Origin of the sequence: Actinoplanes italicus, assembly GCF_003001815.1 — a bacterium.
GTDB classification, from domain to species: Bacteria; Actinomycetota; Actinomycetes; order Mycobacteriales; family Micromonosporaceae; genus Actinoplanes; species Actinoplanes italicus.
On record NZ_PVMZ01000006.1, the window covers coordinates 115343 to 229792 of the forward strand.

A 114450-nucleotide genomic window follows, 5' to 3' on the forward strand; every position below is an offset into this window, starting at 1 on the left:
GGCCGGGCACGCCCTCGACCAGGATGTGCCCGCGGGCCAGCAGCGCCACGATGAGGCGTTCGAGCAGGTTGTCCTGGCCGACGATGGTCTTCTTGACCTCGTACAGCACCTTCTCGATCGGGCCGGCGGAGGCGGGCGGGGCGTCGGTCCAGCTCATTCGTCCATCCTTGCTGTCAGGGAACGCGTTGTCACAGCGGTGGCGCCTGTCCTTCACCCTCGCCGCCGCCGAGGGCCGCACCGATCGGGACGGCGAAACCGATGCCGATGAAGGTGCCCGCACCGCTCGGGTTGGCCAGCGCGATGACGATGCCGACCACCTGCCCGCGGTCGTTGATGAGCGGTCCGCCGGAGTTGCCCGGGTTGACCGCCGCGTCGAACTGGATGAGGCCCTCGATGGCGGCCTCTCCCCCGTCCCGGTTCATCCTGCGCTCGAGCCCGGAGACGACGCCGCTGCTGGTGCTGAACGTGAGGCCGAGCGGGTTGCCGATCGCCACCACGTCGTCGCCCACCTGCGTGCCGCCGCCGAGCACGGCCGGGACCAGGGTCTCCGGCAGCTTGTCGGGGGTGAGGGTGGCGATGTCCCGCGACGGGTCCTCGCTCGCCATCCGCGCGGTCGCCTTGGTGCCGTCGGCGTAGGTCAGCCGGATCTCCTCGGCACCGTCGATGACGTGCAGCGCGGTGAGAACGGTGCCGTCGGCGTTGGCGATCACGCCGGTGCCGGTGCCGGCTTCCAGACGGGCGCGCGAGTCGTGCCCGGTGGTCTCGATCAGCACCACGGACGGGGTGAGCGCCTGATAGACCTCGGCGACGGTGAACGGCGTCTCGGAAGCGGACGGGGAGACCGACGGTCGCGCCGCGATGGACGCCGGATCGTCTCCACCGCCGCGGACGACAACGATCGCGGTAATCGCCACGGCCCAGGTTACGATCGCGCCGATGAGCACCCTGCGGCGCAGCTCAGCGGTGTTCCACCGGGGCTTCGGCTCCGCCGGGACGGGCTCCGGCTCGGCCGGGCCGTCCGGGCGGAGCACCGTCATCACGGCACGACCGCCAGACTCTGCATCCATCGACCCTAGAAGCGTTTCCTAGGAATCCGCCATGAGAGTTCTGATGGTTTCCGGGACGCAAAATCCGCCACAGGTTCATGAAACATGGCATACCCCCGCAGACCCTGCGGTCTTGCCGCATCGCTACCGGAGTGCTTAGGTATCGATGAAGTCCGATGTATACGGGGAGCAATCGGAGGTAATGATGAAGTCCGCACGCACTCTGGCGACCGCCGCCGTGGCCGGCACGATCCTCTCGGCCGGGCTGTTCTCGAGCCCCGCACAGGCCGCCAGCGAGTCCTTCACCCTGTGTGTGACCCCGCTGACGTGCGCGTCGGCGTCGGTCAGCGGCACGGTGAACTGGACCACGAACACCCTGACCGCCACGGGCGTCAACAACGCCTACCCCACCGCCACCGTGACGGTGTCCACGACCAGCCGGATCACCCAGGTCAGCCTGGTCCGTGGCGTCCGGCGCACCTTCACCCAGACGTTCGCGGCCACCGACCAGACCCTGACCGTGCGACTGTGCGCACCGGTCAACACCTGCAACTCGGTGACGCTGACCCGGTCCTGAAACACGAACAGGGGCGGCACCATGACGGTGCCGCCCCTGTTCGTGTGCTGTCAGGCGATGACGGTGACCTTGCCGGTGTCCAGGTCGTAACGGGCGCCGACGACCTTCATGTGCCCGGCGCCGACCTTCTCCCGGATGACGGCGCTCTGCGCCAGTACGGCCGCGACCTGCGCCCTGACGTTCGCCTGGACGCCCTGCTCGACGGCGTCGGCGCCATTGGCGTACGGGCCCACGATCGGGGTCAGCGCCTCGACGATCGACTGGATGTGGCCGGGTGCCTTCCCGCCGGTCCGCACACAGCCCTGGGTGGCGGCGACGGCACCGCACCGTTCGTGGCCCAGCACCATGACCAGCGGCGGCACGAATTCCTCGGCCGCGTACTCCATGCTGCCCAGCAGCAGGTCGCTCACCACGTTGCCGGCCACCCGGTTCGTGAACAGGTCACCGATGCCCTGGTCGAAGAGCAGTTCGGGGGCGACCCGCGAGTCGGCGCAGCCCAGGATGATCGCGATCGGGTGCTGACCGGCGGCGACGGCGTGGATCCGCTCCCGGCTCTGGTGCGGGTGCTTGGGCGTGCAGGAGACGAAACGCTTGTTGCCGGCGAGGAGGTTCGCGAGCACCTCGTCCGGGGTCAGGCCCGAGTCGGCGGCGAACGCGGCCGAGGAGGAACCGATCGCACCGAGGGCGACCGAACCGGCAACGGCACCGCCGGCACCGAGGAAGAGGCGGCGGTTGAGCTTCGTCTGCAGCATGTGATCTCCGAACGTTCGTCTTGGCTGGCGCCAGGACTGTTCGACCCGCCCGGGCCGCAGCGAAGGACCGGCAACCGAATGCCTACCGACGGCTACCGTTCGGTAACGGAGGTGGGTAGCGTGCCTTTATGAGCACCACACAGCGCAGCAACGCCCATGTCTCCGAGAAGCAGGCGCGGCAGACCGCTGAGGCCGCTCGCGAGTCCGAGTGGAGCCGGCCCAGCTTCGGCAAGGAACTGTTCCTCGGGAGATTCCGGCTCGACCTCATCCATCCACGGCCGGCCGCCGAGCCACGGCCCGAGTTCCTGGACTCTCTGGAGAGCTATCTGCGCTCCGACGTGGACGGGGCCCTCATCGAGCGCGAGGCACGCATCCCCGACGAGGTCTTCCGCGGCCTCGCCGAGCTCGGCGCGTTCGGCATGAAGATCGATCCGGAGTACGGCGGTCTCGGCCTGTCCAATCTGCACTACTGCCAGGCGCTGACGATGACCGGCTCGGTCAACGCCGCGGTGGGTGCGCTGCTCTCCGCGCACCAGTCGATCGGTGTGCCCCAGCCGCTGAAGACGTTCGGCACGCCGGAGCAGAAGAAGGCGTTCCTGCCACGGCTGGCTGCCGGCGAGGTGTCGGCGTTCCTGCTCACCGAACCGGACGTCGGCTCCGACCCGGCCCGCCTGGGCACCGTAGCCGAGCCGGTCGAGGGTGGCTACAAGCTCAACGGCGTGAAGCTGTGGGCCACCAACGGCACGGTCGCCACCCTGCTCGTGGTGATGGCCCGCGTCCCGGACAAGGGCATCACCGCCTTCGTGGTCGAGGGCGACTCGCAGGGCATCACGGTGGAGCGGCGCAACGCATTCCTCGGCCTGCGTGGCCTGGAGAACAGCGTGACCCGCTTCCACGACGTGTTCGTGCCGGAGGCGAACGTCATCGGCGGGCTCGGCAAGGGCCTGCGGATCGCACTGACCACGTTGAACACCGGTCGCCTGTCGCTGCCGGCGATGTGTGTCGCCGCCGGCAAGCGGGCGCTGGGGATCGCCCGCGAGTGGTCGGCCGACCGGGTGCAGTGGGGACGGCCGCTCGGCGAGCACGAGGCGGTGGCCAAGAAGATCGCGTTCATCGCGGCCTCGACGTACGCCATGGAGTCCATGCTGGACCTCTGCTGCCTGATCGCCGACGACCAGCGCAACGACATCCGGATCGAGGCGGCGCTGGTCAAACTGTTCGCCAGCGAGATCGCCTGGCAGGTGGCCGACGAGCTGATCCAGATCCGCGGCGGCCGGGGCTACGAGACGGCCGACTCGCTGACCGCGCGGGGCGAGCGCGGGGCCGAGTCCGAGCAGATCCTGCGCGACCTGCGGATCAACCGGATCTTCGAGGGCTCGACCGAGATCATGCACCTGCTCATCGCCCGCGAGGCGGTGGACGCGCACCTCTCGGTGGCCGGCGACATCATCGACCCGGAGGCGGATCTGCGTCGCAAGGCCCGGGCCGGGGCCAGGGCTGGCGCGTTCTACGCCAGGTGGCTGCCCACGCTCGCGGTCGGTCAGGGTCAGAATCCGGGGGCGTACGCCGAGTTCGGTCCCCTGGCGGCGCATCTGCGGTACGTGGAGCGGGCTTCGCGCAAACTGGCCCGGTCCACGTTCCTCGGGATGTCGCGCTGGCAGGGCCGGCTGGAACGCAAGCAGGCCTTCCTCGGCCGCCTGGTCGACATCGGCGCGGAGCTGTTCGCGATGACGTCGGTGTGCGTGCGCGCCAACGCCGACCTGCCGGACCGCCCGGAGGGGCGCGAGCTGGCCGACCTGTTCTGCAGGCAGGCCAGGCTGCGGATCGAGGCGGGGTTCGGCGCGCTGTGGGACAACACCGACAGCCTGGACGTGAAGGCCGCGAAGCGGGTCGTCGGCGGCCGCTACCGGTTCCTGGAGGACGGCGTGATCACCCCGGACTCCGACGCGCCCTGGGTGTCCCCCTGGACGGCCGGGCCGAGCACCGCCGAGGACGTGCGCAGACGCCTGAAATGAGGAAAGTCCCCGGGCCGACGGCCCGGGGACTTCTCTCAGCTGACGACGAGGCTCAGCTGGTGACGGGTTCACCCGGCACGATGAACAGCGGCTTCCACGGGTCGTCGGGACTGATCGGGTACTCCGTCGAGGGCGCGTCGCCGGTGCTGGTCCACCGGGCCTCGTACGGCAGATCGTTGAACAGCACCTTCTGCCCGCGGGAGTAGATCGCCTCCGGCTTCCACTCGTCGGTCACACCGGTGACCGTCGGACTCGGTGACGGCGCCACGTCGGTCGAGGTCACCGGGCCGATCACCGACCACGGGGTGGGCGTGGTCGAGTCGCCGCCGGCGGACGGGTCGATGCCCTGGTTGGCCCACTTGGCCTCGTACACGACACCGTGCCAGACGACCTTGTAGCCGCGCACGTACTGGGCGGTGAGACGCCACACCGGGTAGGGGCTCTTCGCCGGGTCGTCGGTGACCGACGACTGCGCCGGGATGGTCACCGCCTCCCGGCCGGAGTCGCCCACGATCGCGCCCGGCAGGTCGGCGAAGACCTTGGAGAACGCCAGCTTCTCCTGGGAGACGCCACTGCACGTGTTGGAGTGCACGACCACGTTGGTGAAGGTGCCGGTGCACTGCGAGTCCCGGTTCAGCGACCACATCGACACCCGGCCGAGGCCGTTGTCGACGGCGAAGGCGGCCAGCCCCTGCGCGTCGGCCACGGTGAACCGCTCGGCGTCGATGTCGTTCTGCCCGATCATCGGGGTGGCACCGATCCGCGACCACACCTCGGGCCCGGTCAGCTGCACACCGAGCCGCAGGTAGAGGTCGGACAGCTGCTTGTGCGTGGCCTCCAGCGCGCTCTCGCCGAGCTCCAGCATGTCCGGGCTGGAACCGGCGGTGCCGTAGTCCATGATCATGACGTTGACGCCGCGCAGGGCGACTCCGCCCTCCAGGGTGGTCCGGACCGCGGCGATGCCGTCGTTCGTGAGTCCGGTCGGCGCGACCGGCAGGGTCAGCCACACGTCCAGGTTCTCGCCGGCCGCCTTCCGCTCGGCCTGCAACGTCTTCAGCGCGAGGGCGCGGCGCTGCAGGGACGCCGTGTCGGCGACGGCCGTGCCCTCGACGTCGAGGTCGAGGGTGTCGAGCTGGTACCGGCTCACCAGCTGCCGGTAGGCGTCGGTCAGCCGCGTCTGGTCGGTGCAGGCCACCGCCAGCTCGGTGTTGGTCAGGCCGCCGACACTGAGCATGATGTCGCCGCCGGCCGCCCGCAGCTGTTCGATCCGGCGGTCCAGTTCCAGCGACGCCGCCGCCTCGTCGGGCGTGTAGAAGCCGCCCCAGCTGGGCGCGCACCCGTCCTCCGGGTCGGCGACCACGAACGCGAGAGCCACGTCGTTGGCCGGGTTCACCGCCGGGTCCTGGAACTCGAACGTCGGGGTGAGCGTGACGTCGACGTACGGCACGGCCCACGATTTGACGGCCGGGCCGGCGTTGTCCCGGTAGTGGATCACCGCCGCCGTGCCGCCGGCTCCGAGCCCGGCGACCACCAGGATCAGGAAACTCAGCCGCAGCCAGGACAGTTTCTGGACCGGGCCCTCGGGCTCCTGCCAGTCCGGGTCGGCGAGCGGGTCGTCCGGTTCCGGCCGCACCAACTGCGGGGTGGCGGTCTGCATGGCTGCCCTCTCGTTCACGGATCGTCGTCGGTTTCTCGAATCGGCAGCCCGGCCGCCCGCTGAAGGCAACCGCGCCGAAACCTTCATGCGACCCGGCGCACCGGCCGATGGTTCCGGTCGACGGACACCGGCGGAACGCGCCGGGGACCGGCGTCCCATCCCCAGTGAGAGGCCATCCCACATGCAGCGCAAACCGGTGGACCAGCACCGGACCGACACCCCACGGCAGTGGGGCTCGGACCGGCGGTCGGCTCCCCACCCGCTGATTCCGCCACCCGTGTCCGAAGGCCGGATCGCCCGGGGCCGGCTAGCGATCGTCCTGACCATCGCGGTCTGGGCCTGCTACATCGCCTACACCGTGTTCGAGCAGTTCGTCGTCGGCAAGGCCAGCAGCGCGAAGCTGGTCGTCGAGGCCATCGTCTACATGCTGGTGGTCACCGCGCTGATGGGTTCGGCGATGGCCTACCTGATCACGCGGATCGGGTTCTTCTACCGCAGCCGGGCACACCACCGGGCGCCGCGGATCGCGCTGGACCCGTTCCTGGCCGGGCCGACCCCGACGGTGACCGTGCTGGTGCCCTCGTACCAGGAGGACGAACGGGTCATCAGGACCACGCTGCTGTCGGCGGCGCTGCAGGAGTACCCGGGACTGCGGGTCACGCTGCTCATCGACGACCCGCAGCAGCCCAAGACCCGGGCCGCGCGTGACCTGCTGCTCTCGGCCCGCGCCCTGCCCGGCGCGATCGAGTCCGAACTGGCCGTGCCGTTCGGTCGCGCGCAGGCGGCGTACGACCGGTTCGAGACCGCCCTCGACAGCCGCCCCACCCGGGTCGCGACCGTCGACGACATGCGTGACCTCGCGGCCGAGTTCCAGTCCGCGGTGGGCTGGCTGTACGGCCTGGGTCACCGGCAGGAGATGGTCGACCACACCGACACCTTCTTCGTCGAGCACATCGTCAACCGGCTCGGCGCCGACCTCGGCACGATCGCCGAGGCCTTGGAGCGCGGTGCCGCCGAGGAGGCGGTCCTCCCCGTCGAGCGGATGGTCCAGCTCTACAAGCGGCTGATGGCGATCTTCGACGCGACGGTGACCAGCTTCGAGCGCAAGCGGTACGTCTCGCTCTCCGGCGAGCCGAACAAGGCGATGAACCTGAACAGCTACATCGGCCTGATGGGCGGCAGCTACCAGGAGGTGAGCACCCCGATGGGGATCGCCCTGGTCTCCGCCGGGGCCGGCCGGGCCGAGGTGACCATCCCGAACCCGGACTACGTGCTCACCCTGGACGCCGACAGCGTGCTGCTGCCCGAGTACGCGCTGCGGCTGGTGCACCTGATGGAGCAGGGCGCCTACGCCCAGTGCGCGGTGGCGCAGACCCCCTACAGCGCGTTCCCGGGCGCGGCGACCCGCCTCGAGCGGATCTCCGGCGCCACCACCGACATCCAGCACATCGTGCACCAGGGCATGACCCACTACGGTGCGACATTCTGGGTCGGCGCGAACGCGGTGCTGCGCAAGAAGGCGCTCGACGACATCTGCGAGGCCGCCTATGAGGGCGACTGGGAGATCAAGCGCTACATCCAGGACCGTACGGTCATCGAGGACACCGAGTCGACGATCGACCTCGGGGTGCGCGGCTGGACGCTCTACAACTACCCCGAGCGGATGGCCTACAGCGCCACCCCGCCGGACTTCGGCTCGCTCGCCATCCAGCGCCAGCGCTGGGCCAACGGCGGCCTGCTCATCCTGTCCCGGCTCAAGGACCAGTTCCGGGCGAAGGCGGCACGCGGGCAGAAGAACCGCTTCGGCGAGCTGTTCCTCCGGGTCAACTACATGGCCTCCATCTTCTGGAGCTCCATCTGCCTGGTGATCATGCTGGCGTACCCGTTCAACGCCGACCTGCTCAACCCGGTGCTGCTGCTGGTGTCGGTGCCGTACTTCATGATGATGGCGGCCGACCTGAAGTACGTCGGCTACAAGCGCATGGACATCTTCCGGATCTACGGTTTCAACCTGATCCTGCTGCCGGTCAACCTCTCCGGCAGTTTCGCCTCGATCCTGCAACTGCTCACGGGCGAGAAGAGCCAGTTCAAACGTACGCCCAAGGTCCGTAACCGGACGACGGCGGCGACCACCTACCTGCTCGCGCCGCTCGCCCTGATCGCGCTCTGTGCCTACACCGCGGTCCGCGACGTGCAGCTCGCCCAGTGGGAGAACCTGGTCTTCGCGGTGATCAACCTGGTGCTCGCCTCGTACGCGATGATCGCCTTCGTCGGTCTCGGCAACACCGTGGTCGACCTGCTCACGCACCTCAAGGGCTGGCTGTACCGCCCGGTGCAGCCGAAGAGGAAGACCCGTGGCGCCGCCGCAGCCGCGAAGACCGCCCCGGCCACCGGCCACGCCGAGAACCGGGCGATGGCCGGCGCGATCGGCGACTGGGCGTCGGTGCTGCACTACGGCGCCGAGGGCAACTCCCCCGGCATGGTCGCGGTCCGGTCCTCGCAGGCGGCGGCGGCCAGCCGTCGCGGCCCGCGTGGTCCGCAGACATCCAGCTCGTTCGAGGAGTACACGTTCTTCACCGTCTTCCAGCCGATCTTCGAGCTGAAGTCCGGTGAGGTGGCCGGCTACGAGGCGCTGACCCGGTTCGCCGACGGCAGCAGCCCCGACCAGGGCCTGGCCGACGCGCAGGCACAGGGCCGGCACATCGACCTGGACGCCGCGCTGGTGCGGGCCGCGATGGCCTCGGCCGAGTCACTGCCGGAGGGCGCGTGGCTGTCGGTGAACGTCTCGGCCGGGCTGCTGCGACGCCCGCGGGAGATGGAACAGCTGCTGGCCGAGAGCACCCGGCCGATCGTGCTGGAGATCAGCGACGCCGATCCCGACGATCTGGCCGCGCTGCCGGCCGGTGTGCGGATCGCCGTCGACGACGCCGGCGCCGGGTACGACAGCCTGGCCCGGATGGAGTCGCTCAAGCCCGCGTTCCTGAAACTGGGACGGGCCGCGCTGGCCGGGGTCGAGACCGAGGGGGCACGGCGCGCGTCGATCCGTTCGATGGTCGAATTCGCAGCCGAGAACGGGTGCACGGTGATCGCCGAGGGCATCGAGTCGGCGCCGCAACGGGATGCGCTCGAGGCGTGTGGCGTACCGCTGGGTCAGGGTTTCTATCTCGGGAAACCGGTGCCGGTGGAGCGTGCGCTGGCCGACGCGGCCAGTCGCTGACGTGCGAAAAAGGGGGCCTCTCACCCGAGGGGCCCCCTTTTCGTCGTGTAGATCAGCCGCGCGAGATGGCGGTCATCTCGTCACGGTCGACGACCTTGATCCGCTTGCGGCCGTGCGGCTCGCCGAGCGCGATCTCGTGGGCGTCCAGCAGCTGCCAGCCGGCCCAGGTGGTGATCGGCAGGCCACGCTGCTCCAGGTAGACGATCGGGGCCTCCGGGTCGCCCTCCGGCGCGATCGGCAGCCGGCCCTCGGTCTGGTCCTCCATCAGGCTCGCGACCGTTTCGCCGGAGCATCCCTTGGTGTGGCCGATGAGGCCGACCGGGCCGCGCTTGATCCAGCCGGCCACGTACGTGCCGGGCACGTGCTCGCCGTCCAGGTCGATGACCCGGCCGGCGGCGTGCGGAACCGTGCCGGTGCGGGTGTCGAACGGCAGGTCCGGCAACGCGCTGCTCAGGTAACCCACGGCGCGGTAGACGGCCTGCACGTTCCAGTCGGTGAACTCGCCGGTGCCGCGGACCCAGCCGTCGCCGGTCAGCTCCTGCGTCTCGGTGCGCAGGCCGACGACCTTGCCGTTCTCGCCGAGCACCTCGACCGGCGCCTGCAGGAAGTACAGGTGCAGGCGGCGCGGCCGGTCCCGCGGGTCGCGGACGGCCCAGTTCTGCAGGATGTCGACGCACATCTTGATGTGCCGGGTCTGTCGCATCGCCTCGAGGCTGGCCTCGTCGAACTCGATGCCCTCGGGGTGGACGATCACCTCGACGTTCTCCGAGTGGTCCAGCTCGCGCAGCTCCTGCGGGGTGAACTTGACCTGGCCCGGGCCACGGCGCGAGAACAGGTGCACGTCGGTGACCGGGCTGTTCTTCAGCGCCTGGTAGACGTTGTCCGGGATCTCGGTGACCAGCAGCTCGTCGGCGGTCTTGGCGAGGATCCGGGCCACGTCGATCGCCACGTTGCCGGCGCCGATGACGGCGACCTCTCTGGCCTCCAGCGGCCAGTCGCGCGGCACGTCCGGGTGGCCGTTGAACCAGGAGGCGAAGTCCGCGCCGCCGAAGCTGCCCTGCAGATCGATGCCGGGGATGTCGAGGGCACGGTCCTTCTCGGCGCCGGTCGAGATGATCGTGGCGTCGTAGAATCGGTTCAGTTCCTCGGGCTTGACGTCGACGCCGTAGGCGACGTTGCCGATGAACCGGATCCTGGGGTTGTCCAGGACCCGGAAGAGCGCGTTGACGATCTCCTTGATCCGGGGGTGGTCGGGCGCCACGCCGTACCGGATCAGTCCGTAGGGGGTCGGCAGCTTGTCGAAGATGTCGACGGTGACCGTCTCCGATGCCTTGATCAGATGGTCGGCGGCGTAGATACCGGCCGGGCCGGCTCCGATGACGGCAACTCGCAGGGGGCGGTTCATGGTCGCTTCCTAACTCGCGCTTCGATTCCGTCAGCCAAGATCGACGGCAGGCCGAGGCGACCATAAAACCTCAACCTAGGTTCAGATCAAAGCGACCCGGGTCACCAAATCCCCCAAACCGGACTTAGGTCACCCTTACAAAAGACGCTGAGCTGGGAAAACAGCAATTTCTGTGTAACGGGTCTCTCCGGTTATCCACATCCCGGAGTTCAGGACCGTGGGCATCGATGAATCTTGCTAGCTTCGATGTCCATGGATGAGCTGCTGGACCCTGATGCGTCCCGTTCCCACCTGCGTGACTGGCAGGACCGCATCGCACGGACCGCCGCGAACACCCGCGAGGCCGGCGACCGCATCGCCGCGATCCGGGCCACCGCCCGCGACGGCAACGGCCTCACCGAGGTGACCGTCGACTCCTCCGGCGCCCTCCTGGACATCCGCTTCACCGACCGCATCCAGCGGACCCCACCCGACGCCGTCACCCGCGCCGTGATGGACGCCGCCCAGGGCGCCCGCGTCCGCGCCGCCGAGGAGTCCCGCCGGATCATCGACGACATCCTCGGCCCGGACTCGGTCGCCGGCCGAGCCATCGCCGATCGCATCGCCAACCCGCCGTCCTCCCACCCGGCCTCCCGACCGCCTTCGCACCCCGCGTCCCCACCGCCTTCGCACCCGGCGTCCCCACCGCCTTCGCACCCGGCCTCCCGCCGGCCGGAGCACCTGTGGGACCTTCCGTGAGCGACGGCTTCATCGCGGACCCCGCACAGATTCGCGCCCACGCCGCGAGGGTCGCCGCCATCCGCGAACGGTTCGGCGCGATCACCGCCGCAAGCGCGGCCATCACCCGGGACGACGCCGCCTACGGCCTGCTCTGCGGCTGGATGGCAGGCATCCTCGGCGAACGGCTCGATTCCCAGAGGACCATCCATGCGTACGTGGAGGAGAACCTCCACCTGGCCGAGGAGTCCCTCCTCCGCACCGGCCGTGACTACGACGACGTCGACATGGCCGCCGCGGACCGCATCCGTGGAGCGGGGAACGGCCGATGACCCTCGTCGCCGCTGCGTCGCCCACCGCCACCGCGACCACCGGGCTGTCTCTCGCCGAGAGCTTCCAAGGCACCCTCCGGGCCGTGGAGAGCGGCGGCTGGGCCGATCGTGCCCTGGCCGGCGGCGCCTTCGCGGCCGAGACGGCGGCCACCGTCCTCGACCCGTTCAGCGCGTTGCTGGCCAACGGTCTCGGGTGGGCGATGGAACACTTCGAACCACTCCGCGAGATCCTCGACAAGCTCGCCGGACTGCCCGACGTGGTAGCCGCCCACGCCGCGACCTGGCGGAACATCGCGGCTGAACTCGACTCGATGTCCGCCGACCTCAAGGACTGCCTGAACGCCGACCTGCCGGACTGGCAGGGGACCGCAGCGGACACCTACCGGAACCTGATGGGCAACAACGTCAACGCGCTCGGCGGTCTCGGCGTCCTGGCCCAGACCATGTCGGCGGCCACCGAGGCCGCCGGCAACCTGGTCACCTTCACCCGGGACCTCGTACGCGACCTCATCTGCGACCTGATCGCCCGAGTCATCGTCTGGGCCGCCGAGGCGTTGCTGGTCGTCACGATCCCGGTGGTGGCCGCACAGATCGCGGTGGCAGTGACGAAGTGGGCGATGCGGATCGCGAGTTACGTCGGCGCCCTGATCACCAGCCTCAGCAACCTGACCCGGCTCCTCAACGGCTGACCACGCGATGACCCCGAGACCCCGAGGCCACGACGGCGACCCCGACGGACCCGGCCAGACCCGCCCGCACGGCGCGGCCGGCGTCGGAGGCGGAGGCGGGGGCGTCCGCTCCGACGAGGCGATGGCGAGCGCGTTCTCCCAGGCCGGCCGCGCCGGCAACGGCCCTGCCAGCACACCGTCCGACATCGCCAACGGCCAGCCCCAGCACCTGACCACCCACCCCACCGGCCCTTTGGGCGGCACCCCGACCGGCAAACCGAAAGAGATCACGTTCAGCAACGATCGCACCAATCAGCGTTCCGATGAGATGGAAAACTCAGGAGCCACGGCCCTGGCGGCTTCCGGCTACCGCGTCAAGCAGAATCCGTCGACCGAAGAGGTGGCACAGGCGCGCACAAACACCGGCGACACCGGCAGGTCGGTGAAGAACCCCGACTACCTGATCGAAGGGCGCGTTTTCGACTGCTACTCCCCGACTGAGCCAGAGAAGTCAACGCGAGGCATCTGGACCGAATCGAGGAACAAGGTCATTAAGGGGCAAACGCAGCGTGTCGTGGTAAACCTCGAGGATTGGCGAGGAGATTTCGGCGCTCTCCAGCAGCAATTCGACAAATGGCCCGTGGCCGGTCTCAAGGAGCTCAAAGTGATTACTCCAGAAGGCGAAATAGTTCAAATCGACCTACCCCGCTCCAGCGATCGGGAGTGAGACATGTCGGTTGACTACAGCCTCACAATCGCGACCGACGCAACCGCTGTCCAGGTCGCAGCCCGCGGACTGCCCCATCAAACCGAGTGGATGCCTGGTACCGGCACTGCGCTGTCGGTAAATCTGTATGAGACCTTGGGCATCGATCTCTCGATCTTGAGTGACCGCCACGGTTATGTCGACGCGATAACGGACGAGGGCCGGTTCGAATGGGAACCAGATCCGTTGGTTACGGTGATCTTCGATCTGGATGGGCAGATCGGCCACGAGCAAGCGGCCGCAAACATGATCAATATCGTGCGACGGCTGCTGGATACAGGCACCGAAGACATGGCGCTCGTCATCAACGGCGACCTTCTACTGCTCGCACGCTTCGGCGGCAAGCTGGTCAAACACAACCGTGAACGGTGGTGGCGGCACTATCCCGGGGCTGAACAGGTGATCTTTGGGTAGCGCCCGTTTGCGCGGGGATCGACAAACGGCAATCTTGTGCTGGGCTTGCGTCCAGTCCGGGGCTCCAGACTTAGTGATCGTTCGGGTTACCTACCGGTAGCCCGGGCGCCCACCGGCAGCCCGTTCCAGCGGGACGGGCCGTTCGAAGGAGCCCCGATGTCCGCGACACCACCGGTTGCGACGACCGCCGCTCATCACTCCCCCGCCCTGCCCCGACTGTTCCGCGCTCTGTCGGCCGCGCTTCTCGCTCTCGCCATGCTCCTCGGCGTGAGCGGCCCCGCGAACGCCGCGACCGCCGCACAGAAGCTGGCCGTCCTGCAGTCCTTCACCCAGACCTCCGCCGCCTCCTACAACAGCTGGAACGCCGCCCGCAGGAATCAGGCCGCCTGGGCGGCGTACGGCTTCGCATGGGGTACCGATTTCTGCTCGGCGAGCCCGGACCGGCCGCTCGGGTTCGACTTCACCCTGTCCTGCCACCGGCACGATTTCGGATACCGGAACTACAAAGCGGTCGGCGCTTTCACGGGTGCCGCCAAGAGCCTGGTCGACTCGGCCTTCTACGCCGATCTGAAACGGACGTGCGCCACCTACTCGGTGGCCGTGCGCCCGGCCTGTTACAGCCTCGCGTGGACGTACTATCAAGCGGTTTCGCTCTTCGGTTCGCTCGCCTCGGTGGACTCCGCCGATGTGGAAGCGGCCGCCGCCCTCATGTGACGTGAAAAGCTCACCGCTGTCCCCGGTCTTCCGGAGACAGCGGTGAGCGACAGCCGTACAGAATCAGCAGTAAAGGTTTGCCCCTGGGGTGACGCCGAGGATCCCGGCGAACCGCTGGTAGGCGGTGACCCGGCTCTGGACCTGGGCGGGGTTGCCGCCGTTGCACTCGAGCGAGCCGTTGATGCTGCGGATCGTCTCGCCGAATCCGCGGCTGTTGACCATGGCGTCGTGCGGGGTCATGGTGCCCGGGCCGCGCTGGGTCATCCAGTACCAGACGGCGGTCTGGTACGCGACGGACGCCTCGTTCTTGACCCGGTCGGGGTTGTTGAGCAGGTCGATGCCGAGCGCGTCACCGGCCGCCTTGTAGTTGAAGTTCCAGCTCAGCTGGATCGGCCCGCGACCGTGGTAGGCGCTCTGACCGGCGGGGCACCCGTACGGCTGGCTGCGGTCGCAGTAGAGCGGCCAGTTCGCCTGGTTGATCTCCTCGACGTAGACCAGACCGCCGGACTCGTGGTTGATGTTCGCGAGGAAGGCCGCGGCCTCCTGCTTGCGGATCGTGTCGCTGCCGGCGCCGGTGAACGCCGGGTACTTCTTGACCGCGTCGATCAGGCCGGAGTACGAGTAGAACGCGATCCGGTTCGGGAACATCTGGTTGAACTGCGCCTCGCTGACCGGGAAGCTGCCCGGGTTGGTCGGCGGGTTGGTCGTGCCGCCACCGGTGCAGGTGTACGGCGACCAGTACCAGGTGCTGATGACCGGGTCGTAGCCCGGGTTCTCGTGGGTGGCCCGGTAGTACTGGCCGTTGGTGTACCGCACGATCGAGCCGGCCGCGTAGAACTGTCCGGCGACCCAGTTGGGGTGATTGCAGCCGGTAGCGGGCGGCGGGTTGGTCGTGCCGCCGCCACAGGCGCCGTTGTCGGCCCACACGCCGGAACCGCCGGTGCTCGGCGTCTCGCCCTGGGTCCACCACTTGGCGGTCCAGTTCTTGCCGTTGTAGGAGGCGCGCTGGCCGCCGGTGTAGACGGCGGAGTTGTTGTACGCGGCGACGCAGGCCTCGGCGGCGTTGGATGCCGTCATGGGCAGGATCGCGGCTGCGGCGCCGGCCACGGCGACACCGACAGCGGCCATAAGGGATAGAAGCCGTCTCTTGGGCATGGTTCACCTTCCGTACGCCGGGGGACGCACTGGAGCGAGAGGGATGAGAGGTATATCGACTCAACTAGATCCCGGCGCTCGGCGTCAAGGCATCTGTTAAGAAAGTTCAAAAAAGGTGAACCGCTTAGAGTGTCGATCGTGGACGTGTTCGGATCGGTTGCGGAGTTGTACGAGACGGCGCGCCCCGGGTATCCACCGGAAATCGCGGCCGCGATCGTCGACCACCACGGCGGCCGCCCTGCCTCGGTGGCCGAGATCGGCGCGGGCACGGGTAAGGGAACCGAGGTGCTGGCCGCCATCGGCGCACCCCTGACCTGCATCGAGCCGGATCCGCGCATGGCGGCGCTGCTGGCCCGGCGGTTCCCGTCCGCCACCGTGCACGCCGGCACCTTCGAACAGTGGCCACCGCCTGCGGGCGGCGTCGACGTGCTGGCCTGCGCGATGGCGTGGCACTGGCTCGACCCCGCCACCCGCAACACGCGCGCCCGGCGAGCACTCGCACCTGACGGCACACTTGCGATCTTCGGGCATCGGTACGACTACGCGGACGCCGCCCAGCGCGAGGCCGTCACAGCCGTTCTGCACGCCGTCGACCCCGACGTCCGGGAACGTCCGGTCGACTGGTTCGAGCAGGACGTGTTCGACAGCGGCGAGTTCACCGACGTACGCAAGGAAGTGATCCGCCGCGACCTGCCCCTGAGCGGGGATCAGTATCTGGCCCTGGTGGGCACCTTCGGCCCGTTCCTGTCCCGCACGCCGCAACAGCAGCGTGCGGGGCTGGAAGCACTCGGCCGCCTGGTCGACGACTTCGGCGGCACCATCGTCCTGAACCTGCGGACCACCCTGGTCCTGGGCCGGGCCGGTCAGTCCTGAGCCTGAGCGGCCGGGATGTCGATCCGCTCGGTGTGACTCGCCCCGATCACCTCGACACCCTTGGTGCCGAGCAGACCGGTCAGGTCGAGTTCGACGACGTACGGGACGATCGCCGGCTGACCGATTTCGGGCATCGTGCCGATGACCTCGATGCCCCAGTACTCCGGCTGCTGCACGTAACGCCGGGGATTGAGCGTCACCTCCATGTTCGCCCACGGCTTCTGGCCGGAGACGACCAGCATCGGCGGCGGAGGAGGATAGATCATCAGGGATACGGCATCGGCTCGCTCGAAGTCGATGAGCCGGGCCACCTCGGCGGCCTCCACCGGCCCCTCCAGGCCCACCGGTTCTTCCCGACCCACCGGTTCTTGCGGGCTCACCGGCTGTTCGGGGCCGGGACCGGCGTCAGGCGCTTGCGACATGCTGCAGACCTACGACGAACTCGAGTGCCAGCGGCTGCGCGGTCCAGGTCTGCTGCCCGACGACGCCGTCCACCGGGATGCCGGCCCACTTCTGGAAAGCGCGCACCGACGCCTCGGTGTTCGCCCCGAAGTGCCCGTCGGTGCCCTGCGGTGTCGTCTCCCACAGACCCGCAGCGCCCAGCGTCAGCACCTGCTGCAGGCTGCGGACCGCGTCTCCCTGCGTGCCCTGCCGCAACGTCGGCATCGGGCTGCCGTCCGGAAGCGCGTTCCACGTCGCCGCGTCGACCGTACCGGTGACCGGCAGTCCCTCCGCCTTCTGGAAGGCCTTCGTGGCGTCCTCGGTCTTGGGCCCGAAAGTGCCGTCCACGACCAGTGCGGTGTTCGGGGTCCGGCGGAGCGCGCGTTGCGCCTGCTTCACGGCGTCACCGGTGGCGCCGGGGCCGACTGTGGGCATTCCTTTGTTGGCCATCATGCTCCCTGTTCAGCAGCTCATCACCCGGAGCCCCTGCGCCGGGGAAGCGAAGTGTATCGACGAACATCTCTTTGAACCTTGATGGAGACGCTTATCCGACCGATGTACGAGCCTTCGCTGCGGGCCGGGCTCGCCCGGGTTGCCACCTTGGCCCTGGCAGGCCCGCGAGCCGCACGCGGGGGCGTCTTCGGGCTACCCGATCGCACGGCTGCCCCGTTTGCATTCCGCGTCTCGCTCTTGTGTGCGGTTCTCGCACCTCTGCGCGATTTCGCTCCTATGCGCGATCTCGCTCCTGTACGACTTCGCCGAACTTGTGCACGCTTCGCCGCTCGGCCGAACTTGTGCACGCTTCGCCGCTCGGCCGATCTTGTGCACGCTTCGCCGCTCGGCCGATCTTGCGGACTTTCTCGTATGCCGATCTTGTGCGACTTGCCGCCTGGTCGATCTGGTGCCGGTTCACCCGACCTGGCGGCAACGCTCGCACCACGTCACCCGACCGCTGTCGATCTTGGGCAAGGTAGCCGCCAGGGCAACGAAATGCGTGCAAGGTCGCGGCGGGCGACGACCAGCGCCCCAGATCCCCAGGGTGTGGATGCGCTGGGCGGCAGCCTCCTGGCTGCAGATGCACGGGCGCTACTCAGCTGAGGCGGCCGGCGCCAAACGAGGAGGCGGCACGGATTGGCGGCTCAGGGGCTTGGCGGCGCTCACGGCGGCTACGGGACGGTCGCTCGGCCGGAGCAGCGGGGGGAACAGACAGGACAGAGCGGACATAGGGCCGAACGCCGCAGAGGTAGATCTAGCGCGTTTTCGCCCCGTCTGCCGCCCAAAACGCCCAAGATCGCGCAAGATCCCGCGACGCGACGCGACGCGACGCGACGCGAGGCGACGCGACGCGAGGCGACGCGACGCGAGGCGACGCGAGGCCACTGAGTGAGGTGAAGCAGAGTGACGAGGAACGCCAGAGACGGTCATGAGGCTCTGGCGGATACGGAAACGGCCGACCGCCCTGGAAGGGCTGCCGACCGGATCGAGCAAGTGGGCGATACTGGGATCGAACCAGTGACCTCTTCCGTGTCAGGGAAGCGCGCTCCCGCTGCGCCAATCGCCCTTGCACCCAGCTTGTAACACCCAGCTTCCGAAGAAGCGAGCGAGGTGGAGACGGGATTTGAACCCGTGTACACGGCTTTGCAGGCCGTTGCCTCGCCTCTCGGCCACTCCACCGAGGCGGCCGATGCAAGGATCAGCAACAGCCTTCTCCGAGCGGAAGACGGGATTCGAACCCGCGACCCTCACCTTGGCAAGGTGATGCGCTACCACTGCGCCACTTCCGCTTGCTCCGCCCGGTTTCCCTGGCGACGGAAGAAACCTTAGCCGAGCCCCCGGCCCGATGCCAAAGCACCCCCCGCCCTAAGCGTTTCACCGCTGGTCAGAGCACCGGCAAGACCGCAGGCCGCACACCCGGCACGACCGCAGGCCCGACGGGGCCGCGGGCGGAGCACGGGTCAGCGCGTCTCGTCCAGGAGACGCCGTACCTCGGCGACCAGCTCGGCCTGGAATGCGGCGACGCTGCCGTCGACGACGCCGATCCGGTAGTCCTGGCCGGTCTCGGGGTCGTTCGCGCGGGATCCGTCGCGAACTCCGGCGGCGCCGTCGGTGTGACCGGCGTTGTACGCCACGAATGCTTCTTCCATGGGGGCCTCCTCGAACACGCGCGACAATCTCGCACGTCAGCCGGTTGCCGCAATACCGGCCGATCCGGCAGGCCGGCGTCAGCCGGTTGCCAGTGGCCGGACAGACGTGCGCGTAAGTCTTCACGCAAAACCACCGCCTGAGGTTCAGGCGGAGGTGTCGAGGAGAAGATGACATGCGTGGAACGGCCGAGCGGGACGGAATACGGCTCGCGTACGAGGTGAACGGCGACGGCGATCGGACCATCGTGCTGTTGCCGGCCTGGATGGTGACGAACCGGCGGATGTGGGCGGCCCAGGTCACGGCGTTGTCCGGACGGTTCCGGGTGGTGACCTACGACGCACGGGGAAGCGGCGGGTCGGACCGCCCGCTCGATCCGGCGGCGTACGCCCCGAAGGAGCTGGTGGCCGACCTGCTGACGGTGCTGGAGACGACGGGGACCGATGAGGCCGTGCTGGTCGGCAACTCGCTGGGCGGCCTGATCGCGCTGCTGGCCGCCGCACGATTTCCGGACCGGGTGTCCGGTCTGGCGCTGATCGGCCCGACGGTCGACGTGATCGGAACGACGCCGAGCGCGTTGCAGCTGGCCATGGCACGGTTCGACACCGAGGTGGAACCGGGTGACGGCTGGGCGCGATACAACCGGCACGCCTGGGTGCGGGACTACCGCGGTTTCGTGGAGTGGTTCGTCGACACGGCGCTGGGGCCGGAGGGCACGGCCGAACAGCGGGCGGCCGGCGTCGCCGCGGGCCTCGACAACACGCCGGAGGTGCTGGCCGCGACCGTCACGAGCCGCGCCGAGCAGCCTGTCCACCTGCGGGCGGTGCGATGCCCTGCGCTCGTGATGAACGGGGACCGGGACGCGATCTGCCCGCCGGAGTGGGGCCGGGCGCTGGCGGACCGGCTCGGAGCCAGGCACGTCGGCCTGCCGGGGGCGGGCCACTGCCCGCACGTGACCCGCGCCGCGACCACGGCGGCCCTGATCGCGGAGTTCGCGGCGGAGAGGGGGCTGCCGTGACGGGCAATCCGGTACGCGGCCGCCTCAACGCCGGCGTGCTGCGGGCCCTGGACGGCTACGCCCACCGCGTGCTCGGGGAACACAAGCGGCGAATGTTCGCGGACCTGCCGCAGACGGTGGTCGAGATCGGACCGGGCACCGGCGCGAATCTGCGGTACTACCGGCCGGGCACCCGGCTGGTGGCGGTGGAGCCCAACCCGTACATGCACAAGGTTTTGAAGAGCACCGCGGAGCGGGACCGGATCGCCCTGGATCTCCTGCCGGGAGCGGGGGGTGCGGAGTCGATCGATCTGCCGGACGCCTCGGTGGACGCGGTGGTCAGCACGCTGGTGCTGTGCACGGTCCCGGATCCGGCGGCGGTGCTGCGCGAGGTCCGCCGGGTACTGCGGCCGGGCGGGCGGCTGCTCCTGCTGGAGCACGTCCGGGCCGAGGAGCGCAGCGGCCACGCGGTCGTCCAGCGGCTGGTGGCCCGCCCGTGGCGATGGTTCTTCGAGGGCTGCGACGTGGGCCGGGACATCGAGGGCATGCTGCGGGATGCCGGTTTCGCGACGGTACGGGTGGACCGCCACCGGGCACGGTCGGTGCTGGTGCCGATCAATCCGCAGATCGTAGGAGTGGCGGTGCGATAGTCGTCGTGTGAGGTTCCGGGTTCTCGGCGCCGTCCGGGCGTACGACGAGCAGGGTGCGCCGGTCGCGCTGGGCGACCGGCGCCGCGCTCTGCTCGCCGTGTTCCTGGCCCGGGCCGGACGGATCGTGCCTGCCGACCGGCTGGCTGACCTGCTGTGGGGCGACGACGCGCCGGCGGATCCGGCGGGCGCTCTGCACAGCCAGATCTCGCGGCTGCGCCGGACCCTGCCGGGCATCACGATCGACACGGTGCCGCCCGGTTACGTACTGCGGATCGACCCGGACGAGATCGACGCCGGACGGTTCGACCGGCTGGTGGCGCTGGCCCGGGAGGGTGATGCCGCGGATCTGCTCGGTGAGGCGCTGGGTCTGTGGGCCGGTCCCGCCTACGCCGGGTTCGCCGACTCCGAGGTGGCCCGGCTGGAGGCGATCCGGCTGGAGGAGGCCCGGCTGCACGCGACCGAGGCCTGGCACCGGGCGCTGCTGGCGGCGGACCGGCCGCGCTTGGCGGAACTCGAGGCCTTCGTCGCCGGTCACCCTCTGCGGGAACAGGCGAGAGACATATTCATGCGTACGTTGTACGCGCTCGGCCGCCAGGCCGACGCCCTCGAGACCTACCGGGAGTACGCCGACCGCCTCGCCGACGAGCTGGGTCTCGAACCGTCCGCGGCGATCCGGGACACCCGCCTGCTCATCCTGCGGCACGACCTGCCGGGGCCGCCGCCGGCCGTCACGCCGGCACCGCTGTCGGCGCTCGCGGCCCGCTATCTGACCGCTCCGGGCGGCCGCACGATCGCGACGGCGACGCTGGGCGAGGGCCCGCCGCTGGTGGCGCTGCCCGGCTGGGTGTCGAGCATCGACGTGATCGCCTCCGGCCGCGATCCCCGTTCGTCGCTGCTGCAACGCCTGGTCGCGCACGTCCGCCTGACCGTCTATGACCGGTACGGCACGGGCCTGTCCCGTGGCCCGGTCGACGACTTCGGCCTGGAGGCCGCGGTCGGCGAGCTGCGGGCGGTGGTGGACCGGATCGGTGGCCCGGTGCACCTGCTGGCCATGTCGGAGGCGGGCCCGATCGCGGTGGCGCTGGCCGCCGCGCACCCGGAGCTGGTTTGTGGGCTGGTGTTCTTCGGCACGTTCGCCGACGGCCCGGGCACCTTTCTGCGGCCGGATCTGAACGCGGCGCTGGTCACGATGGTGCGCACGCACTGGGGCATGGGCGCGAAGCTGTTCGCCGACCTGTACCGGCCGGACGCCACCGACGACGCGGCCCGGCACCTGGCCGAGGTGCTGCGCGACTCGGCGGACCGGGACGTGGCCGCCGAGTACCTGGCGGAGACGTACGTGGCGGACGTGTCGGCGTTGCTGGCCGAGGTCCGGGCACCGGCGCTGATCCTGCACTACCGGGGGGACCGCGTGATCCCGTTCGCGGGCGGGCGGCAGCTGGCGGCCGGGCTGAAGGACGCCCGCCTGGTTCCGCTGGACGGTCGCTACCACCTCCCGGACGCCGCCGACCTGGACCGGCTGACCGACGTGATCGTCGGTTTCCTGCGGGAGAACGGGTCGCCGGACGGTTCGTGACCGGGTTGCAACGACGCGGCACCCCATTTTGCAGCGCCGCAACCGTCATGCCCGGCCGGACCACGCCGATGGAAGGACATGACCCACGTCCAGGCCACCGGCCCCGCGCCCGCTTCCCGGGCGCTTCTCGAGTTCCGTGTGCACCTGGGCCTCAGCGCGGCCCTGCTCGGGTTCCTGCTGCTCGGCCCGGAGCAGGCGGCCGCCCCGATGATGGTTCTGCTGCTGGCGCTCAGCCTGGTGGCGATCCATCGCGGTCCGCGGCTGAACCGGCCGGCCGACGAGACGCCGTGGCGGTACATCCGTTACGCCTCGTACTTCTTCGTCGTCTGCAGTCTGCTACGGGTGGTACGCGCCGAGGGCGGGCTGCCGGACTGGCTGACTCTGCTGCCGGACCTGCTCACCATTCCGGCGTACCTGCTGGTGGCACTCTGTTTCGTGGTGATGCTGCGGATGCGGCGGGCCAGCGACGACGACTCGGCCCGGATCGACGCGCTGCTGATGGGTCTCGGCACGGCGTTCCTGACCTGGACGTTCCTGATCGGGCCGCGGACCGCGGTGCACCTGACCGGTTCGCAGCTGGTCAACGTGCTCTTCCCGGTCTTCGACGTGGTGATCCTGGTGCAGGCCGCACGACTCATGCTGTCTCGCGGCACCCGGCAGCCGGCGCTGTGGACGATGATCCTCGCGTGCGGGGCGCTGTTCACCGGTGACCTGCTGTACTGCCTGCGGGAGGCACTCGGGGTCGGCGTTCCGGAGCAGTTCGTCGACACGTTCCTGCTGCTGATGTTCGCGCTGCTGACCGCTTCCTCGCTGCACCCGTCGATGCGGGAGCTCACCGAGCCGCAGCAGGCCGTGGCCCGCGACCTGAGCCGGGGCCGGACCGCGCTGATCGGCGCGATGGTGATCTTCCCGGTGGCGCTGACCGCGATCATGCCGCAGGGCACCACGACCAACAACGCGATGCGCGCCGTGCTCTGCGTGGCGCTGATCCTGACCGTGCTGCTGCGGGTGATCCGCTCGAACAACTCCCGGGCGCGGGCCGAGCGGCTCAGCCGGCGCCGGGTCACCCACGACACGCTGACCGACCTGCCGAACCGGGAGCTGCTCACCGAGACGGTGACCGGGTGGGCCGGCCGGGCCGCCGCGGAGCGGCACGAGATCAGCCTGCTCTTCCTGGACCTCGACCGGTTCAAGATGATCAACGACAACTGGGGTCACCCGGTCGGTGACGAGCTGCTCCGGGCCGTCGCGGAACGGCTCACCCAGGTGGTACGGGCCGAGGACGTGGTGAGCCGGATCGGCGGCGACGAGTTCGTGGTCGCCCTGTCCGGGCCGCCCCACGAGCGGCTGGGCGAGCAACTCGCCGAGCGGCTGATCGCCGAGTTCAACCGGCCGTTCTCGCTCTCCATCGGCGACGTGGTCACCTCGGTGTCGATCGGCGTGGCCAAGTCCGCCGGTGACGTGCACGCGCTGGACCTGATCCGGGACGCGGACACCGCGATGTACAAGGCCAAGAGCAACGGCCGCAACGTCTACACGCTCTTCGACGCCTCGATGCGGGTCCAGGTCCAGGACCGGGTCCGGCTGGAGCAGGCGCTGCGCGGCGCCCTGGAACGCGGCGAACTGGCGGCGCACTTCCAGCCGATCATCGACCTGGCCTCCGGCGAGCTGGACGGCTTCGAGGCGCTGATGCGCTGGCACTCGCCCGAGCTGGGTTTCGTGTCGCCGGTGGAGTTCATCCCGATCGCCGAGGAGACCGGCATGATCGAGGAGATGGGCGCGTGGCTGCTGCGCGAGTCGGTACGCCAGCTGGGCGAGTGGACCGCCCGGCGCGGACCGGACGCCCGGCCGCTGCACGTGTCGGTGAACGTCGCGGTACGCCAGCTGCGCGACGGCTCCCTGGTCCGGATCGTCGACGAGGCGCTCCGGGAGAACGACCTGCCGCCGGCCGCCCTGTGGCTGGAGATCACCGAGTCGGGCGTGATGGAGGACCTGGAAGCGGCCCTGCTCACCCTCAACGCGCTGCGGACCATGGGCGTGACCCTGGCCGTCGACGACTTCGGCACGGGTTACTCGTCGCTGAGCTACCTGCACCGGCTCCCGGTCGGCATCGTCAAGATCGACCGGTCGTTCGTCTCGGGTGTCGGTGAGAACGGCGCCAAGGAGCCGATCGTACGGGCGGTCCTCGCGATGGCTCTGGCGATGGGTCACCGGGTGGTGGCCGAGGGTGTGGAGACCGAGATCCAGCGCGACTGGCTGCGCGAGCAGGGCTGTGACCTGGTGCAGGGCTGGCTCTACAGCAAGGCCGACCTGCCCGCGAACCTCACCGCGTGGATCGACCGGACGCCCGCCCTCACGGAGGCGTAGGCGGCGGTCAGAGTGCCAGCCAGGACGGGTCGGTTGCGAGGGTGCGCAGCCGGCCGGCCGGGTCGTCGACGAGGCGGCGGGTGGACCGGTCCAGCAGGCCGGCCACCCCGGTGACGGCGGCGACCGGAACCCCGTCGGCACGTGTGTAGTCCTGCTCGACCCGGAACGTCTTGCCCTCGCCCCAGAGGAACCGGCAGGTCACGTCGACCTCGTCGCCGGCCCGCAGCTCCTTCAGGTAGCGGATCGTGGTCTCCAGCACCACGGGGCCCACCCCTGCCGTGACCAGCGTGTCCGGCCCCAGTCCGGCGGCGAGGAACGCCTGCCAGCGGGCATGCTCGCCGTACTGCAGATAGACGGCTTGATTGACGTGCCCCTGAAGGTCCAGCTCGTATCCGCGGACCGCGATGCGTACCTGGAACAGGTCTGCCATCCGCCCATCCTGGCACAACCCGAACGCCGGACACGTTCCCCGAGCCTGCCGTATAAAACCTTTATAAGGTCATACGGAAGGGTCGGGATGACACGGAGCAGCTCACCGCCCACGGTGTTGCGCCCGGTGCTCAGGATCACCGATCGGATCCGCACCGCCACCCGGCTGAGCGTGGTCGTGCTGGCACTGTTCGTTCCGGGCGCCCTGGCCACCGGCATGTACACCGCTGTGACCACCTCCGACATCGGCTTCAGCAGCCGCGAGGAGGAGGGCGCCGACGCCCTGCGTCCGGTGCTGACCGCGCTGACCGACACGGCCGCCGGCCGTACCCCCGATCTCGGCGCCGTCCGTGCCGCCGCCGGGGAGCACCCCGACCTGAAGATCACCGACGCCGCGACGGCCGTCCCGGAGACCGGGGACGGCTCGATCGAGGCACGCGTCGCCACCGCGTCCGCGCTGGCCGCCCTGATCACCGAGATCGGCAACACGTCGAACCTCATCCTCGACCCCGACCTGGACTCGTTCTATGTGATGGACGCCCAGGTGGTGCAGCTGCCGCAGGCGATGCTGACCGCGCTGCAGTCGTCGGCGCCGGTACCGGCGGGCACCAGCGCCCGGGACGCGGTGGCGGCCCAGGCGGTGATCGCCGGGCGCCTCACCGGCGTGGCGGAGGCGCTGCGCAACGACATCGCCACGGCCATCGGCAACACCGGCGACGAAGGGCTGTCCGGCCTGATCAGCGGGCCGGTGCAGGCGCTCGCCGACCGGATCGAGGAGCTCGGCCGGCAGCTCACCGAAACCCTCGACAGGCCCGGCCCCGCCGACCCGGTCGCGGTGGCGGACGCCGCGGACGCCGCGGTGCAACCGCTGCACGACGCGCTGAGCCGTCTGCTGGACGACCGGATCGCGACGTATTCGCTGGAGCGGGCCCTGGTGCTCGGATTCTCGATCGGCGGCTTCCTGCTGGCGCTCTGGTTCGCGGGTGCGGTGCTCTGGCGGACCAGCCACGACGTACGCCAGACCGTATCCGCGGTGACCGCGATCGCCGGGTCGGATCTGGCGCCACGGCCGATGCCGGAAGGCCGCGACGAGATGGGCGACATCGGGCGGGCGCTGACCGTGGCCCGGACCCGGCTGCAGGACCAGGAGACCGCGCTGTCCAACGCGGAGATCGCCCGCGAGCAGCAGCTACGGTCCGGCTTCCTGCACCAGCGGCAGGCCGAGACCCAGTTCCGGCGGCGGACCCAGGAGATCATCGACGAGTCCACCACGGTCATCGCCGGGGAGCTGCGCCAGGTGACCGAGAAGGTCGGCGAGGTCCGGGGCTCGTCCGAGGTGATCGACGAGCGGATCACGGTCGCCGACATGGCCGCCAACGCGATCGTCGGCCAGGCGCACGAGGCCGAGCAGGTGATCACCTCGCTGGAGATGAGCCTGCGCCGGGTCGCGACCGGTGCGGCGCTGGTCACCGACATCGCCCGGCAGACCCGGCTGCTCGCCCTGAACGCGACGATCGAGGCGGCCCGGGCCGGTGACCTGGGGTACGGCTTCACGGTCGTCGCCGACGAGGTCAAACAGCTCGCCACGCACACCACCGAGTCGACCGACCAGATCATCGAGACGATCCACGACCTGGAGCGGGACACCACCGCCATGGCCCGCACGATCACCACGATGACCGAGGGCATCGCCGCGGTGAGCGACGCGGCCGTCTCGCTACGGTCCGTCGCCGCCGACCAGTCCACCCTGATGGACCAGCTCACCGACCAGATGACCGACACCCTGGGCCGGGTCGAGGAGATGGCCGACCTGGCCACCCGCCTGGAGCGCCGCGAGCACGACCGGATCACCGCGGCCGGCCGGGTGTTGCTGCGCTGCCCCGGCCGCCCGGCAGTCGAGGCGCCGCTGGTCAACGTGAGCGCCGGTGGCCTGCGCTGCCTGGTGCCCGAGGAGGCGCGGCTGATCGAGGGCACGAGCCTGGAGGCCGACCTGGACGGCGGCGATGACCGGGTGACCGTGCACGCCCGGGTGGTGAACTCGGCGGACACCCGGGACGGGCAGGAGATCGGCCTGCAGTTCCTGATCGCCGACGAGGCGGAGGCGACCCGGCTGGCCACCCTCGCGGACCGGCTGATCAACGCCGCGCAGGAGTGACTCCCCGCAGGTGGGATCGACATAGACGGTGACGACTCTCCACACCTAGGCTGGGCCGGCGCGTGTCGGTGTCCGAAGGGGAGAGTGGTGCGGTTCCGGCTTCTGGGTCCGGTCGAGGCGGCCGAGGGGGAACTGGTCGTCGCGCTGGGCGCACTCAAGCAGCGGCATCTGCTCGCCGCTCTGCTCTTCGACGGCGGGCACCCGGTCACCTTCGAGACCCTGATCGACCGGCTCTGGGGTGACGAGCCGCCCGCCGACGCCCGCGGCGCGCTCTACGGTTACGTCGCCCGGCTGCGCCGGGTGGTCAAGGACAGCACCGGGGTCACCCTGGTCCGCTGGTCGGGCGGTTACACGTTGCAGGTGCCGCCCGGTTCGGTCGACCTCTACCGGTTCCGTGAACTGGTGGAGTTCACCCGGACCGCGGGGCCGGACGAGCGGCTCGCCGCCTGCGACGAGGCGCTCGGGCTCTGGCGGGGCGAGGCGCTGGCCGGCCTGCCCGGCGAATGGGCCCAGCGCACCCGGGAGAGCCTGGAGCAGCACCGGCTCGCGACACTGGCAGACTGGGCGCTCACCGCGGTGGCGCGGGGACGGCACGCGGAGGCGGCCGACCGGCTGGCCGTGGCCCTGGCCCGGGATCCGCTGTGCGAGCCGCTGATCGCGGCGATGATGCGCGCGTTGCACGCGTCCGGCCGTACCGTAGAAGCACTTGATCTCTTCGCCCGGTCCCGCAACCGGATCGTCGACGAGCTCGGCACCGAGCCCGGACCGCTGCTGCGTGAGGCGCACACCAGCGTGTTGCGGGAACCGGCCGCACCGGCCGGCCTGACACGGGCGCACCGGCCGTTCCTGCTGCCGCCCGACCTGCCGGACTACACCGGATTCGACCCGCAGTTCACCGCCACCGCCGAGGCGTTGCGCACGCCCGCCGGCAGCCCGGTCGTGGTGGTCTCCGGGCAGGGTGGCGCCGGGAAGACGGCGTTCGCGGTGCACGTGGCGCACGCCGTCCGCGATCACTACCCGGACGGGTCGCTCTTCCTGAACGTGGGCGGCGCCGACCCGCTGGAACCGGCGGAGGCGCTCAGCCGGCTGCTGCGCATGCTCGGTGTCACCGACGCGGACGCCCGGGGCAACTCCGACCTGCGCGAACGTGAGGCACGGTACCGCGCGGAGCTGGCCGGCCGTCGGATCCTGGTGGTCGTCGACGACGCGGTCGGGGCGCGGCAGATCCACCCGTTCCTGCCCGGTGACGCGGGCTCTGCGCTGCTAGTGACGAGCCGGAACCGGCTGGTCACCGTGCCCGCGACGAATCGCGTCGAGCTGAGCACCATGTCCGCCGGGGAGGCGCGGGCCCTGCTCACCCGGGTGGTCGGCGCGGAGCGGACCGAGGCCGAACCGGCCCAGACGTCACGCCTGATCGAACTGTGCGCCCGGCTTCCGCTCGCGGTCCGCGTCGCCGGGGCCCGGCTGGCGGCCCGTCCGCACTGGACGGTGGGACAGCTGGCCCATCGGCTCGACGACGAGCGGCGGCGGCTCGACGAGCTGGCCGTCGACGACCTGGAGGTACGCGCCGGTCTGGCCGTCGGTTTCCGCGGCCTCAGCCCGCGGGCGCAGCTGGCGTTCCGGGCGCTGGGCTGCCTCGATCCGCCGGTGCTGACCGCGCTCACCGTGTCGGCGCTGCTCGACGTCACGCTGGACGAGGCCGACGACCTGGTCGAGGAGATCACCGACGCGCGGCTGCTGGACGTGGTCGGCGCCGACGGGCCGTGCACGCGCTACCGGATGCACGACCTGGTCCGCCTCTACGCCGGTGAGCTGGCGCGGGAGGATCCGGACGGCATCCGCGCGACGGTCACCGGGGCGCTGGCCGCGCTGCTGCGGCTGGTCGAGCACCTCGCACACCAGCTGCCGGTGGCGACGCCGCGGCTCTACCACCCGGACGGGCTGCCCGAACCGGCCGCGCACTGGACCGCCACCATCGACCGGGTCGACCTGCGGCGCTGGTTCGACAACGAGGAGCCGGCGCTGATCGCCGCGGTCGAACGGGCCGCCGCTCTCGACCTGGTGGCCCCGGCCTGCGGGCTCGCCGACGCGCTGGTCTTCGCGTCGTTCGCGGCGCGCAACAACTTCGACGGCTGGGAGCGGACACACACCGCGGCGAGCGCCGCGGCCGCCCGTGCCGGGGACCGGCTCGCCGAGGCTGCCATGGAGTGCGGCATCGGTCAGCTGCGCTACGCCCAGGACCGGTTCCCGGAGTCGCGGCGGCACTTCTCCCGGGCGGCCGAGCTGTTCGAGACGGCCGGGCACGACCGCGGCCAGGCGGTGGCGCTGAACGGTCTCGGCACGGTCAGCCGCGAGCTCGGCGAGCACGCCATCGCCCTGCCGGAGATCAACCGGGCGCGGGAGGTGCTGGAGCGTCTCGGCGACGAGGCCGGGGTGGCGCACGCCCACTACAGCCTCGGTTTCGCGCACCGCGAGCTCGGCGACGACGACGTGGCTCTCGACCATCTCGCGGCGGCGCTCGCCCTCTACCGCCGGCTCGGACATCGGCGCGGCGAGCTCATCGCGATCCGCGGCATGGGTCTGGTGCACCGGGCCCGTGGGGAGCTCGACAAGGCGGAGGAGCACTGCTCCGCAGCGCACACCATCGCCACCGCAGTCGGAGACACCCATCTGGCCGCCTACACCGCGCAGGCGCTGGCCAAGGTGTGGATCCGGCAGGGCGATCCGGACCGTGGGCTGGAGCCGCTGCGGGTCGCCCTGGCCGCCACCGACGGGCGGCGCGACGGACACGGCACCGCGCTGGTCACCCGGACGCTCGGGGAGCTGCATCTGGCCGCCGGCCGGCTCGCCGAGGCCGCCGAGCTGCTGGAGTCGGCGGCGGCCCAGTGGCGCGACATCGGCATGGATCTGGGCCGGGCGCGCACGCTACGCGATCTCGGTGCTGTCCGATGCGCGTCCGGCGACCACGAGGCGGCGCACTCCTGCTGGGCGACGGCAGACGAGATCTTTCAAAGATTGGGCGTACGGGAGAGCGCCGAACTGACCGCATGGCGTGCCGCCTCCGGCTGCGCCTGCCCGGCCTCGGCACTGCGCATCACGCGGAGCACGTTGCCGCCGGCCAGAGCGGCCAGTTCCTCGTCCGACCAGCGGCGGGCCGCCAGTTCGCCGAACAGCCGGGGGTAGCACGACACGTCGTCGAGCCCCGAGGGCGTGTGGTCGCACCCGTCGAAATCACCGCCGAGCCCGACGTGTTCCACCCCGGCCACCTCGCGGACGTGCTCGACGTGGTCGGCCACCTGCTCCACGGTCACCGGTGGTGGCGGCCCCTCCGGGTTCCGGGTCCAGGCCCAGCGCTCCTCGGAGAGGAAGGCCGGCACGAACGTCACCATGCACACCCCGCCGTTGCCGGGCAGCTCGGCCAGCACGTCGTCGGGAACGTTGCGGGGATGAGGGCAGAGCGCCCGCGCCGACGAGTGGCTGAAGATCACCGGCGCGGTCGTCACGGCCAGGGCGTCGCGCATCGTGGTGTCGGCGACGTGCGACAGGTCGACGAGCATGCCGATCCGGTTCATCTCAGCGACCACCTCGCGGCCGAAGTCGTTGAGCCCGCCGAGCCGGGGTGTGTCGGTGGCGCTGTCGGCCCACGCGACGTTCTGCTTGTGGGTCAGGGTCAGATACCGGACGCCCAGCTCACCGAGCATCCGCAGGACCGCCAGGGAGTCGCAGATGCTGTGGCCGCCCTCGGCACCGAGCAGCCCGGCGATCCGTCCCGCCCGGAACGCGGCCTCCACGCCGTCAGCCGTCGTCACGAGTTGGAGCCGGCCGGCGTAGCGGCGGTGCAGCGCGTACACCAGGTCGATCTGCTGCAGGGTCCGGACCACGGCAGCCGCCGGAGGCAGGTCGCCGGGCACGTAGACCGACCAGAACTGGGCGCCCACCCGCCCGGCGGCCAGTCTCGGCAGGTCGGTACGGGTCAGTGGCTGATGCCGGTCGAGCGCGAACTTGTCCAGGTCCGCCGGGGCGAGCGCGCCGCCGTGCAGGGTGCGCAGCGTGTCCGGTAGATCGTTGTGCCCGTCGACGAGCGGATGCTGAGCCAGCAGGCGGGCGATCCGGTCACCTGCGGTCTCGTTCCGCACTGACTCGTCGATCGGCCACATGGGTCACCCGGATCCGTTGATGAACGCGGAAGGTGCGGGATCCCCCCTTCACTGCTAATCCCGCACCGTCCGCGTTCGTCAGGCGAGGAACGTCGAGGTGGACGCCCGCCAGCGCGTCGCGTCGTCGTCCCGTCCGGCGCCGGCCTCAAGATTGACAGCCGTATCTGCCGAACTTCTGGCACATTTCTGTCAGCCACTTCCTGTCAGCCCTGCCCGAGTTCGGTCCCCCACCTCGCGAACTGCGCCCGCGCCTGGCGTTCGGAACGTGCCAGCAGCCGGGCCCGGCCGCCCGGAAGCCGCCCCAGGACGTGGCTGACCAGCAGATTCGCGGCGACCCGGGTAAGGCCGTACCAGGGCGGCCGGTAGGGCAGGCCCAGGTCACGCATGGCGGCCGGTCCGAGCAGCCAGCAGCTCACCGACAGTGCGCGCTCACGTTCGTACCACCGCCGGCGGCCGGTCGTCACGTCGTCGGTCATCGTGATCAGGGCGCGGGCCAGGGCGACGCTGTTGGCGTCCGGCGGAGGATCGTTGGCCAGGAAGTGGTAGAGCAGGCGGCGGCCACGACGCTCGGTGTGCGGCAGCCACTCCTCGTCCACACCCATCAGCCAGCCGACGTAACTCCACAGGTGCATGACGGCGGCCGCGTCGGCGCGGGAGACACGCACCCCGAGCAGGCGCAGGTGCAGCAGGAAGCTGGTGCTGAACACGCCCAGGGTGCTGGCCTGGTCATACTGGTTGATCGGCACACCTCGCAGGTCCCACTCCCAGGTCGGGTCGGCCTCCAGCCGTGCGTTGACCAGCGCGTGCATGACCCGGACGTGCACGGTCGCCCGGAACCCCTCCCCGCCGGGCGCCATCCCGCCGGGCGCGGTGACCGCTCGCCACCAGAACGACGTCTCCTGGATCCGGCGCAGGGTCTCCCCGCCGGCCAGCCGGCCGGTCCGCACCAGCGGTTCCAGGGCCGCCGCGGTCCGGTAGCCGCCGAGCAGCGAGCCGTAGGCCAGGACCAGCCCGGAATCCATGCCGAACGCCCGGCACGCCTCGGCGCCACGGGTGAGCAGCTCGTCGTCGACCCAGTCGGGCCGCCAGGACACGGCGTCCCAGAAGGCCCGCACAGGCTCGGGGTCGTCCGGGGACGGGCCCGCGGCCAGCGCCCGGTGCAGCTCGTTCGGGCGTACCGCCTTGATCAGGTCGGCGGCGAGCTCGTCGCGGCGGACGAGGCCGGTCCGCAGCGCGGCCAGCTCCGCCTCGGTGGGGTCCGCGCCCGGCCCGGCGACCAGTCGCAGCGGCCGGGCGGCCCGTTCGGCCCACGGCCGGTCGGCCCCGAACCGGCTGGGCACCCGCAGATCGGCGTGCGTCGTCATGGTTCGACGATAAAGTGAGCGAAAGCTCGTTTACTACTCGTCTTTCGAGGCCTTCCTTGACGGGCAATAACCACAGGTCAAAGCCGCGACAGCAGCGCTCCCGGGAGATGATCGATCGAATCCTGAGTGCGACCGCTCAGGTTCTGGCCGAGAAAGGCTACGCCGGGCTGAGCACCAACCGCGTCGCCGCGGCGGCCGGTGTGAGCATCGGCTCGCTCTACCGTTACTTCGCCGACAAGAACGAACTCATCGAGCAGCTACGGGCACGCAGCTCGGCCGACGTCCTGGCAGACCTGACCGGCGCACTGACCGCGGCGGTCACCATGCCGGCCCGAGACGGTGTCCACCACATCCTGTCCGTGCTGGTCCACGCCGTGCAACGGCACCGGGCGGTGACCACCGCGATGATCGCCGAGGCGCCGCTGGGCGCGCACGGCAACATCCTGCCCGAGGTCGAACGCCAGCTCGCCCAGATGACCCGGCTCTTCGTGGCGGTGCACGCCCCCGGTCTCGACCCGCTGGAGGCGGACGCCCGCATCCACCTGGCCATGGGCGTCACCCTCAACGCCTGCCTGCGGATCGCCCTCGACCCGCCACCCGGCGTGACCGAGGACAGGTTGATCAGTCTGACGGCCGACCTGCTGGTCCTCGGCCTGGTCCCGGATCTCTAGACACCTTTTGAAGGTCATGGTCTCCGGCACCTCGCCCCGCCCCGGGCGGTTCCGCGTGCCGCCACCACCCGCGCTTCGCGTGTGCTCTGCGATAGACCAGCCGGCTGCGGTGCCCGCTCCGGTAGCAGACACGCGCACGTCGCCGACCGCCCCGGCGCCGCTGACATCCGGCGCCACTGACCATCTGCGGTGACCGCCTCGTTCATCTCGGAAAGTCCAAGTCGTATACCACTTCGGCGGGCGTGACCCCCGGTGCCACTGACCCCGGGTGCCACTCACCCCGGTGCCACTGACACGCCGACTTCTACCACGTCTTCGCCAACCCCGGCGGTGATACATCCGCCGTGGGTGGCCCGCCGCCTGCCAGGGCGCGTGCTCACGCCGTTCCCGCTGCCGCCGGCCCGAACCACCGCCAATACCGCACCGCACTCATCCAACACACCCGAAACCATCGAAATAGGCCGATCGCCAGAAGCGTCTTCAACAGACCTGACGCAGACTCTGGCTTCGAAGACTCTCCACACAGCTGTCGCCGTAGAGGCCCGGGCCGCCTCAAGGCTGGAATCCCGATGCTGATACACGTCTCGCGGGCCTGCCGGAGACCCCGACACCTCCAATCTCTCCGGTGTCCGTCACGCAGCTCCCCCGTCGACTGGTCTCCAATGTGTTCATCGTCTCGGTTCGGGGATTGGCATGATCCAACGCTGACAGTCGTGGATCGGGATTCGAGACAATTGATGCATGGGGCAGGTCTCATTGTTCAGTCGCGCGGAAATAGCCGCGATGCGCGATCGCACCGCGTCACGGAATTACTCTGCGAGCCGCGAGGAATTCCGCCGCGAGCATGAGCGGCGCCGTTTCTGGGGACTGCGGAGCCGACACGGCGAGAAACTGCGCCGGAACCGCGAGGCCGGGTGCTCATCGGCCTCATCGCCGCTCGATCCGGCTGCGAGCCGAGCGAGAACCGAGGGGCCACCACCCGTCACTGATCTGCCGGCCGCTGGACCGCGGTCATCGGCTTCCGCATCCGCCCTTGCTCCCTCTCCCACCTTCACTTCGGCCTCGTCCGTCGCCTTCTCATCCTCTTCGGCTTCCGCCTCCGCCCCTATCCCTGCCTCGTCCGTCGCCTCCTCCTCCGCCCCTACCTTCGCCTCTGCCTCGTCCGTCGCCTCCTCATCCGCCCCTGTCCGTGCCTCGCCTGTCGCCTCCTCAACCGCCCCTACCTTCGCCTCTGCCTCGTCCGTCGCCTCCTCATCCGCCCCTGTCCGTGCCTCGCCTGTCGCCTCCTCAACCGCCCCCACCCCTGCCTCTCCCTCGTCCGTCGCCTCCTCAACCGCCCCCACCCCCGCCCCTACGCCTGCCTCGTCCCTCGCCGCCTCATCCGCTTCGCCGTCCGTCTCCGCCTCCCCCTCCACCGGTGCTTCGCCGCAGCGGAGCTCGGCGGCCCGGACGATTGCCGCCTTGGCGCGGGTCCCAGCATCGGATGCAGTGCGGGCTGTCAAATCGGAGCAGGTGATACGGGGCGGGCCGGTTCGACGGCCGTGGAGCGCGGTGCGCCCGGCGGCGAACAGTTCGGTCAAGCGAGGTGTTTCACTGCGAGCGCCGCGGTCGTTGCCAGCGGTCCGGCGACATGAGCGTGATGTCGGACCAACGTTGCCGTCCGTATTTCGACCAGCTCACTGTGAAATTTCATTGAATGGGGATGGTCTCCGCAGGACGGAAGTCGCGGTAACCAATTCCAGCAATTTCCTTCCTGGCCGCACCGATGGGGGTTACCCGGCGACGGTTACGGTAAAAGCAGCCTCTGCATGCTTTCACTGTCTTCTTTCTTCGCGCCGGGTGGGAGCGGCTGACCTGGAACGCGTTCTTGGACTCTCCCGGACCCCATGGGAAAAGTCAGGTTCAGAACATTTCACCGAAGGCCGGGATTTCGTTGAGGCCCGGGAAGTGAGACGAACCCCATCCGGCAGAGCCGGGCGGTGCTCACCGAGCCGAAGCCTTCCACGGCGCCCGACAACGGCCCATCATGGCCACGCGACGCCCGCCAGACTCGAACACGTCTGCCAGGTCGAGCGCTTCCCGCCGAGTCCCGGTCTCAGTCCTGCCCAGTCCCGGTCTCAGTCCTGCCCAGTCACGGTCCCGGTCCCGGTCCCGGTCCAGTCCCAGTCCCGGTCCCAGTCCCAGTCCCGGTCCCGGTCCCGGTCCCGGTCCCGGTCCCAGTCCCAGTCCAGTCCCAGTCCCAGTCCCGGTCCCAGTCCCAGTCCCAGTCCCGGTCCCAGTCCCAGTCCCAGTCCCGGTCCCGGTCCCGGTCCCGGTCCAGTCCCGGCCTTGGCCCCGGTCCCGGTCCAGTCCCGGCCTTGGCCCCGGCCCCGGCCCCGGCCCCGGTTCAAGCCCAGGCCCAGGCCCGGTTCCGGCCCCGGTTCAAGCCCAGGCCCGGTTCCGGCCCCCCGGTTCCCGGCCCGGCCCGGCCCGGCCCCGAGCTTCTGCGGTCAGGGTCTCCGGCAGCCCGCAAGCCGTAGCCGATCCACGTGACAGCACTGAGATACGGCTTGCGGGCTGGACCTCGACGACTGCGACGGCTAACGGTTGCCCGCGACGACCGTGCTGACCTGGGTGCCGTTCAGCGTCCCGCCGACGTAGAGTCCACCCCCTACCGCCGTGCCGGAGACCGATCCGCCGGTGCGCACCGCGTAGGTCGTACCCCGGGTGATCTGGTTCGAGGAGAAGACGACGCCCCGGAAGGCCTTCGTGGGCTGGTAGGACGCGATCTGCGCACCCGAGGTGGTGGCCAGATGGACCACCGTCCCAGCAGGCTGGTTGGCGCTGAAGGTGATCGACACCCAGCCCTGACCGGAGGTCGGCAGGGTGCTGGTGGTGGCGCTGATCCCGGAGGAGAGCAGCGTGCCGCCGGTGATGGTGAGCGCACCGTTGGAGTCGAGGCCGCCCTCGCCGCCGCCGCGGGTGGCGGAGCCGGTGACCACCACGGTGCCGCCGCCGATGGTGAGGGCGCCGTTGGAGTCGAGGCCGTCGGTGCCGCCGCCGACGACCACCGAGCCGCCGGTGACGGAGATGAGCGCGTTCGGCGAGTTCTGCATCTCGCCGTAGGCCGGGTCGGAGGCGTTGACCGCGTCGTCGGAGGCCACCGCGGAGACGTTTCCGCCGCTCAGATAAACCTTCAGACCTTCGATTCCCTCGTACGACTTCGTGACGTTCACAGTTCCGCCGGAGATCCGCACGTCCGTCTCGGCGTGCACGCCGTCGTCCGACGTGGACACCGTCGTGGTGCCGCCGTCGACGGTGACGTTCGCGTCGGAGTGGACCCCGTCGTCGGTGGCGGTGACGTTCGCCGTCCCGTCGCTGATCACGGTCAGCACCCCGGCCTTGAGTCCCTTGCCGGTGGCGTTGGCGGTGATCGAGCCGCCGTTGACGATCACGTCGGTCTGTCCGGTGATCGCGTCGTCGGTCGCGTGCACGTTGACGGTTCCGCCCGTGACCGCCACGTACCCGCGGGTGGTGTCCTCCTCGTTGTCGGACTTGAGCCCGTCACCGCCGGCCGTGGCGGTGATCGAACCGCCGCTGACGATCACGTAGTCCTGACCGCGGATCGCGTCGTCCGGCGCGGTCGCGGTGATCGTTCCCCCGGCGATGACGAGGCCGTCCTTGACGTTGATGGCGTCGTTGGCGTTGCCGGTGACGACGAGCGAGCCGGTGCCGGCGATGGTCAGGTCGGCGGCCGAGGCGATCGGCCCGTCGGCGGAGGTGGTGCCGTCGGTGAGCCGGTTGGTGGTGCCGGCCTGGAGGAACAGCAGGACCTCGTCGGCGGCGACCACGTTGATCGCACCGGTGGCGCCGGTGACGGTGACACCGTTGAGGATGAGCCGGACGATGCCGCTGCCGGTGCTGTTGACGACGATCTGGCCGCTGGTGAGGGAGCCGCTGAAGCGGTAGGTGCCGGCCGCGTTCACGGTCACCGTGCTGCCCGCGACGGTCACGTTCGGGTTGCTGGTGGTGGCGCCCGTGCCGGTCAGGGTGACGGCGGCGACGTCCGGCTCGTTCCAGGTGAGGTCGGCGGAGCTGTGATGGCTGGCCTGGTTGGCGGCGAGGGCGGCCGCCGCCGCGGGCCCGGCGGCCACCGCGGGCGTCGGGGCGACCCAGACGGCGAGGGCGGTGGCGGTCAGCGCCGCGGGGACGGCGAGCCGGGGGATTCGGGGCATGGTGGGTCCTTCTTCAGGTGGGGGAGAAGTGGCGGCGCAGGAGGCGCCGCCACGGGACGGCGGGCAGGTCGGGTCGCAGCGCGGCGAGCCCGGTGGCGTACTTGGAGATGCTGATGGGCCGGTGCCCGCAGGCCCACAGCAGCCGGTCGGCCGGGGAGACCGCCGAGCCGGTCTTGGTCTCGATCACCGCGACGTCCGGCAGCGTGATCTCCCGGCCGTCCATGTCGGTCCAGGTCAGACCGATGTCGACGGTCATCCGGGCGTCGCCGGTCGATTGCAGGAAGGTGGTCCGCCGGTAGGTGGTGACCAGTGTCGGCGCGAGGGTCAGGTCGTCGTCGCCGAGCACGTCGTCGACGAACCACCGGCCCGGCTCGACAGTGTCGTGGTCGTCTGGTTCGTACGGCAGCCGGTTCTTGATCGTCCCGCCGCGGTATCCCTCGGTCTTCACCTCGAGCCAGCACAGCGCCGAGTCGAGATAGGTCCTGGTCCTGACCTTGAAACGGCGGCGCCGCCGGTACGCGGTGAGCCGGAAGCTGACCAGGTCGGGTGTGTCGAAGTAGACCGATCGGTAGCGGAAGGTCCGTTCCCCGTCGATCTCCAGGACGCGGGTTCCGGGATCGAGCCGGGACACCAGCCGGCCGGCGTCGGCGACGGGCAGCACGTACTTGCGGTCCACCCGGGTCTGCAGCTCGGCCTTCGCGGTCAGTTCGGACAGCGAGACCGGGCCCAGGCCGGTGGTCACGGTCATCGGGCCGCTCCGGCAAGCGTTTTCCGATTCTGGGCGTACGAGTAGCGCACCTCCACCACGGTCGTCTCGTTGACGAGATCCACCCGTTCGACGGTGGCCGCGTGCACCCGGGCGCCGAGGATGCGTTCCAGCTGCGCGACCAGGGCGAGCTGGTCGATGACCGCGTTGTCGAGCACCATCACCTGCCGCCGGTAACCGCGGAACAGGCGTGGGTGGTCGCCCAGGTACATGACGACGAGGATCAGTCCCATCAGCGACGGGGCCAGCCAGAGCGGTCCGCCGCTGAGCGGGCCGAGGATGCCGAGGGCCAGCGCAGAGAAGTAGTAGGCGACCTCGTGCTGGTCCAGTTCGGTGGACCGGAGCCGGATGATCGACAGCACTCCGAACAGGCCGAGGCCAAGCCCGGCGCCGACCGTGCTGGAGCTGAGCGATCCGGCCACCGCGAGCACGCCCACGTTGACCCCGAGGTAGGCCACCACCAGGTCCCGCCGCCGGTGCCTCGGGAAGTACAGCCCGAAGACGAGAACACTCACAGCTGCGATATCTAGCGCGAACAGCGCAAGCCGGGGCATAGTGGCACGACCTCTCCGTGGCCGGCCGGACAGAGCCCCCGTGAACACCGTCCGGCCGACGGGTTACATATAGATGAACGTCGATCTGACTCTAACCGTGAGCAGGCTCTGGTTCATCGAACGCAACCTCAGAGAACCCTCAAAGTCGCCTATGCCCCACCTGTGTCAGACGCCGTGTCAGAGGCGTGTCAGAGCCGGAACAGGGGCGGCCCCGATCGTTGCCGGCATGAGCGATTCAGCGATCGAAGCAACCGGGCTCCGGAAGGCCTTCGGCGACAAGACCGTCCTCGACGGTGTCGACCTGACGGTCCGGACCGGCACCGTCTTCTCCCTGCTCGGCCCGAACGGCGCCGGCAAGACGACGACGGTCAACATCCTGACGACCCTGATCAAACCCGACGCGGGTACGGTCCGCGTCGCGGGCCACGACATCGCCGGCGCGGCCAAGGCGGTCCGCCGGTCGATCGGGGTCACCGGCCAGTTCGCGGCGGTCGACGAGCTGCTCACCGGCCGGGAGAACCTGCAGCTCATGACCGACCTGAGCGGTGGCCGGCGGACCGTCGGCGGGCTGCTGGAGCGGTTCGACCTCATCGAGGCGGCGGACAAGCCCGCGGCGACCTACTCGGGGGGCATGCGCCGCAAGCTCGACCTGGCCATGACGCTGGTCGGCGATCCGCGGATCATCTTCCTGGACGAGCCGACGACCGGCCTGGACCCGCGCAGCCGCCGCACGATGTGGGACATCATCCGCGACCTGGTGGCCGGCGGCGTGACCATCTTCCTCACCACGCAGTACCTCGAGGAGGCCGACCAGCTCGCCGACCGGATCGCGGTGCTCGACCAGGGCCGCCTGGTCGCCGAGGGCACCGCCGGTGAGCTCAAGCGCCGGCTCCCCGGAACCCACGTCCGGCTGCGGTTCACGGCCGCCGAGCCCCTCGACGCGGCGGCACGCCTCTTCGACGGCTCCACGACCGATGCCGAGGCCCTGACCCTGCGGGTTCCCAGTGACGGCGGGACCGCCTCGCTGCATGCCCTGCTGAACCGCCTCGACGAGTACTCCCTGCACGCCGAGGAGTTCTCCGTGCACACCCCCGACCTCGACGACGTCTTCCTCGCCCTGACCGGCCACACCACGAAGGTGGATGCGAAATGAGCGCCAAGTCCCACTCCGCCGTGATGCTGCGCCGCAACCTCCGGCACATCACCCGCAACCCGACGTCGATCTTCAACGCGGTCCTCATGCCGATCGTGATGATGCTGATGTTCGTGTACGTGTTCGGCGACGCGTTCGACGTCGGTGTCGACTACATCGACTACGCCACACCGGGCCTCATGCTGCTGGCCGTCTGCTACGGGCTCGGCGCCGTCGCGACCTCGGTCAACTCCGACATGACCAAGGGCATCATCAACCGGTTCAAGGTCATGGACGTCTCCCGTGGCGCGGTTCTCAACGGCCACGTCATCGCGAGCGTGCTGACCAACGTCATCGCCATCACGGCGCTCGTCGGGGTTGCGTTCCTGCTCGGATTCGACCCGGCGGCCGGTCCCCTCGACTGGCTCGGCGTGGCCGGCATGATCGTCCTGCTCGGCTTCGCGGCCGGCTGGATCACCGTCGCCCTGGGGCTGGCCGCGAAGTCGCCGGAGACCGCCGGCATGGCCGCCGTACCGCTGGTCATGCTGCCGTTCTTCAGCAGTGCGATCGTGCCCGCCGAGAAGATGGGCCAGGGCGTCCGGCAGTTCGCCGAGTACCAGCCCTTCACCCCGATCATCGAGACGCTGCGCGGGCTGCTCGACGGCGCGCCGCAGACCGGTGACCTGATCGCCGCGATCGCCTGGTGCGTCGGCATAACGATCGTCGGTTATCTGTGGGCGTCGTCCACGTTCACGAAGCGAGCGTGACAGCGGCCAGCTGACGCCAGTCCCCCGCGGCACCCACCCGAGCCGCCTCGGCGAACCCTTCGCCGAGGCGGCCGCGTGCTTCCCGCTCGATCCGCGCCACATCGGGGTTCGACAGGTCCTGCAGCCCACGGACCCTGGTGCTCGCCGCCAGCAGCCGGGCGGCCTGCTCGTACTCGCCGCGGCGCAGAGCCAGGTCGGCGACCCCCACGAGGACCAGTGCCGACAGGTGGGCGTGTCCCGCGTCGGCCGCCTCGTCGAACGCCGCCGCCCGCAGGTCACGGACCTCGGTGAGATCCTCGGTCAGGTACGCCATCCGGTCCCGGACCAGCGCCCGGACGTTGGCCTGCTCCGCCTTGCCGCCCAGCATCGTCGTCGCGGCGTCGAGCTGGCGCCGGGCCTCCGCGACGTCACCGTCCCAGCGGGCCAGGTCGGCCTTCGCCAGCGCCAGCTCCGACAGCGCGTCGGGCCAGGTCACCCGGGCCGCCAGCCGATCCGCCTCGGCCATCGCCGCCACGGAGCCGGCCGGGTCGCCCATCAGGTGGCACAGCTGCGCCTGCCGCGCCCGCATCGCGATGACGTCCTCGATCGACCCGACCTCCGTGACCGCGGCGATGGCCTGCTCGTAGCACTCGTAGGCGGCGGCGAACCCGCCCCGCGTCGCGATCCGGTCGGCCAGCTCGGTCATGGCGAAATACATCCCGAACCGTTCACCCAGCGCCCGGAACTCGGCGAGCGCCGCCTGCAGGTAGTCGTCCGCGTCCCGCCCGCCGTGGCCCAGCGCGATCCGCATCTTGCCGAGGTGCAGCCGGGCCAGGGCACGGACCCACGGATCCGGGTTGCCGAGCAGCGGCTCCCAGACGGTCAGGGCTGACCCCGGGTCCCGCAGCAGGCTCTCCAGCGGCACGACCAGCCCCAGGATCGGGTTGCGGGAACCACCACGGACCACGATCTCGTACGCCTTGTGGATCCACTCCGCCGCCTGGCGCTCGTCCGACCGGCCCGAACCGGCGAAGAGCACTACCAGCGCGTACACCGCGGCTCTGATCTCGTCGTCGACCTCGCCGGGCACCTCGGTGGCCGCCGTGATCAGCTCGATGCCCTCGGCCTTGTATCCGCCCAGCCACCAGTACCAGCCGGCCGCCGCCGCGAGCCGCATCGCGCCGGTCGCCTCCCCGGCCGCGAGCGCGCCCCGCATCGCCGCGCCGATGTTGTCGTGCTCGGATTCGAGCACGGCCATCCACTCCAGCTGCTCGGCCCGGCGCAGATGCGGCTCCGCCGCCTCGGCCAGCTCGACGCACCAGTCCAGATGTGCCCGGCGGGCGACGTCCGACTGCCCCGCCTCGGCGAGCCGCCCGGCGGCGTACTCCTTGATCGTGCCGAGCATCCGGTAGCGCGGAGTGCCGCCGCCCCGGGTGACCAGCAGCGACTTCTCGGCCAGCGCGGTGAGCAGCTCGAGCACCTCGTACGACTCGACGGCGTCGTCCGCGCAGACCCGTTCGGCCGCCTCCAGGCTCGCACCGCCGGCGAAGACCGACAGCCGGCACAGCACCGTCCGCTCGGCCTCGGACAGCAGCTCCCAGCTCCAGTCGACCATCGCGCGCAGTGTCCGGTGGCGCGGCAGCGCGGTCCGGCTGCCACCGGTGAGCAGCCGGAACCGGTCGTCCAGCCGGTTGGCGAGCTGATCGAGCGACATCGTGCGCAGCCGCGCCGCGGCCAGCTCGATCGCCAGCGGCATCCCGTCCAGCGCCCGGCAGATCCGCGCCATGGTCGCCAGCGCCGGGGCGTCCGCCACCAGGTCGGAGCGCACCGCGCCGGCCCGGTCCCGCAGCAGCCGGACCGCCGGCGCCGACGCGATCCGGTCGGCACCGGCGTCGCCGTCCGGCACCGAGAGCGGCTCCACCGGCCACAGCGCCTCGCCGGTGATGCCGAGCGGTTCCCGGCTGGTCGCCAGGATCCGCAGCCGGCGGCACTCGCCGAGCACCCGGTGGGCGAACCCGGCCGCCTGCTCGATCACATGCTCGCAGTTGTCCAGGATCAACAGGGTCTCCCGGTCGCGCAGCGCCGTGATCAGGCGCTCGGCCGGCTCCATGTCCGGCGCCTCGCCGAGCAGCGCGTCCCGCAGGCCCAGCGCGGCGAGCGTCGCCTGCGCCACGTCGCCGTCCGGGCCGATCGCCGCCAGCTCCACGAGCCAGGCCCCGTCCGGCAGGTCGCCCAGCAGCGCCCGCGCGGTCTCCGTCGCCAGCCGGGTCTTCCCCGAACCGCCCGGCCCGATTAGCGTGGTCAGCCGTCGCCCGGCGACCAGATCACCCACCGCGGCGACATCGGAGTCCTTGCCGATGTAGCTGGTCAGCTCGGCCCGCAGGTTCGTGGTGCGGTTCTCCTCGCGCCGGCCCGACTCGCCCCGCAGCAGCGCCAGATGCAGCGCCGCCAGCTCCGGCGACGGGTCGACGCCGAGTTCGTCGGCGAGGGTCTCGCGGGTGCGCTGGAAGACCAGCAGCGCCTCGGTGTCGCGGCCGCTCGCGACGAGCGCCCGCATCAGCGCGGCGACCAGCCGCTCGCGGACCGGATGCGCGGTGACCAGGTCGGTCAGCTCGGTGACCAGCTCCGCGCCGTGTCCGGCCCGGACCTCGGCGTCGAACCGCTCCTCCAGGGCGGCCAGGCGCAGGGCCTTGAGCCGGGTGACGGCCGCCTCGAAGGCCGGGCTGTCCAGCGGGCCGACGTCCTGCAGGGGCGCGCCGCGCCACAGGCCGAGCGCCTCGCGGAGCAGCCGGAGCCGCTGGGCGGCATCGTCCCCGCGGGCCTGCGCGGCGGCGGTGAGGCGTTCGAACCGCACGGCGTCGACGGCGTCCGGCTCCACCGCGAGGCGGTAGCCCTCCGGATGGCCCTCGACCGAGCCGTCCGGCAGCACCTTGCGCAGCCGGGAGACGAGGCGGTGCAGGGCGTTCGCGGCCTCGGCGGGCGGGTTCTCGCCCCAGATCCAGTCGACGAGTGTCGCCTTCGGAACCACCCGGCCGGCTTCCAGCGCCAGAGCGGTCAGGAGGCCGCGCAGCCGGGCACCCGGGACGTCGGCGCGGAGGCCGTCGTCCGTACGCACCTCGAACGATCCGAGCACCCCGATCCGCACCCGCCAGATTTTGCCACGGCGGATGATCGCCCATCCATCCGCCGACGTCATATCGCTCTCCGGCGCCGGCCGGGTTCGCCTATCACCCACGGTGATCGGCTGTTCGACCGACGCGAAGTGGCCGACAGGAGGACCGCGATCAGCCAACAAGATCAACTAGCCTGCTGTTGCAACGTTCCAAGATCCACTGGAGTGCCACCGTGACCAACCCGGTCCCGCCCGCCGAACAGCCCTCCTACGGCGGGTATCCCCCGCCCGGCCAGCCGGCGGGTGAACACCCGTCATCTGCCCCGCCCTCCGGTGGATACCCCGCGCCCGGCCAGTTCGGCCACGGATACCCGGCACCCGGTCAGCCCGCAGGTGGCTACCCGGCACCCGGCCAGGCCGCGGGTGGCTACCCGCCGGCCGGCCAGTTCGGGGGCGGCTACCCACCGGCCGGCCAGTTCGGGGGCGGCTACCCGCCGGCCGGCCAGCCCGGGGGATACCCGCCGCCGCAGGGCTACCCGGGGCAGACCCACCCGGGGCAGTACGCGCCCCAGCCCGCTCCGCAGATCCTCATCCAGAACAGCACGAGCGCCGCCGCGTTCGCCGGTGGCTACGCCGTCCGCAAGCGACAGTCGTTCGGCCTACACGTCGTTCTGTTCCTGCTCACGGGTGGCCTCGGCAACATCGTCTACGCCTGGTACGTGATCGACTGGAACCGCAAGCGCGGCCTGTAGAGCACACGGTGGCGGCCACCACCGGTGGCCGCCGTCGGCGTATCGTCTCGCCATCGACCCGAGGGGACGACGCGTGTTCAGGCTGGAAAGGGAGTGACGGGCTTCCGCCACGGCAGGGAGCCCGAGCCGCCGGAGGTCCCGGTCCACCGGTTCCGCGGCACCTGCCACGAAGCCGCACGCCTCGTCGGCGGCACCACGGCCTTCACCGGCGCGGACTTCTCGTCCTCGATCGCGCGGTGCTCGACGCCCCGCTCGCCACGGCCGACACGACAGCCCTGGGGAAGGACGAATGGCTGCAAACCCATTCGTGGAAGCCGGAAACCGTCTTTCCATCACTGGAGTCGACTACCCGCCCATGAATGGGTCTCTTCCCCGCTGAGTGCGAGGCCAGGCCACGTGCGGCTGATTGACTGCCGCCCCGAGCGAGCGGGCGTGGCATCCGGCTACCGTCTCGTCATGACCTTCTCGATCGTTGCCCGCTCCGCCGACGGCACCACCCTCGGCGTCGCCGTGGCCAGCAAGTTCCTCGGCGCCGGAGCGGCTGTTCCGGCCGCGCTCGCCGACGTCGGCGCGGTCGCCACCCAGTCGTACGCCAACCTCGCCTACCGGCCGCAGGCACTGGCGCTGCTCAGCACCGGGGTCGCCGCGGCCGAGACGGTGCGTGCGCTGATCGCCGGTGACGCCGGCCCGGTCGGGCACCGGCAGGTCGGTGTGGTCGGCACGCACGGGCCGGGCGCCACCTACACCGGCGACGACTGTCACGAGTGGGCGGGCGGGGTGGCCGGCGACGGCTACGCGATCCAGGGCAACATGCTGGCCGGGCCGGGGGTGGTCGCCGACATGGAGACCGTGTGGCTGGCCGGCGCGGAGCAGCCGCGGTTGCCGTACCGGCTGGTCGAGGCGTTGCGCGCCGGCGATCTGGCCGGAGGCGACCGGCGTGGCCGCCAGAGTGCCGCCCTGCTCGTCGTGGCCAAGGGCATGGGGTACGGCGGTACCAGTGACGTCCTCGTCGATCTGCGCGTCGACGACCACCCGGATCCGGTGACCGAACTGGCTCGCCTGCTGGAACTGCACACCCTCTACTTCGAGCGCCCCGACCCGGCCACGCTGATCCCCCTCACCGGCGCCGTCGCGGACGAGGTACGGACCAGGCTCGCGCAGGCCGGCCAGGCCGCCGCGGACCTGGACGAGGCGCTGGCGAGCTGGGCCGGCATCGAGAACCTGGAGGAGCGGATCGTGCCGGGTGCGATCGATCCGCTGGTGCTGGCGCAGCTGCGCTCCGGTCAGGTCGTCTGACGAGGCCTTCGACCCTGTCGGTCGAAGGCCCCGTGTCAGCGGCCGCGGGGCCCGGGCAGCCTCGATCTTCTTGGCGATCAGGGCGACGTCCTCCGCGGAACTGACGATCTCGAAGTGCATCTCGTCCTTACGGCCGCGGTAGTCGCCGCCCCACCGCACGGTGCCGTCGCAGAAGTCGAGGATCCTGCGGATGGCGGCGACCTGCGTACGGGTGAACGTGTCCTCGGCGCCGAGCGGGTGCGCCGGTGCGTTCAGGTCGATCGCCGTCCCCGAGGCGTGGTTGGACAGCACCTTCCCGCCTCGGACCACCCGGTACGCGTACCCCCAGCATTGTCCTGCTCGCAGTGGTTCGACGGTGTCGTGAAACCGTTCGGCGACGTGGAGCAGGACAGTGGCGACGGCCCCGCGCCGGACGCCCTGCGGAAGGCGCACGGTGGTACCCGGCACCGCCGTGGTACGCAGCCCGCCGATCTCCCGGGCCGAACCGGCGGCCCAGCCGTTCTGGCTGTATCGCATGGCTTCCTCCTTCATCGGACGTGCTCGGCGAGGGCGTCGGTCAGTTCCCGCATGGCGACGGCGGAGTCGCCGGTGAGCACCCACCCGGTCTCGTCCTCCCACCCCGGGGTGTTCCAGGCCAGATAGACGCTCGGTGGCTGGTCGATCGGCCGGCGGCCGGTCGCGTACCGGTCGAAGACCGCGTCCAGCCAGGCCCGCTCGCGGCGGATGGTCGCGGCGCGCAGGGTGTCCTCGCCCATGAAGCCGCGCTCGCCGAGGCCGTAGGCGACGGTCCCGCCCGCCTCGAGCCGGGGACGGACGATCGCGGAGAACCAGCCGACGAACCCGGGGTGCTCCGGCAGGATCAGGTCGCCACGGAAGGAGCCGTTCTCCCCGTTCCGGCCCGAGTAGACATCGCACAGGTACTCGTCGGCCTCGACCCGCTGCCATGCGGCCGGCCGCTTCGCCGCGCTACCGCCGGGCCGCCACTGGTAGGCCATGGCGCAGTAGGCCACCCGCGCACCGGGCCAGCCGGCCTTGATCTCGTCGCGGGACCGGTTGAACACGGCGCGGAAGGTGCCGCCGTCCAGGCTCCCCCGCCCGCCCTCCGGCTCGTGATGCACGATGATCCCGACCCACGGGTGGTCGGCCAGCCACTCGCCGATCTCGCGGTGGACGGCGGTCCACCGGCCCGTCGACACCTCCTCGGGTGACGGCTTGTAGGACACGTAGACGCCGCCGTCCCGCCAGGTCTTCGCGAACCCGCGGAGGAGTTGGAGCACTCGGTCCGGGCTCTCATGCCGCTTCAGCGGCCCGATGAACCCGCGGCCGATCCGAGCGGCCGGGAACCGGCGCCGGGTGTCTCCCGGCTCGGCCTTCTCATGCACGCCGACGGACACCGCCCGGGTACCGATGAGACTGATGCTATTGACGGACATCTGCCGCTCCTATTTCCTGAAATATCCGTTTCGGACAGATCAAGGATCAGCTTGGCAGGCCAGACACCACATCGGGCTGAGGCTGTATTCGTGGTCCGTCCGCATAGGGCGACAGCGGTAATCCCTGACGGGATCAGTAACGCTCCGGGATGACACAGCCGGCTGACAAACAGAAGAACCGCCCGTCAGGACTGACAGGCGGTTCGAATGCGAATACTGGTGGGCGATACTGGGATCGAACCAGTGACCTCTTCCGTGTCAAGGAAGCGCGCTCCCGCTGCGCCAATCGCCCTTGCAACTAGCTTCCGAAGAAGCAAGCGAGGTGGAGACGGGATTTGAACCCGTGTACACGGCTTTGCAGGCCGTTGCCTCGCCTCTCGGCCACTCCACCGAGTGGGCCCTGGATCAGGCCTCTCCGAGCGGAAGACGGGATTCGAACCCGCGACCCTCACCTTGGCAAGGTGATGCGCTACCACTGCGCCACTTCCGCGTGTCACCCGGTGTTCCCCGGCGACGACAGAACTTTATCTGGTCATCGGACCGCACGCCAAACCGGGGTCCCGGCGTGTCGCCCGCAGGCGGGCATCATGGGCAGCGTGGAGATCACGAAGTGGTACCTGGAGCAGGACGACGCCACCCTGATCCGTCCGGCGCGGCCGCCCGCGGAGCCGGTGGAGATCATCCGGGCGGAGCTGCCCAGTCCCGAGCTGAACAGGTTCCTCTACACCGCGGTGGGCGGCGACTGGTCGTGGACCGACCGGCTGCCCTGGACGTGGCAACAGTGGCAGGACTGGCTGGACCGCCCGGGCATCGAGACGTGGGTGGCGTACGTCCGCGGCACCCCGGCCGGGTACGCCGAGCTGGACGGCACCGTTCCGGGCGTGGTCGACATCGCGTACTTCGGCCTGCTGCCGCGCTTCGCCGGGCAGGGCATCGGCGGGCACCTGCTCACGGTGACCCTGCGCAACGCCTGGTCCCTCGCGGAGCGGCATGCCGGCTTCGCGCCGGTCGAGCGCGTCACGGTCAACACGTGCAGTCTCGACGGTCCGGCCGCGCTGACCAACTACCAGGCCAGGGGCCTGACCGTCCGGCGGACGGAGATCCTCACGCCCAGCGCCGAGCCGACAGCGCCCGGCCCCTGGCCGGGCGCCCGACCCGCCGCCGACCCGCCCGCCGCTTTGCCCGGCGCCGACCCGCCTGCCGCCGCACCTACGCAGATCTTGTGAACTTCGGGTCGGACGTCCGACCCGAAGTTCACAAGATCTGCGGGGAGGGAGGGAGGGAGGGAGGGCGAGGCAAGGCAAGGCGGGGAGGGCGAGGCGAGGCAAGGCGAGGCAAGGCGGGGCGAGGCAAGGCGAGGCAAGGCGAGGCGAGGCGAGGCAAGGCGAGGCGAGGCAAGGCGGGGAGAGCGAGGCAAGGCGAGGTGGAAAGGGCGAGGCGAGAACGTGGAGGCGCTGACCGGCGTCAGTCGACGGTCGGGAGGCCCGGCGAGGTGAAGGCGCGGCCGTCGTCGGTGACCGCGGCCGACTCGTAGCCCTCGTCGATGCGCTGGGCGAGCCAGGCGAGCCCACTCTCGCCCATGGCCAGGGCCGCCGTAGCGTAGGCGTCGGCGACGGCCAGGTCGGGGCCGACCACGGTCACCGAGCGCAGGCCCTCGGCCGGTTTGCCGGTGAGCGGGTTCCACACGTGCGCGCCCCGCTCGTACGTCCCGGAAGTAGCCACCGCACCATCGGTGACCGAAAGTACCCACGCCAGCTGATCGGCTTCCCACGGGTGACGCACGCCGACCCGCCAGGGGCGGCCGCCGGGGCCGGAGCCGCGCATCCGGATGTCGCCGCCGGCGCCGATGTAGTGCCTGATCGAACCGGCGTCCGCGAGCCGCCGGGACGCGACCTCGACGGACCAGCCCTTGACGTATCCGGACGGGTCGAGCGCCCCGCCCCCGTTGGCGTCGAAGTAGCCGCCCGTGTCGCGCCACAGGTCGGCGCACCGGTCGAGGACGTGCCGGAAGTCGTCGGAGCAGTCGGCGAGGGCGATCTCACCGCGACGGAAGCGGCACACCTCGCTGTCGTCCCTGTAGGTGCTGAACCGCGCGTCGACCTCGTGGAGCCAGGCGCACGTCGACCCGACGAGCTCGACGAGCCGCTCGGGGGGCAGGTCGTCGGCCAGTTCGATGCTGACGACCGTACCCATGACCTCTTCGACGTGCCGCACGAACCGGAACCCTACGCCGCCTTGTCGAGAGCCGCCTGCAAGGAGCTGGCGTACGCCCCGCTGGTGAGCGTGGCGCCGGAGACCGCGTCGACGTCGGCGCTCTGCTTCTTGAGCGTGGAGGCGTTGAGGGACTTGACGGCGTTCGGGTTGATCGTGCCGCTGAAGCCCTCCTTCGGGAAGGTGGCGTCCGCCGCGGTGATCTTGCCGCCACTGATCTTGATGGTGACCTGGACGGTGCCGTAGGTGTGCTGCACCGCCTTGCCCTTGTAGGTGCCGGACTTCAGACCGGCTTCCTCTTCCTCGTTCTTCTCCGGGGCGGTGGTCTTCTTGCCGGCCGGCTTCTTGGTGGCCGTGGCCTCCGGCTCGGCGGTCTTCTCGGCGCCGGCCGCGTCGATCTCGGGCTCCTCGGCGGAACTGCCGCCCGCGGCGGACGACACCGGGACGGTCGCCGGTTGGACGCTCAGGCGGACCCCGAGGATCAGGGCCGCGCCGGTGAGGGTGCCGACGGCTGCTGCGGTACTACGTCGCATCGCGAGAACTCCTGGGTCTCGATGGGGAGAGGGACTCAGAACTCGAACGGGTCGAGGTGGAGCTGGCTGTCCGGGACGTCGAGCTCCTTGAGGGTGTCGACGGCGGCGTTGACCAGTCCGGGCGGGCCGCACAGGTAGACGTCGCGGCGGTTCACGTCCGGGACCAGGCCGCGCAGCCCGTCCGGGGTGAACAGCCGCCGCGGGCCGGGGTCGTTGCGGCCGCCGACGATGTAGCGCACCCAGGCGTCCCGCTCCTCGGCGAGCTCCTCGAGCTCGGCGCGGAAGACCAGTTCGTCGGGGCGGCTGGCCCGGTAGATGACGATGGTGTCCGGCGGCATGTCCTCGAGCAGGGCCCGGATGGGTGCGATGCCGCTGCCGCCGGCGATGAGAAGGGCACGGCGGCGGGTACGACGCTCGGCCGTGAACGTTCCGAACGGGCCCTCGGCCCAGATCGGCGCGCCGGGGCGCATGGTGGCGAGCTTGCGGGTGTGACCGCCCGCGATCGTGACGGTGAGCCGCAGCCACTGCGGGTTCGGGGCCGCCGACAGCGAGAACGGGTGCGACTGCCACCAGCCGTTGGCGGTCAGGAAGCGCCAGCGCATGAACTGGCCGGCCTGCACGGGCAGCTTGTCGAGCCGCTTGCCCTCGATGTAGATCGAGAACGTGTTGGCGCCCTCGCCCACGACCTCGGCGACGGTGAAACGGTGCCGGGCGTTGAGCCAGAGCGGCTCGACGATGCGGCCCCAGAAGAGGGCGGCGATGGTGATGCAGCCGAGCGCCGGCCAGAACACCGAGGCGAACTTGCCGCTCATGTCGGCGCCGGCGGCGATCTGGTGGCCGTACCCGAGCAGCAGGACGGCGTAGCTGGTCAGGTGGATCAGGTGCCAGAGCTCGTAGTTGAGCACGTTGCGGACGGCCCGGATCGAGATCAGTGCGATGAACGCCAGCAGGCCGGTGGCGATGGTCGCGCTGATCATCTCCGGGAACGTGGTGATCACGGTCCAGCCCTGCTCGACGACGCCGGTGCCGGCGGTGAGCGCGTAGCCGTACACGATGAAGACGACGTGGGCGATGACGAAGGTCAGCAGCGAGGTGCCTAGCCAGCGGTGCCAACGCAGCAGGTCGCGCGAGCCGACCCACTCCTCGAGCCAGGAGACCCGGCTCATCATCAGCAGCTGCATGAAGAGCAGGTAGCCGCCGATCAGGCCGGTGACCCGGCCGGCGGCGATCATCAGGGTGGCGTCGTTGCTGATCGCGCCGGGCTGGGTGTTGAACAGCCACAGCGCGACGCTGGTGGCCAGCCCGGAGAAGAACAGCAGGACGGTGAGGAGCCGGTTGCCGCTGGTCGACTCACCGGGCGGGCGCTCGTCGACGACCGGGACGCCGGTGCCGGCCTTCCAGCCGGTCGGGTCGGTCAGGGACGGCTCGGTGATGTCGCCGCGGCGGTAGTTGTCCTGGCCCGCGTACGGCTGCCCGTACTGCTGGGGCTGGGCGTACTGTCCCTGCTGCTCCGGCCACGGCGGCATGGACGGGTTGTCCCAGCTCGGCCGGGCCTCATCGGTCCGGAGGCTGGAGAAGTACCCATCGTCGTCGGGAAGCTCGCGTTGATCCCGGAACGCCGGAATTGTCAACGTCCTCACCTGCTCAGCAGTCGTCTCACGGCGCCTGCCACCCCATGCGGCCGACGTGACGACCCGTGCGCGGAAGGGTCGTCAGTGTTGGGTACGCGCATCACGCCGAGTTGGCTCAACGAGATCGCAAAATTCCCAGAGGTTAGGTTCTGCGCATGCATTCCGAACCTCCGATCACCGTGATCGGCATCGGTGCCGGCGGCTGGCCGGGCCTTTCCGGTACGGCTCAGAGCACCCTGATCGGCGCGGAGGTCGTGTTCGGCAGCACCCGCCAGCTCGATCTGCTCCCGCCCGACGTCGCCGCGCGCCGCGTCCCGTGGCCGTCTCCGCTGGTCCCGGCCCTGCCCGGTCTGCTCGACGCGGAGCAGGACCGCCGGGTGTGCGTGCTGGCCAGCGGCGACCCGATGTTCCACGGCATCGGCGCCACCCTCACCAGACTCGTGGGCGTCGACCGGCTCCGTGTCCTGCCACATCCATCGTCGGTGTCGCTGGCCGCTGCCCGCCTGGGCTGGGATCTCGCGGCAACCGACGTGGTGAGCCTGGTCACGGCTCCGGTCGAGACGCTGGGACGGCTGATCAATCCCGGACGCCGCATCCTGGTGCTCTCCGCGGGCGCGCACACTCCGGCGGCGGTCGCGGAACTGCTCACCAGGCACGGACACGGCTCGGCCACCATGACCGTCCTGGAACAACTCGACGGTCCGGCCGAACGGCTCGTCACGGGCGCTGCCGAAGGCTGGACGATTCCGGACGGCGATCCCCTCAACGTCGTGGCGATCGAATGTGGTGACGGACCCGCCCGGGCCGTCGTTCCCGGCCTGCCCGACGACGACTACGAAGGGGACGGCCAGCTGACCAAGCGCGAGGTCCGCGCCGTCACCCTGGCCGCGCTCGCCCCGGCCCCCGGCGCACTGCTGTGGGACGTCGGAGCCGGCTCCGGCAGCATCGGCATCGAATGGATGCGCGCACACCCGGCCTGCCGGGCGATCGCCGTCGAGTCGTCGGCCGACCGGGCCGCCGTCATCACCGCCAACGCGACCGCGCTCGGCGTGCCCGGTCTGCGGGTGGTGCACGGCCGCGCTCCCGACGCCCTCGACGGACTCCCCCGGCCCGACACGATCTTCATTGGAGGCGGCTTGACCCGCGACGGCGTCCTGGACCGTTGTCTCACCGCGCTGCACCCCGGCGGCCGGCTGGTGGCCAACGCGGTGACGGTTGAATCCGAGGCGGTGCTGGCCGCCGCGTACGCGAAGCTCGGTGGCGAATTGACCCGGATCACCGTGCAACGTGGGTCACCGGTCGGCGGGTTCACGGGGTGGCGCTCGTTCATGCCGGTGACGATCTGGTCGGCGGTGATCGCATGACCGTCCACTTCATCGGCGCCGGTCCGGGTGCCGCCGACCTGATCACCCTGCGCGGCCACCGGCTGATCGCCTCGTCACCGGTCTGCCTCTACGCCGGCAGCCTGGTACCGGCCGAGCTGCTGGAGGCCTGCCCGCCGGACGCCCGCAGGATCGACACCGCGAACCTGAACCTCGACGAGATCATCACCGAGATGACGGCCGCCCACGAGGCGGGACTCGACGTGGCCCGGCTGCACTCCGGCGACCCGTCGGTGTTCAGCGCGGTGGCCGAACAGATGCGCCGCCTCGACGCGGCCGGCGTCCCCTACGACGTCACGCCAGGGGTGCCCGCCTTCGCCGCCGCGGCCGCCGCCCTGGGCCGCGAGTTCACGGTGCCCGAGGTCGCGCAGACCGTCATCCTCACCCGCACGGCGGAGCGGGCCACCGCCATGCCACCCGGCGAGGACCTGGCCACCCTCGGCGCCAGCCGGGCCACCATGGTGCTGCACCTCGCGGTCCAGCGGATCGACGCGGTGGTGGCCGACCTCATCGGCAACTACGGACCGGACTGCCCGGTCGCCGTCGTGGCGAGGGCCTCACGGCCCGACGAGCTCATCATCCGCGGCACGCTCACCGACATCGCGGCAAGAGTTCAAGAGGCGGGCGTACGGCGTACGGCGGTGATCGTGGTCGGTGCGGCGCTGACCGCCGGACAGTTCCCGGACAGTCACCTGTACTCGGTGGACCGCTGCCGGTCATGAGAGTCCTGCTCCTCGGTGGGACCACGGAGGCCCGCCGGCTGGCCGATCTGGTCGCCGGCGAGGTCGCTGTGACCACCTCGCTGGCGGGTCGCACCCGCGAGCCGTTGCTGCCCGCGGGCGCGGTCCGGATCGGCGGGTTCGGCGGGGCCGACGGGCTCGCGCGGTACCTGCGGGACGAGCACGTCGACGCGGTCGTCGACGCGACACACCCGTTCGCGGCCGCGATGAGCGGTAACGCGTTCGAGGCGTGCACCGCTTCGGACGTACCGCTGATGATCCTGCGAAGGCCCGGCTGGACCGCGCGGCCGGGCGACGAGTGGCACCGTGTCGCGTCGCTGCCGGAAGCCGCCGCGCTGCTGCCCGGGCTCGGCCGCCGGGTGTTCCTGACCACCGGGCGGCAGGGTATCGCGCACTTCGCCGGATCGGACGAGTGCTTCTTCCTGGCACGGTCCGTGGAACCGCCTGCCGGGCCAGTGCCCCGGCAACTGGAGGTAGTGCTCGATCGGGGGCCGTTCACCGTCGCGGGGGAGCGCGACCTGATCACCCGGCACCGCCTCGACGTGCTCGTCACCAAGGACAGCGGCGGTGCCGACGCCAAGCTCGTCGCCGCCCGTGAGCTGGCCATTCCGGTACTGATGGTGGATCGCCCCCCGCTGCCACCGGCCGCCGTCGTGTCCACAGCGGACGCCGCGGCAGCCTGGTTGCGAAGCCTGAGGCGCTGAAATACGACAGTCCGGGAGCTGCACGACGGGCGTCACGATGCGACGCTCGACACATGTCCGGACGTGCGCTGCCAGCCGAACTCGCCGCGGTGCGAGCGCTGGTCGCCGACGGGCTCGCCGAGATGGGCGAGGTGGGTGACGCCGGCCAGGTATGGATCCGCTCGGCCTCCGCCAGGCTCACCGCCCTCGACGGCGTGCTCACCGAGGCTGCCGGCGTACTGGCGGCACCCGTGCAGGTAGCCGCCGTGACCATGGCGACGTTCCTGGTCGTGGCCGGTTCGGCGGCGCTGGCCGGTGCCCTCGGCTTCAGCGGCGGCGGGGTGCTCGCGTTCACCGGGGCCGCCGTCCTGATCATGTTCGCGGCGTTGCCGTACGCCGGACGCCGTGTCTTCGGCCTGGTCGGCCGACGCCGCCTGGCCCGGTCCGCTGCCGTCCCAGCGCACCGCTCCGCGCGGCCGGCACCCCCTGGACCAGCGATCGTGCGGCACCCCGAGGCTGCGTTGGCACAGGCTTCGGATCGTCTCCTGCGGGCCCGGGTACGGCTGGTGTCGGCCGCCCTCCGCCGGGCCGGTGCCGACGACTGGACCACGCCCGGACTGCGCCGGGCGATCCGCACCGACCCGGTGATCCGCCGTCTCGCGCACGCCGACCAGTTGCTCTGCCAGGCCGTCGACTGTCTCGAACGGCACCTCGGCGATCAGCGGAAGGACGCCGTATGACACGCTCCCTCGTCCGCGAGGACCCGTTCTCCGGCGAGGCCCGCCCGAGCCTGCGAGCCATCGACCGCGACCTCGACGCCGTGATCGTCGACGCCCAGAGCCGCGACTGGGCAGCCGACCGCCCGGACCGGGTGATCTTCGCCCGGCTCGGCCAGGCCCGCCATCAGGTCCGCGCGGCCGCCGGTCGCCGTACGGGTTCCGGCCCGGTAGCCGACCGGGCCGCGATCCTGCCCGGCACCGCCGTCGGCATCCTCGTGGCCGGCGCGACGGCGGCAGCTGTCGGCGATCCGGCGACGCGACCGCTGCCACTGGCCCTGATCGCCGTCGCCGGTCTCTGGACGGCCCTGATCACCGTCGCCGGGCTGCGGTTCCTCCAGCGCCGCCGCGACACCTTCGCCGGCCCGGCACCGATCGACGACCACTACCGGTACGCGGCCTTCCGCCGCCGCATCGAGACCCGCGCCGCCGACGCGCGCAGTCATCGCTCACAGCGCCGCCGGGCCACCGCGATCGATCTCGAGTACGCCCTCGACTGGCTCGCCGCCGCCCAGAGCGAACTCCCTCGCCGCTGAGAGCCCCAGACCTCTCCCTGTCTCTCTTCCGTCCGGCCCGGAGCCCCGGCGCAATCCCGTGAGCGGCCCTCAGGCTGTTGCCGGGACCAGGCCACCGCGCCGGGTGAACAGGACCGTGCAGACGATCAGCGCGCTCGTCAGGCCCACCAGCGCGGACGCCCACACGGCGGGCTGGCCGACGCCGATCCCGTACGCCAGCCAGGATCCGCATGCCGACGCGGCCAGCGTCCAGCGCACCGGGGACAGGCCGGAGATGTCCTGGTCACGGTCGCGGAGCAAAGCCAGTGGCTGCGGGATCGCGGACACGAACGACACCGCGGCCAGCACCATGCCGAGCACCGCGGCGGCCCGCGGGCCGCTGATCTGCGGCGACAACGCGGAGGCCGCGGTGCCGAGGATCGCGAGCAGCACACCGCCGGCGGCACCCGCCGAGGCCAGCAGGGCACGCCCGGTCCGCGTGGCCGGGCGGGTCACCAGCAACGCGATCAGGATGGCGAGCCCGGTCGAGGCGCTGACCGTGTTCGTCACCACCTGGAAGCGGTCGCCGATCAGCAGTCCATAGGTGACCCAGCCCAGCGGCATCGCGACACTCAGCATGCACGCGGTGGCGGACAGGCCGCTGGTACGCCGGCGTACGCAGGAGCGGTACACCTGCGGCCAGGCGATCGACATGGACAGGACGGCACCGAGGATCCCGAAGGCGTGGATAAGCATCGCCGAGCCGTTCGGCCCGTCCCGGCGGCGGCTGACACCGCGCACCCGCACGGCAACCATCCGCACCACACCCGCACCCGCGAGCCGTACGGCGGGCAGGCCGAGCGCCCTGGACCGCAGGCATCGCGGAGGGCTGCCGAGCGACCTGGACCCACAGGCGTCGCGGACGGCCGGCGGGCGACGAAGCGGCACCCGGGGGTGACGGGGACCGGGCCCCGTTTGGCACAGTGGACAGATGCTGACCGACGTGGATCTGCCAGCGCCCGGACTGCTCTGGACCCGCTGGGCCGCGCTGAGCGCCACGTATGCCGCGATCGGCCGCACCGGGTGGTCGATCGACGAGCGCGGGGCCTCCCGGGAGCGGCCGGACCGCAGCTGGGCCAGGTTCGCGCTGCTCGACGGGCGGCGGGCGGTGCTTTACGGCCACCACCGGGAACGCAGTGCCACGACGCAGACCGACCCGCCGCTCGACCTGCTCACCGGCGCACCCGACTGGCTGCCCTGGGACGCCCTGTCCCCGCTCGCCGAACAGGACCGGCTGGGGTTCGCGATCTGGCACGAGAACGGCCGCTGGTCGCGGGTGCGGTACCGGGACGGGATCGGCGACGGCATGACGGACCTGGCCGGTCGGTTGCTGACCGGGGAGAGCACGATCGTCGCGCTGTCCCGGTTCGGTCCCCGTCCGGCGGCCGAGCGGCTGCTGGCCGCCGCGGTACGGGTCGAGGTGTCGGCCGCGCACTTCGGTGACCTGCTGGCCGATCCGCTGCCGGATCTGGCGGCGGCGATGGTGACGGCCGAGCGGGGCGGTCTCGTGCAGGGCAGTGTCGCGCCACGGATCGAGCCGGGCCGGCGACCACCGATGCGCCGGGTCCGCCGGCTCAGCCAGGGCGAGCACGACCGGCTGGTCTGGGCGGCCATGCAGGACTCCACCGAGCTGTCCCGGCCCGCGCCGCCGACGACGGCCGAGCTGGACACCCTGGTCGAATGGCTGCAGGATCGGGCGCCGGGTGGTGAAGGGCGGTGCTCGCTGCTGGCTTACGCGGACGCGACCAGCTTCCTGGAGCAACCCGGCGACCGCCCGCCGGCCGATCGGCCGGACGAACAGCGGTATGCGGCGTTCCGGCGGCTCACCGAGCTGGTCCGGGCGTTGCGGCGGGCCGAGTCGGATCCACGGTACGGCCGGTGGCTGTTCCTGCGGGTCGAGACGAGCGCGTCCGGCGTACGGGTGGAACGGCGCTACGACTCCTGGCCGTCCTGGTGGCACGACGACGGTGTCTCGGGCCCGTGGCGGACGAACCTGACCGAGGAGATGGACGCACGCCTGCCCGCGTACCGCCCGTCGTGGGTGTCACTGCTCGACCCCGAGGTGGCGTTCCGCCCGCTGTGATGCGGCGGGTCAGCGAGCTTTGCCCGCACGCAGCAGGTCGAGGGACTTGGCCAGCCGCCGGGCGCGGGTCTCGTCGGTCTTGGCGGAAGTCAGCTGCTCGGCATGCCACCGCTGGTTGCTGAAGGACATCTTGTCCCAGAAGGCCTTGGCGTCCGGTTCCGCGGCGAGGGCCTCAGCAAGATCTTCAGGCACTTCGACGGTACGCGGAGCGTCGTCGAGTGTGATCTCGAGGTCATAGGTCTGGCCGCCTTCGAGCCCACCGGCCGTCCGCCGTTCGGCGCTGACGCCGAGCCAGTACTCCCCGCTCATCCGGGCGATCGAGGACCGGAACTCGAACCCACCGGTCCGCACGACCACCTTGGGCCGTCCACCACCGCCGAGGTCCGCCACGAAGGCGTCCGGAATCCGAAACCCGGTGGTGTTCCCCCCGGTCTGCACCAACTCGCCGCGGTACTCCATCCCGAGACGATAACCAACCAGGGGGTAGGAGTCAGGCCGTCACGATCGACGGCCCGTAGTTGATTCGGAAGTAGCCGAAATCTCTGACGTTCCACGTGGCAAGACGAGGCGACATCTGTGTCGAGCACGACACCCGCTCTAGCCCTCGGTGGTTTCGAAACGTACTCGGTCGAGGAAGGTGAGCCGGGCCCTCTTGTGGCCCAGGTCGATCTCCGGGCCCAGGGTGAAACCCTCCCTCTCGAGGCGGGCGATCATGCGGTCGTTGCGGATGTCCGGCTCGGCGATGATGCGCGTGCGCGCCGGATCCGCCGCGAAGAGGTGGCGGAGCAAAGCCGGAAAGACGGCGCTGGTCAGGTGTGGCAGGTCGCGACCCTCGGCGTCGAGCAGCAGGTGCAGGCCGAAGTCACCGGGCCGCACGTCGTAGCACTCGCCGACCGGGTCGAACGACGGTTCGTACGTCTGGAAGATCCCGATCGGGCCGTCGTCGATCAGCAGCAGATAGGCGTGGTGGCTGTCCAGGCTGTCGACGTAACCGTAGATCTCCTCGACGTCGGCGACCGAGTGTTCGCCCATGCCCCAGAACCGGTTGCGCTCCTTGCCCACCCAGCCGTGCACGACGGGAGCGTGCAGAGCCGGGTCGAGCGGGATCATCGTGAGTTCACCGAGCCCGGGCAGCTTCTCCGCGAAGATGATCAGCGGTTCTTCCATGAGGTCCTCCCAGTCGGTGACCAGCGGGACGAGCGCCCCGTCCGCCCATAGCGGCAGCTGGTCGAGGAAGTGCGGCGACGAGGGGTCGTCGGAGGCGCCGAAAGGCACGACCCAGCGACTGCGCCGCCGGTCGGCGAGGTCCCAGACGTAGCGGGCGACCGGCCCGCGCCAGCACAGGTCGCTGACCCCGGGAATGCTGGACGTGTTGAGCACACAGCCGGAGGAGCCGCCGAGCCGGATCTCCGGCACATCGGCTTCCAGTCCGGGAAGCTGGAGCGGATGTAGCAGGTGCCGCACGCCCCAGACCGAATCCGGCAGATCAACAAAAAGGGAGGCCGGAGAGGAAGCCGGAGCCGGCGGCGCGGAGACGAGGGCTTCCGCGTCGAGGCCCAGGCCGGCGAGCACCCCGTCGAGCGCGAGCCCGATCCGCGCACGGGGATCGGTCCACGGTGCGAACAACGGATCGCGGCCGGACGGCGAGAAGAGCGGCCGCAGCACCGGCAGATCACACAGCGCGCGGGCCACGGCCGACCGCGAGGCCATCCGGCGACCGGCCTCCGCGGAGTCGGCCGGCAGCGCGGTGTCCATGTGGATCGACTCGTGCGGAACCCCGGATTCGAGCAGCTCACCGATCCGGCGGGCACGGGCGGGCGGGGCGAAGTCCACGCCGTACGGCTCGGTGTCGGGCCGCCGGTCGTTGGCGTTGACGGCGGTGGTCACCTCGGCGCGGAACATCGGCGCCCACTCCGGCCGCCACGCGTAGCGGGCCTCCCACGCGGGTACCGGGACGATCCGGTTCCGGTCGTCGCGCTGCGGAACGCGGCCGACGGTGAGCTGCAGCGTACGGCCGGTGCTGTCGGCGGTGAGGACGCTGTTGACCGGCTCGACCCACCGCGACAGGGCGTCTGCCACGTCGTCCACCGTGGACGCGTGCAGCAGCGGCAGCAGGGCGTCGAAACCGAGGTCGAAATCAGACAACGATGGCGTACGAAGACTCAGGTTCCCATCGATGACCGGCCCGCGCGCGGTCACCATGACATCGACCACGACCGAGGGCTCGTCCCGTACAACGATCGTCTCCTGATGGGTGACCACCGGCTCCCAGCCGGTCGCGCCGCGAGCCTCGAAGCCGTCCTCGGTCGCGCGCAGTTCCTCGATGTAGAGATCCTGGTAGTCGGCCATCGCGTTGGTGATGGCCCAGGCCACCGACCCGGCGTGGCCGAAGTGCTGCACACCGGGGACGCCGGGGAAGGTGAGCCCGGCCACGTCGAAGGCCGGGCAGGCGAGGCGGATCTGCTGGTAGACGCCGGGCAGTTCGAGGAGCCGGTGCGGATCGCCGGCGATCTCCCCCGGGATCGTCCAGGCGTTGCTGCCGGAGCCTCCGGGCCCCTCGTTCGCGAACCACGCGACCGCGGAGGCGCCGAGAGCCCGCTCGACGTGCGCCCGCCACATCTTGTTGCCGAACGTCCCGAACAGAATGTGCTGCACCTGAAAAACGCCGAGCGACGACCACGGGTGCCACTCGACGCCACCTGCACGGACACCGGCGGCGTAGGCCTCCAGGAACTCCCGCGTCGAGATGTCCAGATTGGCGAATGAGCGGCGCGCCGTCTCGTCGAGCCAGACCCGCCGGGCGAACCGGTCCCACCCCACCTCGGCGGCCCCGGCGACCGACGCGAGACGCCCCTCGGAGCGCAGCCGCTCGACGGTGATCTGACGGCCCCGATCGGAAGCGGTCACCCGCCCCTGCAGCCAGGCCAGGTCGAGGACCGAGCCGGCCCGCAGGTGCGGGATTCCGTAGGCGTCGCGATAGACCTTCATGCCGTCACCTCCGCTTCGCTCCGGCGGCGACATGAATTCTGACTGAGCTCGATGATTCGCTCGCAGGCGCGCTCATGCCGCGATCGGGTTGTCCAGCTCGCCCGCGAAGATCAGCGAGCTGGCCTGGTCGGTGAGATCCACCATCTGCAGCGTGTTGCGCAGCTGGAGCCGGTTCAGGCAGGAGTGCTTGAACGTGGGTCGCAGCAGGTCGAGCCGCCCGCCGAGTGACGGGTGGTCCTTGGCGTGCTCGCGGACGCAGTCGCCGGCCAGGGTCCAGAACTCGGCCGCGCTCAGCACCCCGTCCGTGTCGAGGATCCCGGCGAGGTGCCGCAGAAAGCCGTCGAACACGTCGGTGAAGATCGCCAGCTCCTTGAACTCGTCGCTGACGTCGATGCGGATCCGCTCGACCTCGGGCGGCAGCGGCTGGTCGTTCATGACAGCCACCTCCTCGCCGATGTCCTTCATGAACACCCTGGTGGGCACGTGGTTCTCGAGCACCAGGATCAGGTTCTCGCCGTGCGGCATGAACGCGAGATCGTGCTTGAGCAGGCAGTGCACGACCGGCCGCAGGTAGGCGCGCAGGTACGTCGCCACCCACGCGGACGGTGTCACGCCGGACTCGCGGATCAGGGCGGCGGCCAGCGAGTTCCCGTCGCGGTCGCGGTGCAGCAGGCTGGCCATGGTGGCGAGCCGCTCCCCCTCGGCCAGGCGCGGGAGCGGGCTCTCGCGCCACAGGGCGGCGAGCATCTTGGTGTACGCGCTGGGCGTGCCGGTCCGGTGATACGCGTCCCCGGTGTACCCGATCGACGCCAGCTCGCGCAGGACCCCGAACCCGCAGGCGCGCAGCTCCTCGTCGCCCTCCACCACCGACGCGACCCAGTCGTTGATCGGCGGGGTGGCCTGCATGTACTTCGGGGACAGCCCGCGCAGGAAGCCCATGTTCTGCACGGCGATCGCGGTCTTCACGTAGTGGCGTTCCGGCCGGTCGAGGTTGAAGAACGTCCGGATCGACTGCTGTGCCTGATAACGATCATCGCCGGCGTCGAGCGGGACGATCGACCGGCCGGCCACGTCGGGCGCGAACGTGACGGTCACCTTGTGCTCCCACTGCCACGGGTGCACCGGCAGGTAGCGGTACTCGGCCGGGTCCAGCCCCAGGCCACGGAGCTGCTGCTCGAAACGGTCCAGCAGGTCACCGAGCTCGGCCCGGTAATGGTCGCGCTCGTCTCCCCCGTACACGAAGATGCTCTGGTCCTTGCGAATGGCCACCCACCGCAAGCGGACCGGCCGCCCGGATTCCGGCGTATAGGCCTCGTGATCGGAAAGCCCGTAACCGATACGCCCGTTGTTGGCCACGAAGCCGGGGTGCCCCTCGGTCATCGCCTTTTCGATGGTCTGGAAGCTCGCGTGCACGAGGTCGCCGGCGGTCTCCCGGCGATGCGCGAACTTCCACGCGCTGCCGGCGAGCGTCGCGGAGATCTCCTCGAGGTACGTGCCGAGCAGCTTCTCCGGGATGCCGAGCGTCTCGCGCAGCCCGGCGATGAAGTCGAGCGCGTCGAGCGGCCCGTCCAGCGACTCCGGGTCGATCACCCAGTGTTCGAGCGGGTAGCGCTTCGCGGTGAACGTGTTCTCGCCGAAGCGATACCTGTCGCCCTCCTCGGCGAACGCGATCAGCCGCTCGTGGCTGAACTCGGCGAGCGCCTTCGCGATCAGCCGCCGGTTGGCGAACTCGACGGCCTCCGGCCGCAGATGCGGAACGCTCATCGCGTACGCCGTACGCGTGCAGAAACTGAGCCGGCCGGTCTTGCCGTGCAGCGGCACATCACGCTCCGGCACGAACCCGACCTCGGCGTTCTTGCGCTGGATGGCGTCGTTGCGCACGTCCGGCTCGACGACGACCCGCTCGATCCGCGGATCGGCGAAGCAGAAGTCCATGACGGCCCGCATCACGGCGGAGGTGACCCCGGAGCGCTTCCGGGTCGGCGGCGCGACCAGCACGTGCATGCCGATGTCACCGGGCCGCACGTCGTAGTGCGGTGCCAGCTCGCTGTGCGCCGGATCGTAGGTCTCGGCGAGGAACAGCGGCGTTTCGTCGTCGTCCAGCCCGAGCCACACGTCGTAGTGCGGGTTGTCCAGGAAGCCCTGGTACTCCTCGCGCACCCGGTCGATCGTCGCGCCCTGCAGACCCCAGTAGTGCGCACGGGGATGCGTCACCCAGGCGAAGAGAAGATCAAGATCACGATCAAGGTTCAGCGGTACGAGTCTCACGATGTCACCAGTGCCTTGGGGATGTCGGCCCTCGGGGCCCCGAACTGCTGGAAGGCGATCGACTCCTCGATCTTGTAAATCTCCCGCCCGGTGATGCCCTTGAGGATCACGCTGTTGCGATAGGCGCCCATGCCCAGGTCGGGGTCGGTCACGCTGTGCGTGTGCTCGGCCGCGTTCTGGACGAAGATCTCGTCGCCCTCGCGGTCGACGGCGTAGTCGGCGGTCACGTCGAACCGGCCGCGGGCGTCCCAGTTGATCCGGTCCCGGACCGGGTCCAGGAAGGACGGGACGCGTGGGGCGTAACCGGTGGCCAGCACGAGTCCCCGGGTGGTGGCCGTGAACGAGCTGCCCTCCTCCTGGTGCTCCAGTGCCAGCGTCCAGCGGTCCCCGTCCCAGATCACACCGTCCAGAGCGGTGCCGGTGAGCAGCGTCGTCGGCACCGGCCCGGACAGGCTCTTGGTGTAGAGCGTGTCGTAGATGGTGTCGACCAGGTCGCCGCTGATGCCCTTGTAGAGGTTGCGCTGCTCACGGCCGAGCCGGTCGCGCGTCTCCAGCGGCAGGCGCTGGTGGTACCGGATGTACTCCGGCGAGGTCATCTCCAGGGTGAGCTTGGTGTACTCCATCGGGAAGAACCGCGGGGAGCGGGTGATCCAGCTCAGGTGGTAGCCGTACGTCTCGATGTCGTTGAGGAGGTCGAGGTAGATCTCGGCGGCGCTCTGCCCGCTGCCGATGATCGTGATCGAGTCGAGCCCCTGGAGCTCCGCCTTCTTCGGCAGGTAGTCGGCGCTGTGCACGTAGGGACCCTGATCGACGGCGGCCGGGACCCGGGGCGCCGTGCCGATGCCGAGCACCAGTTTGCGGGCCCGGAACGTCTCGCCGCCCGTATGCACCAGGTAGGCCTCGCCGTCGTGGGTGACGGTGTCGACGCGGGTGTTCCAGCGGATCGACGGCAGCTGACGGGCCACCCACTTGCAGTACTCGTTGTACTCCGCGCGCAGGGGGTAGAAGCTCTCCCGGATATAGAACGGGTAGAGCCGGCCGACCTGCTTGAGGTAGTTCAGGAACGAGAAGCGCGAGGTCGGGTCGGCCATCGTGACCAGGTCGGCCATGAACGGGACCTGGATCGTCACGCCGTCGATCATCAGTCCGGGGTGCCAGTCGAACTCGGCGCGCTGCTCCAGGAAGATGCCGTCGACGTCGGTGAGGTCCTCGGTGAGAGCGGCCAGGCCCAGGTTGAACGGGCCGACGCCGATCGCGGCGAAGTCGTACGTACGCATCAGGCCATCACCGCCGCGGGCTCGTCGCACTTGCCGGTCATCTCGCCGCCGATCCCGCGGATCAGGTCCAGCACGCTGCGCAGGTCGTCCATCGTGGTGTTCGGGTTGAGCAGGGTGAACTTGAGCCAGTAGTGGCCGCCGATGGTGGTGCCGGCGACGATCGCCCGGCCGCCGTAGAACAACCGCTGCCGCAGCCGTGGCATCAGGTCGTCACACTCGGCGACGGTCATCCCGGCCGGCCTGTACCGGAACAGCACGGTGCTCAGCGTCGGCGCGGCCACCGCCTCGAAGTCCGGATCGTCACAGATCTCCAGGTAGACGTCGTGCGCCCGGTCGATGACGGCGTCGAACATGGCGCCGATCTGCTCGGCCCCCATGGTCCGCAGCGTCATCCACAGCTTCAGCGCGTCGAACCGGCGGGTGGTCTGCAGGCTCTTGTCGACCTGGTTGGGCACGGCGGCGGTCCGCGGGTTCAGGTAGTCGGCGTGCACCGCGATCCGGCGCATCGTCTCGCCGCGGCGGACCACGATCGCGCTGGAGCTGACCGGCTGGAAGTAGCTCTTGTGGAAGTCGACGGTCACCGAGTCGGCCCGCTCGATGCCGTCCAGCAGCTGGCGGCGGCGCGAGACGAGGAGGCCACAGCCGTACGCGGCGTCGACGTGGAACCAGATCCCCCTGGTCTCACAGATCGCCGCGACGGCGTCGACCGGGTCGATGCGGCCCAGGTCCGTTGTGCCGGCAGTGGCGACCACGGCCATCGGGACGCCACCGTCGCGGCTCACGTCGTCGATGGCGGCGGCGAGCGCCTCCGGGTCCATCCGGCCGGTGCCGTCGGTGGCCACACCGACCACCGCGTCGGCGGCCATGCCGAGGATGCCGGCCGACTTGCTGACGCTGAAGTGGCTCTCGGTGGTCGCGAAGATCCGCAGTCGCGGGATCACGGTGGCCCGGTCCTCGGTGAGACCCGCAAGGGTCTCCTCGCGGGCCAGGAGCAGGGCCTGCAGGTTGGACTGGGTGCCGCCGCTGGTGAAGATGCCGTCGGCGCCCGGGCCGAAGCCGATCCGCCCGGCCGTCCAGTCGATCAGGCGGCGCTCGATGAGGGTGCCCGCGGTGCTCTGGTCCCAGGTGTCCACCGAGGAGTTGACCGCCGAGATCAGCACCTCGGCGCTGAGCGCGGGGATGGCGACCGGGCAGTTGAGGTGGGCGACGTAGGTCGGCTCGTGGAACCAGACGGCGTTGTCCAGGTAGAGCCGGGCGACTTCGTGCAGTGCCGCACCGGTGTCCCCGAGGGGGCGGTCGAGGTCGACGGTGTCGACCTGTTCCTGCAACTCGGCGACGCCTGCGCCGGAGTACGGCTGCCGCACCGCCTTCACCCGGTCGGCGAGCAGCGCCGACGCGTGCCACACACCGGACGTGTAAGCGTCCAGCGTGGAGCCGGAAAACAGATGCGGAGAATCGGACCGCTCCAACGGGGGCCTCCAATAAGGTAAACCTTACCTAACTGAGGGGAGGCTAACCGTATGGACACGGGAAGGAAACTTGCCCCCGGCGCCATGGGACGACCAGCACCGGCCCACGCGACCCTCAGACGTGGCACGACCAGCGCATGTGCTCGTCTCGACCACTTCGACGACCGTCGAGTGACGATTGCCACATAATGCACGAAGCCCACTCTTTTCAGAGTGGGCTTCGTCGATGTAGAAGATCCTTCTCCTACGGGAGATCAGAACGGGGACAGCGTGATGCCGGCCGCGCGCGGATCTCCATCATGTACCAGCGACTCCTGGGCCAGCACGTCGTCGAAGGCGAAGGCGTACGCCCGGCCGTCGACCATGTTGTCGTGGATCGACTTCGCGTACGGGTTGGCCGGCCCGCCGGTGTAGAAGTCGGCGGCCTTGCCACCCGGCTGCGTGTCGATCCGGCCGAGCGTGGTCCGCCACAGCGCCGAGCAGAGGGTCCGGGAGATCGGTCCGACCACCTGGTCGTTCGGCGCGCCGAGAGCACCGTCACAGCCCCACACGTTCGCGGTCGACGGCTTGGTGAACGAGGCCACGGTCCGGCCGCTGCCGTCGGTGAAGTTCATGACGTTGCCACTCGTGCGGCCCAGGTACTTCACGTCCGGACGGTCGCCGAAGGGCACGACGGTCAGGGTCTTCGAGGTGTACGCGTTCCAGGCGCTCGTGATGTACGAGTCCAGGTAGGTGGGGCTCATCAGCCCGGCGTCGGCCGCCTTGCCGGGGGCGAGGACCCGCAGCACCGTGCCGTCGGAACGAGTGACCACGCTCTTGGCGAAGTCGGGGTTCGCCCGGACCGCGTCGATGACCTTCTGCCGGCCGTTGGCGACCAGCTCACCGGTCTTCGAGGTCTTCCCGCTGCCACCGGTGACCGAGACACCGTGCGGCACCGCGAACATGTCGACCTGCGAGCTGTTCAGCCACAGGCCGGAACCGTTGAGGGTGAACTCGCTCCAGTCGAACAGGATGTCCCGGTTCGGGTCGCCGCCCGCCCACGGGGCCGGCTGGACCAGGCCGTCGGTGGTGATCCGGAAGTCCAGCTTCCTGCCGAACGAGAAGTAGATCCGGCCGGAGAGGTTCTTGAGCACCTTGATCGTCGTGCTGGAGCCGTTGGCCGGGCCGGGGATCGAGACGTCCGGCGCGGGCACCGGAACCGGACCGCCGCCGGTCCACGGGGTGAAGCCGCCTCCCGCGTTGACGTACCCGAGCTTGCCGGTCTGCAGGTTCACGCCGAGCACGTACAGGTAGACCGGCTCGTTGCGGCCGCTGCGGTTCGTCACCGTGACCGGCAGCAGGTCACCCGCCGGCGGAACGGTCGCGGCCGGCGTGGTGGTCACCGGAGTGGTCGGGGCCTTTGTCGTGGGCGCGGTCGTCGGCGCCGCCGTGGTCGGCCGCGTGGTCGGGACCGTCGTGGCGGGGGTGGTGACCGGCGGCTGGGTGGCCGTCGACTCGCCGCTGCACGGGTTGCCGTTCAGCTTGCAGTTGATCGGCTGCGCTCCGGCGCCGACGAAGCCGAACGTCACCTTCGCGCCCACCGGGACGGAACCATTCCAGGCACGGTTGGTGAATGTCCGATGACTGCCCGAAGCGGTCATCTCGGTGTCCCAGAAACTGCCGATCGAGCTTCCGGCCGGCAGATCGAACTCGACCTTCCAGGACGTCATCGCGGACGTTCCGGTGTTGCTGATGGTGATCTCGTCCTGCCAGCCGCTGCCCCAGTCGGAGACCGTACGCAGGGTGGCGGTCGGTGCGGCCGCCGAGGCGGGCAGGGCGATCCAGGCGGTGGCGAGCGCTGCGACAGTCGCCACCGCGGCGAGTATCAGGCTCCTTTTGCGACGCATGGGGATGTGACCTCCGTGGGGGCTGTCAGGGGTAGGCCGCCCATTATTCGTCGCGAGAGAACGCTCTCACAGAGGCTTTAACGTTCCTTTAAGGTCAAATTCTCCGACGTTCTCACCGACCGCCGATAACAGAAACTTCCCCGCTGTCGCGCACCGCTGTCTCAGCTCACGCGAGACAGCGGTGCGCGACAGCCGCGGGGTCAGCGGGTGAAGCGGATGGCGGTCCAGGAGACTCGGGGCAGGGACAGGGTGACGGCTCCGCCGTCGACCGTGATCGCGCCGCCGGGGACGTCCGTCAGAGGGCGCAGCGTGACCCGCTCCGGGGCGTCCTTGCTGTTGCTCGCGTAGACGTCGTCGTCAGTCAGCGTCCAGGACTCGGCGACGGTCAGGCCGGCTCCGAGGGCGCTCAGGTCCACGCCGAACTCGACCGGGTTCGCCACGTCCCGGTTCACCGCGAACAGGGTCACGTCGCCGGTGGCCGCGTCGTGGGTGGCGACCGCGTCGACCAGCGGGGCGGGCCCGTACTTCGCCGTCTCGTAGGTCGGCGCGTCGATGTGCAGGCGCAGCACGTCGCCCTTGGCCAGTGCGGCGGTCTTGGCGAACGGGTGGAAGATGGTCTGCCTCCAGGCCGGGCCGCCGGGCTCGGTCATGATCGGGGCGATCACGTTGACGAGCTGCGCCTGGCAGGCCGCGGTCACCCGATCGCTGTGCCGCAGCAGCGAGATCAGCAGGTTGCCGACCACCACGGCGTCCGCGACGTTGTACCGGTCCTCGATGACCCGCGGGGCGACCTTCCACTCCTCGGGCAGCGGGGCGTTCTGGAAGCGGGAGAGATACCAGACGTTCCACTCGTCGAACGACAGGTTGATCTTCTTGGTGCTCTTGAGCCGGGCACCGACCGCGTCCGCCGTGGCCACGATGCTGTTCACGAAGAAGTCCATGTCGACCGCCGAGGCCAGGAAGGAACCCAGGTCGCCGTCGTGCTCCTCGTAGTACGCGTGGCAGGACACGTAATCCACCACGTCGTACGCGTGCTCGAGCACCGTCGACTCCCAGGTGCCGAACGTCGGCATCGAGGAGGACGAGCTGCCGCAGGCGACCAGTTCCAGATCCGGTTCGGCCGAGCGGAGAGCCCGCGCCGTGCTGGCCGCGAGAAGGCCGTACTCCTCGGGGGTCTTGTGCCCGGTCTGCCAGGGGCCGTCCAATTCATTGCCGAGACACCAGACCTTGATGCCGTACGGCTTCTCCGCCCCGTTGGCCCGGCGCTGCTCGGACAGGGCCGTCCCCTCCGGGTGGTTGATGTACTCGTGGACGTCGAGCGCCTCCTGCACACCACGGGTGCCGAGGTTGACCGCGTACATGATCTCGACGTCGGCCTTCTCCGCCCACTTGGCGAACTCGTCGATGCCGACCTCGTTGGTCTCGATGCTGCGCCAGGCCAGGTCGCGCCGGCGGGGCCGCTGCCCGCGCGGGCCGACGCCGTCCTCCCAGCGGTAGCCGGAGACGAAGTTGCCGCCCGGGTAGCGGACCATGGTGACGCCCAGCTCACGGGCGAGCGCCAGCACGTCGGTGCGGAAGCCGTCCTCGTCGGCCAGCGGGTGGTCCGGTTCGTAGATGCCGGTGTAGACGCAGCGGCCCATGTGCTCGACGAACGAGCCGAAGGTGCGGCGGCTGACGGGCGCCACGACGGCAGCCGGATTCAATGCGACACGCGCACGGAGCATGGTTGTTCCCTTTGCAAGAAAAGAAGAGGAGATGCGCGGGTTACTTGACGGAGCCGATGGTCAGGCCGCCGCGCCAGTACCGCTGGAGCATCAGGAAGGCCGCGATCAGGGGCACGATCGCCACGAGCGCGCCGGTCACGATCACGTTGAACGTGGCCGCTCCGCCGTTGCCCATGATCGCCGACATGTACCAGGCCCGGAGGCCGACGGTCAGCGGGTAGAGCTGGTCGTCGCTCAGCATCACCAGCGGCAGGAAGAAGTTGTTCCAGGACGCGACCATGCTGAACAGCAGGACGGTGACCAGGGCCGGCCTCATCGCGGGCAGGGCCACACTGCGGAACACCCGGAACTCGCCGGCGCCGTCGATGCGGGCCGCCTCGAGCATCTCGTCCGGGATCGAGTCGTGGACGTACACCCTCAGCAGGTAGACGCCGAACGGGTTGAGCAGCGACGGCAGGATCACGGCCCAGATCGTGTCGACCATGTTCGCCTGTGACATCAGCAGGTACGTGGGCAGCACGAGCGCCGTGGCCGGCACCATGATCAGACCCAGCAGCAGCGCGAACAGGGCGTTGCGGCCCGGGAAGCGCAGCTTGGCGAAGGCGTACCCGGCGAGCGCCGAGATCACCGTGGCGCCGACGCCGCTGACGACCGCGTAGAACGCCGAGTTGCGCAGCCAGGTGAGGTACACCCCGTCGTTCTGCGCGAACAGCAGCTTCAGGTTGTCGATCAGCTGGAAGTCGGAGAACCACAGCGACGAGGACTGGAACAGACCGTCGTTGTTCTTGGTCGCGGCGACCAGCAGCCACCAGAACGGGAGCAGGAAGTAGATCGCCAGCAGGCCCATCACGACGTGGGCGGCGACGCTGCCTTTCTTGAAGCTCATTGCAGCGCGCTCCTCTTCCGGGTGGCGAACAGGAAGATGTACGACCCGATGAAGACCACCGCGCCGAGCAGGAACGAGATCGCCGCCGAGTAGTTGTACTGCTGGAACGAGAACGCCTGGTTGTAGGCGTACACGTTGGGTGTGTAGTGCTGGGTGATCGCGCCCGGGTTGAGCGGCTGCAGGATCAGCGGCTCGGTGAAGAACTGCAGGGTGCCCATGATGGTGAAGAGCGTGGCCAGGACGAGCGCCGACGAGATCATCGGCGTCTTGATCCGCAGAGCGATCTGCACCTCGCCGGCGCCGTCGATCTTCGCCGACTCGTATGTCTCGCGGGGCAGGCCCTGCAGTGCCGCGTACAGGACGATCATGTTGTAACCGGCCCACTGCCAGGTCGTGATGTTGCCCAGCGACGCCAGCACCGTGTCACTGGAGACGAAGTCGATGCCCAGGCCGGAGAACGGGCCGAGGCTGTCGCTGTACAGGAAGCCCCACATCAGCGTGCCGATGACCACCGGGACGGCGTAAGGAACGAACGCCGCGAGCCGGAAGAACCGGGAGAACCGGGAGGTGGCCGCGTCGATCAGCAGCGCCGCGAGCAGGGCCACACCGATCATCACCGGTGTCTGGATCAGTCCGAAGATCAGGACCCGGACCACGCCCTCACGGACCAGCGGGTCGTCGATCGCCTGCTTGTAGTTGTCGAAGAACGCGAAGACCTCGCCCTCGATCAGGGTCGACCGGTAGAGGCTGATCTTGAACGCGTACGCCATCGGCAGCAGCAGGAACGCGACCAGCAGCACCGCGAACGGGAGCACGAAGAGCCAGCCGGCGGCCGCCTCCCGCCGGTGGGAGCGCCGTCCGGTCTTCTCCGAGGGCCCCGCGGCCGCCGGAGCGGCCGCGGGGGAAGTCTGTACCTCGGTCATTACTGGACCTTGAAGCCCTGCTGGGTGGCGTAGGTCTTGATGTTCTCCTGCGCGGCGTCCAGCGACGCCGTCCAGGACGTCTTCTTCTCGATCGCCTGGCCCAGGTTGGTGGTCAGCTGGTTGAAGTTGTAGCTGTTGAACGGGCTCCAGTCGAGCTCGCCGATCGCGCTGTAGGCCGGCACGAAGACCTCGTTGACCTTCTGGCCACCGAAGAAGTCGTAGGTCTTGCCGGTGAAGGCGTCCGACTCGAGCACCGGGGTGACGGTCGGGAAGAGGAACGCCTTGTCGATACCGATCTTCCAGGCCTCGGTGTTCTTGGCGCCGAAGATCTCGATGGCGACCTTGGCCGCGATGTCCGGGTACTTGGCCTGGTCGGTCACCGCGAACGACGAGCCACCCCAGTCACCCTGCGCGTTGGCGCCGGCGGTCCACTGCGGCAGCGGGGCGACCTTCCACTTGCCGGCCGCACCGCCGGCGTTGGCCTGGATGTAACCGGGGCCCCAGCCGGCCGCGAGATAGGTGGCGTACTTCTCCGAGCCGAGACCGTTGTAGAAGTCCGTGGTGTGGAAGGCGGTGGTGTCGGCGAGGCCGTTGTTGACCATGCCCTCCCAGTATTCGAAGACCTTCTTGGCCTCGGCGCTGTTGACGTTCACGCCGATGCTGCTCGGGTTCGCGATGTCGTAGGTGTACGGCTTGGCGCCGGCCTGCCAGAACAGACCGGTCATGAAGCCGCCGTCGTTGGCGCCGAAGTCGGTCATGAAGCTCTTGCCACCGGAGGCGGCCTTCAGCTTCTCGGCCTGCGCCTTGTACTCGTCCCACGTGGTCGGGACGGTCAGGTTGTACTTCTTGAAGATGTCGTCGCGGTACATCATCGCCATGGGGCCGGCGTCGACCGGGATCGCGTAGACCTGCTCACCGGAGCTGACCTGGCTCCAGGCCCAGCCCGCGTAGTCGCCCTTGACGTCGTTCGCACCGTACTTGCCGAGGTCGACCAGATGCTTGGTGAGCGCGAAGGTGGGGATCTCCTGCAGCTCCAGCATCACCACGTCGGGCGCGCCCTTGCCTGCCTTCAGCGCGGTCTGCAGCTTGGTGTACTGGTCCTGGCCGGTGCCCGCGTTCGTCCACTCGATCTTGACATCGGTGTGGGTGGCGTTGAACTGGTCGACGACGGCCTTGAACTCCGGGTACCAGGCCCACACCTTGACGGTGACCGTGCCGGTGGGCTTCTCGGCGGGTTTGTCGTCGTCACCGCCGCTGCTGCAACCGGTCAGCGCGAGGGCCGTCGCCGCGACCGCCGCCACAACTGATCGCCGACTGACTCTCCGTGCACTAAAGTTGCCGATGTTCACTGGGTCCTCACAGACAAGTAGATGCGTATCCAGTTGATCATTTCCGCGCCTGGTAAGGGCTCGGAGAGCCGACCTCCGGCGCTGGCACGCCGGGGGTCGGCCGTTAGGCCAGAGCTCACACGTCCAACAGTCTTCACCGCTGGTCGAGCGATGTTGCTACGCTTTTGCAGCGCTGCAAAGCAAAGCATGCACGGCACCCCGAACGTCGGCAAGGGGTAACCTGCCGGAAACTTGGGGCGGCCAGAGGGGGCAAGAATGCGTCGAGAAGTCACTCTGCGTGACGTCGCGGAGTTGGCCGGCGTCTCCAGCCGAACCGTCTCCAACGTGGTGAACGGCTACGCCAACGTCACCGAACACACGAGAGAGCGTGTTCAACGCGCGGTCGAACAGCTCGGCTATCGGCCCAACGTGCTGGCCCGCAACCTCGCACAGGGCCGATCCGGTCAGATCGCGGTCGTCGTCCCGTACCTGGACACCCCGTATTTCTCCGAGTTGTTGCAGAGCGTGATCCGGGCAGCGCGGAAAAGCGGCTATAACGTTTTGATCGACCAGACCGACGGCGACCCCGAACACGAGCGAGCGTTCATCGCACACGGCTCCCGCCGGCTGCTCTTCGACGGCATCATCTTCAGCCCGCTCGGCCTCGACCAGCAGGCACTCGCCGACCGCGACCCGAACCTGCCTCTCGTCATACTCGGCGAGCGGTCCAGCGACGGCAGCTTCGACCACGTGGGCATCGACGACGTCGCCGCCTCCCGCCAGGCCACCGAGCACCTGCTCGACCTGGGCCGGCAGCGGGTGGCCGCCATCGGCGACCAGCCGTACGCCACCGGCGAGGCGGCGCAGCGGCGCACCCAGGGCTTCCGCGAGGCGCACGCGGCCCGCGGGCTCACCCCGCGCGAGGATCTGATCATCAGCACGCCCCGGTTCAACCGGCCGGACGGCGCCCGGGCCATGGCCCACCTGCTCGACCTGCCCGAGCCGCCGGACGCCGTGTTCTGCTACTCCGACCTGGTCGCGCTCGGCGCGATCCGCACGATCGTGTCGCGCGGGCTGCGGGTGCCCGAGGACGTCGCGGTCATCGGTTACGACGACATCGAGGACGGCCGCTTCTCGAACCCCACGATCACCACCATCTCCCCGGACAAGGAGATGATCGCGACCACCGCGGTGGAGAGGTTGCTGCTGCGCATCACGAGCGCGACCCCTCCCGAGGGCCTCGAGGTACGCGCTCCGCACAAACTGATCATCCGGGAGAGCACCGCCGGCCCCGGGCACAGATCTTGTTGACTTGCGCCGAGATGTCAGCCGTAACGCCACAAGATCGGCGGTGATAGGGGCTAGGCGAACAGCTTCGCCGCGGTGATCAGGGTCTGGACCACTCCGTAACCCAGCAGCAGGGCCACCAGCCCCCAGGACAGCACGAGCCTCGTCCTCATCCCGGCACCTCCTCCTTCGCGGCGGCCGGTTCATGGTGGTGTTCGGGCACCGGACGGATCAGCAGGTTGGCGACGAACCCGACGGCCAGCACGCCGACCATGGTGAACAGTGCCGGGCGATAGGCGTCCGCCGTCAGCGTGCCCGGCTTGCCCTGCGCGTCCAGGAACCCGTTGATGATCAGCGGACCGGCCACCCCGGCGGCCGACCAGGCGGTCAGCAACCGGCCGTGGATCGCGCCCACCTGATAGGTCCCGAACAGGTCCCGCAGATAGGCGGGCACGGTGGCGAATCCACCGCCGTAGAACGACAGGATCACCCCGGCCAGCAGTACGAACAGCGCTGTCGCCAGGTGACCGGCGAGCGCGAGCAGGGCGTACAGGAGCATGCCGACGCCCAGGTAGACCATGTAGATCGGCTTGCGCCCGATCAGGTCCGAAGTCGACGACCAGGCGAACCGGCCGGCCATGTTGAACAGCGACAGCAGACCCACGAACCCCGCCGCCGCCGACACCGTGACCGTGGAGATCCCGTCCGGCCCGCGGAAGAAGTCCTGGATCATCGGGCTGGCCTGCTCCAGGATGCCGATCCCGGCGGTCACGTTGCAGAACAACACGATCCAGAGCAACCAGAACGACCTCGTGCGTACGGCATTCGCGGCCGACACATCGGCCGTGGTGACCAGCGGCTTCTCACGTACCGTCGCGGGGTCCCAGCCGTCCGGGCGCCAGCCCTCGCGGGGCACCCGGATGTTGACCACCCCGAACATCATGATCACGAAATAGCCGATGCCGAGGGTCACGAACAGGCCGGTCAGCGCGTCCCCGTCGGCCACCGAGGTGGCCACCGCCGGGTCGTAGTCGCCGTCGTAGAGCGACATGAGCTGCCGCGACAGCGGGCCGGCGATCAGCGCGCCACCGCCGAACCCCATGATCGCGAGCCCGGTGGCCAGACCCGGCCGGTCGGGAAACCACTTGATCAGTGTGGAGACCGGCGAGATGTAACCGATGCCCAGGCCGATGCCGCCGAGCACGCCGTAACCCAGGTAGAGCAGCCAGAGCTGACCGGTGGCGATGCCGAGAGCACCGACCAGGAACCCGGACGACCAGAACGAGGCGGACACGAACATGGCCTTGCGCGGTCCGCTGCGCTCCACCCAGGTGCCGCCGACCGCGGCGGACAGCCCGAGCATGACGATGGCGATGCTGAACACGATCCCGATGGCCGTCTGGCTGGTGTCGAAGTGCTGGACCAGCGAGTTCTTGTAGACGCTGGTCGCGTAGGCCTGGCCGATGCACAGGTGCACCGACAGGGCAGCCGGCGGGATGAGCCAGCGGCTGTACCCGGCGGGAGCGACGGTGTGCTCCCGATCAAGAGCGGACAAAAGTCCCATCGCCCGACGATAGCCATCGGATGATGTCAATAGAAGACTTAGTCGATCGTCATGCTGAAAAGATTCATCAGGCTGACCCCGGAAGCACCGACCGGATAGACCGCGAGCCGCAGCGTCTTGTCGTTCTCCCACGCCGCCGTGATCGCCGGGGGGATCTTCTCGAACCCCTGGTTCAGCATGAACGTGCCGTTCAACACCTTCCCGTCGGAGATCCGGATCTGGTCCGCGGCGCTGTCCAGGCCCTTCTCGCCGTTCCGGTCGTAGACGACGGCCAGCGTGGCGCCGTCCGGGGAGACCCGCATGTCGCTCAGGGCGATGCAGCCCGACGCGGTCAGCGGGATCTCGGCCACCAGCCGGCCGGTGGTGACGTCGTAGACACGGGGCACGCACTCGTCCCGCATCCGGGCGATCGCCAGCCGGTTGCCGGAGAGGTCGATGAAACGTATCTGATCGGCGTCGCCGACCTGTACCGCGGCACTCCTGACGACGATCCTCTCCTTGCCGGTCGTCAGGTTGTGCGAGACCAGACCGGCCGGACGCCAGAGGTATGCGGTGGTCGCCGTCGCGGTCACCAGCACGACGGGCTCCCCCTGTCTGCGGACGTCACGCTGGATCCGCACCTTGCCGTCCGGCCGGGTCACGACGAGGCGGTACTCGACCCCCGTGACGTCCGGGCCGTCGGTGCGCTTCGTCCCGGGCCGGGTGTCGTGCGAGCCCAGCGCGACGAGCGAGCCGTCCGCCAGCACCACGAGGCGTTCCCAGTTCCGGGAGCCCACCACGTCGTGGGTGACCAGGGTGCCGTCCGGAAGGATCTCGGCCAGCCGGGTCTCCCCGCCGATCTCGAAGCGCTTGCCGCTGGGTGCCTCGTACGTACCGTCCGCATCCCGGAGGACGAGATGCTGGACGGGGCCCTTGGCCGCGGGCGACGAGGCCGGGCCGGTGCTGGGCGCCACCGAGGGGACCGCGACGACGGGTTCGCCGGTGGCGGCCGGCGGCGGGGCCGGTTCGGCCCGCCGCATGAGGCTCACGCCCGCGCCGGCCCCGGCGACCACCGCCACCACTGCCGCCGCGGACAGAACCATCTGACGCCTGCGGAACCGCCGGGCCCGCCGATGGATGTCGGCCAGGTCGCCCGGATATCCCCGTGCGGCTCCCGCCGCCACCCGAACCGCCTCGGCCATGTCCTGTGGAATCCTTTCCATGACTCAGTCCTCGCTGTTCAGCTCGAGCCGGAGGGTGGCCAGACCGCGCGACAGCCGGCTCTTGACGGTGCCCTCGCTTATCCGCAGGGCGGCCGCGGTCTCGGCGGTGGAGAAGTCCAGAAGCACCCGGCAGGTGATCACTGCTCGCTGCGCCGCGGGCAGTTTGGCCAGCGCGTCCCGGGCGACGACCGCGTTGTCCGGCGGCCGCAGATGCGGGTGGGCCGACTCGTCGGCCGGTGGGCGTTCCCGCCGCACCTTGCGCCACCACGAGGTGGCCCAGTTGAGACCCACCCGGAAGACCCAGCCGGCCGGATTGTCCAGCCGGCGGACGGTGTCCCAGCGCGCGTAGGCCCGCGCCATCGCCTCGGCCACAGCCTCGGCGGCCAGGTCGTCGCGACGCAGCGTTACGGCGAGGGCACGGTGCACCCGGTCGGCGTTGGCCCGGTAGAACGCCTCGAAGCCGTCGGCTTCTCCGAGCGAGTCGTCCGCGCCGATCATCACTGTCGAGACCACCATGCCCGATACACGCGGACGGCAGGCGATCGGTTCCGTCAGTCGGCGGATTTCTCGTCGGGGACGGTCAGGCCGGCCTTCTCGTCGCGGTCGGCCCACTCCAGCAGGGTGTCCAGCGAGTACGCATGATCGTCGATGGCGGCGTGCAGGTCTCCGAGCTCGGCGAAGCGCGCGGGGACCGTACGGATGGTGAAGTCCTTCGGGTCGAGGTCTTGGATCTCGTCCCAGGTGACCGGAGTGGAGACGGTGGCCGTGGGCACGCCCCGCACCGAGTAGGCGCTCGCGATGGTGTGGTCGCGGGCGTTCTGGTTGTAGTCGATGAACAGCGCGCTCGGATCGCGGTCGCGGCGCCACCAGGTGGTCGTCACGTCGTCGGGGGCACGCCGCTCCACCTCGCGGGCGAAGGCGAGCGCGGCCCGGCGTACGTCGGAGAACTCCCAGCGTGGATCGATCCGCACGTAGACGTGCAGGCCCTTGCCGCCGGAGGTCTTCGGGAAGCCGGTGACGCCGAGCTCGTCGAGAACCTCACGGACCACCGGCGCGACCCGGCGGACCGTGTCGAACGGGCAGTCCGGCATCGGGTCGAGGTCGATGCGCCACTCGTCGGGCCGCTCGGTGTCGGCCCGCCGGGAGTTCCACGGGTGGAACTCCACGGTGGACATCTGGACCGCCCAGATCACGTCGGCCGGCTTGGTGACGCACAGCTCGTCGGCGTGCCGGTTGTAGCGCGGGAACTTCACCCGGACCGTCTCCAGCCAGGGCGGAGCGCCGTTCGGCACCCGTTTCTGGTGCACCTTCTCCCCCGCGAGGCCGTCCGGGAACCGGTGCAGCATGCAGGGTCGTTCGCGCAGCGCGCGGACGATCCCGTCGCTCACCGCCAGGTAGTACTCGACCAGGTCGAGCTTCGTGGCGCCGAGCTCCGGGAAGTAGACGCGATCCGGGTTGGAGACCCGGACCTCGTGGTCGCCGACTTCGATGATCGTGGCTTTACCGGCCATACCTGCGAACCTAGCCCAACCAGGCGTCGTCCATGTCCCGAAGCAGGGTGTCGCCCGAGTCGAGCAGGTCCAGCATCGGGCCGATCCGGGGCAGCTCGTGGGTGACGAAGTACCGCGCCGCGAGGCGTTTGCCCTCGTAGAAGTCGCCCTCCTTGCCCTCCGCGGCAAGCAGTTGCTCCAGCCACATCCAGGCGATCACGAGGTGGCCGGCGGCGTCCAGATATGCCGTGGCGTTGATCAGCGCTGTCGAGGGGTCGGCCCACAGGCGGGCGGTGGTCGCGGCGAGCCGGTCGCACGCCTCCAGTACGGGGGCTCCCAGGTCACTCTTGAGAGCGGTGGCCCGGATCCGGTCGAGGAGCAGGGCCAGGCCGGCGCCGCCCCGCTGGGTGACCTTGCGGCCGAGCAGGTCGAGGGCCTGGATACCGTCGGTGCCCTCGTGGATCGAGTTGAGGCGGTTGTCGCGGTAGAACTGCTCGACCGGGTACTCGCGGGTGTAGCCGTAGCCGCCGTGCACCTGGATGGCGTGGTCGTCGGCGAGGCGGCACCACTGCGACGGCCAGGCCTTCACGATCGGGGTCAGCGTGTCCAGGAGCAGGTCGTTCTCCGGCGACGGCTCGTCCAGCAGCTTCGCGGCATAGAGGACCAGGGCAAGACCGCCTTCGACGTACGTCTTCGACGCGAGCAGCATGCGGCGGACGTCGGGGTGCTCGACGATCGGGACGGGCGGGGCGAGCGGGTCCTTGGCGGTGACCGGACGGCCCTGCTGACGTTCCCGGGCGTACGCGAGAGCATGCAGGTAGCCGGTGTAGCCGAGGGCCACCGCGCCGGAGCCGACGCCGATCCGGGCCTCGTTCATCATGTGGAACATGTACTGGAGGCCGCGGCCCTCCTCGCCGACCAGCTCGCCGGCCGCGTCCTCGAAGGCGAGCACCGTGTTGGTGGTGCCGCGGTAGCCCATCTTGTGGTTGAGCCCGGCCAGCACCACGCCGTTGCGTTCGCCGGTGTCCAGGTTCCTCTTCGGCACGATGAACAGCGACAGGCCCTTGACCCCGGCCGGCGCGCCGGCGACCCGGGCGAGGACCAGATGGATGATGTTCTCGCTGAGCTCGTGGTCGCCGCCGGAGATCCACATCTTGCCGCCGTTGAGCACGTAGGTGCCGTCCTCGCGCCGGACGGCCTTGGTGGCCACGTCGCTGAGCGAGGAGCCGGCCTGTGGCTCCGACAGGCACATGGTGCCGGTGAACCGGCCCTCCAGCATCGGGTGGACGTAGCGGCGGATCTGCTCGTCGGTGCCGTGCGTCAGCAGCAGGTGGGCGTTGCCGGAGGTGAGCATCGCGTACGCCGAGGTGCCGGTGTTGGCGGCCTGGAACCAGAGGAAGCAGGCCCGCTGCACCACGTGCGGCAGCTGCAGGCCGCCGTGCTCGGCGGGGAAGCCGGCCGCGATCAGGCCGGACTCGGCGAAGACCTTCAGCGCCCGGCTCACCTCCGGGATGAGAGTGACCCGCTCGCCGTCGAAGGTGGGCTCGTTGAGGTCGCCGGCACGGTTGTGCGGGGCGAAGTCACGCTCGGCGATCTGCTGGGAGACGTCCAGGAAGTCGTCGAACGTCTCCCGGGAGTGCTCGGCGAACCGCTCGCGGGCGGTCAGCGCCTCGGCGTCGAGCCATTCGTAGAGCAGGAAGTCGAGATCCCGCCGGGAGAACACCTTTGACACCGCGGCCACCACCGTTCCGGTCGGACTTAATGCACCCAGTGTGCACGAAGTTTAGTCCACCGCACGGTGCCGGCCCACCCTGATCGTCACCCCGGCGGGAACCCGGGTGGTGTGCTTGATCTCGTACATGGCGTGGTCGGCGGCGCGCAGGGCCTCGTCCGGGTCGGTGGCGGCCGCGGCCAGGTGCACGCCGACGCTCGCCCCGATCCCGATCTCGTGCCCGTCGATCCGGAACGGCAGCTCGAGGACGTACCGTACGCGGCCGCTCATGGCCACCGCGTCGTCGGCCGTCATCACGCCGGGCATCAGGATGACGAACTCGTCGCCACCGACCCGGGAGAGCACGTCCTCGGCCCGCACACAGGCGCTGAGCCGGTCGGCCACCTGGCGCAGCAGTTCGTCGCCGACCTCGTGGCCGTGCGCGTCGTTGACCGGCTTGAAGCCGTTCAGGTCGACGAAGAGCACCGCGACCGCGTCCGAGCGCAGCGTCGAGTTGAGCTTGTCCTGCATCCGGCGCCGGTTGGGCAGGCCGGTCAACGGGTCATGCTGGGCCTCGTGCTCGAGCCGCTCCTGGAACGCCCGGTTCTCCGAGATGTCCCGGGCGTTGATCACCACACCGTTCAGCGACGGGTTGTGCATCTGGTTGGACGCGGTGAAATCGAACCAGCGGAACTCGCCGTCCGCCGTCCGGACCCGGCACTGCAGGCGCAGCACCCCGTCCGGGTCGGCGAGCAGGGTGCCGAGACGCTCGCGCATCTGCGGCTGGTCCTCGTGGTGCACCACGTCGAAGACGCTGTGCCCGGCGAGCGAGCCGGCCTTGAAGCCGAGCACCGAGGTGGTGCTCGGGCTGCTGAAGATGATCCGGCCGTCGACGTCGAGCACCGAGACCAGGTCGGGGGCGTGCTGGAAGAGAGCCTGGAACCGTTCGTCGGCGCGGCGCCGGGTGATCTGGGTCCGGTAGCCGAGCACCGTGATGCCCACCACACCGATCACCAGCATCACGAGCAGCGTCAGGTTCAGCGTCTGGCTGCGGCTGTAGACGGCACCGTCGAAGTAGGCCTTCGTCTGGGTCCGCACATAGGACCAGCCGCTCGGCTGCACCCCGACGACGACCGCGATCATCTTCACGTCGTTCTCGGTGTACTCGACGAACCGGCTCCCGGTCAGGCCGAGACCGGGCCGGATCGCCTTGTTGATCTCACCGCCGACAAGCGCGTCGTCGCTGGCCGCGCCGATCCGGCCGGCGGTGTCCACGATCATCGTCTTGTGCACGTCGCTGCGCAGCTCACGGATGTAGCCGTGCAGGGGGGTCGTGGCGACCTGGTTGAACCCGATCAGGTGACCGACCAGTCCGCCACCGACCTTGATCGGGATGGCGACCGCGGTCACGTACGCCTCACCCGCGAGCATGACGCCGGAGAAACCGAAGGCCCGCGTCTCGAGCGACTTCCACAAGGGCGCCCAGGCCGTGTCGGACGCCGACGGGAGGCCCGAGGAACGGCTCGCGGTGAGGACCTTGCCATCCGCGGCCGCGGTGGCCATGCCGTACTGGAACGTGGTGCTCTTGGCCGCGAGAACGGACAGCGTGATCCGGTCCTTCGCGTCGTTGACACCCAGGCGCATGGCGGCGGTGCCGAGCAGCTTCGCGAGCTCCAGGGTGGAGTTCTTCTGCAGCTGCCCGGTCAGGGTGCCGTTGTTGGTACCGAGCGCCGTGGTGTCCTTCTCGTGGACGGCCTCCACCGCCTTGACGGTCGAGCGGTTCACCAGAATGCCGGCGACCCCGGCACCGGCCAGCAACAGCACGCTGACCAGCACCGCGATCCAGTTACGCAGCCGCATCGCGTTCCTCCTCACCGCATGTCATCGGCCACGCGGGGGCCGGAGTGAAGCTTCCCCGGGCAAGAAACCAGGGATTACCCGGAGAGAAATAGGGCGGCGCTCAACGGCATCGAGCCATGAGAATGGGGAGGCAGCGCGTCGGGTAGATGTCCTCACGCCCGGTGCGGACCGGTCCGACGAACGGAGCACCGGATGCACAGACAGGTGGTCTCGTCGCCGCCCAGCTGGCCTGCGGCGCTCCGCGCCCGGATCCCCTCCCCTCGCCGCCCCCTCTCCGACTCCCCCGTCGTCCTGCCGGTTCTCCCGCCACCCCGGCGACGTATCGTCCGGACCCGCCTGAGCCTCGCCGGAGCCGGCCTCGCCGCCGTCTTCTACTGCCTCTCCTTCACCCCGTCACTGCTGCCCCGGGCCTGGTTCCTGCAGGGCGTCGTGGCCGGTATCACGGCCGCCATGGGCTACGCGACCGGTGCCGCCGCCGGCGCGCTGGTCCGCCGTGTGCGCGGTCCCTTCGGGGCCGGGACCACCCGGATCGCCTGGCTGCTGCTGGCCGCGGCACTTCCCGTCCTGGTGGCGATCTTCCTCTGGCTGGGCACCCGATGGCAGCGTGATCTGCGGATCCGCCTCGGAATGCCACCCGTCCCGGAGTACGACGTGGCCCGTACCGTCGGCGTCAGCCTGCTGACCTTCGGGACGCTGCTGCTGATCGCCCGGCTACTGCGACTCGCCACATACGGCTGCGCCCTGCTGTTCCGGCGGGTCTTCCCGGTCACGGCCGCCTACTGCGCCGGCACCCTGGTGGTGGCCGTGCTGGCGTACGGCGCCTTCGACGGCCTGCTGATCGCCAACCTGTTCGCCACCGCCGACCGGCTGGCCGCCGTGGAGAACAGCGGGACCGGCAACGGCGTGACCGTCCCGGCGTCGACGCTGCGCTCGGGCGGCCCGCGGTCGCTCGTGCCGTGGGACACCCTTGGGCGCCAGGGCCGGGCGTTCGTGGCCGGGGCGCCCACGGGCGAGCAGCTCACCGAGTTCGCCGGACGGCCCGCGGTGGAGCCGATCCGGGTCTACGCCGGCCTCACCTCGGCCGACACCCTGGAGAAACGCGCCGAACTGGTGGTCCGCGAGATGGACCGGACCGGGGCGTTCGACCGCTCGGTGGTGGCCGTCTTCACCCCGACCGGCACCGGCTGGGTCGACAACAAGGTGACCCGCTCCCTTGAGTACATGTACGCCGGGGACACCGCGCTGGTGTCCATGCAGTACTCGTACCTGCCCAGCTTCTTCGCCTTCATGGGCGACCGCTCCGAGGTGGCGGACGCGGCCGACGCACTGATCGGCGCGGTCCGGGAGCGCTGGTCCCGGCTGCCGGCCGCGACCCGGCCCCGGCTGCTGCTGTTCGGGGAGAGCCTGGGGACGTACGGGATGGAGATGACCTTCGGCACGCCGGAGCGCCTGGTCGACGGGGCGGACGGGGCGCTGCTGCTCGGGCCGACGTTCGCCAACCCGACCCACCGGGTGCTCACGGCCGGCCGGGAGCCCGGCAGCCCGGTCTGGGACCCGGACTATCCGGGCCTGGCGGTCGAGTTCGCCGACGACGCGGCCGAGCTCCGCGACCTGACCGGGCCCCGGCCCAAGGTGGTCTACCTGCAGAACGCCACCGATCCGGTGGTCTGGTGGAGCTGGGACCTGCTCTGGAAGAAACCGGAGTGGCTGGTCGGGAAGCGGGCGCAGGACGTCACCCCGGACATGCATTGGTACCCCGGCATCACGTTCTGGCAGATCACCTGTGACCTGGTCTTCTCCAACAAGGTGCCGACCGGGCACGGACACTCGTACAAGTCCGAGACGGTCGACGGATGGGCCGCTATCGCTCCACCACCGGGCTGGACGACGCAGGACAGTCTTCGTCTGCGGGCACTGCTGGGCTGACGCCGGACGGACGGTCGCCGAGCCGCGCGATCACCGGCCTCTCCCCGGCCCGCTCCTCCGCGTAGGCGCGGACGGCCAGACCGGCCAGAGCCGCCGCCACCGTCGACACGATCAGCACGGTGAGAGCGCCGCGCCGGAAATCCGTCCTGAATCGGTCATCCATCGGCAGGCCTCTCCTATCAGCGAAACCTCCCATTAATGGTGATGCGACGGACACGGGGTTCGTACCCGGTTGTTCGACTGACCCAGAACGAGTGACAACCGCCGAAGCGCCCCGCCCGTTGAGAATCGAGGTGGGATGCGGAGAGGGGCGGCGATGATGGATGCGCTGAACGGATTCCAGCGACTGCCCGGCCGGCGTCCGCGCCCCGTGACGCAGGGACTGGTCGCGATGATCGCCGCGGTGCTGATCCTCGGCTGTGGCCTGCTCGCCGGGCGGCTCTTCGCGAACGAGGCGCCCGCACCCGTACCGTCACCGGGACCGTCGAGATCCGCCGCCTGACGCGGTAGGTTCGCCGGCATGACGTTGCATCGAAATCTGTCCATAGCAGTGCTCGCCCTCGTCGTGGCCGGCGGCACCGGATTCACCCCGGGCCCCGGACTGTCCTGGCAGCTCACCGACACCGGCACGACCGCGCGGTTCCGTGGGCTGGCCCCGGTCAGCGGACACGTCGCGTGGGCCGCCGGGTCCGCCGGGACGGTTCTGCGGACCGTCGACGGCGGACGCACCTGGGCCTCGGTCGGGCCACCGGACGCGGCCGCGTTGCAGTTCCGGGACATCGAGGCCTTCGACTCCCGCAACGCGGTGGCCCTCACCATCGGCAACGGCCCGGACTCCCGCGTGTACGCGACCTCGGACGGCGGTGCCACCTGGACCGAGACGTTCCGCAACGACGATCCGGTCGCCTTCTACGACTGCCTGACGTTCTCCGACCGGCGGCACGGCCTGGCCCTGTCCGACCCGGTCGGCGGGAAGTTCCGGATCCTGGCCACCCGCGACGGCGGCCGCACCTGGAAGGTCAGCCCGACCGAGGGCATGCCGGAAGCGCTGCCCGGCGAGTTCGCCTTCGCGGCCAGCGGGACCTGTCTCGTCTCGTCCGGCCGCCACGCCTGGTTCGCCACCGGCGGTGACGCCACCGCCCGGGTGTTCAGCTCGCGCGACGGCGGACGCACCTGGAAGGTGAGCGATTCGCCGCTGCCCAGCGGGCCGAGCGCCGGAATCTACTCACTGGCGTTCCGGGACCCCGGGCACGGGATCGCGGTCGGTGGCGACTACAACACCGAGACGTCCGCGCCGGACGGTGCGGCGGTCACCCGGGACGGTGGCCGGCACTGGACCGTGTCGAAGAGGGAGCCCGGCGAGTACCGGTCCGGGGTGGCCTGGTGGCGTGGACGGACCGCGCTGGCGGTCGGGCCGACCGGCAGCGACGTGTCCTTCGACGGCGGCGTCACCTGGCGCCGGTTCGACTCCGGCAGCTTCGACGCGGTGGCCTGCACCGATGACGGCTCCTGCTGGGCGTCCGGCCGCGACGGCCGGATCGCACGCCTGCGGAAGTGACCGGGGTTCAGACGTCGAGGTAGGCGAGGACGGCCAGGACGCGGCGGTGATCGTCGTCGGAGGGCGGCAGGCCCAGCTTCGTGAAGATGCTGCTGATGTGCTTGCTGACCGCCTTCTCACCGATGAACAGCTTGGTGGCGATCGCCCCGTTCGACCGGCCCTCGGCCATCAGTCCCAGCACCTCACGCTCCCGGCCGGTCAGCGCGGCCAGGGGCGGCTGGTGGCGGGCGAGCAGCTGCGAGACGACCTCCGGGTCCATCGCGGTGCCGCCGCCCGCCACCCGGCGCACCGCGTCCACGAACTGGGCCACGTTCGCCACCCGATCCTTGAGCAGGTAACCCACACCGCCGGCCCGGTCGGTCAGCAGCTCCCGGGCGTACAGCGGCTCGACGTGCTGGGACAGCACCAGCACCGGCAGGCCGGGCACCCGCTGCCGGGCCGCGATCGCCGCCTGCAGCCCCTCGTCGGTGAAGGTGGGCGGCAGGCGTACGTCCACCACCGCCACGTCCGGCTTGTGCTCCAGCAGGGCCGGCAGCAGCGACGGTCCGTTGTCGACCGACGCCACGACCTGGAACTCGAACGCCTCGAGGAGACGGGTCAGCCCGTCCCGGAGGAGGGCGAGGTCTTCGGCGAGGACAACGCGCACGGCAGCTCCATGGTCACGACGGTCGGTCCGCCCGGCGGGCTGGACAGGCTCATCGTGCCATCGAAGGCGGCGAGACGGCGTTCGATGCCCCGCAGCCCGGTCCCACCCGACGGATCGGCCCCACCACGGCCGTCGTCGCTGATCCGCATGAACAGTGAGTCCCCGGTGTGCCACAGGTCCACCGCGGTGTTCCGGGCACCGCCGTGCCGGGCCGCGTTCGCCAGCGCCTCGGCGACCGCGAAGTAGGCCGCCGACTCGACCGGCGTGTCGAGGCGTCCCGGCAGCGACGCCGTCACCTCGGTCGGGGTGGGCAGGGCCATCGCCAGCGCCCGCACCGCGCCCTCCAGCCCGCGCTCGGCGAGCACCGGCGGGTGAATGCCGCGGACCAGGTGACGCAGCTCGACCAGGGCCGCCGAACTGGTCTCCCGCGCCTCGGCCAGCAGTTTGCGGGCGGTGGCCGGGTCGGCGTCGACGATCTCCTCGGCCAGCCCGATCGTCATGCCGAGCGCGACCAGCCGGGCCTGGGCGCCGTCGTGCAGATCGCGTTCGATCCGGCGCAGCTCGGCGGCCTGTGCGTCGACCGTGTCGGCCCGGGTGACGGTGAGCTGGCTGACCCGCAGACGCAGCTCGGCGGCCCGGGTCGGTGCCAGGAACAGCCGGTTGAAGAGGGCGTCGGCCCGTCGGAGATAGGGCGCCGCGGCGATGCCGATCGCCAGGATCAGCGCGCCCTGCGGCAGCGACAGGAAACCCTCGCCCAGGGTCTCGATCGGCCAGATCATGCCGTAGCCGTACGAGTCGGTGCCGAGCCAGATCCACAGCGGGATGAGCAGGATGCCCTCGGCCCCGTAGACGGGCAGTGCCAGCGTGAACACCGCCAGCACCAGGCCGATCACCGTGCCGGGCACCAGCCAGGCGAAGTCCCGCCAGGTCGCCGGGTCGGTGATCAGCCACCGGTAGTAGCCCACGCCGCCGAAGACGGCCTTCTCCGGGCGCGGACGGTACGGCCGGGAGATGGCCACGCCACGTCCGGCGGCGAGCCTGCGGGCGGCGTCGGCGCGGGCCCGGATCAGCAACGTGACCAGTGGCAGCACCAGAAGGCCGATCCCGAACACCGGGGTCAGGACCAGCCCGACCACGAAGAACAGGAACAGCGGGAGATTGACGACGGCGAGCGGGACGGCGAGCAGGCCGCCGGCCACCGCACGGACGCCGTCGCGGATCCAGTCACGCGAGTCCATGCCACCATCCTCGCCAGCCGCCGCCACGTTGTCGGTAGTGCCAGCCCTACCGTGATTCGGTGGCCTGACACTCCTGCCCGTCGATCATTTCGCCGGAACGCTTGCGGCATGACGACGACAGCCGAGACACGCGCCACCGCAGGCAGCGACTTCGCCGAGCTCAACCGCCGGATCAACGCGGCCGGGCTCCTGCGCCGGCGGCCGGGCCACTACGCCGTACGACTGAGTCTGGTCTCTCTCGCCATGATCGGCGGCTGGACCGCGTTCTTCCTGGTCGGAGCGTCCTGGTGGACGCTCGCTGTGGCCGTGTTCCTGGCCGTGGCGTTCGCCCAGGTGGCATTGGTGGCGCACGACCTGGCGCACCGGCAGGTGTTCCGCCGGAACGCACCGAGCGCGCGGGCCGGGATGATCGCCGGGAACCTGGCGATCGGCATGTCCTACGGCTACTGGATGGACAAGCACACCAAGCACCACGCCAACCCGAACCATGACGACCTGGACCCGGACGTCAGCCCCGACGTGCTGGTGTGGTCCCGCGAGAGTGCCCGTGGCAAGGGCTTCCTGGTGCGCCACCAGGCGTGGTTCTTCTTCCCGCTGCTCACCCTCCTGGGCCTCTCCCTCAAACGGGACAGCGTCCGCGCGCTTCTCGGCGGCTCGGTCAAGCGACGCGGCCTCGAGTCCGTGCTTCTCGCGGTTCATTTCCTGGGGTACGCCGCCGCGCTGCTCCTGGTCCTGTCGCCGGCCCAGGCACTGGCCTTCCTGGTGGTGCACCAGGCCCTCTTCGGCGTCTACCTCGGCCTGACGTTCGCCCCCAACCACAAGGGCATGCCGCACCCGGACGGAACCGAGGACTTCCTCCGCAAACAGGTGCTGACGTCACGCAACGTGCGTGGCGGGCCGTTCGTGGACGCGGCGCTGGGCGGGCTCAACTACCAGATCGAGCATCACCTGTTCCCGGCCATGCCGACGCCGAACCTGCGCCGGGCGCAGCCGATCGTTCGGGACTATTGCGACGAGATCGGTGTTCCGTACGAGATGACCGGATTGGTGGAGTCCTATCGTCAGGCGCTCCGGCACCTTCACGACGTGGGCGTCGAGCTGCGTGTCAGGTGAGGCACGCGTAGAGTTGTGCTCTACAACAACGAGCGAGACCGTGTTGTGACTTTGCCGAAAATTCCGACTACGGGCCGCCTTGATCGGCATTACCGCAGGTAAGTGGCCCTGGTTCACCGGCGGGCCACATAGCGTTCTCATGGGATTAAGGTCTAAAGTGCCGCGCGTGAAGGTGACCTTGCAGGAAATCCGGGAACGGACTTACAAACCGGTTGACGCGTGGTGGACCGTGCTCCTGGTCGATCCACTGGCGGCTCGGCTGGTGCGTCTGGTTGCGCCGTACCGATGGATCACGCCCAACGTTCTGACCCTTATCGCCTCGATCTTCGGATTCGGGGCGGCCGCCTGTTTCGCCACCGGCGAGCGGTGGGCGCTCGTCGCCGGCGGCATCCTGTTCCACATCAGCTTCGTCGTCGACTGTATGGACGGCAAGATCGCGAGGCTGAACGGGACGGGGACGATGTTCGGGCAGTGGCTCGACTTCGTGCTCGACCGGGTGCGGGTCTTCTTCATCGCGCTGGCCCTGTTCGGCGGCCAGTACGTGCAGACCGAGAACGTGGCGTGGCTCTGGCTCATGGCCGTGGCCGTCTTCCTGGACCTGTTCCGCTACCTGAACAGCGCCCAGATGACCAAGGTGCGCGCCAGCATGCGCGACCAGATCGCCGCCTACCGCCTGCCGGTCGCGCCCCGGGCCGATTCGGGCGCCGACATGGGCGAGCCGGGCGACGAGATGCCCGCCCCCGCGCCGGCCGCGGCCGGCGGCGGCTCGCTGAAGAACCGGATCGGCGCGACGCTGCGCCGCAACCGGATCCGGACGCACCTGTTCAGCGGCATCGAGTACGAGATGTTCGTCTTCATCGTCGGCCCGATCACCGGCCTGATCTTCGGAGTGACCATCGCGGCCGGCGCCGCGCTGCTCGCCTTCGAGATGTTCCTGATCTACAAGCTGCTCCGGGCCTGCCAGCAGTTCCCCGGCAAGCTGGCCGCCGCCAAGGCCGCCCACGAGGAGCAGGAGACCGAACGCGTCCCGTCCTCGGTCTGAGGTCACCACCGGTCATCTGACACCCCCGGCGCGCACGTCGCACCGGGGGTGCTCCCGTTCTGCCACCGGCGTCGGGGTTCAGGCACCGGGATCGGTGCCGAACAGACCGCCATGACGGAGACTGCCATCGGTGTGCCGCTGACCGTGAAACTGCGGCTGGTGAGCTCGAACTCGGGTCGCCCGCGGACCGGCTGCACAGTCAGCCTCTGGCACTGCGGCGGCCACCGGAACCGCAGCCGGCAGCCGGTCGACCCGGCCGGCTGGGTCGCGTTCAGCAGCGCGTTCCCGGGTGCCCACGCCGGGCACTGGCCGCACGTGCACTTCGCGGTGCACTCCGACGGTGATCTCCTGCACGCCGCGCAACTCGCCCTGCCGCAGGACGCGTGCGCCAAGGCGTACCGGCCGGACGAACGGCGCCGCCTCGACGCGATGACGATCGCGGGCGACGACTGCTTCACCGACGGGTGGGCCCTGGAGATGCCGTCGGTGACCGGCGACGCGTCCCGCGGGATGGTGGCGACCCGCACAGTGGGCGTCTGAGGGGACCACGGCTAGATTGGCCCGATGCCACGACGCCGCTTGATCCAGATCCTGGCGGTCGTGGCGATGCTGGCGCAGATGGCGTTCGCCATGGTCACCACGGCGATGCAGCAGTCGCCGACGATCGACGAGCCGGTCTACGTGGCCACCGCCGAGATCTACCGGCAGCAGCACAGCCTGCGCTACAACCCGGAGCACCCGCCGCTCGGCAAGCTGATCATCGCGACCGGCACGGCGTTCGCCGGGGCCGAGCTGGACCCGGCCTACCCCGGCAACCAGACCCGGCTCGGACGCCATCTGCTGTACGAGAGCGGCAACAACCCGTTCCAGCTGATGCTGCTGGCCCGGCTGCCGATCATCGTGCTCACCCTGGTGTTCGGGCTGGTGGTGTTCTTCTTCGCGCGCGACCTGGCGGGGCCGTGGGCCGGGCTGATCGCGCTCGCGCTCTACAGCTTCTCCCCCGACGTCATCGCGCACGGCTCGCTCGCCACCCTCGACGTGCCGGCCGCGGGGATGCTGCTCACCGCGTTCTGGATGGCCTGGCGCGCCCGGACCCGGCCGGGGCTGTACGTGCCCCTCGCCGGGGTGGCGCTGGGCGCGGCCCTCGCGACGCGGGCCAGTGTGCTCCCGGCCGTACCGCTGGTGATGTTGCTCGTCGGCCTGTCCGCCTGGCGTGCCCGGACCGATGACCTGAAGCGACGCCTTCTGATCGCCGCGGGAGCGGCCGCGGGTGCCGGGCTGATCGCCGTGGCCGTGGTGTGGTTCGTGTATCTCGTGGTGGATCCCCGGCTGCGCTGGACCACGCCGCCCAACCTGCCCGACGTCGAGGGCCTCAAGGGCCTGGCGGTGGACCTGCTGCCGTTCCCGCAGGCCTATCGCGACGGGATGCTGATCCAGTTCAAGTTCGAGAACCGGCTGTTCAACGGGTTCCTGCTGGGCGAGTCCTACAAGGGGTCGCCGTGGTACTACATGCCGGTCGCGATCCTGATCAAGACGCCGCTGGCGATGCTGGCGCTCTGGATCGGCGGGGTGTTCACCATGCTGGTGGTGCCGAGGCTGCGGGTCGCGCTGCTCTACCTGCTGCCGGTCTCCGCGGTGCTGTTGCTGGTCACCATGACCGGTGCGCGCAACTACGGCACCCGGTACGCCATCCACCTGCCGATGTTCCTGGCCGTCGCCGCGGGCGCCGTGGCACTGATCGAGTGGAAATGGTCGCGGATCGCCGCCGGGCTGCTCGTGCTCTGGGTGGCGGCCACGTCGGCGCTGACCTTCCCGTACTACCTGCCGTACTCGAACGAGGCCTTCGGCGGAACCTCGCAGACCCACCTCAACCTGCACGACGCCAACGTCGACTGGGGGCAGGACCTGGCCCGGCTGGGACAGCATCTGCGCACGAGATATCCCGGCGAGCAGGTGTGGCTGGTCTACAAGGGGTCGGGGGTGCCCTCCTACTACGGAATCAGGGCGCGCGATCCGTATTCGGTGCCGCTCGACGAGATCCGCGGCCTGCTGGTCGTCTCCGACTCCCGGGTCGCCCTGGCCGGGCCCCGGCTGAAACAGATGATCGCCACATCGCGGGAGATAGACCACGTCGGGTACTCGATCCGGATATATCGACGCTGACCCCTTGATGGTTACCGGCTGGTAATGCTTAGGTGACCCGATGACGCACTTCGACATCGTGATCGTGGGCAGCGGCTTCGGTGGCAGCGTCAGCGCTCTGCGGCTGGCGGAGAAGGGGTACCGGGTCGCCGTGCTCGAAGCCGGCCGCCGGTTCACTCCGGAGACCCTGCCCAAGACCTCCTGGGACCTGCGCAACTTCCTCTGGGCGCCGAAGCTCGGGCTCCGCGGTATGCAGCGCATCACCCTGCTCAAGGACATCATGGTGCTGTCCGCGGCCGGGGTCGGCGGCGGCTCGCTCGTCTACGCCAACACCCTCTACGTACCGCCGGCACCGTTCTTCGCCGACGCGAACTGGTCGCACATCACCGATTGGTCGTCCGAGCTGGCACCCTTCTACGACCAGGCGTCGCGGATGCTCGGCGTGACCGAACAGCCGACCATGACGTCGTCGGACGTCGTCATCAAGCAGGTCGCCGAGGACATGGGGGTCGGGCACACGTTCCGGCGCACCCCCGTCGGGGTGTACTTCGGCGAACCCGGCAAGACCGTGCCCGACCCGTACTTCGGCGGCGCCGGCCCGGAACGTACCGGCTGCGTCGAGTGCGGCAACTGCATGATCGGCTGCAAGGTGGGAGCCAAGAACCGGCTCGACGTCAACTACCTCTACCTGGCCGAGCGTGCCGGGGTGACCGTGCAGCCGGACACCGAGGTCACGGCGGTCGTCAGAACGAGCGACGGCTGGCGTATCGAGACCCGGCGCGGCGTCTTCACCGCCGAGCAGGTCATCCTGTCGGCCGGAGCGCTCGGCACCCAGCGGCTGCTGCACACCATGAAGGACCGCGGAGTGCTGCCCGGGCTGTCCGACCGGCTCGGGCAGCTGACCCGGACCAACTCCGAGGCCCTGCTCGGCGCCGCCGCCGCCGACGTGCCCGAGCAGCCGTTCTCCCAGGGCATCGCGATCACCTCGTCGTTCCACCCGGACGCCGACACCCACATCGAGCCGGTCCGGTACGGGCCTCGCAGCAACGCCATGGGCCTGCTCTCGACGATCCTCGTCGACGGCGGCGGGCGGGTGCCGCGGCCGCTGCGGTTCCTCTGGCAGGCTCTGCGGCACCCGGTGGTGCTCGGGCACTCGCTGTCGGTGCGCCGGTGGAGCGAGCGGACCATCATCGCGCTGGTCATGCAGTCGGTGGACAACTCGCTGACGGTACGGCGTACGCGTACCGGCCGGCTCACCACCTCACTCGGTCACGGCAAGCCCAACCCGACGTGGATCCCGGTCGGTCACGAAGCGGTCCGGCGGATCGCCGACCGGATCGGCGGGTACCCCGGGGGCACCGTGGGCGACATCTTCAACATCCCGCTCACCGCCCACATCCTCGGCGGCGCGACCATCGGCGACTCGCCGTCGACCGGTGTCGTGGACGCGTACCACCGGGTCTTCGGATACCCCGGCCTGCACGTCATCGACGGGTCAGCGGTGCCCGCCAACCTGGGCGTCAACCCGTCCCTGACGATCACCGCGCTCGCCGAGCGGGCCGTCGCGCTGTGGCCCAACAAGGGCGAGGCCGACCCGAGGCCCGATCTCGGCTCCGGGTACCGGCGCGTCGATCCGGTCGCTCCCCGTTCCCCCGCCGTCCCGGCCCACGCCCCCGGCGCCCTGCGGCTGATCCCTCTACGACCCACCTCCGGCTGACACCCTCTCGCGGGTTCATCTCCCCCTCGTAGCTCGCCGTCCTTGTCGCGGCACGCCGGCCACTCCCGGCATGCCGCCCTTTCGGGGCCGCCCGGCACCTTCGGGGACGCCTAGCATCGACGGGTATGACGCTCCCTCTGACCGGAAAGACTGCTCTCGTCACCGGCGGCTCCCGTGGCATCGGGCGGGCCACCGTGCTGCGCCTGGTCGCTGACGGCGCCCGGGTCGTGTTCACGTACCACTCCGCCAAGGACGCCGCCGACGCCCTGACCGAGGAGACCGGCGCGGTCGCGGTCCGCTGCGATCAGGCCGACCTCGACACGCTCCCGGCCGTCTTCGAAACCGTCCGCGACGGCCTGGACATCCTGGTCAACAACGCCGGGGTGGCCTTCGCCAAGCCCATCGCCGAGATCACCCCGGCCGACTTCGACCGGATCCTGACGATCAACACGAAGTTCCCGCTCTTCGCCATCCAGGCCGCCGTCCCACTGCTGCGTGACGGCGGCCGGATCATCAACCTGTCCAGCCTCAACACCGCGGTCCCGGCACCGGGTGGCGCCCTCTACAGCGCGAGCAAGGCCGCCCTCGAGCAGGTCACCAAGATCGCCGCCCGCGAACTGGGCGCACGCGGCATCACGGTCAACACCGTCTCGCCCGGCGCCACCGACACCGACATGCTGCGCTCGGTCAACACTCCGGAGGGCCTCGAACGGGCCGTCGCGTTCACCGCCCTCCAGCGCCTCGGCACCCCGGAGGACGTCGCCGCGGTGATCGCCCTCCTGGCCGGCCCCGACGCCGCCTGGGTCACGGGCCAGAACCTCCACGCCGGCGGCGGCTTCGTGATCTGACCGCAACCGCAGCGGATCTCCACAGCTGTGTCGCACCGCCGTCTCAGCGCGAGACAACGGTGCGACACAGCCGGGTTCTGGGGCGCTACCCCCGGAGGGTGGTGACCACTGATTCAGCCCGTGAGGGGCCTTGGCGGGCGGGAGTGGGCAGCCGCCTCGCGGGCGGAGCCAGGGGACGGCCAGGTGTGCGGTCGAGTGGCGGCGGGCCGCGTACCGGCAAAGGGGTTGAGGGGTCTGAGGCCTGGTGGAGGGACTCGCGGGAGAAATCAGAGGATGAAGGCGTCGGTCCACAGCTGGCGGGAGCGGCCGGAAAGGGCCTCCATGAGGCCGACGGCCTGGCTGTCGGTGAGGCCGGCGACGAAGTCTATGACGGCTCGGCCCCGGGCGCGGGAGAGTCGTTCCGGGGTGCCGGGCGGCAGTTCGGCCTCGGCGAGCTGGACCAGATCGCGGAGACGGCGCGGCAGACGCTGCTCCTCGTCGGGATCGGTGAGCCATGCCGAGAGGGCCTCGACCAGAGACGCCAGGAGGCGGGCCTGACCGCGTTGATGCAGGGCCAGATCGGGACGTTCCAGGACGAACCGGTTCTGGACGAACTTGAGGATCTGTACCTCGTGCCACTGCGCGCGGGACAGCTGGGCGTGACCGCTGCGGACGGCGGGCTGGCCGATCAGCTCGACGGATTCGACGAGGCGGCGGGTCCAGTTGGCGGAGAAGGCCGCCACCCTGGCCTCGGCCTCCAGGGAGCCGTCGAAGGGGCGGGCCAGGAGGCCGTCGACGAGCTCGGCGCGGACCAGTTCGACGGCGTCGGCGAAGGCCTCGTCGTCGGCGATCCAGTCCTCCTTGCGGCGCAACCGCCGCCGCAGCGACTCGATGGCGCCACCGGCGCGGGTGAGGTCGGACTCGCTGCGCCAGCGCTGCCAGGCCATCAGCTCGGTGGCGACCAGGCCCTGCTGGAGGACACCGACGCGGTGCACGTCCTCCAGGTCGTGGATGGCGTACGCGATGTCGTCGGCGGTGTCCATCACCGAGGCCTCGACGGTCTGCTGCCAATCGGCGACCCGGCCGGCGAACGGGGCCCGGGCGGCACGGACGTCGGCGATCTCGGTGGAGTAGGCGCCGAACTTGAGCGAGCCGCCGTCCGGGTCGTCGGGCACGACCGCGGCCCCGCGCGGCGGCGGGTCCATGAACCGCGGGTGCGGGTCGGGATGGGTGCGCCGGGTCCACGGGTACTTCAGGATCGCGGCACGGACCGCGTTCGTCAGGTTGAGCCCGATGGTGGCCTGGCCGCCGATCTCGGTGCTGGTGACTATGCGGTACGACTGCGCGTTGCCCTCGAAGCCGTCGCGCAGCCCGAGCCGCTGCCGGGCCAGCCGGTCCAGCACCCGTTCGCCGAGGTGCCCGAACGGTGGGTGGCCCAGGTCGTGGGCGAGCGCCGCGGCCTCGACCACGTCGGGGTCACAGCCGCCCAGCTTCTCCGACAGATCGGGAGCGGATGCCCGGAGCCGCTCGGCGATGGCCCGGCCCACCTGAGCCACCTTGAGGCTGTGGGTGAGCCGGTTGTGCACGAGCAGTCCCGCCCCGCCGGGGCTGATCACCTGCGTGACCCCGGCGAGACGGGCCAGGAACGGTGAACTGACGATCCGGTCCCGGTCGACCCGGAACGGGCTCTGCGCCAGATCTCCCGGAGCTACCAGACTGTCACCGAAGAGCCGCTGAGCACGTGGATCGTCCATCCCGATGAATCTACCGACTCTGCAGAGCGTCCAGCGCGACGGCCATGGCCACCACGAGGCGGCGGTCCAGGTACTGGTCGTGGATGCTCACCTGATAGGTGTCGCGGAGGCCCCACTTGCGCACCACCGAGAAGGCCGGGCGGCCCTGGATGGTGAAGTCGAAGTGGTACGGCAGCCACGACAGGTAGTCGACGAACCGCCGCAGGATCGCCACCCACTGGTTGCGCTCCTGACCGGTGATCTCGCCGTAACCGGGCTGCTCGACGACCCAGCTGGAGCGCAGCAGCGAGGCCGCGAAGTTCTTCCGGAACAGGCCGATGGGCTGCCCGTTCGCGTCGGTCACGTCGTAGGTCGCGCCGAGGTCGATGACCTGGCGGGCCTTGAAGCCGAGCAGCGGCGTCTGCTTGGTGTCGTCGGTGTAGAGGGTCACCTGCTCCTTGAACGCCATCCGCTTCTGCTGAGCGAACGCGAGGATGCCGGCCTCCTGGCCGTCGGGTGAGACGGCGTGGACCTCGTACTGGTTGACCATGAGTCGAATGCGCTGGCGAACGATGAGGTGGGCCTGCGCCTGAAGGGTGTCTTGCGTCACCGCGGCAGTGTGTCATACCGGTCACTTGCTGAGCAGACGCTGAGGCAGGTGGTGGCCGTCATCAACCGGGGCAGGTCAGACTGGAGACCATGGCGAAACGAACGCGTACCGTGATGGCACTGGCGCTGGCAGCCGCGGCGGTCTGGGCCGCCCGTGACATTCCCGCTCAGCTGGGCGCCCGGGCAGCCGGTTCCCGCCGGACCCGGGTCGAGTCGTCACCACAGTTCTCGGGCGGCAAGTTCCGTAACACCGTCCCCGCCACCGAGCTCGTCGCGGCATCGATGCCGCGGCTCGCGGTCGCGGCGGCGACCGGCCGGGAGGCTCGGCGGCCGCATCTTCCGGTCCCGCTGGTCACTCCCGTCCCGGGCGGGGATGCTCAGGGACTTCACATCACGTGGTACGGCCACTCGTCCGCCCTGATCGAGATCGAGGGCCGCCGGGTCCTGCTCGACCCGGTGTGGAGCGACCGGTGCTCACCGTCGCGGCTGGCCGGTCCGCGGCGGCTGCACGAGCCGCCGGTGGCACTGCGTGAGCTGCCGCCGATCGACGCCGTGGTGATCTCCCACGACCACTACGACCACCTCGACATGGTCACCATCCAGAACCTGGTCGACCTGCAGGCGGCGAAATTCCTGGTGCCGCTCGGCGTCGGCGCGCACCTGGAGCGCTGGGGCGTCCCCGCCGGCCGGATCGTCGAGCTGGACTGGAACGAGAGGGCCACGGTCGCCGGGGTCGAGTTCGTCGCCACGCCGGCTCGGCACTTCTCCGGGCGCGGGCTGGGCCGTGACGAGACGCTCTGGGCCAGCTGGGTGATCAACGGGCCGACCCGGAAGGTGTTCTACTCCGGCGACACGGGCTACTTCCCGGGATTCGCGGAGGTCGGCGAGGCGCACGGGCCGTTCGACGCGACCCTGGTGCAGGTCGGGGCGTACGGCGACGCCTGGCCGGACATCCACATGACTCCGGAGGACGGGGTGGCCACCCACGTCGACGTGCGGGGCGGGCTGATGATCCCGGTGCACTGGGCGACCTTCAACCTGGCCCTGCACGACTGGTCGGAGCCGGCCGACCGCACCTGGCGGGAGGCGAAGGCGCGCGACGTGAAGCTCGCCGTGCCGCGGCCCGGTGAGCGGGTCGACGTCGACAACCCGCCACCGGTCGACGGCTGGTGGCAGCAGATCAGCTGAGCTCCGTCATTCCTCGTCCGACTTCCTCGGGACACAGATCTTCACCGCGGAGGGTACGACCTCCGCGGTGAACTTCTTCGTCTTGGCCCGGGCGCCACCGTCGAGTTCGTACTCGAGCTTGGACTCCAGGGTGACGTCGATGCGGCGGGCCCGGGTGGTGCGGACGAACGGCGAGTGGTCGGAGCGGGTGACCGCCATCGTGCCGAGGGCGCGGGCCCATTGCAGGGCGTTCTGCGCTGTGGCGACGCCGACGTCGAGCCAGCCGTCGTCGGGGGCCGCGTCGTCGAAGGCGTGGATGCCGCCGGTGATGGTGCCGACGTTGCCGATGAGGACACAGCTGGCCTCGTCGTCGAACCAGTCGGTGCCGTCCACCTTGATCCTCGCCCGCGGCGCGTCACCGTTGACGTGCCGGATGCCGGTCCAGACGTACGCGAGTTTGCCCAGCCGGTCCTTCAGCGCCCCGTCGGCGTCCTTGATCATGGCGCCGTCGAAGCCGACGCCGGCCATCACGGCGAAGTGTTCCCCGCCGAGCCGGCCCAGGTCGTATCGTCGCTGCTCGCCGGTGAAGGCGATGTCGACGGCCTTCTCGAGGTCGGTGGGGATGCCGAGGTTGCCGGCGAGCAGGTTGCCGGTGCCGGCCGGCATGATCGCCACCGGGATCTTGCTGCCGCCCTTCTCCCGGGCGAGCACGTCCAGGGTGCGCTGGACCATGCCGTCTCCGCCCCAGACCACGAGCAGGTCCACACCGGCCTCGACGGCCTTGCGTACCTTCTTCGGGGCCTTGCGGCTCTTCGGCACCTCGTGCCAGATCAGTTTCTCGACGCCGCGTCCGGTGAGGAGGCGGCGCAGCTCGTCGAGGCCGCCGCCGAGGGTCTTCCGCTGGTGGGCGACGACGGCGATCGTGCGTGGTGTTCGCATGCCGCCGCCGTTACCCGATGCCCACGGAAATCAATCAGAGGAAGCCGAAGCGACGCCGCTTCTTGCGGCCGAACAGCGTCTGGGTGGCGTCCGCGCCGCGGCGGAGCAGACGGGACACCCGGTTGTTCGGTCCACGGCGACGCTCGACGGTGTCGCTGAGCTTGCGGGCTCCCGCGACGCCGAGCGGGACGAGGACAGCGGTGAGGACGATGCGGCGAACAAGGTTCCAGATCATGTCCTCCACATACCCAGCCGGCGCGATCAGTTCACCGTTTCCCGCATCCGTTGTTCGGCGGCCGCGCTGCGGATCACCATGAGCCGCAGCTCCAGCTCGTCCGCGACGATCGAGGCCAGGTGCTCCAGCGCCTTGAGCTGCCGCTGATCCGCCTCCCTCGGCACGCTGTCGATCACGTTGACGGTGCCGAGGCGGTAGCCGTCGTGGGTGCGGATCGGCGCGGCGGCGTAGAACCGCAGGCCCAGGTCGCCGCGGACCAGCGGGTGCTCCAGGGTGCGCGGGTCCACGGCCGCGTTGTTGATCACGTATACCTCGTCCTGTGCGATCACCGAGGCGCACAGGCCGGGTTCCTTGCCGACCTCGCGTACGCCGCTCAGGCCCTGGCAGGCCGCCAGCCAGACCCGGTCCCGCTCGACCAGGGACACGGTGGCGATCGGTGTGCCGAAGAGGGCGCCGGCCACGAACGCGATCCGGTCGTACGCCTCCTCGACCGGCTGGTCGACCAGGCGGTACCGGCGTACGGCCTCCAGGCGGGCCTGCTCGCGCGGGTCCACGTTGTCCAGATATTCGTAAGCGCTCGACGACTCTGTCATGGATGGCAGCCTATTCCCGCCAAGCGTCCCGAAGGTCGCACAGAGCGTCAGTCGTCCTGTTCCACCGGCAGCGCTCGGACCCGTACCTCGGTGATGGCCCGCCCGGTCACCTCGGTCACCTCGGCGGTGAACTCGGGCAGGGTCACCACCTCGCCCGGCTCGGTGGGGATGTGACCCAGCTTGGCCAGCACCATCCCGGCGATCGTGGTGTAGTCGCCCTCCTCCTCGTGGTAGCCCTGGAATCCGACGTCCGGCAGGTCGTGGATGGGGAACGAGCCGGGCATGAGCAGGGCGCCGTCCGCCTCCCGCACGGTCGCCGCCACGTCCCGGTCGGTCTCGTCGTAGATCTCGCCCACGATCTCCTCAACCAGGTCCTCGATCGTGACGATGCCGTCGATGGCCCCGCGCTCGTCGACGACCAGGGCGAGGGGCTGGCGTTCGACCCGCAGCTGCTTGAGCGCGTCGGTCACCCGCAGGGTCTCCGGCAGGAACATCGGCGGCCGGGCCAGTTCGTCGACCGGGCCGGACGCGCCGACCAGGTCTCGCAGGTGCACCACGCCGATCACGTCGTCCAGGCCGGCCGGTCCGATCACCGGGGCCCGCGAGTGCCCGCCGTCGATCAGTGCGCGCAGCGCCTCCGCGGCGGGCCGCCCGCTGGGCAGGGTCAGCACGTCCCGGCGGGGCACCAGGATCTCGCGCAGGATCCGGTCGGCGATCTCGAAGGCACCCGAGATGATGGTCCGCTGCTCGGCGGAGAACTCCTGCTGGGCCGCGACCAGGTCACGGATCTCTTCGGGGGTGACCTCGTCGCGCTGGGCGTGCGGGTCCACCCCGGCCAGCCGGACCACCCCGTCGGTCGACTTCCCGAGCAGCCAGACGGCCGGGCGGGAGAACTGGGACAGCAGGTCGAGCGGCCGGGCCACGAGCAGTGCCCAGCCCTCGGCCCGCTGCATCGCGATCCGTTTCGGCGCGAGCTCGCCGAGCACCAGGGTGACGAAGGTCAGCACCACGGTGGTCAGGAAGGTGGCGACCGGTTCGGCGGCGGCGCCGAGGAAGTCGAGCCGCTCGACCAGTGGCCGGGAGAGGTAGATCGCGACCACCGCGGAGGCCAGGAAGCCGCCGAGGGTGATACCGATCTGGATGGTGGCCAGGAAGCGGTTGGAGTCCCGGGTGAGCCGGGCCAGCACCCGCCCGGACCGGGATTCCCGTTCCAGGCGCTGCACCTGCCCCTCGCGCAGCGAGATGACCGCCATCTCACTGCCGGTGAACACGGCGTTGACCAGGATCAGCAGGAACACCAGGAGGACCGGCACACCGATGCCATCCATCACGACGCCTTTCGGGACAAATGACACATTCCCGAACAATTTAGCGAGTCGATCGGTTCAGAACCGGGAGAACGACCGCAGCGGCATCCGCGGCCCGAACTTCGGTGCGCCGATCCCGCCCATCGCCAGCAGATCGCACACCCGGCCACGGTGACCGCGGAACGGCTCGAGCAGCTCCAGCATCCGCTCGTCGGTGCCGCGAGCCTCGCCGGCCAGCGCGAACGCCACCGTGTTCGGGATGTGGAAGTCGCCGACGCTCACCGCGTCCGGATCGCCGTAGGTGTGCCGGACCGTCTCGGCCGCGGTCCACGGGCCGATCCCCGGCAGGGCCGTCAACCGGACCGTCGCCTCGGCCGCGTCGGCACAGCGCTCCAGCCGGGCCGCGACCTGCGCGGCCCGCAGCAGAGCCTGTGTACGGCGCTGCTCGACCCCGAACGGGTGGAAAGCCCAGTAGGCGGTGGCCGCCACGGCCACCGGGTCGGGCGGCAATACCAGGGCCAGGGGGCCCGGCGCCGGTTCGCCGAAATGACGGCACACGGCGCGGTACGACCGGTGCGCCTCCTTGCCGGTGACCTTCTGCTCCAGAATCGCTCTGAGCAATCGGGGGAACAGAACGCCGGTCGCCGGTAGGCGTACGCCCGAAAAGGTCTTCGCCAGACGCCCCACCAGCGGATGCCGCGCCGCCAACGCCGGGAAACCGCTCACGTCGTCGCGGAGGCCGGCGATCGCGTCCGCGCGATCGGCCGCCCAGCATCCACCCGGTCCGTGCCCGGTGGCGACGAGCTCACCGGCCTCGCGGGCCAGATGCAGGGTGGCCGGGCCGTCGGGAGTGCGCATGGCGAGCCAGAAGCCGTCCTCGCGAACCAGTCCGCACGGATCGTGCTTCGGCACGAGGAGCGGACGCACCGTGCGCTCGAAGGCGTAGCGCTCGGGAGGCGTCAGCCGGCGGGTCACGGTCACCGCGCAACTATGCCACTCTCCGGGCCCACCCGCGGGCACGCCGATGGCCCTGACCATGCTCCGTGGTCAGGGCCATCAGCCGGTGACCGGACACCCGAGAAAGGTCCGGTCACCGTTTGCGGATCCGCTCGTCCCGTCCGGCAGGGGGAAGGACGGCCGCCGGTGCCGATGGGGGGTTCCGGACCGGGTTGGGAGAACCCGGTCCGGTTCGGCTCCCGGCGAAGCGACTCGCGACTCCGCGATCAGTGATCGACGGTCAGCGGACCCGGATGCGAACCGAGTCGAAGGCCGGCGTCTGGTTGGCGCGCTCCATCATCGGGATACGGTGCGAACCGTCACCCGCCCACGAGGAGCACTGGAACTCGCCCGCCTGGGCCAGACCCGGCACCTGAATGGCGACGGTGTCGGCCTGTGCCCCGCCACGGCTGTCCTCGGTCGCGACGAAGAACGCCGGGACCGGGTCCGGAGCGGGAGCCGCGTTGCGGTTGTCCAGGATCCGGCAGGCGCTGTGGAAGTGACCGCGGACCAGGCCGCCCTGCAGCACGCTGCTCTCCACGTAGTAACCGCCCTGGCCGGCCGCGAGGAAGCGGTCACGGATCAGGTTGCGGGTGCTGACCTGGATGGTGAACGGCTGGTTCCGGTTCACCTGACGCGGCGCGTTCGTGATCAGCAGGGTCGGGTTGTTCGCGGCGGCACCGACCTCACCGAACTCGGTGGAGACGCAACGGTTGCCCCGCTGGAAGCCGTCGTGCGCATCCAGGTCGGAGGTCTCGCAGCTGTTGGTCAGGATGCCGAGGCCGGCGCCGGGCGGCGGGGTGGTGGCGGCCGGAGGCGGGTTCTGGTTCCCGCCGCCCTGGTTGCCACCGTTGTTACCGCCGTTGTTGCCGCCCTGGTTGCCGCCGTTGTTGCCGCCCTGGTTGCCACCGTTGTTGCCGCCCTGGTTGCCACCGTTGTTGCCGCCGTTGTTGCCACCCTGGGCGGGCGGCTGGCTGCTCGCGCCGGTGCTCGGCTGGGCGCCGGTGCTCGGCTGGGCGCTGGCGTTGCCGCCGTTGTTGCCGCCCTGGTTGCCACCGTTGTTGCCGCCCTGGTTGCCACCGTTGTTGTTGCCGCCGTTGTTGTTGCCGCGGCCACGGTTACGGCGGGCCAGCGTCTCGGCGTCGGAGGCCACGTTGTTCATGACCCACTCGCGGCACCGGGTACGGACCTGGTTGGTCGTCGCCACGTCGCCGGCGCCGTCGTCCGCGTGCTGCGTGACCTGGCCGTTGTTCGTGGTGTACGTGCCCTTCCGGGTCTGCGTCGAGAGCCGGGAGGACTTCGGCGCCGTGAGGTTGTCACATGAGGCCAGGGCACGGTTGGTGACCGGGTCCTCAGAGCTGGCGCTCGAGATCTGCGTGACGGCCACGACACCACCGAACGCTGCCAGCGAGGCGGCGGCGAGGGCGATGATGCGGCGCCGACCGCTGAACCACGCCGGAGTATTGGCGCGGCGGTACTTGGACCTTCGCATGGGGTGACACCTTTCTCTGTCGCCGTGGGCGATGTTTGACCTACCGTGCGCGGAAGATGCGCATGGTGGTGACGACCCCGACAACCAGCGCGGCAGCGAGGACCAACAGGATCACGGTGTTGCTGAGGCCGGGGATGTTCTCCCCGGAGGTGGCTGAAACCAGCATCTGGTTGTCGATGGGCACCGGGCCCTGCCCCGCGGCGGCCTTCGGAGCCGGCGCCGTGGGCAGCGCGGCGTAGTCGACGATGCCGCTGCTCTCCAGCAGGGTCATGTGCGTCATCACGAACTGGTTGGTCTGCTGCGCGAGCTTGCGGACCGAGTCGTTGCGCGTGGTGCCGCGGATGGTGGCGATCGCGGGGAAGATGTTGCCGTGAGCGGCCCGGAGCCGGTCGATGAAGATCTGGTCGAACTGCTGCGGGGTCGCGGCTGTCTTCATCTCGTTCAGCCAGGCCTGCTGGTCACCGTTCGGCTTGTTCGGCAGCATGATGCCGAGCCTCGCGGCCACCGCGCGGTCCAGCGCGTCGAGGGACTCGTGCTGCTTGGCGATGTCCGCGCCGATCTTCCGGATCGTCGGGTTCTCCGATTTCTCCGCGGCCATGTTGCCGGCCGGGACCTCCCAGAGACCGGCCAGCCGGACCTTCACCACGAAGTCACGGTCCGCGGCGCTGACCACGCCGGCGCCCTTGTCGGTCAGACCGGTGTTCGGGGGCACTGGCACGACCGGCTCCGCGTGCGCGACACCGGTCGGCGTCACCATGAACGCCAGGGACAGTGCCAACGTGGCGACCAGCCATCGGGGAATACGGCGGGTCCTCATGTCTTTCCTCCAACCTCCGGTGCTGAGCCTGATCAGTAGCTGATGTCGCCGCCGGCGTCCGCGTCACCGCCGGCTTCGCCCTCGGCGTCGGCCGGGGGCGCGACCGGCTTCGACACGGCCGGGAGACAGGTCAGGTTCTTGGTCCCGTTCGGCTGAATCACGAACCAGGTGCCACTGACGTTCTGGCCCTTCCACTGACCGGCCTTCTTGTCGCCGATGTAGCGGTAGAGCGGCCAGCCCTTCAGGGTGAGCTGCTTGGTGCCGTCCGCCCGGGTGACGGTCCCGACCAGGGACTCGTCGACGCCGTCCAGGGTCGGCTCGCCGTCGTTGGTCAGCGCCGCCGGCCAGATCTTGGCGCATTCGTCGTTGCAGTTCGACTTGGACGGGCTGTCGCCGTCCTTGTCGAACCGGTAGAGGACGAAGCCGTTCTCGTCCTGGACGGTCGTGCCCATCCGGGCGACCTTGCGGGCGTTGAGCTCCGTGGTGGCCAGCTCGTCGCTGATCTCCGCGGTGTTCGCCTCGCCACCGCCCGGCTCGGCCGGTGCGGTCGCCTCGGCACTGGGGTCGCCCGCTTCGGCGCCCGGCGTGGCCGCGACATCGTTGGACGCCGGCTCAGCCGCGTTGCCGTAGTCGGCGGCGTTGTATCCGGTCGGGGCGCAACCGGCCATGGCGATCACCGCCGCCAGACCCGCGCCGACGACCTTCAACTTTCGCTTCTCCGGTGCCACTGGCCCCTCCAACTGATTCAGGGTCATGCCATTTCCGGGCAGTAGTACGGAGGGAGGTTCAAGTCGGTTGAACATTCGGGTGGATCAAATCAATGTTTTTTCGGTTGAACCTTCCGGCCGTCCGGTACGTAAAACCGGGGATCACCTACGCGAAAATGGCCCGGTCGCCTGAGCGACCGGGCCATTTCGGTGTTCGTACGGTTACGGAACGCGAACCAGGGTCTCGCCCGCGCCGCTCTCGGTGATCTCCTGCACCTGCACGTGGGCGATGTCCTCACGCGGAACCGCGGTGACCCCCTGCAGTAGCAGCGGCTCACGGTTCGCCGCCGTGCCCCAGCCCTTCTCGCCCACCGTCCAGTCGGCCACCTTCACGGAGGTGCCGTCCCGGCGGACCACGAACAGGGCGCACTCCTTCGGCCCGCTCACGCCGGCGACCGCGAAGGAGACCTGGGTGCCCCAGTCCTTCTTCAGCAGGCCCACAGCGGCGCTGACACCGCTGCGCGGGTCCTTGCCGACCAGGTTGTCGCCGGGCAGCGGCGTGCCACCGATGTCCACGCCGTCGGCCGGCAGCGGGTCCAGCTTGTTGCCGGCCTCCGCCGTGTTGCCCGGTGCGGGTGAGCCGTCGTCGCCGAGCCACTGCCCGCCGGCGAAGAGCGCGCCGATGGACAGCATCGCGAAGACCACCACCGCGGCGGCCAGCGAGTAGAGACGGCGGCTGTTGGCGCGCTGCCGCTCGACGCCGACCTCGCGGAGCATCTTGTTGAGCACCGCACCATCACGCTCGGCGCGTTCGGCGGCCTCGAAGGCCTCGCCGTCGACGGTCGCGAGCACATCCGCCACCTCGACGAAGGACTCCAGCTCGTAAGCGCACTGCGCGCAGTCGATCAGGTGGTCCTCGAAACGGGCCGCGTCGCGGTCGTCCAGGATGCCGAGGGCGTATGACGCCACGTCGTAGTGCTGCTGGTCCTGGGTCATTCGGTCACCCCCCGCTGCTGCAGCGCGGTGCGGAGGGCACGCAGCGCGTAGTAGACCCGCGACTTGGCTGTGCCGAGCGGCAGGTTCAGCGCTTCGGCCGCCTCCGGCACGGTGCGCCCGCGGAAGTACGTCTCGATGAGAATCTCCCGATGCGAATGGCTGAGCTGCCGGAGCGCGTCCGACACCGTCATCGACTGCAGGACCTTGTCGGTCTCGTCGGACGTGGTCGGGAAACTCTCCAGCTCCCGATCATACGTCTCGGCGGGGCGGGCGTTGGCGCTGCGATGCTCGTCGATGGCGATCCGCCGGGCGACCGTGACCAGCCACGGACGCAGGGACTGCTGCCCCTGCGCACCGAGCCGGTGCGCGTTGCGCCAGGCCCTCAGCAGCGTCTCCTGCACGATGTCCTCGGCGCGCTGCCGGTCTCCACCGGTCAGCCGCAGGACGAACATCAGCAGAGGACCGGCGTGCTCCTCGTACAGCAGCCGCACGAGCGTGTCCTCGTGACCCGGAGTGCTGTTCGGAGCGGCCTCGTGCCGCGGAGACTGCCGCGGGATCACTGTGCCCTCGTCCCGGTTGTTGTTGCCACCGTCGAGAGCCTGCCACCTACCACCGGAGTGTTGCCGTGCCATCACACGCACCCTCTCCGGCGCGAGCCGATCCTCGGCCACCGCATGCATCGATACCTCCGCCCGGACCTTTCCCCGTCGCCCGATATACGGCCGGGAGGCCCGGCCGGGATCAAAGCCGGGGCGAGAATTTCCGGGACACTCGGTCTCAACGGTCCTCCGCTGCGTTCGTGGTGGAGAGGGCACCCGCGTCGGCGGTCACCCTCCGTATTGATCAACGCCGATTGGGATGCCTGGTAAGCCGGAATGATACTCAGCGACATTCGGCCCTGGACATGTCCCCGAGAATAATTCTCGCCCCCTGCGGGAGAGCGTGATCTCGCAGCGTGAACCTACGATTCCGCTGCGTTGTCATGCGTGCGTAATGTGCGGTGAATGGGCGCTCCCGTGAGCCGATCGGGGGATGCCCTATTGCCGGTCGGCCCCTTTCGGGCGACACCCGTCGGGGAGCGCTCCCATTTCAGATACCGCAGTTCGCGGGCCCGCGCGGCCCCGCTCACCCTTCGTCGCCGCGACACGTCGGCGCAGGTTGGCGCGAACGTTTCCCCGAACGTGTGAGGGCGTTCCGGGATACGGATCGAGTTCTCATCCAGCGGGATGGGGCGATCTCGTCTGGGACCTCCCCGGCCCACCTGGCGGGAACGGTCTGTGCACGAGCACAGAACAGGCGGTGGTCAGCGTGTGTGGCTGGTCGCCAACGACAACGCCCGGTGCAGGACCCGGGCGTCGCCCAGCATCCCCCGCAGGCGGCGTTCCAGCCCCGCGATCGGCACCAGATTCTGTGGCGCGCGCGGGTCCTTGTACGCCGAGGACGCGAACCGGGGCAGCGTCGCCACCGACACCTCGGCCAGTTCGATCGCCTGATCCGCGGTCAGCTCCGGCGAGCACTCGACCCGGACGATGCCCGACCACGGAGCGCCCGACGCGCCGGGCAGACGGAGGTACCACGACCAGCCGCCCCACACCGAACCCAGGTGGAACACCGGCGTCCGCTGCCCCGGCCGCAACCGCGGCACGATCGCCTCCTGAGCGGCCGGAAGATAGTGCTTCTGCTGCGTCTTGACGTAGCCGATCGTGCGCGGAAGCTGCCGCCGGTTGCGCAACGGCCCGTCCACGACCAGCAGGTCGGCGCCGTCCGTCCCGCCGTCCCGGGCCGCCGCCGAGATCTCGATCTCCAGCGCGGTCAGCGGGCCCTGCACCGCCGCCGGCAGCTTGCTCGCCTCACCGGCGCCGCTGATCCGGTGCACCTCGTAACGCACCGAACCGGCCTGCACGTCGGTCGCCGTCGGGCTCGCCGTGAACAGACCACGGGCCACCCGCGCGCCGACCAGCTCGGCCGCTCCCCGGGCCAGGTCGCACCGGACCACCCCGGCGGCGTACGAGGCGGCCAGGCCCGCGTACGTCGTGCCGTCCTCCTCGGCCGTCCACAGCCCGGCGTCGTTGCGCCGCACCCCGTCGACCAGGAACACCACGTCCGGCACGGCCGCCGTCCGGGACACGTCGATCGGCGCCCACTCGGCGGCCGGCACCTCCACGTCGACGTCCACCTGGGCGCTGCTGGACGAGCCCGGCCCGTCCCCGCCGTCACCGCCCTCGAAGGACGAACCGTAGGACGGGTCCCAGGCGTCGACGTACATCCGTGTCACAGACCGACCCTCTCGACATGGGCGGTACGCGCGTCCTTGCGCACCTCGAACCGGACCGGCACCCGCTCGGCGAGCGCGTGCACGTGGGTGACCAGGCCCACCATCCGATCGCCGCGGGCCGCCAGGTTCTCCAGCGTGGCCGCCACGACGTCGAGGGTGGCCGCATCCAGGGTGCCGAAGCCCTCGTCGAGGACGATCGACTCCAGGCTGGCCGCGGTGGTGCTCATCCCGGCCAGCTGCTCGGACAGTGCCAGCGCCAGGGCGAGGGAGGCCTGGAACGTCTCGCCGCCGGACAGGGTCCGCACCCCGCGCCGCAGCCCGGCGTCGTGGTGGTCGACGACGAAGAACTCGCCCTTCTCGTGCATCAGCTCGTACTGCCCGCCGGTCAGCTCCCGCAGGATCCGGGACGCCCCGTCGACCAGCAGGTCGAGTGCCTCCTCCAGCAGCCAGCGCTCGAAGTTGTTCGCCCGCAGGTGCCCGGCCAGCGACTTCGCCACCCGGCTCGCGCGCAGCAACGCGTCCCGCTGCTCGAGCGCGGCCCGGGCCTCCTCGCGCCGCTCAGCGAGCCGCCGCCAGGCCGCCTCGGCCCGCTCGGCGGTCACCGCGGCGGCCCGGATCAGCCCGGCCTCGTCCGGGGACGAGGGGCCCGCCACTCCGGCGGCGGTGAACAGGTCCACGATGTCGGCGCGGGCCCGGACCGTCTGCTGGTGCGCGGCGGCCACCGCGGCATCCGCCTCGGCGCGGGCCGTCTGCCGCGCGGCGTGCTCGCCGGAAGCCCAGCCGACCAGGGTGCGCCAGGCGCCGGCGAGGTCGTCCCGATCGGCGGGCGGCGGACCGAACCGGGCCAGGCCGTCGCGGACCGCGTCGAACGTGCGCCAGGCCGCGCGCTGCCGCTCCTCGGCGGCCTTGACCACCGCGTGCGCCTTGCGCTGCGCCTCCCGCGCCGCGCGCACCGCCGCACCGGCGTCCTCCAGCCGCCGCTGCAGGACGCTGAACTCGGCCAGCCGCTGCTGCAGCGCCTCCACCCCCGGCAGCGCCTCGACGGCCTTGCGCACCTCGGCGAGGCGGGTCAGGTGGTGTTCGTGCTGGCCGCGCTTGCGTTCCAGGTCGAAGGCCGCGTTGCGGGCGATCGCGTCGCGCTCGCGCCAGCGGGCCTGCGCCGATTCGGCCTCCTGTTTGGCCACGTTGCCGGCCTGCTCGGCGAGCCGGACCGCAGACTCGCGGGGCACCTCGGGCACCACCGCGACGGTCTGCTCGCAGACCGGGCAGGCGTCGCCGGCGCTGAGGTGACCGCGCAGCGCCGCCGCCCGATCCCGCTGCTGGGCGTCCCGGTAGTCCTGCCGGGCCTGTTCCAGCAGTTGCTGGGCCCCGAGATGCTGCGCGTGAGCCAGCTCGGCGGCGGCCAGCGCGTCCCGGTGCTCGACGTCGGCGACCGACACCTTCCCGGCGAACCACTCCTCCTGCTCGATCAGCCGGGCCAGCTCGGTATGCCGGTCCAGCTCCACCCGTAACCGGCCGGGGTCGCCGGCCGCGGCCAGCTCGCCGCGGACCTTCTCCTCGGCCTCCTCGGCCGCATGGACCTCGTCGGCGGCCCGGTCGGCCGCCTCACGCGCCGCCGAGACGGCGCCGGACGCCTCGGACAACCCCTCGGGGGTACGCACGGAGCCGAGTGCCGCGAGCTCCGCGTCCACCGCGTCACGTGCCTCCGAGGCGGCCACCTCGGCCTGCCGGGCGGACCGCAGCCCCGGCACCGCAGCCTCCACCGCGGTGGTCAGCTCCCGCATCCGCTCCAAGTGGGCGGCAGCCTGCTCGACGGCCTCGTCGGTGGCGTCGTCCAGAGCGCCGAGCTGCTGCTCGACCACGGACAGCTTGGCCTCCGCGTTCTTGCCCCGCTCGGCGGCCTTGACCTGCACCTCCTCGTAGACGTGCAGGCCCAGCAGGTTGACCAGGATCTGCTGCCGAGTGGCCGGCTTGGCGTGCAGGAAGTCGGCGAACTGTCCCTGCGGCAGCACCACGCAGCTGGTGAACTGCTCGTAGGGAAGACCGACCGCGTCCAGCACGGCCGCGTCCATCTCGGCCGGGGTGCCGGCCAGGACCTCGCCCAGGTCCTCCAGGTCCATGCCGGTGTCGAGTTTGGTGACGTCGAAGCCGGGCGGCATCAGCTGCAGCCCGGCTCCCGCGGTCTTCACGTTGCCCCGGCCGTCGCGGCGGACCACCCGGGTCGCCACGAACCGGTCGCCCGCCGACTCGAAGACCAGGCGCACCCGGGCCTCGGCGGCCGACGGCGCGAGGGCGTTGCCGATGCCCCGTGTGCCGCCCCAGCGGGGCACCGTGCCGTAGAGGGCGAAGCAGATCGCGTCCAGGACCGTCGACTTGCCGGAGCCGGTCGGGCCGACCAGGGCGAAGTAGTCGGCGTCGGTGAAATCCACGGTCGTCTGGTCACGGAAGACCGTGAACCCGGCCATGTCGAGCCTCAGTGGCCTCATTTGTTGCTGCTCACCTCGTCGTACAGCTGGTCGAAGAGCTCACGGACGCCCTCCTCGGCGTTGCCGCGGCTGTCCAGGTAGTCGCCGAAGAGCTCACGCGGCGAACGGCCGGCTCGCTCGGCGCTGCGCGCTCCGCTGCTCTTCGGCAGCATGTCCGGGTCGATGCGCACCTCCAGGGCGTTCGGCAGAAGCTCCTGCACGTCCTCGCGGAGGCCGGGCCGGGGAGCTTCCCGCACCAGGACACGCAACCAGGCGTCCGGAAGGTTCACCGTGGCCAGCTGCTCCAGCGTGCCGCGCACGGTCCGCAGGGTGAGCGCCGAGGTCACCGGCACGTCGCGGACGTGCGCGGCCTTCTCCGCGGACACGTCGACGATCGCGACCGAGCAGACGTTCTCCTCCTCGCCGAAGTCGACGGCGAGCGGGCTGCCGGAGTAGCGCGTGGGGCACGGGGAGATCACCGACTGGGTGCGGTGGAGGTGGCCCAGGGCGACGTAGTGCGCGTTCGGCGGGAAGACGGTGGCCGGCACGGCGTAACCCATGATGGTGTGCGCCTCGCGCTCGCCGCCGCCGGTGGTCGCGCCGACGATCGTCAGGTGGGCTGTCAGCAGGTTGACCACGCCCGGCTCGTCGAACGGCGCACTGATCTTGGCGATCAGGCGGGCCATCAGGTCGGCGTACGTCTGGTTGGCCTCGGCGGCGGTCAGCTCGTACATCTCGGCAGCGCGGATCGCGTACCGCTGGGAGAGGAACGGCAGAGCGACGAGCCGCCACCGCTCACCGCCCTCGGTGGTCCCCTCGATCAGAAGATCGTTCAGATCACCTTTGGGGTACGACCCACGCAGCTCGATCCCGGCCGCGTCGGCCCACGGGCGCAACGCGTCGAGGGCGGCGCCGTTGTCGTGGTTGCCGCCGATCGCCACCACCCGTGCGCCGGTCTTGCGCAGCGCCGACAGCGCCCGGGTCACGAGCCTGGTCGCCTCGGCCGTGGGCGCCGCGGTGTCGTAGAGGTCACCGGCCACGATCACCAGATCGGGGCGCTCGGCGCGGGCGATGTCCACCACCTGGGCGAGAACCCTGATGTGCTCCTCGGTGCGGTTCTTGCCCTTGAGAACCTTGCCGACGTGCCAGTCGGAGGTGTGCAGGATGCGCATCGCTGAACCCTAGTCCGATCGCTAGCTCTGGGTTGGGAAGGGATGAGTGGGCTGCGGCGTGGCCCAGAGCTAGAACGGGATGTCGTCGTCGGCACCTGGTCGCCCGCCTATCACCGCGAACGGGTCGGCACCCTGCACGATCGAGCGCAGCGTCTCGGCCGGCGGAGGCCCGGACTCCGACTTGCGGGTGGCCCAGGCCGGGAACGGGAACTCGACGCAGAGCGGGACCGGGATGTCCGGCTGATTCACGAACATCGTGCCCGGCCGGGCCAGCAGGGCCCGCTGACGCATGGCCGGCGGCAGGAAGCCGTACTCCGGCCTCGACGCCTCGGCCGGGTCGAGCCGGCCGACCACCCGGATCGCCGAGTTGGTGACGATCCGCCGCTCCACCTCGCTGGCGGTCTGCTGCGCGCCGATCAGGATCACGCCGAGCGACCGGCCCCGCTCGGCGATGTCGAGCAGCACCTCCTTGATCGGCGAGGAGCCCTCGCGCGGGGCGTACTTGTTGAGCTCGTCGAGGACCACGAAGAGCAGCGGGCGGCCGGTGCCGGACTTCTCCTTCTCCTCGAACTCCGTCTTCAGGGTCACACCGACCACGAACCGCTGGGCACGGTCCGGCAGATTGTGCAGGTCGACCACGGTCACCTGGGCGCTGTCGGCGGTCTTGATCCGGTGCGGGCGGCGCTGCGCGAGGTCACCGCGGATCAGCCGGGACAGGTCGCGCTTGCTGGCGATCATCCGCCGGGCGAACGCGTTGACCGTGCCCATGTTGACGGCGCTGCCCGCCCAGGTGGACCGGGTCTCGTCGTCGGTGAGCTGCTCGACGACGTGGTCGACGAGGTCCTGGTACGACGAGATGCGTTTGCCGTCGATGCTGATGCCGCCCTCGGCGGGGACGGCGTAGCGGTTGAGGTGGGCGGTCACCGAGTGGACCACCATCGTGTACTGCTGGCGCTCGTCGTCGGCGTCGGCGAACACGTACGGCAGCAGTTTCTGCTCGCAGAACTCGGCGAGCGTCCAGTAGAACGAATCGACCCCGGTGAGCCGGCTGGCCACGTCGGGCGCGCCGGACGAGTCGCCGGCCCGGGGCGGCGCGTAGACCCGCACGTCCGGGAAGGGGGCCGCGGGCAGGCCGAGCAGCGCGTACGCCTCCCTGGTCCGGTCGTCGAGTTTGGTGTTGGGATGGTCGAGGAAGAGCAGGTCCTCGCCCTTGACGTTGAAGATCAGCGCGCGGGCGTTGGTGCCGTCCGCGCCCAGTTGCCCGGACCGGAACACCGAGTAGAGCAGGAACGTCGCGAAACTGGTCTTGGTCGCCACGCCGGAGATGCCGGAGATCGACACGTGCGCGCCGCGGGTGCCGTCGAGGAAGTCGGCGTTGAGGAACACCGGGACCCCGTCACGCCCCGTGCCCATCGGGACCCGCCGCTCCATCCGGTCGAAGTGCAGCGCCGCGTCACGCGCGTCGCCGGACGCCCGGTGCACGACGGCGCCGGGGGTCGGTGGCACGTAGAGCTCGGGGTCGACACGGGTGGTGGTGATCTCGGCCGCCTCCTGCACCATCGCGGGCAGGGTGCCGTCGGCGATGGCGAACACGTCCGAGTCGAACTGGGCGCCCTCGTGCCGGGCCCGCACCTGCGTGACCACGCCGGCGATCGTCACCGGTTCGCGGTCCGGCAGATCGCGCCTGGTCACCACGACGTCGTCGAGCTGGAGGTAGCTGCCCGGGGTCACGGCCGTCCAGAACTGCAGCGGTGTCGCATCCGCTGTTCCGAGCACCCGCCCGACGGGGGAAGTTTCGTCAGACACGGGGATCATGGTGCCTCAGAGGTACGACAAAATGCCCGCGCCCTCGGTTGTCCACAACTTCTGGTGTCCATCCACAGAGTTATGCACAAGATCTTGCCCTTTGACGGAAGGCGCGCCTGAGACCGAACCGATTGCCGCCGATCGGTCAAAGACCGGGTGACAGACCTCTTCCCCAGACAGGGCGCAGATGCCACAAATCACACGATCGGCTGCGATAGCCGACGATCACACCGTGATCAGGCGCTCGGCCGACGACCCGGAAGCCTTCGGCGCCATCTTCGACCGGCATGCCTCGACCGTGCACCGATACCTGGCCCGGCGGGCCGGGCCCACGCTCGCCGACGACCTGACCGCCGAGGTCTTCCTGGCCGCGTTCCGGGCCCGCGGGCGGTACGACCTGACCCAGCCGGACGCGCTGCCCTGGCTGTACGGCATCGCCGCCAACCTGCTACGCGGTCACCAGCGGTCGGAGACCCGTCAGTACCGGGCACTGGCCCGCACCGGCGTCGACCCGGCCCTGGACGGCCCCGCCGACCTGGTCTCCGAGCGGGTCACCGCGGCCGCGCACGTGCGCGCCCTGGCCGCCGTCCTGGCACGCCTCTCGGTCCGCGAACGGGAGGTTCTCACCCTCGTCGGCCAGGCGCAGCTGAGCTACCCGGAGGTGGCCCGCGCGCTGGACATCCCGGTCGGCACGGTCCGTTCCCGGCTGCACAGCGCCCGGCAGCGGATCCGCCGCGCCCTCGCCGACTTCCCCGAGCTCGACCTCACGAACGGAGCGGACGCATGAACGACCTCGACCTGATGGCGGGCTTCCGCGCCGGCGTGGCTCCGCCCGTCCCGGGCGCACTCGACGCCGCCCGGGACCGGCTCATGAGCGAGGCGGCCGGGCCGGACCGGCGTCGCGGCCGTCTCCGGTTCCGGCACCTCGCCCCGGTGGCCGCCGCGGTGGCCGCGGTGGTCACCGTGTCCTCGCTGTTGTTGCGCCCGTCCGCTCCGGGGACGCCGTCGGCCGAGGCGGCCGCCGTCCTGCGACTGGCCGCCGCCGGGGCGCGGGGTGCACCGGCGCTGGCGGCCAGGCCGGACCAGTTCGTCTACATCCACTCGATCCAGGGCGGCGCCACCTTCCACTTCGACACGGCGAACGGGGTGGAGACCTTCACACCGCCGGTGGAGCGGGAACGCTGGGACTGGTCGTCGGTGGACGGCACCAGGGG

Annotated in this window: 98 protein-coding genes, 6 tRNA genes and 2 pseudogenes (2 of these 106 only partly in view); 41 read left to right on the plus strand and 65 right to left on the minus strand. The window is 70.3% G+C overall.

The annotated features are described in order from the left end of the window. Window positions 1-157, minus strand: partial view of an AAA family ATPase gene (locus tag CLV67_RS16705; protein ID WP_106319303.1) — the start only. It extends 836 nt beyond the left edge of the window; 157 of the gene's 993 nt are visible here — the first part of the coding sequence; it begins with the start codon at window positions 155-157; its stop codon lies beyond the left edge, outside the window. Between the two features lie 31 nt (window positions 158-188). Continuing rightward, window positions 189-1037 (minus strand): S1C family serine protease, encoded by an 849-nt coding sequence (locus CLV67_RS16710; RefSeq protein WP_106319305.1) that lies wholly within the window; start codon window positions 1035-1037, stop codon window positions 189-191. Window positions 1038-1251: 214 nt separating this feature from the next. Here CLV67_RS16710 and CLV67_RS16715 point away from each other — a divergent pair, with 214 nt between their 5' ends. Then, window positions 1252-1623, plus strand: coding sequence for a hypothetical protein (locus CLV67_RS16715; RefSeq protein ID WP_170153898.1), 372 nt, complete (start codon window positions 1252-1254; stop codon window positions 1621-1623). Window positions 1624-1673: 50 nt separating this feature from the next. On the opposite strand, the gene CLV67_RS16720 is transcribed toward CLV67_RS16715, so the two are convergent. Continuing rightward, a complete protein-coding gene (locus tag CLV67_RS16720; RefSeq protein ID WP_106319310.1) occupies window positions 1674-2375 on the minus strand; it encodes a carbonic anhydrase in 702 nt (233 codons plus the stop codon). A 128-nt stretch (window positions 2376-2503) separates the two neighbouring features. On the opposite strand from CLV67_RS16720, the gene CLV67_RS16725 reads away from it, so the two are divergent. After that, the gene (locus tag CLV67_RS16725; RefSeq protein WP_106319312.1) at window positions 2504-4390 is read left to right on the plus strand and encodes an acyl-CoA dehydrogenase family protein; all 1887 of its coding nucleotides are present in this window, start codon (window positions 2504-2506) and stop codon (window positions 4388-4390) included. A 52-nt stretch (window positions 4391-4442) separates the two neighbouring features. Here CLV67_RS16725 and CLV67_RS16730 read toward each other — a convergent pair whose 3' ends face one another. Next, window positions 4443-6065 carry a chitinase gene (locus CLV67_RS16730; protein ID WP_239165942.1) on the minus strand — a complete coding sequence of 541 codons (1623 nt, stop codon included), beginning with the start codon at window positions 6063-6065 and terminating at the stop codon, window positions 4443-4445. Between the two features lie 163 nt (window positions 6066-6228). Between CLV67_RS16730 and CLV67_RS16735 the strand changes: the two genes are divergently transcribed. Further along, window positions 6229-9264 carry an EAL domain-containing protein gene (locus CLV67_RS16735; RefSeq protein WP_106319316.1) on the plus strand — a complete coding sequence of 1012 codons (3036 nt, stop codon included), beginning with the start codon at window positions 6229-6231 and terminating at the stop codon, window positions 9262-9264. Between the two features lie 52 nt (window positions 9265-9316). On the opposite strand, the gene CLV67_RS16740 is transcribed toward CLV67_RS16735, so the two are convergent. Further along, window positions 9317-10669, minus strand: coding sequence for an FAD-dependent oxidoreductase (locus CLV67_RS16740; RefSeq protein ID WP_203736836.1), 1353 nt, complete (start codon window positions 10667-10669; stop codon window positions 9317-9319). Between the two features lie 252 nt (window positions 10670-10921). Here CLV67_RS16740 and CLV67_RS16745 point away from each other — a divergent pair, with 252 nt between their 5' ends. The 6 genes from CLV67_RS16745 to CLV67_RS16770 all read left to right on the plus strand — a co-directional run bounded on the left by CLV67_RS16745 (window position 10922) and on the right by CLV67_RS16770 (window position 14280). After that, window positions 10922-11407, plus strand: coding sequence for a YbaB/EbfC family nucleoid-associated protein (locus tag CLV67_RS16745; RefSeq protein WP_170153899.1), 486 nt, complete (start codon window positions 10922-10924; stop codon window positions 11405-11407). Continuing rightward, window positions 11404-11718 carry a hypothetical protein gene (locus tag CLV67_RS16750; RefSeq protein WP_106319320.1) on the plus strand — a complete coding sequence of 105 codons (315 nt, stop codon included), beginning with the start codon at window positions 11404-11406 and terminating at the stop codon, window positions 11716-11718. Before CLV67_RS16745 ends, CLV67_RS16750 begins: the two co-directional genes overlap by 4 nt. After that, on the plus strand, window positions 11715-12407 hold the full coding sequence (locus CLV67_RS16755) for a WXG100 family type VII secretion target (RefSeq protein WP_106319322.1): 693 nt from the start codon (window positions 11715-11717) through the stop codon (window positions 12405-12407). The genes CLV67_RS16750 and CLV67_RS16755 overlap by 4 nt, the downstream gene beginning before the upstream one ends. 307 nt (window positions 12408-12714) lie before the next feature. Further along, the gene (locus tag CLV67_RS16760; protein ID WP_106319841.1) at window positions 12715-13113 is read left to right on the plus strand and encodes a CdiA C-terminal domain-containing protein; all 399 of its coding nucleotides are present in this window, start codon (window positions 12715-12717) and stop codon (window positions 13111-13113) included. A gap of 3 nt (window positions 13114-13116) precedes the next feature. Next, window positions 13117-13566, plus strand: coding sequence for a SitI3 family protein (locus CLV67_RS16765; protein ID WP_106319324.1), 450 nt, complete (start codon window positions 13117-13119; stop codon window positions 13564-13566). A gap of 156 nt (window positions 13567-13722) precedes the next feature. Beyond that, window positions 13723-14280, plus strand: coding sequence for a phospholipase (locus tag CLV67_RS16770; protein ID WP_106319326.1), 558 nt, complete (start codon window positions 13723-13725; stop codon window positions 14278-14280). Window positions 14281-14343: 63 nt separating this feature from the next. Here CLV67_RS16770 and CLV67_RS16775 read toward each other — a convergent pair whose 3' ends face one another. Further along, window positions 14344-15435: a glycoside hydrolase family 19 protein gene (locus CLV67_RS16775; RefSeq protein WP_106319328.1), complete on the minus strand. Its 1092-nt coding sequence runs from the start codon at window positions 15433-15435 to the stop codon at window positions 14344-14346. Between the two features lie 138 nt (window positions 15436-15573). Between CLV67_RS16775 and CLV67_RS16780 the strand changes: the two genes are divergently transcribed. Beyond that, window positions 15574-16308 carry a class I SAM-dependent methyltransferase gene (locus CLV67_RS16780; protein ID WP_170153900.1) on the plus strand — a complete coding sequence of 245 codons (735 nt, stop codon included), beginning with the start codon at window positions 15574-15576 and terminating at the stop codon, window positions 16306-16308. Here CLV67_RS16780 and CLV67_RS16785 read toward each other — a convergent pair. The 6 genes from CLV67_RS16785 to CLV67_RS16815 all read right to left on the minus strand — a co-directional run bounded on the left by CLV67_RS16785 (window position 16299) and on the right by CLV67_RS16815 (window position 18893). Further along, complete coding sequence (locus CLV67_RS16785; RefSeq protein WP_203736837.1) at window positions 16299-16730, minus strand: hypothetical protein; 432 nt, start codon at window positions 16728-16730, stop codon at window positions 16299-16301. The two genes, CLV67_RS16780 and CLV67_RS16785, sit on opposite strands and share 10 nt — an antisense overlap. After that, window positions 16714-17184 (minus strand): peptidoglycan-binding domain-containing protein, encoded by a 471-nt coding sequence (locus CLV67_RS16790; RefSeq protein ID WP_170153901.1) that lies wholly within the window; start codon window positions 17182-17184, stop codon window positions 16714-16716. The genes CLV67_RS16785 and CLV67_RS16790 overlap by 17 nt, the downstream gene beginning before the upstream one ends. 1054 nt (window positions 17185-18238) lie before the next feature. Then, window positions 18239-18310: transfer RNA gene (locus tag CLV67_RS16800), tRNA-Val, on the minus strand. Window positions 18311-18352: 42 nt separating this feature from the next. Next, window positions 18353-18423: transfer RNA gene (locus CLV67_RS16805), tRNA-Cys, on the minus strand. A gap of 38 nt (window positions 18424-18461) precedes the next feature. Then, window positions 18462-18533, minus strand: a tRNA-Gly gene (locus tag CLV67_RS16810). A gap of 171 nt (window positions 18534-18704) precedes the next feature. Next, complete coding sequence (locus CLV67_RS16815; RefSeq protein WP_106319843.1) at window positions 18705-18893, minus strand: hypothetical protein; 189 nt, start codon at window positions 18891-18893, stop codon at window positions 18705-18707. Between the two features lie 173 nt (window positions 18894-19066). On the opposite strand from CLV67_RS16815, the gene CLV67_RS16820 reads away from it, so the two are divergent. The 4 genes from CLV67_RS16820 to CLV67_RS16835 all read left to right on the plus strand — a co-directional run bounded on the left by CLV67_RS16820 (window position 19067) and on the right by CLV67_RS16835 (window position 24481). Further along, entirely contained in the window at window positions 19067-19909 is an 843-nt protein-coding gene (locus tag CLV67_RS16820; RefSeq protein WP_106319339.1) for an alpha/beta fold hydrolase, read from the plus strand. Beyond that, the gene (locus CLV67_RS16825; RefSeq protein ID WP_203736840.1) at window positions 19906-20538 is read left to right on the plus strand and encodes a class I SAM-dependent methyltransferase; all 633 of its coding nucleotides are present in this window, start codon (window positions 19906-19908) and stop codon (window positions 20536-20538) included. Before CLV67_RS16820 ends, CLV67_RS16825 begins: the two co-directional genes overlap by 4 nt. Before the next feature lie 7 nt (window positions 20539-20545). After that, a complete protein-coding gene (locus tag CLV67_RS16830) occupies window positions 20546-22114 on the plus strand; it encodes a bifunctional AfsR/SARP family transcriptional regulator/alpha/beta hydrolase (protein ID WP_106319341.1) in 1569 nt (522 codons plus the stop codon). Window positions 22115-22192: 78 nt separating this feature from the next. Next, window positions 22193-24481: a putative bifunctional diguanylate cyclase/phosphodiesterase gene (locus CLV67_RS16835; protein WP_106319343.1), complete on the plus strand. Its 2289-nt coding sequence runs from the start codon at window positions 22193-22195 to the stop codon at window positions 24479-24481. A gap of 7 nt (window positions 24482-24488) precedes the next feature. Here CLV67_RS16835 and CLV67_RS16840 read toward each other — a convergent pair whose 3' ends face one another. Then, window positions 24489-24911 (minus strand): acyl-CoA thioesterase, encoded by a 423-nt coding sequence (locus tag CLV67_RS16840; protein ID WP_106319847.1) that lies wholly within the window; start codon window positions 24909-24911, stop codon window positions 24489-24491. Window positions 24912-24998: 87 nt separating this feature from the next. On the opposite strand from CLV67_RS16840, the gene CLV67_RS16845 reads away from it, so the two are divergent. Next, window positions 24999-27065 carry a methyl-accepting chemotaxis protein gene (locus tag CLV67_RS16845; protein WP_146169198.1) on the plus strand — a complete coding sequence of 689 codons (2067 nt, stop codon included), beginning with the start codon at window positions 24999-25001 and terminating at the stop codon, window positions 27063-27065. 360 nt (window positions 27066-27425) lie between these two features. Next, a pseudogene (locus tag CLV67_RS16850) lies at window positions 27426-30035 on the plus strand (ATP-binding protein); the annotation flags it as partial. Between the two features lie 38 nt (window positions 30036-30073). Here the strand turns inward: CLV67_RS16850 and CLV67_RS53385 are convergent. Together CLV67_RS53385 and CLV67_RS16860 are read right to left on the minus strand one after the other, a co-directional pair. Beyond that, window positions 30074-31201, minus strand: a complete 1128-nt coding sequence (locus tag CLV67_RS53385) for a dipeptidase (RefSeq protein ID WP_239165944.1) — start codon at window positions 31199-31201, stop codon at window positions 30074-30076. A gap of 224 nt (window positions 31202-31425) precedes the next feature. Next, on the minus strand, window positions 31426-32586 hold the full coding sequence (locus tag CLV67_RS16860; protein ID WP_106319351.1) for an oxygenase MpaB family protein: 1161 nt from the start codon (window positions 32584-32586) through the stop codon (window positions 31426-31428). A gap of 107 nt (window positions 32587-32693) precedes the next feature. Between CLV67_RS16860 and CLV67_RS16865 the strand changes: the two genes are divergently transcribed. Next, window positions 32694-33257 (plus strand): TetR/AcrR family transcriptional regulator, encoded by a 564-nt coding sequence (locus CLV67_RS16865; RefSeq protein WP_106319353.1) that lies wholly within the window; start codon window positions 32694-32696, stop codon window positions 33255-33257. 809 nt (window positions 33258-34066) lie between these two features. On the opposite strand, the gene CLV67_RS16870 is transcribed toward CLV67_RS16865, so the two are convergent. The 5 genes from CLV67_RS16870 to CLV67_RS16885 all read right to left on the minus strand — a co-directional run bounded on the left by CLV67_RS16870 (window position 34067) and on the right by CLV67_RS16885 (window position 38752). Then, window positions 34067-34837 carry a hypothetical protein gene (locus tag CLV67_RS16870; RefSeq protein WP_146169202.1) on the minus strand — a complete coding sequence of 257 codons (771 nt, stop codon included), beginning with the start codon at window positions 34835-34837 and terminating at the stop codon, window positions 34067-34069. Window positions 34838-35374: 537 nt separating this feature from the next. After that, complete coding sequence (locus CLV67_RS52695) at window positions 35375-35647, minus strand: hypothetical protein (protein ID WP_211304156.1); 273 nt, start codon at window positions 35645-35647, stop codon at window positions 35375-35377. Between the two features lie 189 nt (window positions 35648-35836). Continuing rightward, a complete protein-coding gene (locus tag CLV67_RS16875; protein WP_106319357.1) occupies window positions 35837-37471 on the minus strand; it encodes a carbohydrate-binding domain-containing protein in 1635 nt (544 codons plus the stop codon). Window positions 37472-37484: 13 nt separating this feature from the next. Further along, entirely contained in the window at window positions 37485-38219 is a 735-nt protein-coding gene (locus CLV67_RS16880) for a polyphosphate polymerase domain-containing protein (RefSeq protein WP_106319359.1), read from the minus strand. Further along, the gene (locus tag CLV67_RS16885; protein ID WP_239165945.1) at window positions 38216-38752 is read right to left on the minus strand and encodes a DUF4956 domain-containing protein; all 537 of its coding nucleotides are present in this window, start codon (window positions 38750-38752) and stop codon (window positions 38216-38218) included. Before CLV67_RS16885 ends, CLV67_RS16880 begins: the two co-directional genes overlap by 4 nt. 265 nt (window positions 38753-39017) lie before the next feature. Between CLV67_RS16885 and CLV67_RS16890 the strand changes: the two genes are divergently transcribed. Then, the gene (locus CLV67_RS16890; RefSeq protein ID WP_106319363.1) at window positions 39018-39944 is read left to right on the plus strand and encodes an ATP-binding cassette domain-containing protein; all 927 of its coding nucleotides are present in this window, start codon (window positions 39018-39020) and stop codon (window positions 39942-39944) included. Beyond that, window positions 39941-40690, plus strand: coding sequence for an ABC transporter permease (locus tag CLV67_RS16895; protein WP_106319365.1), 750 nt, complete (start codon window positions 39941-39943; stop codon window positions 40688-40690). The genes CLV67_RS16890 and CLV67_RS16895 overlap by 4 nt, the downstream gene beginning before the upstream one ends. Here the strand turns inward: CLV67_RS16895 and CLV67_RS16900 are convergent. Further along, window positions 40674-43814 (minus strand): ATP-binding protein, encoded by a 3141-nt coding sequence (locus tag CLV67_RS16900; protein WP_106319849.1) that lies wholly within the window; start codon window positions 43812-43814, stop codon window positions 40674-40676. The genes CLV67_RS16895 and CLV67_RS16900 overlap by 17 nt on opposite strands. Window positions 43815-43981: 167 nt before the next feature. Between CLV67_RS16900 and CLV67_RS54255 the strand changes: the two genes are divergently transcribed. Together CLV67_RS54255 and CLV67_RS16915 are read left to right on the plus strand one after the other, a co-directional pair. Next, window positions 43982-44533: a DUF8108 domain-containing protein gene (locus CLV67_RS54255; RefSeq protein ID WP_106319367.1), complete on the plus strand. Its 552-nt coding sequence runs from the start codon at window positions 43982-43984 to the stop codon at window positions 44531-44533. A 456-nt stretch (window positions 44534-44989) separates the two neighbouring features. Then, the gene (locus tag CLV67_RS16915) at window positions 44990-45829 is read left to right on the plus strand and encodes a DUF1028 domain-containing protein (RefSeq protein ID WP_106319371.1); all 840 of its coding nucleotides are present in this window, start codon (window positions 44990-44992) and stop codon (window positions 45827-45829) included. Window positions 45830-45946: 117 nt separating this feature from the next. Here the strand turns inward: CLV67_RS16915 and CLV67_RS54755 are convergent. The 5 genes and pseudogenes from CLV67_RS54755 to CLV67_RS16940 all read right to left on the minus strand — a co-directional run. Beyond that, window positions 45947-46360: pseudogene (locus tag CLV67_RS54755) on the minus strand (M15 family metallopeptidase); the annotation flags it as partial. Next, window positions 46357-47262: a hypothetical protein gene (locus CLV67_RS53395; protein ID WP_106319373.1), complete on the minus strand. Its 906-nt coding sequence runs from the start codon at window positions 47260-47262 to the stop codon at window positions 46357-46359. The pseudogene CLV67_RS54755 and the gene CLV67_RS53395, both read right to left, overlap by 4 nt. Before the next feature lie 217 nt (window positions 47263-47479). Further along, a tRNA-Val gene (locus CLV67_RS16930) sits at window positions 47480-47554 on the minus strand. Window positions 47555-47582: 28 nt separating this feature from the next. Next, window positions 47583-47653, minus strand: a tRNA-Cys gene (locus tag CLV67_RS16935). 27 nt (window positions 47654-47680) lie between these two features. Further along, window positions 47681-47752 (minus strand) — tRNA-Gly (locus CLV67_RS16940). A 106-nt stretch (window positions 47753-47858) separates the two neighbouring features. On the opposite strand from CLV67_RS16940, the gene CLV67_RS16945 reads away from it, so the two are divergent. After that, window positions 47859-48488, plus strand: coding sequence for a GNAT family N-acetyltransferase (locus CLV67_RS16945; protein ID WP_146169206.1), 630 nt, complete (start codon window positions 47859-47861; stop codon window positions 48486-48488). Between the two features lie 238 nt (window positions 48489-48726). On the opposite strand, the gene CLV67_RS16950 is transcribed toward CLV67_RS16945, so the two are convergent. The 3 genes from CLV67_RS16950 to CLV67_RS16960 are packed head-to-tail and all read right to left on the minus strand — an operon-like array spanning window position 48727 to window position 51637. After that, window positions 48727-49455: an FAD:protein FMN transferase gene (locus CLV67_RS16950; protein WP_106319374.1), complete on the minus strand. Its 729-nt coding sequence runs from the start codon at window positions 49453-49455 to the stop codon at window positions 48727-48729. 32 nt (window positions 49456-49487) lie between these two features. Continuing rightward, window positions 49488-50006: an FMN-binding protein gene (locus CLV67_RS16955; RefSeq protein ID WP_106319376.1), complete on the minus strand. Its 519-nt coding sequence runs from the start codon at window positions 50004-50006 to the stop codon at window positions 49488-49490. A 35-nt stretch (window positions 50007-50041) separates the two neighbouring features. Then, window positions 50042-51637, minus strand: coding sequence for a ferredoxin reductase family protein (locus tag CLV67_RS16960; protein ID WP_106319378.1), 1596 nt, complete (start codon window positions 51635-51637; stop codon window positions 50042-50044). A 155-nt stretch (window positions 51638-51792) separates the two neighbouring features. Here CLV67_RS16960 and cbiE point away from each other — a divergent pair, with 155 nt between their 5' ends. From cbiE to CLV67_RS16985, 5 genes are read left to right on the plus strand one after another with little or no spacing between them, the layout of a single operon-like run. Further along, window positions 51793-53001, plus strand: a complete 1209-nt coding sequence (gene cbiE / locus CLV67_RS16965) for a precorrin-6y C5,15-methyltransferase (decarboxylating) subunit CbiE (protein ID WP_106319380.1) — start codon at window positions 51793-51795, stop codon at window positions 52999-53001. Then, window positions 52998-53741 carry a precorrin-4 C(11)-methyltransferase gene (gene cobM / locus CLV67_RS16970; RefSeq protein WP_106319382.1) on the plus strand — a complete coding sequence of 248 codons (744 nt, stop codon included), beginning with the start codon at window positions 52998-53000 and terminating at the stop codon, window positions 53739-53741. Before cbiE ends, cobM begins: the two co-directional genes overlap by 4 nt. Then, window positions 53738-54463, plus strand: coding sequence for a cobalt-precorrin-6A reductase (locus CLV67_RS16975; RefSeq protein ID WP_106319384.1), 726 nt, complete (start codon window positions 53738-53740; stop codon window positions 54461-54463). Before cobM ends, CLV67_RS16975 begins: the two co-directional genes overlap by 4 nt. Before the next feature lie 53 nt (window positions 54464-54516). After that, window positions 54517-55182, plus strand: coding sequence for a hypothetical protein (locus tag CLV67_RS16980; protein ID WP_106319386.1), 666 nt, complete (start codon window positions 54517-54519; stop codon window positions 55180-55182). Beyond that, window positions 55179-55754, plus strand: a complete 576-nt coding sequence (locus tag CLV67_RS16985) for a hypothetical protein (RefSeq protein ID WP_106319388.1) — start codon at window positions 55179-55181, stop codon at window positions 55752-55754. The genes CLV67_RS16980 and CLV67_RS16985 overlap by 4 nt, the downstream gene beginning before the upstream one ends. A 69-nt stretch (window positions 55755-55823) precedes the next feature. Here the strand turns inward: CLV67_RS16985 and CLV67_RS16990 are convergent, their stop codons facing one another. After that, window positions 55824-56528 carry a SemiSWEET transporter gene (locus tag CLV67_RS16990; protein WP_239165959.1) on the minus strand — a complete coding sequence of 235 codons (705 nt, stop codon included), beginning with the start codon at window positions 56526-56528 and terminating at the stop codon, window positions 55824-55826. 175 nt (window positions 56529-56703) lie between these two features. Between CLV67_RS16990 and CLV67_RS16995 the strand changes: the two genes are divergently transcribed. Next, a complete protein-coding gene (locus tag CLV67_RS16995) occupies window positions 56704-57855 on the plus strand; it encodes a hypothetical protein (protein ID WP_106319390.1) in 1152 nt (383 codons plus the stop codon). Window positions 57856-57864: 9 nt separating this feature from the next. Here the strand turns inward: CLV67_RS16995 and CLV67_RS17000 are convergent, their stop codons facing one another. The 10 genes from CLV67_RS17000 to CLV67_RS17045 all read right to left on the minus strand — a co-directional run bounded on the left by CLV67_RS17000 (window position 57865) and on the right by CLV67_RS17045 (window position 72577). Then, window positions 57865-58314, minus strand: coding sequence for a YdeI/OmpD-associated family protein (locus CLV67_RS17000; RefSeq protein ID WP_106319392.1), 450 nt, complete (start codon window positions 58312-58314; stop codon window positions 57865-57867). A 138-nt stretch (window positions 58315-58452) separates the two neighbouring features. Next, entirely contained in the window at window positions 58453-60843 is a 2391-nt protein-coding gene (locus tag CLV67_RS17005) for a GNAT family N-acetyltransferase (protein WP_106319394.1), read from the minus strand. 72 nt (window positions 60844-60915) lie between these two features. Then, window positions 60916-63111: a GNAT family N-acetyltransferase gene (locus CLV67_RS17010; protein ID WP_106319396.1), complete on the minus strand. Its 2196-nt coding sequence runs from the start codon at window positions 63109-63111 to the stop codon at window positions 60916-60918. Next, window positions 63108-64388 (minus strand): lysine N(6)-hydroxylase/L-ornithine N(5)-oxygenase family protein, encoded by a 1281-nt coding sequence (locus tag CLV67_RS17015; protein WP_106319398.1) that lies wholly within the window; start codon window positions 64386-64388, stop codon window positions 63108-63110. The genes CLV67_RS17010 and CLV67_RS17015 overlap by 4 nt, the downstream gene beginning before the upstream one ends. Then, window positions 64388-65794, minus strand: coding sequence for a pyridoxal phosphate-dependent decarboxylase family protein (locus tag CLV67_RS17020; protein ID WP_249037953.1), 1407 nt, complete (start codon window positions 65792-65794; stop codon window positions 64388-64390). Before CLV67_RS17020 ends, CLV67_RS17015 begins: the two co-directional genes overlap by 1 nt. Before the next feature lie 317 nt (window positions 65795-66111). After that, complete coding sequence (locus CLV67_RS17025) at window positions 66112-67743, minus strand: beta-1,3-glucanase family protein (protein WP_106319400.1); 1632 nt, start codon at window positions 67741-67743, stop codon at window positions 66112-66114. A gap of 200 nt (window positions 67744-67943) precedes the next feature. Next, entirely contained in the window at window positions 67944-69467 is a 1524-nt protein-coding gene (arfA, locus tag CLV67_RS17030) for an arabinosylfuranosidase ArfA (RefSeq protein WP_106319402.1), read from the minus strand. Between the two features lie 40 nt (window positions 69468-69507). Continuing rightward, on the minus strand, window positions 69508-70353 hold the full coding sequence (locus CLV67_RS17035) for a carbohydrate ABC transporter permease (protein WP_106319404.1): 846 nt from the start codon (window positions 70351-70353) through the stop codon (window positions 69508-69510). Next, entirely contained in the window at window positions 70350-71276 is a 927-nt protein-coding gene (locus CLV67_RS17040) for a carbohydrate ABC transporter permease (protein ID WP_106319406.1), read from the minus strand. The genes CLV67_RS17035 and CLV67_RS17040 overlap by 4 nt, the downstream gene beginning before the upstream one ends. Continuing rightward, entirely contained in the window at window positions 71276-72577 is a 1302-nt protein-coding gene (locus CLV67_RS17045; protein ID WP_170153902.1) for an ABC transporter substrate-binding protein, read from the minus strand. The genes CLV67_RS17040 and CLV67_RS17045 overlap by 1 nt, the downstream gene beginning before the upstream one ends. A gap of 303 nt (window positions 72578-72880) precedes the next feature. Between CLV67_RS17045 and CLV67_RS17050 the strand changes: the two genes are divergently transcribed. Then, window positions 72881-73915: a LacI family DNA-binding transcriptional regulator gene (locus CLV67_RS17050; RefSeq protein WP_106319410.1), complete on the plus strand. Its 1035-nt coding sequence runs from the start codon at window positions 72881-72883 to the stop codon at window positions 73913-73915. A gap of 50 nt (window positions 73916-73965) precedes the next feature. On the opposite strand, the gene CLV67_RS54760 is transcribed toward CLV67_RS17050, so the two are convergent. Genes CLV67_RS54760 through CLV67_RS17080 form a run of 7 tightly spaced genes read right to left on the minus strand, consistent with a single transcriptional unit; the run spans window position 73966 to window position 81718 of the window. Continuing rightward, window positions 73966-74064 carry an MFS transporter small subunit gene (locus CLV67_RS54760; protein ID WP_428839482.1) on the minus strand — a complete coding sequence of 33 codons (99 nt, stop codon included), beginning with the start codon at window positions 74062-74064 and terminating at the stop codon, window positions 73966-73968. Next, on the minus strand, window positions 74061-75455 hold the full coding sequence (locus tag CLV67_RS17055) for an OFA family MFS transporter (RefSeq protein ID WP_106319412.1): 1395 nt from the start codon (window positions 75453-75455) through the stop codon (window positions 74061-74063). The genes CLV67_RS54760 and CLV67_RS17055 overlap by 4 nt, the downstream gene beginning before the upstream one ends. Before the next feature lie 38 nt (window positions 75456-75493). Further along, on the minus strand, window positions 75494-76657 hold the full coding sequence (locus CLV67_RS17060) for a WD40 repeat domain-containing protein (RefSeq protein WP_146169208.1): 1164 nt from the start codon (window positions 76655-76657) through the stop codon (window positions 75494-75496). A 3-nt stretch (window positions 76658-76660) separates the two neighbouring features. Beyond that, a complete protein-coding gene (locus CLV67_RS17065) occupies window positions 76661-77173 on the minus strand; it encodes a sigma-70 family RNA polymerase sigma factor (RefSeq protein WP_106319416.1) in 513 nt (170 codons plus the stop codon). A gap of 35 nt (window positions 77174-77208) precedes the next feature. Then, the gene (gene ligD / locus CLV67_RS17070; RefSeq protein WP_106319418.1) at window positions 77209-78168 is read right to left on the minus strand and encodes a non-homologous end-joining DNA ligase; all 960 of its coding nucleotides are present in this window, start codon (window positions 78166-78168) and stop codon (window positions 77209-77211) included. A 10-nt stretch (window positions 78169-78178) separates the two neighbouring features. Then, on the minus strand, window positions 78179-79879 hold the full coding sequence (locus CLV67_RS17075) for an acyl-CoA dehydrogenase (protein ID WP_106319855.1): 1701 nt from the start codon (window positions 79877-79879) through the stop codon (window positions 78179-78181). A 51-nt stretch (window positions 79880-79930) separates the two neighbouring features. Beyond that, the gene (locus CLV67_RS17080) at window positions 79931-81718 is read right to left on the minus strand and encodes a sensor domain-containing diguanylate cyclase (RefSeq protein WP_106319420.1); all 1788 of its coding nucleotides are present in this window, start codon (window positions 81716-81718) and stop codon (window positions 79931-79933) included. A 192-nt stretch (window positions 81719-81910) separates the two neighbouring features. On the opposite strand from CLV67_RS17080, the gene CLV67_RS17085 reads away from it, so the two are divergent. The 3 genes from CLV67_RS17085 (at window position 81911) to CLV67_RS17095 (ending at window position 85202) form a co-directional block, all read left to right on the plus strand. Then, window positions 81911-83644 (plus strand): alpha/beta hydrolase, encoded by a 1734-nt coding sequence (locus tag CLV67_RS17085; protein ID WP_106319422.1) that lies wholly within the window; start codon window positions 81911-81913, stop codon window positions 83642-83644. A 316-nt stretch (window positions 83645-83960) separates the two neighbouring features. Continuing rightward, window positions 83961-84146 carry a hypothetical protein gene (locus CLV67_RS17090; protein ID WP_106319424.1) on the plus strand — a complete coding sequence of 62 codons (186 nt, stop codon included), beginning with the start codon at window positions 83961-83963 and terminating at the stop codon, window positions 84144-84146. A gap of 18 nt (window positions 84147-84164) precedes the next feature. After that, on the plus strand, window positions 84165-85202 hold the full coding sequence (locus CLV67_RS17095; protein WP_106319426.1) for a WD40/YVTN/BNR-like repeat-containing protein: 1038 nt from the start codon (window positions 84165-84167) through the stop codon (window positions 85200-85202). A 7-nt stretch (window positions 85203-85209) separates the two neighbouring features. Here the strand turns inward: CLV67_RS17095 and CLV67_RS17100 are convergent, their stop codons facing one another. Together CLV67_RS17100 and CLV67_RS17105 are read right to left on the minus strand one after the other, a co-directional pair. Next, a complete protein-coding gene (locus CLV67_RS17100; protein ID WP_106319428.1) occupies window positions 85210-85848 on the minus strand; it encodes a LuxR C-terminal-related transcriptional regulator in 639 nt (212 codons plus the stop codon). Further along, the gene (locus CLV67_RS17105; protein ID WP_106319430.1) at window positions 85800-87086 is read right to left on the minus strand and encodes a sensor histidine kinase; all 1287 of its coding nucleotides are present in this window, start codon (window positions 87084-87086) and stop codon (window positions 85800-85802) included. Before CLV67_RS17105 ends, CLV67_RS17100 begins: the two co-directional genes overlap by 49 nt. 108 nt (window positions 87087-87194) lie before the next feature. Here CLV67_RS17105 and CLV67_RS17110 point away from each other — a divergent pair, with 108 nt between their 5' ends. From CLV67_RS17110 to CLV67_RS17135, 6 genes are all read left to right on the plus strand, one after another. Next, window positions 87195-88199, plus strand: a complete 1005-nt coding sequence (locus tag CLV67_RS17110) for a fatty acid desaturase family protein (RefSeq protein ID WP_106319432.1) — start codon at window positions 87195-87197, stop codon at window positions 88197-88199. A 79-nt stretch (window positions 88200-88278) separates the two neighbouring features. After that, window positions 88279-89241, plus strand: coding sequence for a CDP-alcohol phosphatidyltransferase family protein (locus CLV67_RS17115; RefSeq protein WP_239165946.1), 963 nt, complete (start codon window positions 88279-88281; stop codon window positions 89239-89241). Window positions 89242-89352: 111 nt separating this feature from the next. Then, window positions 89353-89781, plus strand: a complete 429-nt coding sequence (locus CLV67_RS17120; RefSeq protein WP_146169210.1) for a peptidase associated/transthyretin-like domain-containing protein — start codon at window positions 89353-89355, stop codon at window positions 89779-89781. 24 nt (window positions 89782-89805) lie between these two features. After that, window positions 89806-91404, plus strand: a complete 1599-nt coding sequence (locus tag CLV67_RS17125; protein ID WP_106319438.1) for a phospholipid carrier-dependent glycosyltransferase — start codon at window positions 89806-89808, stop codon at window positions 91402-91404. Window positions 91405-91444: 40 nt separating this feature from the next. Next, window positions 91445-93100, plus strand: a complete 1656-nt coding sequence (locus CLV67_RS17130; protein ID WP_106319440.1) for a GMC oxidoreductase — start codon at window positions 91445-91447, stop codon at window positions 93098-93100. Window positions 93101-93225: 125 nt separating this feature from the next. Further along, entirely contained in the window at window positions 93226-93948 is a 723-nt protein-coding gene (locus CLV67_RS17135) for an SDR family oxidoreductase (RefSeq protein WP_106319442.1), read from the plus strand. A 266-nt stretch (window positions 93949-94214) separates the two neighbouring features. Here CLV67_RS17135 and CLV67_RS17140 read toward each other — a convergent pair whose 3' ends face one another. Together CLV67_RS17140 and CLV67_RS17145 are read right to left on the minus strand one after the other, a co-directional pair. Next, window positions 94215-95681 carry a deoxyguanosinetriphosphate triphosphohydrolase family protein gene (locus tag CLV67_RS17140; protein ID WP_106319444.1) on the minus strand — a complete coding sequence of 489 codons (1467 nt, stop codon included), beginning with the start codon at window positions 95679-95681 and terminating at the stop codon, window positions 94215-94217. A 10-nt stretch (window positions 95682-95691) separates the two neighbouring features. Then, complete coding sequence (locus CLV67_RS17145) at window positions 95692-96270, minus strand: LURP-one-related family protein (RefSeq protein WP_106319446.1); 579 nt, start codon at window positions 96268-96270, stop codon at window positions 95692-95694. A gap of 89 nt (window positions 96271-96359) precedes the next feature. Here CLV67_RS17145 and CLV67_RS17150 point away from each other — a divergent pair, with 89 nt between their 5' ends. Beyond that, a complete protein-coding gene (locus tag CLV67_RS17150; RefSeq protein WP_106319448.1) occupies window positions 96360-97457 on the plus strand; it encodes an MBL fold metallo-hydrolase in 1098 nt (365 codons plus the stop codon). Window positions 97458-97463: 6 nt separating this feature from the next. Here CLV67_RS17150 and CLV67_RS17155 read toward each other — a convergent pair whose 3' ends face one another. The 14 genes from CLV67_RS17155 to CLV67_RS17220 form a co-directional block, all read right to left on the minus strand. Then, window positions 97464-98375, minus strand: coding sequence for a diacylglycerol/lipid kinase family protein (locus CLV67_RS17155; protein ID WP_106319450.1), 912 nt, complete (start codon window positions 98373-98375; stop codon window positions 97464-97466). Window positions 98376-98409: 34 nt separating this feature from the next. Beyond that, window positions 98410-98610: a hypothetical protein gene (locus CLV67_RS17160; RefSeq protein ID WP_106319857.1), complete on the minus strand. Its 201-nt coding sequence runs from the start codon at window positions 98608-98610 to the stop codon at window positions 98410-98412. A 26-nt stretch (window positions 98611-98636) separates the two neighbouring features. Further along, window positions 98637-99203, minus strand: a complete 567-nt coding sequence (locus tag CLV67_RS17165) for a GAF domain-containing protein (RefSeq protein WP_106319452.1) — start codon at window positions 99201-99203, stop codon at window positions 98637-98639. Between the two features lie 47 nt (window positions 99204-99250). After that, complete coding sequence (locus tag CLV67_RS17170) at window positions 99251-100531, minus strand: hemolysin family protein (RefSeq protein WP_203736846.1); 1281 nt, start codon at window positions 100529-100531, stop codon at window positions 99251-99253. A 57-nt stretch (window positions 100532-100588) separates the two neighbouring features. Next, window positions 100589-101548 (minus strand): DNA-3-methyladenine glycosylase family protein, encoded by a 960-nt coding sequence (locus CLV67_RS17175; protein WP_373873113.1) that lies wholly within the window; start codon window positions 101546-101548, stop codon window positions 100589-100591. 199 nt (window positions 101549-101747) lie between these two features. Further along, window positions 101748-102998, minus strand: a complete 1251-nt coding sequence (locus CLV67_RS17180; protein ID WP_106319456.1) for a Pecanex-like protein 1 — start codon at window positions 102996-102998, stop codon at window positions 101748-101750. Window positions 102999-103038: 40 nt separating this feature from the next. Next, on the minus strand, window positions 103039-103815 hold the full coding sequence (locus tag CLV67_RS17185; protein ID WP_106319458.1) for a DUF4142 domain-containing protein: 777 nt from the start codon (window positions 103813-103815) through the stop codon (window positions 103039-103041). Between the two features lie 32 nt (window positions 103816-103847). Then, window positions 103848-104522, minus strand: coding sequence for a hypothetical protein (locus CLV67_RS17190; protein WP_239165947.1), 675 nt, complete (start codon window positions 104520-104522; stop codon window positions 103848-103850). A 222-nt stretch (window positions 104523-104744) separates the two neighbouring features. Then, window positions 104745-105518: an anti-sigma factor family protein gene (locus CLV67_RS17195; protein ID WP_106319462.1), complete on the minus strand. Its 774-nt coding sequence runs from the start codon at window positions 105516-105518 to the stop codon at window positions 104745-104747. Further along, a complete protein-coding gene (locus CLV67_RS17200) occupies window positions 105515-106198 on the minus strand; it encodes a sigma-70 family RNA polymerase sigma factor (protein WP_106319464.1) in 684 nt (227 codons plus the stop codon). Before CLV67_RS17200 ends, CLV67_RS17195 begins: the two co-directional genes overlap by 4 nt. A gap of 623 nt (window positions 106199-106821) precedes the next feature. Beyond that, window positions 106822-107793 (minus strand): hypothetical protein, encoded by a 972-nt coding sequence (locus CLV67_RS17205; RefSeq protein WP_106319466.1) that lies wholly within the window; start codon window positions 107791-107793, stop codon window positions 106822-106824. After that, the gene (locus CLV67_RS17210) at window positions 107790-110279 is read right to left on the minus strand and encodes an AAA family ATPase (RefSeq protein ID WP_106319468.1); all 2490 of its coding nucleotides are present in this window, start codon (window positions 110277-110279) and stop codon (window positions 107790-107792) included. Before CLV67_RS17210 ends, CLV67_RS17205 begins: the two co-directional genes overlap by 4 nt. Next, entirely contained in the window at window positions 110276-111430 is a 1155-nt protein-coding gene (locus CLV67_RS17215; protein WP_106319470.1) for an exonuclease SbcCD subunit D, read from the minus strand. The genes CLV67_RS17210 and CLV67_RS17215 overlap by 4 nt, the downstream gene beginning before the upstream one ends. A gap of 69 nt (window positions 111431-111499) precedes the next feature. Further along, window positions 111500-113245, minus strand: coding sequence for an ATP-binding protein (locus CLV67_RS17220; protein ID WP_106319472.1), 1746 nt, complete (start codon window positions 113243-113245; stop codon window positions 111500-111502). Between the two features lie 223 nt (window positions 113246-113468). Here CLV67_RS17220 and CLV67_RS17225 point away from each other — a divergent pair, with 223 nt between their 5' ends. Together CLV67_RS17225 and CLV67_RS17230 are read left to right on the plus strand one after the other, a co-directional pair. Then, on the plus strand, window positions 113469-114023 hold the full coding sequence (locus tag CLV67_RS17225; protein ID WP_307833841.1) for an RNA polymerase sigma factor: 555 nt from the start codon (window positions 113469-113471) through the stop codon (window positions 114021-114023). Next, window positions 114020-114450, plus strand: partial view of a CU044_5270 family protein gene (locus tag CLV67_RS17230; protein WP_106319476.1) — the 5' portion only. The gene runs 529 nt beyond the window's last position; the window shows 431 of its 960 coding nt (coding positions 1-431); it begins with the start codon at window positions 114020-114022; its stop codon lies beyond the right edge, outside the window. Before CLV67_RS17225 ends, CLV67_RS17230 begins: the two co-directional genes overlap by 4 nt.

Excerpts from the sequence above, each read along its gene's own strand:
- CLV67_RS16710 (WP_106319305.1), bottom strand. The coding sequence starts at position 1,037 with ATGACGGTGCTCCGCCCGGACGGCCCGGCCGAGCCGGAGCCCGTCCCG.
- CLV67_RS16715 (WP_170153898.1), top strand. The coding sequence starts at position 1,252 with ATGAAGTCCGCACGCACTCTGGCGACCGCCGCCGTGGCCGGCACGATC.
- CLV67_RS16720 (WP_106319310.1), bottom strand. The coding sequence starts at position 2,375 with ATGCTGCAGACGAAGCTCAACCGCCGCCTCTTCCTCGGTGCCGGCGGT.
- CLV67_RS16725 (WP_106319312.1), top strand. The coding sequence starts at position 2,504 with ATGAGCACCACACAGCGCAGCAACGCCCATGTCTCCGAGAAGCAGGCG.
- CLV67_RS16735 (WP_106319316.1), top strand. The coding sequence starts at position 6,229 with ATGCAGCGCAAACCGGTGGACCAGCACCGGACCGACACCCCACGGCAG.
- CLV67_RS16740 (WP_203736836.1), bottom strand. The coding sequence starts at position 10,669 with ATGAACCGCCCCCTGCGAGTTGCCGTCATCGGAGCCGGCCCGGCCGGT.
- CLV67_RS16745 (WP_170153899.1), top strand. The coding sequence starts at position 10,922 with ATGGATGAGCTGCTGGACCCTGATGCGTCCCGTTCCCACCTGCGTGAC.
- CLV67_RS16755 (WP_106319322.1), top strand. The coding sequence starts at position 11,715 with ATGACCCTCGTCGCCGCTGCGTCGCCCACCGCCACCGCGACCACCGGG.
- CLV67_RS16760 (WP_106319841.1), top strand. The coding sequence starts at position 12,715 with ATGGAAAACTCAGGAGCCACGGCCCTGGCGGCTTCCGGCTACCGCGTC.
- CLV67_RS16765 (WP_106319324.1), top strand. The coding sequence starts at position 13,117 with ATGTCGGTTGACTACAGCCTCACAATCGCGACCGACGCAACCGCTGTC.
- CLV67_RS16770 (WP_106319326.1), top strand. The coding sequence starts at position 13,723 with ATGTCCGCGACACCACCGGTTGCGACGACCGCCGCTCATCACTCCCCC.
- CLV67_RS16775 (WP_106319328.1), bottom strand. The coding sequence starts at position 15,435 with ATGCCCAAGAGACGGCTTCTATCCCTTATGGCCGCTGTCGGTGTCGCC.
- CLV67_RS16785 (WP_203736837.1), bottom strand. The coding sequence starts at position 16,730 with ATGTCGCAAGCGCCTGACGCCGGTCCCGGCCCCGAACAGCCGGTGAGC.
- CLV67_RS16790 (WP_170153901.1), bottom strand. The coding sequence starts at position 17,184 with ATGCCCACAGTCGGCCCCGGCGCCACCGGTGACGCCGTGAAGCAGGCG.
- CLV67_RS16815 (WP_106319843.1), bottom strand. The coding sequence starts at position 18,893 with ATGGAAGAAGCATTCGTGGCGTACAACGCCGGTCACACCGACGGCGCC.
- CLV67_RS16820 (WP_106319339.1), top strand. The coding sequence starts at position 19,067 with ATGCGTGGAACGGCCGAGCGGGACGGAATACGGCTCGCGTACGAGGTG.
- CLV67_RS16835 (WP_106319343.1), top strand. The coding sequence starts at position 22,193 with ATGACCCACGTCCAGGCCACCGGCCCCGCGCCCGCTTCCCGGGCGCTT.
- CLV67_RS16840 (WP_106319847.1), bottom strand. The coding sequence starts at position 24,911 with ATGGCAGACCTGTTCCAGGTACGCATCGCGGTCCGCGGATACGAGCTG.
- CLV67_RS16845 (WP_146169198.1), top strand. The coding sequence starts at position 24,999 with ATGACACGGAGCAGCTCACCGCCCACGGTGTTGCGCCCGGTGCTCAGG.
- CLV67_RS16860 (WP_106319351.1), bottom strand. The coding sequence starts at position 32,586 with ATGACGACGCACGCCGATCTGCGGGTGCCCAGCCGGTTCGGGGCCGAC.
- CLV67_RS16865 (WP_106319353.1), top strand. The coding sequence starts at position 32,694 with ATGATCGATCGAATCCTGAGTGCGACCGCTCAGGTTCTGGCCGAGAAA.
- CLV67_RS16875 (WP_106319357.1), bottom strand. The coding sequence starts at position 37,471 with ATGCCCCGAATCCCCCGGCTCGCCGTCCCCGCGGCGCTGACCGCCACC.
- CLV67_RS16880 (WP_106319359.1), bottom strand. The coding sequence starts at position 38,219 with ATGACCGTGACCACCGGCCTGGGCCCGGTCTCGCTGTCCGAACTGACC.
- CLV67_RS16890 (WP_106319363.1), top strand. The coding sequence starts at position 39,018 with ATGAGCGATTCAGCGATCGAAGCAACCGGGCTCCGGAAGGCCTTCGGC.
- CLV67_RS16895 (WP_106319365.1), top strand. The coding sequence starts at position 39,941 with ATGAGCGCCAAGTCCCACTCCGCCGTGATGCTGCGCCGCAACCTCCGG.
- CLV67_RS16915 (WP_106319371.1), top strand. The coding sequence starts at position 44,990 with ATGACCTTCTCGATCGTTGCCCGCTCCGCCGACGGCACCACCCTCGGC.
- CLV67_RS53395 (WP_106319373.1), bottom strand. The coding sequence starts at position 47,262 with ATGTCCGTCAATAGCATCAGTCTCATCGGTACCCGGGCGGTGTCCGTC.
- CLV67_RS16950 (WP_106319374.1), bottom strand. The coding sequence starts at position 49,455 with ATGGGTACGGTCGTCAGCATCGAACTGGCCGACGACCTGCCCCCCGAG.
- CLV67_RS16955 (WP_106319376.1), bottom strand. The coding sequence starts at position 50,006 with ATGCGACGTAGTACCGCAGCAGCCGTCGGCACCCTCACCGGCGCGGCC.
- cbiE (WP_106319380.1), top strand. The coding sequence starts at position 51,793 with ATGCATTCCGAACCTCCGATCACCGTGATCGGCATCGGTGCCGGCGGC.
- cobM (WP_106319382.1), top strand. The coding sequence starts at position 52,998 with ATGACCGTCCACTTCATCGGCGCCGGTCCGGGTGCCGCCGACCTGATC.
- CLV67_RS16975 (WP_106319384.1), top strand. The coding sequence starts at position 53,738 with ATGAGAGTCCTGCTCCTCGGTGGGACCACGGAGGCCCGCCGGCTGGCC.
- CLV67_RS16980 (WP_106319386.1), top strand. The coding sequence starts at position 54,517 with ATGTCCGGACGTGCGCTGCCAGCCGAACTCGCCGCGGTGCGAGCGCTG.
- CLV67_RS16985 (WP_106319388.1), top strand. The coding sequence starts at position 55,179 with ATGACACGCTCCCTCGTCCGCGAGGACCCGTTCTCCGGCGAGGCCCGC.
- CLV67_RS16990 (WP_239165959.1), bottom strand. The coding sequence starts at position 56,528 with ATGGTTGCCGTGCGGGTGCGCGGTGTCAGCCGCCGCCGGGACGGGCCG.
- CLV67_RS16995 (WP_106319390.1), top strand. The coding sequence starts at position 56,704 with ATGCTGACCGACGTGGATCTGCCAGCGCCCGGACTGCTCTGGACCCGC.
- CLV67_RS17000 (WP_106319392.1), bottom strand. The coding sequence starts at position 58,314 with ATGGAGTACCGCGGCGAGTTGGTGCAGACCGGGGGGAACACCACCGGG.
- CLV67_RS17005 (WP_106319394.1), bottom strand. The coding sequence starts at position 60,843 with ATGAAGGTCTATCGCGACGCCTACGGAATCCCGCACCTGCGGGCCGGC.
- CLV67_RS17015 (WP_106319398.1), bottom strand. The coding sequence starts at position 64,388 with ATGCGTACGTACGACTTCGCCGCGATCGGCGTCGGCCCGTTCAACCTG.
- CLV67_RS17025 (WP_106319400.1), bottom strand. The coding sequence starts at position 67,743 with ATGCGTCGCAAAAGGAGCCTGATACTCGCCGCGGTGGCGACTGTCGCA.
- arfA (WP_106319402.1), bottom strand. The coding sequence starts at position 69,467 with ATGCTCCGTGCGCGTGTCGCATTGAATCCGGCTGCCGTCGTGGCGCCC.
- CLV67_RS17035 (WP_106319404.1), bottom strand. The coding sequence starts at position 70,353 with ATGAGCTTCAAGAAAGGCAGCGTCGCCGCCCACGTCGTGATGGGCCTG.
- CLV67_RS17040 (WP_106319406.1), bottom strand. The coding sequence starts at position 71,276 with ATGACCGAGGTACAGACTTCCCCCGCGGCCGCTCCGGCGGCCGCGGGG.
- CLV67_RS17050 (WP_106319410.1), top strand. The coding sequence starts at position 72,881 with ATGCGTCGAGAAGTCACTCTGCGTGACGTCGCGGAGTTGGCCGGCGTC.
- CLV67_RS54760 (WP_428839482.1), bottom strand. The coding sequence starts at position 74,064 with ATGAGGACGAGGCTCGTGCTGTCCTGGGGGCTGGTGGCCCTGCTGCTG.
- CLV67_RS17055 (WP_106319412.1), bottom strand. The coding sequence starts at position 75,455 with ATGGGACTTTTGTCCGCTCTTGATCGGGAGCACACCGTCGCTCCCGCC.
- CLV67_RS17060 (WP_146169208.1), bottom strand. The coding sequence starts at position 76,657 with ATGGAAAGGATTCCACAGGACATGGCCGAGGCGGTTCGGGTGGCGGCG.
- CLV67_RS17065 (WP_106319416.1), bottom strand. The coding sequence starts at position 77,173 with ATGGTGGTCTCGACAGTGATGATCGGCGCGGACGACTCGCTCGGAGAA.
- ligD (WP_106319418.1), bottom strand. The coding sequence starts at position 78,168 with ATGGCCGGTAAAGCCACGATCATCGAAGTCGGCGACCACGAGGTCCGG.
- CLV67_RS17080 (WP_106319420.1), bottom strand. The coding sequence starts at position 81,718 with ATGCGGCTGCGTAACTGGATCGCGGTGCTGGTCAGCGTGCTGTTGCTG.
- CLV67_RS17085 (WP_106319422.1), top strand. The coding sequence starts at position 81,911 with ATGCACAGACAGGTGGTCTCGTCGCCGCCCAGCTGGCCTGCGGCGCTC.
- CLV67_RS17090 (WP_106319424.1), top strand. The coding sequence starts at position 83,961 with ATGATGGATGCGCTGAACGGATTCCAGCGACTGCCCGGCCGGCGTCCG.
- CLV67_RS17095 (WP_106319426.1), top strand. The coding sequence starts at position 84,165 with ATGACGTTGCATCGAAATCTGTCCATAGCAGTGCTCGCCCTCGTCGTG.
- CLV67_RS17105 (WP_106319430.1), bottom strand. The coding sequence starts at position 87,086 with ATGGACTCGCGTGACTGGATCCGCGACGGCGTCCGTGCGGTGGCCGGC.
- CLV67_RS17110 (WP_106319432.1), top strand. The coding sequence starts at position 87,195 with ATGACGACGACAGCCGAGACACGCGCCACCGCAGGCAGCGACTTCGCC.
- CLV67_RS17120 (WP_146169210.1), top strand. The coding sequence starts at position 89,353 with ATGACGGAGACTGCCATCGGTGTGCCGCTGACCGTGAAACTGCGGCTG.
- CLV67_RS17125 (WP_106319438.1), top strand. The coding sequence starts at position 89,806 with ATGCCACGACGCCGCTTGATCCAGATCCTGGCGGTCGTGGCGATGCTG.
- CLV67_RS17130 (WP_106319440.1), top strand. The coding sequence starts at position 91,445 with ATGACGCACTTCGACATCGTGATCGTGGGCAGCGGCTTCGGTGGCAGC.
- CLV67_RS17135 (WP_106319442.1), top strand. The coding sequence starts at position 93,226 with ATGACGCTCCCTCTGACCGGAAAGACTGCTCTCGTCACCGGCGGCTCC.
- CLV67_RS17140 (WP_106319444.1), bottom strand. The coding sequence starts at position 95,681 with ATGGACGATCCACGTGCTCAGCGGCTCTTCGGTGACAGTCTGGTAGCT.
- CLV67_RS17150 (WP_106319448.1), top strand. The coding sequence starts at position 96,360 with ATGGCGAAACGAACGCGTACCGTGATGGCACTGGCGCTGGCAGCCGCG.
- CLV67_RS17155 (WP_106319450.1), bottom strand. The coding sequence starts at position 98,375 with ATGCGAACACCACGCACGATCGCCGTCGTCGCCCACCAGCGGAAGACC.
- CLV67_RS17160 (WP_106319857.1), bottom strand. The coding sequence starts at position 98,610 with ATGATCTGGAACCTTGTTCGCCGCATCGTCCTCACCGCTGTCCTCGTC.
- CLV67_RS17165 (WP_106319452.1), bottom strand. The coding sequence starts at position 99,203 with ATGACAGAGTCGTCGAGCGCTTACGAATATCTGGACAACGTGGACCCG.
- CLV67_RS17170 (WP_203736846.1), bottom strand. The coding sequence starts at position 100,531 with ATGGATGGCATCGGTGTGCCGGTCCTCCTGGTGTTCCTGCTGATCCTG.
- CLV67_RS17175 (WP_373873113.1), bottom strand. The coding sequence starts at position 101,548 with ATGGTCAGGGCCATCGGCGTGCCCGCGGGTGGGCCCGGAGAGTGGCAT.
- CLV67_RS17180 (WP_106319456.1), bottom strand. The coding sequence starts at position 102,998 with ATGCGAAGGTCCAAGTACCGCCGCGCCAATACTCCGGCGTGGTTCAGC.
- CLV67_RS17185 (WP_106319458.1), bottom strand. The coding sequence starts at position 103,815 with ATGAGGACCCGCCGTATTCCCCGATGGCTGGTCGCCACGTTGGCACTG.
- CLV67_RS17195 (WP_106319462.1), bottom strand. The coding sequence starts at position 105,518 with ATGACCCAGGACCAGCAGCACTACGACGTGGCGTCATACGCCCTCGGC.
- CLV67_RS17200 (WP_106319464.1), bottom strand. The coding sequence starts at position 106,198 with ATGCATGCGGTGGCCGAGGATCGGCTCGCGCCGGAGAGGGTGCGTGTG.
- CLV67_RS17210 (WP_106319468.1), bottom strand. The coding sequence starts at position 110,279 with ATGAGGCCACTGAGGCTCGACATGGCCGGGTTCACGGTCTTCCGTGAC.
- CLV67_RS17215 (WP_106319470.1), bottom strand. The coding sequence starts at position 111,430 with ATGCGCATCCTGCACACCTCCGACTGGCACGTCGGCAAGGTTCTCAAG.
- CLV67_RS17220 (WP_106319472.1), bottom strand. The coding sequence starts at position 113,245 with ATGATCCCCGTGTCTGACGAAACTTCCCCCGTCGGGCGGGTGCTCGGA.